Origin of the sequence: Paenibacillus agricola, from assembly GCF_011440305.1 — a bacterium.
Taxonomy (GTDB): Bacteria; Bacillota; Bacilli; order Paenibacillales; family NBRC-103111; genus Paenibacillus_S; species Paenibacillus_S agricola.
In genome coordinates this window covers 113,896-229,238 of sequence record NZ_JAAOIW010000009.1, presented here as the reverse complement: position 1 = coordinate 229,238, position 115,343 = coordinate 113,896, and the positions used below count along the sequence as shown (strand labels likewise).

Below are 115,343 nucleotides of genomic sequence, written 5' to 3'. Positions count from 1 at the left end.
AAACGAAATCAGGATCCGATTTATTTGATTTTATTCTGGAAGATATCCAGCAATTAAAGAAGATTTTATTTGACCCACAAAGTTCGCGTGTATTTATGGCTGCTATGGATGCTTCAACATGGATCAATGAAAACATGAAGAAGTGGTTGGGTGAAATAAACGTAGCAGATACGCTTTCTCAATCTGTGCCCAACAATATTACTTCGGAAATGGGTCTGGCGCTATTGGATGTCGCAGATGTGATTCGTCCTTATCCAAAAGTAATTGATTATTTACAACATGTAAAAAATGATAACTTTTTGGATGAACTGATTAAGTTTGATGGTGGACAGGAAACTGGGGACGCTATCTATGCTTATCTCGATAAATACGGAATGCGATGTGCTGGAGAAATCGATATTACTAAAACTCGTTGGAGTGAAAAACCAATTACACTTGTCCCGATGATTCTTGGTAACATCAAAAACTTTGAGCCTAATGCTGGCAATCGGAAATTTGAGCAAGGGCGACAGGAAGCTTTAGAAAAAGAACAAGAATTATTAGATCGATTGAAGCAATTACCGGAAGGTAAAGGAAAAGCCGAAGAAACAAAACGAGTGATCAGCCTAATCCGGAATTTCATCGGTTATCGTGAATATCCAAAATACGGCATGATTAATCGCTACTTCGTATATAAGCAAGCTTTACTGAAAGAAGCCGAACAACTCGTACAAGCGGGCGTTATTCATGAAAAAGAAGATGTATATTATCTCACCTTTGAAGAACTTCATGATGTCGTACGCAAGAATAAACTGGATTACCAGATCATCAGCAAACGAAAAGACGAGTACAAATTTTATGAAAAGCTAACTCCCCCACGTGTTATTACGTCTGATGGTGAAATCATTGCGGGTGAGTACAAACGAGAAAATCTCCCTGCCGAAGCTATGGTAGGTCTGCCTGTTTCTTCCGGAGTTATAGAGGGAAGAGCACGTGTCATCTTAAACATGGAAGATGCTGATCTAGAAGATGGAGATATATTAGTCACCTCCTTTACTGACCCAGGCTGGACACCATTGTTTGTATCCATTAAAGGACTAGTCACCGAAGTTGGTGGACTGATGACCCATGGAGCAGTTATCGCACGTGAATATGGCTTGCCAGCAGTTGTCGGGGTGGAGAATGCTACCAAACTGATAAAAGATGGGCAACGAATTCGCGTGCATGGAACTGAAGGGTATATCGAAATATTGTAATGGCTGCATACGTCAAGTAAGAGCCTTTGTCATAATGGACGGCATAAATGCAACCTGTCATGGATAGCCAGCATCGAACGAGCGGTTCAATTGACAGTGGAACGTCACGGGCGCCTCGATATAGCGTTCAATAACGTCGGTATTTTGATCCCCGTATCGCCCCTAACAGAGGTCAAAGAAGAAGATTTCGACCTTCTCCACGCTGTAAATTACAAAGGCATCTGGGTAGCAATGAAAGCTGAAATCAAAGCTATGCTCAGTACCGCAGGCGCCGGTGCCATTCTCAATAACAGCAGCGTGGGCAGCTTTATAGGAAATCCGGGGTTGTCTGCATACGCAGCCTCCAAACGGGCTGTTAATAGTCTGACCGAAACGGCCGCCATTGAATACGGGCCTGCAGGCATCCGGGTGAACGCAATTGCACCTGGCACCACCATGACTGAGATGATCGAGCAATGGATTGCTCAAGATCCGGCAATTATCGAAAAAAACAACTTATTGACGCCTCTTAGACGTGCTGCCGAACCTATTGAGATCGCGCAAGCGGCTGCCTGGCTTCTGAGCGATCATGCCTCTTATATAACCGGCGTCGTGCTTCCAGTGGACGGCGGCAGAAGAGCCTGATCCCGGCAAAGCGGGTGCCCCAAAAGGTCCATTGACCTGGGGCACCCTTTCGTATGCTGTGAGATACACGTGAACGAACCATTCCTTCAAACGCTCCTACCCCCATTACAAATCAGGCAAAAGATGCAGCTCCCACTTCTCCTCAGAGCTGCTGGATAACCGTGAGATTGTACAGATGACGAATCATTTGTACGTTATCTGAATAAATGCCGAACACGGGATACTTCAAAAAAGTGAAAAGACAGGAAAACCTGATTCCATGCGGGTTTAGGCGGGACAGTAGCCAGAAGTAGAATTCATTATAAAACCAGGACGAGTTTATGCAGCATACTATCAAAGAGGCCAAGTCTGTCTAGCTGCACCAAGTTGAAGAAAGAAAAGTTTTTGTAAATGTCCAGATTCGATGAATTCCTATTCCAAACTGTTCCAGTAACTTGGAAGAAAACATGGTAGTAATATAGGAATTTAGTAACATAATATGAAATAATACTACATAAATATTGTTTTTATTTACCATCATTAGTAAATCAATGGTACAATATTACTATATATTGATGTGTAGAAGGGTTGATAACGGAATGAAAAAAGTAGTGAATGGTATATTGGTATTATCAATGGTTGGAGTAATGACTGCATGTGGTACTCAAAATGAGGTTGCTGTTAAGACAGCTAATATGCCAGTTGTGCAATCAGCCAAAGCAGAGGTCAAAGAGCCAGTAAAACAGCCAGTAAAAAATAAATTTGAAATACAAAGAGAACAAGATTTGATAAAATTTAATGCTTATGTAGCAGTCATGATGGATTCAATGTCGTTCGTGAAGAGTGCGACTTGGGTGGATAATGTGATATCCATAGAATTTTTGGATTATAGCGAGTATAAGGGAGAGCTCAGTGAAGATGAGTTTACTGCTAAATGGAGTAAAAATGATAGAGTAAGAACAATTTTGATGGAATGGACACTCCTATTACTAAGAGAATTTCCAGATTTGCTGATAGTAAGAATGACAACACCTCTTATTGATGGTAAGAAGCTATTCTTTGGGTTATTCAAACCTACAGCCGAAGAAATATACGGCTTCAAATTTAAAGAATTAGACGCAGATCAAACAGGACAGTTATGGAAAACAATAGCAGCTACTCTTTTCACAAAAGAAAACCGTGATTATTTGGAACAGAACTATTTTAGAGATTTGACAAAAAAACCAATTCAATAATAACGGAAAAAGGAATAATCAATAGAAGGACTCAAAATTGAGTTCTTTTTTTGTTTTATAATCAAGATTATAATTATGTGAAAATTGTATCGGGTAAAGCACAAAGATATTTGATCAGTCCCCAAAATGAACCTTTATTTAGAACCGATGGTTACTGAATATTATTTACAATATAAATCCTCATAGATATAACGAATAGGACAACATATTTCACTATATGATGTAAAAAGACACTTCGTTCCTGAGAATCATTTTATACGCTACTTGCCTGTCGTAACAGAGGGGGAGTGTTGAAATTGACGACAATTGGAAAAGCCATTCCAAGGATTGAATCTAAGGATAAAGTGACTGGATTCGCCAAGTATACGAACGATATGCAATCCCCTGGTCTTCTGCACGGCTGGTTAGTCACCAGCCCTTATTCGCATGCCCGAATTTCATCTATCGATATCTCGAAAGCATTGGAAGTAAGCGGCGTGCAAACGGTAATCACGGGAGACTATTTTCCAGTACTCACTGGGGGCATTCTCGCCGATCGTCCGCCCCTTGCAATCAAGAAAGTGCGATATTTTGGCGAGCCGATCGCCATAGTGGTGGCGGAGACAGAACAGATTGCGAAGCGGGCGGCAGAGCTTATTCGAGCCGAATTCGTGCAGCTTCCTGTCGTCCATTCTCCTAGCAGCGCATTACAGCCGGACGCGCCATTGATTCACGAGGATTTGGGGAGCTACCAGACCTTTGGCGACGTATATCCCGTTCCGCATACCAATATCGGCAACCATGTAAAAATCCGAAAAGGCGATATGCAGACAGGCTGGGCGACTAGTGAGGTGGTGGTTGAAGGCACGTACGCCTTCAATTCGTCTGATCACTGCGCGATGGAACCACGCTGCTCCATCGTAGAAGCGATGCCCAGCGGATTGATTGATATCCAAACGTCGACACAGGATCCGTATAATATTAAACGTTTGTTTCATCGCTTTTTCCAAGTTGACGAGTCCAAAGTTGTTGTACATGTGCCGTTTGTTGGTGGTGGGTTTGGAGGGAAAGGCTCTGTTCAACTGGAGTACATCGCCTATTTGGCTTCGAAAGCATGCGGCGGTCGGCCAGTCAAACTCAATAACACCCGTGAGTCGGACATGGTCAGTTCGCCCTGCCACATCGGGCTGGAAGCAAAAGTCAAGCTAGGTGCGACCAGGGATGGAAAGTTGACAGTTACAGAGATCACTTTGTTGTTTGATACCGGCGGCTACACCGATGAGGGAGCAGCTGTGACTCAAGCGGCTGCAGTCGATTGTACGGGTCCGTATCGGATTGACCATGTGTGGTGTGATGCATTATGTGTCTACACGAACCACCCTTATGCCACCGCATACCGGGGTTTCGGTCATACGGAAGTACTTTTTTGCATGGAGCGTACCCTGGATCTGCTAGCAAAGAAGCTGCAAATGGACCCTTTGGAATTGCGGCTTCGCAACGCCATCAAGCCTGGGGACACGTCACCGACGCAAGCACCGCTGAACCGCAGCAACCTGGGTGACTTGACGCAATGTATCGTTAAATTAAAAAGGCTCATTCAGTGGGATGAAGGCCAACGGATTGCCCTCGATCGCTATAAGGTCAGGGCTAAAGGACTGGCTTGTGTCTGGAAAACCTCCGGCTCCATGGCAGATACCGGTTCTGGAGCGTTGATCACATTCAATCACGACGGCACCTTGAACCTCAGTGTAGGTGCCGTAGAAATAGGGCAAGGTAACCGCACCATTATGGCGCAAATTCTCGCAGAGCGGATGAACATGCCGGTCACTCAGGTCCATATCAAAATGGATATCGATACGCAGATTACTCCAGAGCATTGGAAAACAGTCGCTAGCAGCAGTACGATGCTGGTCGGCCGAGCCGTACTGGATGCGGCGGTGGATGCCATTGCCCAGTTGAAGCAAAATGCTTCTCTGGTGCTCAAACTGGCTCCAGAGGAATTGGAAGTCGGCAGCGGAAGGGTCTATGTCATAAGCAATCCGACGATTAGCATGGAGATCCGTGAGCTCGCTAGCGGATATATGTATCCGGACGGTAGTGCGACTGGCGAGCCGGTCATCGGTCGAGGACGGTATAGAATCCATCAACAGACTAGACTCGATCCTGAAACAGGCAAAGGCATACCGGGTCCGCAATGGACGGTCGGTGCGCAAGCAGTCGAAGTCGAGTTCGACATCCGGGACTGTACGTATCGAGTGCTCAAAGCAGCTTCCGTTTTCGACGCTGGAAAAGTAATCAACGAGGCCACAGCACGAGGTCAAGTTATGGGAGGCATGAGCATGGGACTCAGCTTTGCCAGCAGGGAGGCATTTTTGTACAACAACGCGGGCGTCGTTCTCAATCCCCAGCTGCGCTCTTATAAACTGATTCGCTTTGGGGAAACGCCGGACTATTTGGTGGAATTTGTGGAAACGCCGTACTTGGATGGACCTTATGGCGCGCGTGGTGTGGGGGAGCACGGTACGATCGGAATGGCTGCGGCTCTAGCAAACGCTTTATCTGTCGCAGCTGGTGTCGAGCTGAACCTACTGCCGCTAACACCTGAGCTCATCTGGCGTTATAAAGGGGATCACCCATGATCTCATTTGATTTCGAATATTATAAGCCAACTACCGTTGAAGAGGCAGTTCGCCTGTTTCAGCAGCAGGATTCGGAGGGCAAAGAGCCGCTTTACTATTCTGGCGGTACGGAGATTATCTCCATGGCGCGGCTGAACCAGCTTCGCACAAGGGCAGTCATCGATATTAAGGGGATTCCTGAATGTAACGTTATGCAGATTCGCCACGAGCAGCTTGTCATTGGCGCAGCTATTACGCTCACGGCTCTGTCGGAGGCGAATCTGTTCCCGCTGCTTGGCGAGACGGTTCGAAACGTAGCCGACTATACCAACCGCAATAAGATTACCGTAGGCGGTAACCTCTGCGGGAAATTCATTTACCGGGAAGCTCTGCTGCCTTTTCTGCTGGCGGACAGTCATGTTGTCCTGGCTGGCACAAAGGGAATTCGCCATGTGCCCATTCACCAGATCTTGAACGGCGAACCGCGCTTGGAAAAGGGGGAGCTTCTTGTGCAGATTCTAAGCGACAGACGATACCTTAATTTTCCTTTTGTTACTGTGAAAAAGACTAAGCAAGAAAAAATCGATTATCCGATCGTCCGTATTTCTGGTTTAAGATCTAAAGAGGGGATGCGAGTGGCGTTTAGCGGCGTAAGTGCCGTCCCCTTCCGCTCGTGGAAAATAGAGGAGGTTCTGAACAATCCATCGCTTCCTTTGGAAGAACGTGTCGAGAATGCCATACGTATATGGCCTGTGCCGATTTTGAATGATATCTTAAGCTCCGCAGCATATAGGACGTTTGTGCTGCGCAACACGTTAACGGACGCTATTGATATTGCAGCTTTGGAACGGAGGATTGTATGATCACACGGGGTACCGTCAAATGTGAAATTGAACTGTTTGTCAATGGAAAACGACAACATGCCACGATCCGTTCAGCAGATACTTTATTACGCGTGCTGCGCGAACAACTGGGGCTTACGGGAGCCAAAGCCGGCTGCGAAAACGGCGACTGCGGCGCATGTACAGTCATCGTCGGCGGGGTGCCGATTAAATCTTGTTTGATGCTGGCAATCGAGGCTCAGGGAAACAGCATTACAACGATCGAAGGCTTGCGGGATACACCGATCCAACAAGCGTTTATTGACAAATTTGCTTTTCAATGCGGATTTTGTACGCCAGGATTTATTATGGTATGCCATTCATTAGTCAATAATCAACCAAATGCGAGCGAAGAGGTGGTACAGGAGTGGCTGCAATCCAATATTTGCCGCTGCACGAGCTATGAAGAGATTGGGGCAGCAGTCAGGTCGGTGTTGACCCATGAATGATTGGTATCGGATGATGCAGAAAATGAAACAAAACGATCGACAAAAATTTGCTTTGGCGACGATCATCACTGTAGAGGGCTCGTCTTACCGTCGCCCGGGAGCCAAGATGTTGATCGGAGAGGATGGCAGTCAATATGGGACGATTAGTGCCGGATGTTTAGAAGAAGACTTATTGCATCATTCCCAGGAGGTGATCCAAAGCCGACGGCCGAAAACATTGGTTTACGACTTGAGATCGGATGATGATTTATCTTGGGGGCAGGGAGAGGGATGCAACGGGTGCATCAAAGTATATGTCGAGCCTTGCGAGTGGGGATATAAGACAGATTCTGGAAATGGGCTTTTATGGTCTCAAGTGGAGTCACTTCTGAATTTAGGGCATAGGGTTGTAAGCGCAAGAAGGTTAAGCAATGACGCTTCCAGCATCAGACCTCTATTTTACGCCGAAAACGGTACGGTATTTGGAGATACGGTCCATCTAACAAAGGAAAAGATAGTTCCAGAGCTAAGCAGGTTTCTTTCAAGCCATACAAAAATAAAATCCGTTCAATTAAAGGATGTCGAAGGCGAAATATTGTTCGAATTGTACGAACCGAGAGCACAACTTTACGTATTCGGAGCGGGCCCGATATAGAGCCAATTGCCCGACTGGCCTCCGAACTGGATTTCTATATTGTCATCATTGACCCCAGAAGCGACCGATGCAATGAAAGGAACTTCCCAACGGCAGATAAAAGGCTTATCGAACATCCAGAGTCTTATTTGCAAAACAATTCTATACCCTACAACAGCTTCGTACTCATTATGACGCACAGCTTTCAGCGGGATCAGCATATTTTGCGTAAACTGATGGATACGCCTCCCCGTTATTTAGGAGTATTGGGGTCAAAATTGAGGATAGAACGATTGATGTTTCCCGACCCGTTACCAGATTGGCTTCATGCTCCTGTGGGATTAAGCATCGGTGCTGAAGGACCTGAAGAGATCAGTGTAAGTATTATGGCAGAATTGCTAAAGATTAAGAATACAACTACAGCCAAGCATCGATGAAAATTCGCGTTGCCATCGAGACGAAATAATAAAGATAATGTGGGAGAAGGCATTGAGTTATCAATATTGATGTCGATGATGATGCCTTTCTTGTAGATAAACGGGCTTTTTATAGACCTGCTATCCTCATTGCTGAAAGAACGAATGGAACCATTAGCACGGACAATTAGCTCAGTAAATGTAACAAGATTGAATAGTTACAAATAAAGGAAATTACGCGTTTGGCGCATTTATCATGTTGATGAGCACATTAAACTCCTCAAAACCTTCTCGGGACACATACATATGGAGGAATGGAAACGCGATAAGCTCTACAACGAGATCCGAGTTCGTCTTAATAGACGTCCAGATAAGTCGGTTCGCCGCCATTGGGGTGCTGTTCTCCACATATGTACTGGTGCTTATCGCTCAACTAACTTTCCATAATCTATAGATGGGATGATTCCTTTATTGGTCCGAATTTTGGGTTCCACGAATAAGAGAGCAACATTACAAAATTCACCTTGTGTTATAACTATCGTGTACCGTATTAGACACAAGAGGAGATTAATATCATGACTAGATTGAAGGGTAAAGTTGCTTTGGTTACGGGCGCAAGCCGGGGGATTGGACGTGCCATTGCGACACGTTTAGCGCAAGAAGGTGCATTAGTAGCTGTTCATTATGGCACGAACCGAGAAGCTGCAGAAGAAGTAGTACATGATATTGAGCAGAATGGGGGGACTGCATTCACGATTGGTACGAAACTTGGTTCTTCAGAAAGCTTACAGACACTTTATAAGACAATGGATGAATTGTTGAATGAACGTACAGGTGACATTCACAGGATCCTGGAGATGAAGGAATATTAGGGGAAACGGGAAGTCAGACGATTTCCATCCCTGACTCAGTTGGCAAATTATCTCGGAAACAAGAAGTTATGTCCAAACTGCTTATCAAGTTCAGATGGCCTTTGGATACCGACTTCGTTTCGGAAATATTATGGGATACCGAAAAGATTTAACCCCCTCTTGGTGGTTAATTTTTTCTTGAAGACAGGGCAGGGAACCAACAAGGGTATATGTTCTTGTCCTCCGACAATTGTCGGAAGTCAACATTAATGTTACATTAAAAGTCGCTTAAATTACGACTTATTTTAGTTATGCAATAAGGTTCTTGTCATCGATCGATGACAAGAACCTTATTACATTCCCAACGGAGTCTTTTTAGCCCCCCTATAAGACTTGAACTTGGAATGATTCATGAACGAATCCCACCCAGGTCGTCAAATGAGAATGCTCATTGAATAAGAGGTGCAGTGTCCATCATAAGGTGAACCGCCTTTATCTTTCTGTCTTATTCAGGTAATCACTTTACTTATTTTTTTAATGAAATACCTGCTTATTTCTACCCATAGCCAGCTGTAGAAAAATGAGAACACATAAACAATTGCGATTGTACTTAGGTTAAACGTAGATGAAATTGTTGGACCCAGAACCGGAAATCGAAAAACGTAAAGCAACAAAAGGATTCCCGACCATAAACAAAACGACCCGACCAACACAGCTGATAACCGTGTTTTTAAATATAACAGCGAACCGCCAATCCCAAGCCCCAATAGACCTGTCGATAAAGGAAAAACGATCAGTTCGCTTGGTTGGATAAAAAAGAGAAGCACAATAGTGAGCAAATAGGCGGTCAGACCCGAACGGATAGAAAGGATAGTACATAACACAATGGGGGCTGTGGCAAGGGGACTAATCAAGTAGCCGATCACTGGCAGAAGCCCTCCAATGGATTGAAAAATGGCGGATAGCGTGGAAAGAAAAGCGATAGTAATCATTTTTCTTGTGGCAGCTTCGGCTGTTCCAAAACGGGTGTGAATCTCTGAAACTTCTACACATACAGGTTTTAGCCAGTAATTTTTCATAGGGTTCATCGTTCAAAAACTGCTCCTTTCAACAAGATATGGATCAGAAGCAGGATCATCGCAGAAACGATAATCATCCAATCCCGCCAACTAAACTGCAAACGGCTTGCCCGGATTTTATTTCCCGGTAAGTAACAACGAGCATCCATAGCAAGAGCCAATTGGTCCGCCCGGCGAAGCACGGCAATGAACAGAGCAACGAGAAACTGAAGAAGAGATTGTATTTTTGTTTGAAAGCTTGCGCTTTTATATCGTGCGTGTTTCACTTTTTGCGATTTCAACATTGAGTCCGCTTCATCGATAAAGAGAGGCATAAATCGAAAGGCCACCGAGATCATAAATACGAAATTTTGAACCGGAAATCGAATGAGAATGAGCGGGCGCATGATAGCCTCCAGACCGTCTGCCAGCTTTGTCGGGGTGGTCGTTACACTGAGCACTATAGCCGTTATGATAAAAAAAATTAGCTTGCAAGGTAGAATTACTGCATTTTTAATATCACCTAACAGCATGTGGTAAAAAAACAGTGAGAGCAGAAGGGGGAGCAAGCCCTTCAGACCATTCCATAAATAAGCTAGCGGCAACCGGGCGGTGAAAACCAGTATAAATCCAGCGATTGCGTAGAAAACCATGCTGACTAGATCATTCGAACAGGTAACCAAAGATAAATATGTCGCTGCAAAAATAAGTTTTGAACGAGGATCCAAGTCCTGTAAAAAAGAGCCTGTGTTCATAGACGGCCCGAAAGACAGCAACTTAAACCAGTGCACGTCACAGGTCCTCCCTAGAGAGATTAGTGATGAATGACATCAGTTGCTCTTCTTTATATAAACTTTCGGGTAATTTTTCGGCGAACCGCTTTTCGAGTGAATCTATAAAACGGAGCAGGGGCGTTTTAACAAAACCGATTCGTTCCAGCCGACACCAGTGATCTTGAATTTTACAAGGGTGGAAATCCGCATACAATTGACCATGGTCTAACACGAGAATACGATCAGAGTACTCTAGGGCTTCTTCAAGACGATGAGTAATGTAGAGAACAGTCATTTTTTTCTCATCTTGAATTTGCTTTATGTACGATAACATTCTGCTTCGTTCCCAGCTATCTAGACCCGCTGTCGGTTCATCCAGAATGAGAATTTCTGGTTCCGTAACCAAAACTCCTGCCAGTGCAATCCGCCGCAATTCACCGCCGCTGATTTGAAACGGTGATAGGTCTTTGAATTGCGAATAGCATACCCCTACGGCTTCCATGGCTTGTTTCACCTGCTCAGAAACCCATTCTCGACTCATGCCCAAACGATTTAGTCCTGCACCGATATGATCGAAAACCGTGTCCTCAAATACTTGGTGCTCGGGAAATTGGAACAAAAACCCGATTGTTTTCCAAAGGAGGTGTCGGTCGGCTTTATTATTCACTTGGTAAGGTCCGACCCGTATTACCCCTGAATGAGGGAGGATCAGGCCTCCAATCATCTGTCCTAATGTGGTTTTTCCGCTCCCGGTCGGTCCCATAATCGCCACGAACTGACCTGCAGGAACGTGTAATGAGATTCGATCAATGACTTTTTTATAATAAGGGGTTCTAGCGGCAAGCATGCAATTTACGTTCTCTACAACAATATCCATCACTGATCCGCTAATTCAAGTTCACTCATAGCAGGTAATTTCAGCCCTTTTTGCGTGGCAATGTCACGCATTCGAACAGAAAACGGTGGGAGAAGTCCGGAGTCTGTAAAAACGCCCGAATTGCCTGCCGCCTCTTGGGGTGTTCCATCAAACCGGATCATGCCTTTCTGCATCACTACAAGACGATCAGCAGTGAAAATCTCCTCGATCTCATTGGTCACATGGACAATTGTGATTCGGTTACGATGTAATTCGGACATGATCTGATGAATTTGTTGGACGCTTTTGGTATCGAGCATGGAAGTAGACTCGTCAAAAATGATCACTTTGGGCTCCATTGCCAGAACTCCGGCAATCGCCAACTTTTGTTTTTCCCCGCCGGATAGAAAATACGGAGGATGATCCTTCAGTCCATAGAGCCCAAGCATTTGCAAGACGTTCCGGCACCGGGCTTCTGCTTGTTCCGGGGAAACGCCGATATTATACATGCCAAAAGCTGTATCCTCTCGAACGGTCATACCAACAATTTGATTCTCCGCGTTTTGGAACACCATACCAACATTTTGGCGAATATTCCTCAAGTGCTGAGGGTCGCATGTCATCTTTCCGTAAACGGCGACTTCTCCCAATGTAGGTTGGATAAGGCCGTTAATCAATCGAACTAACGTTGATTTTCCGGAACCGTTTCCACCTACGAGCGTAAGCCATTCTCCTTCATAAATGGTTAAACTGATTTCCCGAAGCGTCCAATCCTGGCGCGAATCGTACCGCAACCATACGTTTTTTAACGTAATAACGTTTTCCATTGTTCCCTCCGGCTTTTATACGATATTCATAATTCTATATGATTCTATATGTGAATCTGAGGAATATTAGAACGCTAGAGTTGGATAAAGCTTGAACTCTATCTGGATCAAAGAAGCTCGGGGGTTTCGGGTTTCAGAGGAATCATGGAACAATTTCAAAAACAGTACCTTGATTAGAATCAGCTACTTTCATAGAGCTATAAACCCCTAAATATAGTCTGGTTTGATTTAGATTCGAACCCAAACTAACATAATAAGCTGATTGAGACCCAAAATTATAATCGATTTCAATAACATTAAAATCATTTAGTTTACCATCTGTCCTTACCCTGGTATAAGCTAAAGCCCCTCTAACCGGAAGTTGAGATTCTTTATCCCGCGCTAGATCGGTAAACACAATGTTTCCCGATAAATCGGGGATTTCATTTCCCAAATATGGCTGGACTCCTGTAAGTGCAGTTGCTCTAAACTTATCGGTTCGGGGATCTTCATGAAAATAACTCGTTAGAGGCGGAAGACGCCGCACTGAAGTTTTTACAGCTTCATCGTAATAAGCAATTGTGTTCTCATTCAAAGCCGGATTTGCAGAGCATCCTGTTATTATCGAAGTAGGAAAAGCCCCTTCCCACCCTCGCCAGCCAAAGTTAATAAATCCTTCTTGGTCAGGTTCAGATTTCATTAAAGAAGCTTGAACAAGCTGAGTAACCGGTATTGGTTTATAATGAGTGAATGAATAAATCGACTCTGCGAGATCTTGTCCAACATTTCCAACGTATTTGATATACTGATTATAAAACCTTTGAAATGAAATGCCTGGTATATTGCGAACTCCTTTGGCAATTACCGTAAGCGTTTCCTGAATAGGCACGGGTAGCTCATTAAAACGTGTAACTACGGGTGGATTATCGGTAAATATACTGTTATCAATTTCGATTATTTTACCTGCTATTTCCATGTCATCTTGGCTTAAATTAAATGGATCATAGCCTGATCCGCCATCACCGGTTGTCAAAACAAGTTTTCCGGTTTCAGGTGAAAAATTTAAGCTGTTGACACCGTTATGGTTTGAAAATGGCCTTCTTATATTAAGTAATGTCCGCCGTTTTTGAGGTTGGCCATTCGAATGTAGAATCCATTCTTCAACTGTATCAATATGATCATATTGAATTTCTCTATTTATCCACTTTAGGTTTAAGGTGCTAGAATCACACGGGTTAGGCTTAAAAGAATCATGAAGAGCACCTGGACCTTGGGTTCCAGCAACTGAATAATGGAGATAAAACAGGCGATTATAATAAAATTCGGGATGAAATGCTAGCCCTAGCAATCCCCGTTCATCATAACCACCGCTAGAAGCACCTAGTTGTATGATTCGTGAGCGAATATCTAAAAAAGTCCCTACAACTCCGTTTCTTATGTAAAAGATCTCTCCTACCTGGGTTGCAATAAATAATCTTTCGATGGAGTCACCTGGAAGTATAGTAGTTTTCAACACAGTGGGTAAATTTAGCTTACTAACAATGGGCCGCAAACTAACTTTAACTTTTACCATTTAACTTTACCCTCCTTTATATTTTTTTCTTATATAAGAATATGATTAGAACTGTTTAATATTACCGGGGTACCCGCTCCTACTGCATCTGTCTTGGTGCTGCACGATGCATTTCCGTTCATCAGGAGGCGGAAGCATTACTCCGTAAAGCAGGAATTCCGTGGCTTGTAGAACGGAAGAGATTGCTGGGAAAAACATCCAGGTTAGGCTCGTTTCGGACCTAAACAAAGCGCAATTATGTTACCGAGATGTGCTTGGATGCCGAGTGGATGATTGGGGTCACGCGGAACGGGACGATATGATCTTCATTCTACAGCTGGCAGCATCGGTCGAGGATATTAATCCGAATGCAGCCACCGCAAAACGTACGAATTACCCAACCGACTGGGAAGGACCGGAGTACGGATGGGACACGTTTGTACATATAGGATGGGAGGCCTCGATATCTACGTCGAAGAAGTACGTGGGAAAGGCGCTAATGTCGCAATCGAGCAACTGCGAAGGTATTTGTAATCAGATTGCAATCTAGTTTTCATCTGGCGTTAATAAATCAAGCCTATAATAGAACTCGACCCCCCTTTTAACATATAAAAATTAAGACCCGCATCCCGTTGATGTGGGTCTCTTTTTGACCTATGATCTTTACAAAAGAAATAAGCCCACCCAACGTAGTACCCATGCAAGCTTTTGTAGATTATATAAAGCGTACAGTATAAGCATTTACTGCGCATTACGTGGGATAAATTTCCATAGACTATCATTAAACTAACGCGCAGTATACAGCAATAGGAAATTAGTGGTAATCTAGTTTTGTTAATTTAAAAGGGGAGGACGATGAAGTGGCTCCAAAACATATAGTTTCTGCGGCAACAATTGTAGTTAATGAGCGTAACGAAATATTATTGATAAAAGGACCTAGACGAGGATGGGAAATGCCAGGAGGGCAGGTTGAAGAAGGGGAATCATTGAAAGATGCAGCGATAAGGGAAACAAAGGAAGAGAGCGGTATAGATATAGAAGTGACAAAGTTTTGTGGTGTTTTTCAAAATGTAAGTAGCAGTATTTGTAACACTTTATTTTTAGGCAGACCAGTCGGAGGAGAATTAACAACTACCCCTGAGTCTTTAGAAGTAGGATTTTTTCCAATAGAAACAGCATTAGAAATGGTAAATTGGGGAAATTTTAAGCAAAGAATTGAGCTTTGTTTGAATGAAGAACGTCATCCTTTTTATGTTGAATTTTCCATTCCGCTTAAGGATTGCTAGTGCTCCATAAGTTTTTTTCGTCGGACAGCGTCAACCTGATGGATATGATAGTTCAATAAAGGACTCTATACAAACGATGAAGGAGCTGCCGTGGCAGCTCCTTTTACATCTGCACAAATTAAGAGATATTATACAGTTGTCTTGATTTCATGCCAAGAAATTGGAGTTATGTGGCTTTAGCGGAGAGAAAGCGACATGTGGTAATATATATTAACGGAGGTAGGTGAACATGATCAAATCATTATCCACAAAAATATTTATGTTATATACCAAATTTCAAATGTTGATATTATCAGTATTCGTTTTTGGATTAATTGAAGCTGGGGTATATTTTGATTTAGTGTATACAGTTATTCTAATGCCTGAACTCGCACCTATAATCGCTGCTGTGTTATTAATTATATGAATATGGATATTTATAAAAAAGAAAAAAGTGAGAAGCCCAAATAAGCCCAAATAATTATGGAGAATAAGGGATTAAGATAACTTGTAGATATGCTCACAAAATTAAGTGTTTTTATACAGATGCACTGCTCACTGCTAGGCATTAAGAAACGGACAGGATTTCTCAATAACCGTTATCTGAAGGGTTCTGTATGAATTCGCTTTCACGTTTTGAGGGAAAAGAGAGAATCCGAATAGATGATTATAAAATTAAGATTTTACGAAAAGAAGAGCTTCGACGTAGATACAATATAAGAGAAGTGATCTTCATTTTCGAAAAATATGTTGAGTGAATTTGTCTCACTAACGGAAGAGGAGAGTTTGAAAACGCACACAATGAGGCTGCCGTAGGAAACAAACGGCAGCCTCATTGAACTTTGCGATTTCCCAGCCTTCTCGACGAAATCGCGGCGCTACAATGCCGATGCGAGAGGTTTCGATCGGATTGTTACGTTCCCGTTGCTAATGAGTCGTTCAGCACCCATTGCGAATGAATGTTGGCTTCGTCTCGGTAGTGCTCAGGCTAGAACGGCTGGCTTTAGCACTTCCACACACCACTGGATAAAGCTGGTGGGGGTAGGCTGCGCGGTACGCGACTCGTTGTTGTAAATGCCCTGATCCTGGGCCGCAGCCATGTCGACCAGGCCCTGCGCCCATGCCTCGGTCATCCCGTACTGCATCATTGTCGCCTTATAATCCGCGCTGGTGATTTGCTGAAAGCGAACCGGCCGCTCCAGCACCTGGGAAATGATCTGAGCCATGTCTTTGGGGGTCAGATCGTCGGGACCGACTACCGGGACGCTGTCCTGACCGGTCCATGAGTCATCGAGCAGCAGTTTGGCAGCCACCGTGGCGATATCGCGGGTGGCACAGGTCGCAAGCTTGTGATCTCCGGAGTTGGCCATAAAGAACATGCCCTGGCTCTTGATCGTCTTGACCTGGTTGAGCAAGTTCTCCATGAAGAACGGCATGCGCAGTGCCCGGTAGCTCACACCCGTGGTTTCGATAAGATCGTCCATCGCGAACGCAGGCGACAGCAGCCCGGCGTTCTTGCCGAACTCGCGACCCAAGCTCGAGACGCCGATCACGCGCTTGACGCCCTGGCTCTTGATCGCCTCACACGCCGGCCGGGTGAAATTCAGGTAGTAGCCCTTGGAGCTCTCGGCACGGGGGTTCGGGGGCACCAGCCATAGCACGCAGTCAGCGCCTTCGAACGCCTTGGTGACGACATCGATGTCGTCGTGCGACCCTTGCACGACTTCGACGCGCTCACGCATGCGCGGGGACAGACGGGATGGATCGCGCACGATCACGCGGATTGCCTCTGTGCTGTCAAAGATGTTGTCGAGGATCTGTTGGCCGATCTGGCCGGTGGGAGTGGTGACGACGATCATGAAAACCACCTCCAAGAGAGGGATCCAATGACATTGGGTGCTCCAAATCGTGTTACTACCATTGCTATCACACAAATCATCCTTTCTCGCGTTTTGCCAGCCTTAAATGGTTTATCTGAGTGGCCAACATTGAAATATTACACTGTTGTTTACACAACAATTTCGTGTATACTACACTGTATAATGAATGATAAACGGTTTGAGCGATCCATACAATCAGCAAATGGTCGTTACCGTGGTATAAACAACATCTGTGCGGTTTTGTTGTCTTTGTAAATTGAGGAGTGAAGTGAAACATGCCGGTAAATGCAAACGATCCCCGCGTGAAACGCACGCGTCAGTTATTGATGCAGTCCTTTATGGAACTGCTAGTAGAAAAGAAGAATATCTACTCCATTTCAGTTCAAGATATTGCTGCTCGGGCGACTGTGAATCGCGCCACATTTTATGCGCACTTCGAAGATAAATTTGCTTTTCTTGAGTGTTGGATGAGGGAAAAGTTTCAGAGGAAATTGAAAGAAGCATTGCCGGATTCTTCAATATCGAATATGAGTAGTTTGCGAACCCTCATTCTGGCCGTTTTCGATTTTCTTGCCCGTACTCGACAGTACATGACTTCAGAGGACCGTCAATTTGAACCGCTGTTTGAAATCGCGATGCAAAAAGAACTTTATCAACTCCTGTTCGAATGGTTGAGTAAAGAGTCAAATTCCTCGGTCCCGCAAGAGATGGTGGAAGCTACGTCCCTCATTACAAGTTGGGGCATATTTGGTTCTGCCGTGGAGTGGAGTCGAAGTCCCCAGAATCGCACAGCGGAAGCGATGGTGCAAGACGTATTGGTGGTTGTGGCGGCGGGTTTGGCACCCGTAATGACATAATCCATCTGATGGATATTAGCTCGGATGAGCGTTGGATCTCTGTCAAAGATCGGACAATAACAACCGATAAATTTACGCAGCGAAACAGATCAAACGTTCGTATTAGGGTGTAAGATACCTTATCGCTAGATAGAAAAACCAGACAAATTGTTGTCTGGTTTTTTCTATTTTCCCTAAAGGGATGATTAAGTTGCTCACAAAACTGCGAGAAAGTTACAAAGCTTGATATGTTAATTTTATTATTTATAGAGCCGACCATTTTTCGATGCCGCCAATGCCCTTGTATTACCATTGCTCAATATCACCGTATGTGCTCCTTTGATCGGGTCGGCCTCTTGATAAAGTAACTTGTTCGTTTGTCATTTCACCTTGTGTTTTGCCTTGACGAACCAATTCTTTAATCTCATCCGACCAGTCGTAATCCGCTAGTGGGTCGCTTGACTGATAACTTCTTGCGCGTCTGCACTTCCGTTGGATATGGTTACGGCCCCGCTATTATAACTAACAACGGATACGCCCCAAGAAGCATTTCCTCTAAATTCCCCTGCTTCAATATTGCAAACCCTTATATTATAAGGGTTTTTCACTTTGTTCAGGAAGTTTATACAATTGAAAAGAGTATATCAGAAGCTACATGTTTATCCCTATACAACCTAGTCTATCTTAGGCTTTATTGGTATAAACATAAGTATGATTGGAGTTAGATATCATAGTCAATTTTCTTATAGGAAGGTGAGCGTATGAGCCAAATTAAAGCAATTGTGAACGGTAAGTTAGTAACACCCTACCATGTTATCGATGACGGGGTCGTATTGATCATTGACGATCTCATCGCCGAGTGCGGGACGAAGGGGAGCATAGTCATCCCAGAAGGTGCTCAAATTATTGATGCCAATCATAAATATATCGGTCCCGGGTTCATAGATATCCATTGTCACGGGGGAGGGGGGCACTGGTCTTGGGAGGAGCCAATACCATTTGCCGTAAGCCACTTGAAATTCGGGACGACCGGTATTTTGCCAACGCTCGTCTATAATTTGAGTAGGGAAGAGACATTGGAGGGAGTAAAGAAAATCCTACAGGCGGAGGGTCAACCCTATAGTCAAGTTATTTTGGGCATACATATGGAAGGACCTTATATTAATAACAAATACGGTGCGATTACGGCTCCGATAAGACCGGTAGATCCGGTAGAATACCAGACGCTTCTGGCATGTGCCGGCGAACAAATAAAAATATGGACGCTTGCTCCCGAATTGAAAGGACAAATTCAATTTGCGGAAGCCGCATTAGCATACGACATTGTGTTGTCTGTTGGTCATTCGGAAGCGGATGCGGAAACGATTTTTTCATTTGTCCCCAAAGGGCTTAGGCTTGGCTGTCATTGCACGAACGCATCTGGTGTTACACCATCTCCTACAAGATACGGAGGTACGAGGGAAGTTGGCGTTGATGAGGCAGTGCTTGTTCATGACGATATTTATGCGGAAATCATACCTGATGCTGGAGGGGTTCATGTCAGACCGTTAATGTGTAAATTGATTCATAAAACTAAAGGTACAAACCGCGTTATTATTATTACGGATGCGATAAACGAAGCAGGCGTCGCGCCAGACCCCAACCAGAAGGCGGAGGGTCTATATGAAGACGTAAGATTTATTGAAGGAGTGGGGTTATCCGGCAGTAAATTGACTATGAACAAAGCGGTGCGCAACATGATGCGTCATACTGGTGTGGGATTTGTTGACGTGTTTATTATGGCATCGTTAAATCCTGCGAAACTACTGAAGCTCAATGAGCTTGTCGGCAGTGTAGAAAAAGGGAAGCTAGCTAATCTGGTTATCGTGTCTGAAACGATGGAAGTGGACACTGTTATCTTTCAAGGTAACGTTGTGGAGTAGTTTCATGCTTCAATCCCGTGCGATGTAAGATTAAAAATTGTTCTTTATTGATCACTAAATTCATATATTGAAACTAGTGTTTTAATAAGTAAAGTGAGGCGAAAGGTGTGAACAACAACTGGACGTTTAACAAATACGATCAAGAGGCAGCTCAGGAAATACGCTCATTTCTACCCGCCAAGATATTTGATATTCATGCTCATATCTACCGGATTCACGATCTCAACCCGACAGGAGCAAGCATGTGGACAGAAGGTCCCGAGGAAGCATCCATCCAGATATGGCGAGGACATTTATCCGCCTATTTAGGTGAAAATCGGTTAGCCGGTGGTTTATTTTTTCCTGTTCCGATGATCACGGCAAATCTGCGTAAGCAAAACGATTATCTTATTGAGCAATTGGAGAAAGATTCAGGAAGCAGAGGGTTAATCTTGGTCTCTCCCGATGATGAGCTGGAAAATATGATCGTTTATTTAAACCATCCGCAGGTAGTCGGGTTTAAAATCTATCATATTTACAGCAAAGAGATGCCGACCTGGCAATCTTCGATTAGCGGATTTTGTCCCGACTGGATGTGGGCAGCGGCAAATGAACGCAGCATGATCGTGATGCTGCATATCGTGAAGGACTTGGCGATTGCCGACTCGGATAATGTTAGGGAAATTCGGGAATTGTGCACGAAGTTTCCAAGTGTCAAACTCGTCTTGGCTCACGCTGCACGCTGCTTCCATGCTCCCAACGCGGAAAAGGGGATAAGTGGGTTAAGAGGACTGGAAAATGTTTATTTTGATACGTCAGCTGTTTGTGAACCGGAAGCCATGAAGGTAATTCTACAGCAGTTCGGACCCCGTAAATTATTGTGGGGAAGTGATTTTCCTGTCTCTCAGATCCGAGGGAAATCTGTCACCGTCGGAGACGGATTTGCGTGGTTGGAACGGGAATTTTGCAATTGGGATCAATCTGCTCACTTAGGTCATCCCATTCTGGCAGGGATCGAATCTCTTCGGGCGCTAAGGAATGCTGCGAATGATCTTGGATTAAATGAAGAGGATCTGAACGATATTTTTTACTCTAACGCATCCAGGCTCCTCCAATTGGAGGATAAAGGGAACAATCGGACGAACGAGCTTTATCTTCATGCGAAGACACGTATACCTGGAGGGGGGCAGCTTCTGAGTAAACGGCCTGAGAATATGGCTCCCGGCAGGTGGCCGGCTTACTTCAGAGAAGCGAGGGGCTGCGAGGTCTGGGATTTAGACGGAAAGCATTATTATGATATGTCGACGAACGGTGTAGGCTCCTGTCTATTGGGCTACCGCGATCCAGATGTGACCCAGGCTGTCGTGCGCAGGGTGAATCTGGGAAGCATGAGTTCTTTGAATGCTCCGGAAGAGGTTGAGCTAGCAGATATGCTTTGCGATATTCATCCATGGGCGGAGCAGGTCCGATTCGCGAGAGGCGGCGGTGATTCATGTGCTGTTGCGGTCAGAATCGCACGCGCTACTACGGACCGCTCCGTTGTAGCAATTTGTGGCTATCATGGTTGGCAAGACTGGTATTTATCCGCGAATTTAGGTGAAAACGACGCATTGCGTGGTCATCTGCTCTCTGGATTAAATCCGAAGGGTGTTCCAAGTGAGCTTCGCGGAACGACGGTGACCTTCAAATACAACGATCGAAATGCTCTGAATACGATTATCGATCAATACGGCAGCAAGTTGGCTGCTGTGATTATGGAACCGTGCCGATACGATAATCCGGAGCCGGGATTTTTGCAGGTTGTCCGCGAGAGCACTCGACGCTGCGGCGCTCTGCTCATTTTTGACGAAATTACAATCGGCTGGCGTCTACACTATGGTGGAGCGCATTTGAAATTCGAGGTCACACCGGACATTGCGGTATTCGCCAAGGCACTGGGTAACGGTCACCCCATCGGAGCGATTATCGGTACCGAGGAAGCTATGCAAGGGGCACATGAATCGTTTATTAGCAGCACCTACTGGACAGAAAGTGTAGGTCCTGCAGCCGCCATTGCCACGGTTCGTAAGCTGGGTAAGACGGATGCCCCGGCGCATGTGGAGCGAATCGGAAGCCTCGTTATGGATAGCTGGCGACGCCATGGTGAAAAATACCGGCTTCCTGTACATATAGATGGAGGTTATCCTTGCTTGGCACATTTCAGCTTTAAGCATGAGGAATCAGAGAAACTGCGTACGATGTACACTCAAATGATGCTGGACCGCGGTTTTTTGGCTGGAACCTCCATTTATCCGACTTTAGCTCACAATGACGATATGGTACATATATACGACTTGGCAATCGATGAAGTATTTGCTGAAATATCAGATGCCTTAAAAGCAGGTGATGTGGACAAGAGAATGAGAGGCAATGTGGCGTTGAGCGGATTTCAGCGATTAATATAATCGATATTTCCAGGGAGGAAGCAAGATGTCAGAAATCAGATTAACAGGGGAACAGAAAAGCTTTTACAAGGAAAACGGTTATTTGATTGGACTGCCTCCTGTCTATGCTCCTGACGAAATGAATCAGTTACAAGATGGTTTGAAGGAACTGACTGATCTTCTTCATGAGGGAGAGCAGATAAATGATATCATCTATTGGGAAAGAGAGAGTAAGTGGCTTTATGATATTTCCGCAAACCCGCAAATTCTGAACTACGTAGAAGATATCCTTGGCCCCCATTTTTATCAATGGGGTACAGAGTTTTTTGCGAAGGCTCCCCACAGTTCGAAAGTAGTCCCTTGGCATCAGGACGGCTATTATTACCCGTTTACGCCACAAAATAAGACGATAACTGTATGGTTGGCTTTTACGGAGGTGGATGAAGAGAACGGTGCGATGAAAGTAATTCCCGGTACTCATAATAAAGGTTTGATCAGACATAGAAAAGCGGATTTGAGCGGCTCCTACTTGACACTAGAGCTTGATGAAGGGACCTATACAGAAGAAACTGCGGTATCTCTCACATTGCAGCCAGGAGAGATGTCCATCCATCACGATTGTATCGTACATGGTTCTCCCGCGAATGTGTCGGATCGCTGGCGGATCGGTTTAACACTGCATTACAGTTCGACCGAGGTGAAATGTGATACGACGAAGAATCCAGGATTTAAGTGTTTTCTCATGAGAGGTATAGACGAGTTTAAACATAATCAGATAGGAACGATTCCGACAAAGCCGTTCGGGCGTATTTACGAAAAATACAAGACACCCGAAAGAACTGAGTGATGGAAAGGAAAATTCAATGTGAAAACTGTTAACATTAATGGTCTGTCTATTTCTCAGATGACATTAGGTACCGTTCAGTTGGGGTTACCGTACGGTATAGCTAACAAAATTGGAAAACCGGATCAGTCGCTCGGGCATCAAATTCTAGGCGAAGCTATCCGTGGTGGGATCAATTGCTTCGATACGGCTATGGTTTACGGAGATTCCGAGCGTATACTTGGAGATTATTTTGCTGATAAAGATAAACCGTTTATTATTTCTAAGTTAATGCTGGACATTGACGGGAACACTACGTTAGCGGGAATCCAACGACAGGTGTTCTCTTTGGTAGAGGGTTCGCTTGCCCGACTTAACCTTGCTAAGATTCCCTTAATGATGCTTCATAAGCCCTCCATACTGCATGAGCATGGAGAAGCGGTTACTGCAGCATTTCGCGCTGTAGTTCGTGATGGGTTAGCTGAACGTATGGGAATATCGTTTGGTGCTGAGGTGGAAAATGAGTTTTGGGAAATATGGAAATATGCTCGGGATGATGTGTATGAAGCGGTACAAATTCCAATCAACATTTTCGATCATCGTCTTATTCGAAGCGGAGCGCTGGGTGTCATTGGGGAAGCGAAGAAAATGGTGTTTGCCCGCAGTATTTTTCTTCAGGGGCTTCTACACATGTACAAGGAAGAACTCCCTGTACATTTGTCTGAGGCAGGCCCGTATCTGGAAACGCTAAAGAGTCTTGCCACGAAGGAAGGGCTGAGTATTGCGCAAATGGCTGTTGCATTCGTACGGGATTTACCGGTGATCCATAGCCTTGTCATTGGCGTGGAAACTGAGGAACAAGTTATAACCAATATCGATCTGATGAACTGCCCAGCAATTAGCGAACCCACCCGCAAAGAGATATTGCGGCTCTTTGGTCATATACCGGAGTTTATAATAAGTCCACAGTTATGGAATCTTGATACGGGTAAATAATGGCTGCAACCGGTAAATAAGAGGTTACTCAAGAATCTATTATTAAGGATAGCAAATAAATGGATGGAATGGGTGAAGTGATAATGAAACAAAAACTTACAGAGGCCAATAGTGAACAGGAGGATATACAGGCTCGTTACACCATTAACTCTATTGATAAAGCAATGGATGTCATCGAGGTTTTGTCCGAATACGGCTCGTTAAGCCTAATTGATCTTGCTAGTCTGGTCAAACAGCCAAAATCATCACTGTTTAGAATTATACTCACTTTAGAAAAAAGAGGATTCATTGGGAGAAGTGAAACGGACGGTAAATACTGCCTGGGACTCAAGCATCTCGTTATTACTAAAAACTTATTGGAACGTAACACGCTGCGAACCTCATCGTTACAAGAAATGCATAAACTGGTCGACAAGTACGGCGATACGGTCAACCTTTGCGTTTTTTTGGAGGGCGAAGTGTTATATGCAGAGATCATCGAAGGCACTTATGCCCTGAGAATGTCGGATCAGGTGGGATCCAAGGCTCCCCTGCATGCTACAGCAACCGGCAAGGCTTTTGCGGCCTCGCTTCCTGAGGAAGAAGTGCGAAGCTTATTGGATCAAAAAGGTTTAGACTCTTATACACCCAACACGATTATAAGTGTACAGCGTTTTTTACAAGAGCTGTCGATCATTCGTGAGAAGGGATATTCCATAGACGATCAGGAAATTGTATGGGGTGCAAGGTGTATTGCGGCTCCTATCTTCAATATGTTTGGACTCGTGGAAGGTGCGATCAGCTTATCTGGTGCGATGCATCGTTTTCCAGATGACCAGTTAGCTGCGATTGCAGAGGATGTAAAGGCGGCAGCATACGCCATATCGATGAAACTGGGATATACACTTTAACGTTTTCTAAACCGTCTCGAAGTCCTGTGAAGAACGAGCGAAGCGGCCAAAGTAAATGGATACCGGAGGTGCATAATGACATTGAGACCCGTCTCGCATGAAACACCAGCGGTCGTTGTTGATTGGGATATCATGATGAGCAACATTCGCTTGACAGCTGAGAGAGCACGTAATTGCGGCGTTAAGCTTAGACCTCATACGAAGACACACAAAAGCATCAGGATCGCGAGAGAACAAATTCTATGTGGAGCTCAAGGCATCACCGTAGCGAAGCTCGGGGAAGCGGAAGTGATGGCTGAGGGTGGAATTGACGATATTTTAATTGCTTTCCCTATAGTGGGCAAGGCAAAGCTTGAGCGTCTCGGCAAGCTTCTACAGAAGGCTCGTGTTATCGTAAGCACTGATAATTACGATGTGGCTCGTGGGATTTCCGAGTTGGGTGAATCACTTAAAAGGCGAATCCCGCTTTACGTGGATATTAACTCCGGCTTGAACCGTTGTGGCGGCGAACCTGGTGAGGAGTCGGGCGAGACGGTGGTGCAAATTGCTTCTTTACCGGGTGTCGAATTGATAGGTCTCATGACTCATGCAGGCCACGTATATGGCTGCTTATCCGATAACGAATGTCGCAGCATCGCCGTAAGAGAAGCCGAAAGCCTGCTCTCTACACAGGATTGGTTGAAACGGAATAGAGGAATCGAGGTCACTGAGATTAGTGTCGGTTCTACGCCTACCTCAAAATTTGTCGGCGAGCTGCCCGGTGTCACGGAGATGCGCCCCGGTGCCTACGTCTTTGGCGATGTTTCCCAAATTGTTACGGGGACGATCAATGTGGAGAATTGCGCGCTACGCGTACATGCTATGGTCGTGAGTACACCACGTCCGGGAACCGCCATCATCGACGCAGGGTCCAAAACGTTGTCCAGTGACATCAACGGACAACGTAGAGGCTATGGTCTGCTGCCCGCCTATCCGGACGTGATCGTAGAACGGCTTAGCGAAGAGCACGGAATTCTTAGCTTACCGGAAGGCACTACCTTCCGGGTGGGGGATGTCGTTGAAATCATTCCCAACCATTGTTGTACGCTGGTTAATTTACACGACCGACTTCTTGAAGCGCGCGGGGGCAGTATTCATTCGTACATTACCGTAGACGCTCGAGGTAAGATCATCTAATTGGCAGCGCAGCGGGACTTATTCGCCGCACTTCTAGAATAAGCCAAGTAAAGTAGCACAGGATTGGGGGAAGGCTATTGGCTGAACATTTAAAAAGGAAACTGAAGATCGCGGTCGTTGGTATCCTGCATGAGACCAATACGTTTGCTCCCGGAACAACCGGAATCCAAGGTTTCACCGGTGAGTACACATCAGGGAAAGACGCGTTTTATGAGCGATATGAGGGAACGCGCACTTCCATGGGCGGCGTGATTTCCAAATCACGGGAGCTTGACGTTGATCTTGTTCCGGGTATTTACACTTCAGCTACGCCGAGCGGTATGGTGGAAGCTGAAGCAATGGAGACGTTAATCAATGATGTGCTGACCTCAGTTGATGTCAGTGCGGATGCTGTTCTGGTCATCATGCACGGCGCAATGGTAGCTGAAAATATTCCCGATGCCGAAGGGGAATTTCTCAAAAGGATGCGAGAAATCGTCGGACCCAAGCTTCCCATTGGCATGACGCTCGATTTGCATGGAAATATAAGCAGACGGATGGTCGAGCTGGTGGACATCATTGTCGGCTACGATACCTACCCGCATGTGGACATGTTTGAACGTGCTGAGGAAGCGTTAGAGCTTCTCGTTAGAACCGTACGGGGGGAAATTAGGCCAGTACGGGCCTTGGCACAACCAAGGATGTTGGTAGTGCCGCAAGGCATGCTGACTGTGGAAGGCGCAATGAAAGAATTGATGGACGAAGCCTTCGCGATGGAAAAGGAATCAGGCGTACTCAATGTGACGGTAGCTGGCGGTTTCCCCTACAGTGATGTCCCCGATGCGGGCATGGCCTTCGTCGTTACGACAGACGGGGACCTTACACTAGCTGAACGGTTAGCCGAGCGCCTATCGATGCATGCCCGTCAAAATAAGGAACGGTTTACAGTTCGTTTCGTTACACCCGAGGAAGCGGTCAGCCAAGCGTATGCCCAATCGGAAGGACCGGTCATTTTAACGGAGGGTTCGGATAACGTGGGCGGCGGCGCTCCTGGGGACGCTACGCATCTTCTTGCATTGCTGGTTGATCCGCCCTCACCGAGCTTGATTGTCATTCGTGATCAGGAGGCTGTTGCAGAGGCGCACCGTATCGGGATCGGGGGTGTCTTTGAATGCGAGGTAGGGGGAAAAAGTGATAAGCTCCATGGTAACCCTATAGGTATTAAAGGGCGGGTTCGTACTTTATTTGACGGCTTCTATACCCACATCGGACCGTATATGACCGGTCATCATGCCGATATGGGAAGAACAGCGGTTATCGAAAGCGGTAAGTTGACCCTCATATTGACGGAAAAGCGGCAGGCGCCTTGGGATCTTGGACATGTTCGCTCAGTCGGACTTTGGCCAGCCGATTTTCATGTGATAGTCGCCAAGTCGGCGATTGCTTGGCAAACAGCCTTTGGCCCATTTGCGAAGTCCGTCATACATGTCGAATCGCCGGGATGCTGCACTTCAAACCTGAAACATCTGTCTTATCAACTAGTGATGAAACCAGTTTATCCACTTTAGTAACAAAATACGCCATTAGAAGTTGTTCAGAACACTCAGCATTTTATAATCTATGTCAAAGGGGAATTGGTGCCATGAGGTTGGATGGAAAGGTGGCGCTCATAACTGGTGGCTCGACGGGAATCGGCGAGGCCGTGACGGAGCGTTTCGTAAGGGAAGGGGCGAGAGTAGCAATTATCGGACGGGATCGAGCGCGACTCGAACGAACCGTGGAAAACATAGGTTCTGGCGGAGGTAAAGTAATCGGGATCGTAGGAGACGTTCAGTACGCCAAAGATGTACAACGAATGGTAGAAGATACGTTGAATCTATGGAAGCAGATTGATGTGCTGGTGAATAATGCAGGAATATGCAGTCCGGCGCCTTTCCTTGAACTGTCCGAGGACGAATGGGATCGACATATGGCAATCAATTTAAAGGGTAGTTTTCTGGTCGGGCAACAGGTTGCGCGCGTAATGGTAAAACAGGATACCGGCGGTTCGATTATCAACATGTCCAGCGTGAACGGTCTAGCAGCAGAAGCTGATCAAGCGCACTATAACGCAACCAAAGGAGGTATCAATTTGCTTTCCATGTCGATGGCCCTCGAGCTTGCGCCACTCGGTGTTCGCGTAAATGCGCTTTGTCCAGGGTTTATCGAAACGAGATTAACGAAGCCTCTTATCGATAATCCTGCTGCTTTTGGTCCTTATTTGCAAACAATTCCGATGGGACGTGTCGGAACTCCGGCGGATATTGCATCTGCGGCACTGTTTCTCGCTTCGAACGATTCCGCTTATATGACCGGGCATTGTATGGTGGTAGATGGCGGTCAACTGATCAAACTTTCTTGAAAAAGAGGTGTGCCCTATGAGCAAGCCCATAGTAGAGCGTCATACGATCCGTCTTGCCATGCTTGGGATGGTGGAAGGTAACGGCCACCCTTATTCATGGAGTGCCATGTTCAATGGTTACGATCCAGGGGAAATGAGCCAGTGTCCATATCCCGGCATACCGGCATACTTAGATAAAGAACCGAAGCTTACATTGCGCATTCCCGGTGCGATCGTCACTCATATTTGGACAGATGATCCGTCGGATGCGGAGAAGGTATCCCGTGCAGCTCAAATACCACATATCGTAGAACGCCCAGAGGATGTAATCGGACAGGTGGACGCGGTCATTATTTCAACGGACATAGGACACGAGCATGTTGAGAGAGCAAAGCCGTTCGTTGAGGCTGGGCTGCCGGTATTCATTGACAAACCGATGGTCGATAATGAGAAGGACCTGCTTGTCTTTCACGAGTGGGTTAAGCAGGGAAAGCCCATTCTGTCATCGAGCTGCATGCGCTACAGCAAAGAATTCATCCCGTATCATCGTTCCATCCATAACTTGGGTGAGCTTCGCTTTGCCAGTATAACTACAGCGAAATCATGGGAACGATACGGTATCCATGCTCTGGAAGGCATCTATCCCATCGTGGGTCCAGGCTTCGAATCGGTACGCAATACGGGGTCACCCGATAGGAACATCGTGCATCTCAAACATGGTAACGGTTTTGACGTCGTCGTTGTCGCCACTAAGGATATGGTTGGTGGGTTTGGTCTATTACAGCTAATCGGAACGTCTGGACATACCTTTGTACCCTTTCAGGACACGTATTATTCGTTCAAAACTCAGCTCACCAGCTTTATCGATTATTTGAGGACCGGCCAGCGTCCATTCCCGTTTGAGCATACAGTGGAACTGATGAAGCTCGTCATTGCCGGTATCCTTAGCCGTGAGGAAGGGGGACGCGAAGTTTACCTATCGGAAATTGCGCCTTACTGACACGAACAAACAACCAAAAGGAGGGAAGTTTCATGCAGGGAAGAACGTATGCCATGCGTCCGAGTCGTGTACTCCGCAAGCTAAGAGCAGGAAAGGTTGCGCTGTGCACCAAGCTAAATTTATCGGATGCCCGGGGGGCTGAGATCGCCGCCATGTCCGGCTTCGATTGCATTTGGACCGACATGGAGCATGTCGGGAATGACTGGTCGTCTGTGGAAAAGCAGATCATGGCCGGTAAAATGTATGACGTTGACACAATTGTCCGCGTTGCGCGTGGCAGTTACAGTGACTACATAAGGCCATATGAAATGGACGCGACGTCCATTATGGTTCCTCATATAATGAGCCTAAAAGATGCTAAGGCCGTCGTACGCAGCACGAAGTTCCATCCGCTTGGGTTAAGACCGGTTGACGGTGGCAATGCGGACGGAGCGTATTGCCATATCGAATTCATGGATTACATCCGTCAAGCGAATGAGGAGCGGTTTAACGTGCTCCAGATTGAGGACGTCGAAGCGCTCGAGGAGTTAGAGGAAATCATCGCACTCCCTGGATTGGACATGATATTCTTCGGTCCAGGCGATTTTTCCCAATCAATCGGAGCTCCCGGGCAAATGAATCATCCCCTGCTCATAGAGACACGAAAGCAAATCGCAGAGCTTTCAATCAAGCACAACAAGTATGCCGGAACCGTAGGCAGTATTGACAACTATGCCGAATTGGTCGATATGGGTTACCGATTCATCAGCGTTGGGGCTGATGTGATTGCTCTTGGTCAGTATTATCGGGGTATTGTGGACGAAATCGAAAAACGGGTCAGCGGACGAATCCAAAGTGTGTATGCAGAAAGCGGCAAGGAGGGTGAGGTATGAACATGAATGTGATGGATTTCTTTACATTAAAGGACAAGGTGGCTATCGTAACCGGCGGATCAGGGCTATACGGACGTCAGATCACCACCGCCCTCTCGCAAGCTGGAGCCAAGACATACATTACCACTCGCGACAAAAGTAAGCTGCGTGAGTTGGAGCAAAGCTTTGCGCAAGACGGTACGAAGGTAAGCGCCTTATCTCTTGACCTCGAATATGAGGAGTCTATTCTGGAGCTGCGGGATCGGGTGATGCGAGATAGCGGGCGCATCGACGTGCTCGTCAACAATGCGGTGGCACGTACGATGACTAGCTGGAACGATCCGCTCGATGCTTTTGCTAGAAGCATGCATATTAACGCCACGGGTCTCTTCGCCATCACCCGTGTGTTCGGCGACATTATGGCAGAGCAGGGCGGCGGTTCCATCATCAACATCGGCTCCATTCAGGGAATGGTCGGCGCAGATGCAACTTTGTATAAGGACATGGGATTTCACGGAATGGTGCCCGACTATTTCTTCCATAAGGGTGGTATGCTCAACTTTACACGATTCGTCGCGAGCTATTATGGAGAGAAAAACATTCGCTGCAACTGCCTGAGTCCGGGAGGGCTCGCTTCGCAACGAACGCCAGAGCTTTTTGTAGACCGTTACAGTGAACGTACATTCTTAGGTCGTATGGCCAATGAAACCGATTTGATGGGAAGTATCGTCTTTCTAGCTTCAGACGCTTCACTTTATGTGTCAGGCGTTAACCTACCCGTAGACGGTGGATATACCGCGAAATAACGTTAGGATTGGAGGTTATCATGTTCAAACCTTTATTTTCATTAGAAAATAAGACGGTTGTCATAACTGGGGGCAACGGTTATTTGGGTAGCGCGATAGTACGGGGGCTATCCGAGTTTGGCGCTACGGTCATTGTGGCCGACTTGACCGTTCGGGAATTCGAGTTGGACCGGGTATACGGAATCGAGTGTGACGTTTCAGAAACAGATTCCATCCGCAGCATGTTACGGATGGCAGCCGAACGGACAGGGCGGATAGACGTTCTGATCAACTGCGCGAGCTACGGAGCTGGCTATGGGCCTGCCGGTACCGTCGAGAACATGTCTGACTACGATTGGCAAAAAGGGGTTGACGGTGCCCTGGGCACAACTTTTCGATGTACGAGGGAAGTTGTACCGTATATGGAAGCGGGAGGCGGAGGAAGCATCGTCAACTTCTCGTCTATGTATGGGGTCGTTTCGCCTGATCCCTCTGTTTACGGCGACAGTGGGGCCAATAATCCAGCCAATTACGGTGCCGGCAAGGCTGGAGTCATTCAGTTCACCAAGTATTGTGCGGCCCACCTCGCGGCCAAAGGTATCCGGGTTAACTGCGTGACCCCAGGACCCTTCCCGAATCCCCAGATACAGACGAACGCTTCATTTCTTCAGGAGCTCAGTCGAAAGACGATGATAGGCCGCGTAGGAAGGGCGGAGGAAATCGTAGGTGCTGTTCTGCTATTGGCTTCTGAAGCTGCAGGGTATATGACCGGTTCAAATATTACCGTCGACGGGGGTTGGACGGCGTGGTAACACAGGAGGGAGTACCGCATCGATATATCGGTGTAGGATAGAACCAAGCAACTTATCGGTAAAGGTTGCTTGGTTTTTTCTTGTACATATCATTATAAAACGATGGTTTTAATTTATGGCTGGACAAGGTATAAACCCATCATAACCATCATATAGTGACATCAGAAGGTCCTAAGTTACCGAAAGGCTTGATGAAACCGCCATACTCATGTTTTTCTTTCACTGTTTATGTCATATCGTTAGCGGTTGCATACAGCCCTCGGCAATGCCGGGAGCTAGCTCTATATTCAGGGGAGGTTTGACATGAAAAAAGCATTGGTACTACTAATGTCACTCGTGTTCTTCGCAAGCATCATTATTGCTTGTACCAAATCGGACACCCCAAGCTCAAGTTCGGTCCCGAACGAGAGCCCAAAGGCTACCGTACCAGTTAGCCCGAGCCCAAGCGCACCTGCGGTAACGGTTCCTGCAGCTACTGGGGAAAAGGTGTTTTTGGTGGCTGGTGGCCCGGATGATAAGTTTGGGGCTGCTTGGGCCGATTACGGCGGTTTTTTCAAAACAAACCTGTTCCGAAGGCTGCTTGTCCTCAACGAAAAAGTAGAGCCGGTTGGGAAGGATCTCGCGAAGGAATTTACTGTTTCTCCAGACGGCCTGACCTACACATTCACACTCAGGGATGACGTTAAATGGCATGATGGGGTAAAGTTTACAGCCGATGACGTTAAATGGAGTTTGGGAATGGCCCTTAAATCGGCTTCCATCAACGCAGTTTTCTCCGGTGCGTTCATTAAGATCGCTGGCGCAGACGATTGGAAGACAGGCAAGGCGACCGATTTGAAAGGTGTCACCATTGAGGGTAGTAAGGTAACCATTCAATTGACCGAACCAGTAGGCGTATTCCAACTCGTCATGGCCCAATGGCCTCCTTACCCGAAGCATCTGCTTGAAAAAGAGGATCCGTCTAAGCTGCATCTTTCCTCCTTTTGGGAGAAGCCGATCGGGAACGGCGCCTACATGCTGACTGAAGTACAGCCCAATAACTATGCCGTCATGGAGATTTTCAAAGATTATTACGGACCTAAGCCAAAAATCGAGAAGATTAAGCTGCAGACTATGACAGAAGATAAGATTGTCACGAAGTCTCAGGCCAACCAACTTGATTACATGCAGGTCATGAGCTTGGATCAAGTAAATGAAGCGCTTAAAAACCCTGCGTACAAAGCCTATCCCGTTGATATATTTTTCGATCGATACCTACAGGCCAATATGACGGGATCAGATGGAAAAGGCAACAAGAAAATTGCTGATTTAAAGATTCGCCAAGCTCTGCTTTACGCGATCGACCGTAAGGCTTTGGCTGATAAGCTCTTCAAGGGTCAGGCAGAGCTGCTCGAAACCAAAATCCCAACGAAAATGCCCGAATTTAACCAGAATGTGGTCAAATACGCATTTGATGCTGCGAAAGCGAAGCAGCTTTTGAACGAAGCCAACTTTGACTTTAATCAAACTATCAAGCTTCAGTACTACTATACCGATCAGCAATCCGTTGACCTCATCGATACCATCAAATATTACTGGGAGCAGATTGGTGTGAAAGTTGAAGCCTCGCTCATGAAGGGAAACCTGCTGGAGCTTATATACACCAAGAGAGACTATGATTTCCTCTATGCCGGCTTATCAGCGATGTCGTTGGAGGAGGCATATGGTCTTTTCCACACCGATAGTCCTCTCGGTATGCAGGTATTGGGCGGCGCCAAGGACAAGTGGGATCCGCTTATCAACGACTTGAGACGAGAGTCCGATCCGCAGAAGCGAAAGGCAGCCGTTGGCAAGCTTCAAGAAATGGAAAGCCAGTTCCTGTGGCATATGCCGCTCTTCTCGATTAAGCAGTATATACTTGTCAATGAAGCTAGATTGAAAACGTCTAAAATTTTCGGAAATGAGTGGACCAACTACGATCGAAAACAGCAGGACTGGGAGCTCTTAGTAAAATAGTACGATCAACCCATACCATGCACGGTAAAGCACAGCTGCGCCAAACGCCTTACCGTGCATGGTATGCCTAAATGACGATAGTTGATCGAAAGAAACGGACGAAATTAGATTGTAATTGTTACAGCTTCGCAATAAGTTTCACCGGTATGCTTATCGAGGAGAGGATCCCATGCTTAAATATTTTACCTTCCGGTTTTTATCTATCATTCCCATGCTCTTTCTCGTCATCGTCATTATCTTTATCGGCCTTCAGCTGACTCCCGGTGATCCGCTGACCTATTTAATTCCTCCGGAGATATTGAGCTCAGCTAACTTCGATATAGCGGCATACAAGAAAGCTATGGGCCTCGACGCCCCCGTATATATTCAGTTTATCCGTTGGTTCACTGACCTTCTACAGGGTAAGCTGGGTTACAGTCTGGTTGACGGAAGCGATATTACCAAGATGATCTCGAATCGACTCCCGGCCACTCTCCAATTGGCTGCTGCTGCGTTGTTCATATCGTCTGTTCTCGGTATTTCGCTTGGGCTGTTGTCGTCCATCAAACAGAATTCGGCCGCAGACTACGGGAATACGGTTATAGGCATCATTGGGATCTCGATCCCGGAATTTTTCATAGGCATTATCGGGATCCAAATCTTTGCTATTAAACTGGGCTGGCTCCCTGTAGGTGGACAATATGAATACGCGGATTCAGGCTTATTGGACAGGTTACGGCATTTGCTCCTGCCCTCCCTTGTACTAGGATTCTCACTGACAGCTGCTCTCATGCGATATACTCGCGGTACCATGCTGGACGTCCTCGGAAAAGAATACGTAAAGACGGCACGTAGCAAAGGGCTACCCGAGTGGAAGGTCAATATCAAGCACGCCTTCCGCAACGCCCTGATGCCGGTTGTGCTGCTGCTTTGTTTCCGACTTCCTCTCTTAATTGGAGGTACGGTAATCATTGAAAGTGTCTTCGGTTGGCCCGGAATGGGGGGGATGATCCTGAACGCCGTGTCGGCCAAGGACTACCCAGTAGTCATGATCGCTACAATGATGACTGCGTGTATGGTGCTTTTTGCCAGCTTCCTCGTCGACTTATTGACCGCCTTGCTTGACCCTAGGGTTCGGTTCGAATGATCTCTGATACAACAAGGAACAAACAAGGCAGGAAGGAGAGGTGCCTATATGGGGACAAGAGCTGTAAGAACCAGTTTAGCTCTTCGCAATTGGGAAAAGCTGAGCAGAAACAAGCTGGCGATGGTAGGATTCGCAATAATCGCGATAATGATCATTAGTGCGATTCTTGCTCCCGTTCTTTCAGTATACAAACCTGACGAGATCGATCTCGCTAACCGGCTTAAGCCACCATCCGGTGATCATTTACTTGGGACGGATAAGCTCGGTCGCGATGTGTTTTCCAGAATCTTATACGGTGCACGCATATCCATTCTTATCGGCTTGAGCGGTGCCCTAGGTGGTGCGCTAATCGGAACCATATTCGGTTGCTTTAGCGGTTACCTCGGCGGTTGGTTCGATAAAGTCATGCTTCGTATTTCTGAAATATTCATGACTTTTCCGCAAATCATTCTCATTCTTTTACTTGTTGTTTTCATAGGACAGGGTCTTTTCAATCTGATACTAATTTTCTCAATAACCGGATGGACGGGAACTTATCGGCTCGTACGAGGTAGATTCCTATCGCTCCGCGAGGAAAACTATGTGGATGCGTGCCGTGCGTTCGGAATCGGAGAGCTCTCCATCATGTTTCGGCATATTCTCCCCAACACGCTGAGCCCCGTTATCGTTACGGTCACTCTCTCATCGGCAGGGTACATTTTGGCAGAATCGGGACTGAGCTTTCTGGGTCTGGGTGTACCATCCGGAATTCCTACTTGGGGTAACATCATTAACGCAGCAAAAGCTATAGATGTCATCCGAAACAATCCCTGGTTATGGCTTCCTCCGGGTCTTGCCATCTCGCTTTTCGTTATGGGCGTCAACTTCTTCGGGGACGGTCTTCGTGACGTTCTTGACCCTAACCAATAATTCGATAAGTAAGGGGAGGCTTATAACTTGAATGTCGAGAATGACCTGATTTTGAAGGTTGACAATTTGCATACCCAATTTGATATGGGCAGACGTGTCGTCAAAGCCGTGAACGGCGTTTCATTTAGTGTCAAGAAAGGCCGGACGCTTGGCGTTGTCGGAGAGAGTGGCTGCGGAAAAAGCGTCACGGCCCACTCCATTTTGCAGCTTCTGCCGAAGCTCGGCAACATAACAGACGGCAGTATAACGTATTACGCTGATAACGAGGAGATCATTCTCAGTAAGCTAAAGAAAAATGGCAGCGCTATTCGTTCCATCCGAGGCAAGGAGATTAGTATGATCTTCCAGGACCCGATGGCCTCACTTAATCCAGTTTACACGATTGGCAATCAAATTTGCGAAAATCTACTTCAACATGAGCGAATTTCGAAGAAAGAAGCCATGGATCGCGCGGTGGATATTCTGACGCTTCTTGGGATTCCGAAAGCTTCCTCCCGGATCATGGACTATCCCCATCAGTTCAGCGGTGGGATGAAGCAGAGAGCTATCATCGCCATGGCCATGATATGTAATCCCAAACTTGTCATAGCCGACGAACCGACAACAGCGCTCGACGTGACCATTCAAGCTCAAATTCTCGAGTTAATGAAAGAAATGCAAAATAAATATGGTACCTCGATCATTCTGATTACCCATAACATGGGGATCGTAGCTGATATGGCCGATGACATTGCTGTCATGTACATGGGGCGAATCGTGGAGTTTGGTACGGTTCGTCAGGTTCTCGGTTCACCACAGCATCCGTATACTAAAGCACTGCTAAACTCCGTTCCTGTACTGGGTATCGGGAAAAATGAGCGTTTGGAGACGATCCGTGGTAACACGCCAGACCCGTCTGATATGCCTGATGGCTGTGAATTTGCACCAAGGTGCGACTTTGCAACTGAACAGTGTACAACGGTGCCGTTGGAAACCGATTTGGGAGACGGTCACCGTGTAAGATGCTGGAATTGCAATGGAGGCTAATAACATGAAAGACAATCACCCCAATACCAATGAGATTATTCTCGATATTAAGAACATGAAGAAATATTATCCGGTCTACAAGGGATTGTTCAAAAAGGTAGAAAACCATGTCAAGGCAGTGGACGATGTCAGTCTGTTCGTGAGAAGGGGCGAAACGCTTGGCTTGGTCGGCGAAAGCGGCTGCGGCAAGACGACGCTTGGCAAATGTATCGTTCGTCTTCAATCGCCCACCTCAGGGGAAATGCGATATCGGTTCGATAACGGCGATATGCGGGATATTCTCACTTTGGATAAACAAGAAAGCTTTAGTGTCCACAAGAAAATCCAGATTGTTTTTCAGGATCCATATTCTTCCTTGAACCCGGTTAAAACCATCTATGACTCTTTCGAAGAGCCGCTTCGTATCCACGGCATGGGCAGTAAAGCCCAAAGAAAAGAAATCATCGTGCAGCTTCTTGAATCGGTTAATCTGCGTGCAGATTATATGTACCGCTATCCACACGAGTTTTCAGGTGGTCAGCGACAGCGGATCTGCATCGCAAGGGCGCTTTGCATCAGGCCCGAATTGATGGTTTGCGATGAACCGGTGTCGGCGCTCGACGTCTCGATCCAGGCACAGGTCTTGAATCTGATGAAGGACTTGCAGCAGCAGATGAATCTGACGTACATCTTTATCGCGCACGATCTAAGCGTAGTCGAGTACATGAGCGACAGGATCGCCGTTATGTATCTTGGTCAAGTGGTCGAATTGGCGAGCTCGGACAGTCTCTATTATTCACCGCGGCACCCTTATACCGAAGCTCTGCTTTCGGCTGTACCCATTCCCGAGCTTGACAAGAAGAAAGAAAGAATTGTACTCAAGGGCGACGTTCCAAGCCCGATTGATCCCCCGCAAGGATGCCGATTCCACCCAAGATGTGAGAAGTGTCAGGCTATCTGCAGGGTAGAAGCTCCTGTGCTTCGTAGGGTCGCGGGCACGGAAGATCACTTTGTGGCTTGCCATCTCGTCGATACATTGCCGATAGAACTGACATTACAATAGAAGGAGAGTATCCCATGAGCGATAAGAAAAAACAAGCAGCATTGCAAATAGGCAAACGCATAGAAATGTTTGTTGACGACTACCTGATCGACCGTATGGAGAAGGCCTACCTGAAGCTGACTCCACCAGAGAAAAAAGAAATCGTTCTAAGGATGGAGAAGCCTTGGGAAGGACCAGGCAGCGGCATTTATTCCTGTGTATTCAAAGACAAGGATACATTCAAAATGTATTATCGGGGAACCTTCGACAACAGCTCTGATCAATCACAAGGCCAATCTTGCTGTTATGTCGAGAGTACCGATGGGATTCATTGGGAGCGACCTGAGCTTGGTATTCATCAATTTGACGGTTCATCTGCAAACAATATCGTGATGCTTGGGCATATCGCGCACAATTTCAGTCCCTTTATCGACCAGCGCCCGGGATGCGCCCCCCATGAGAAATACAAGGCCGTGGCCGGATATGCTCCGGAAGGATTATTTGCCTTCGTATCGGAGGACGGGCTGCATTTCAAGCCGTTTAGAGAAGAGCCGATTATTAGGAAAGGCGCATTCGATTCCCATAACCTTGTTTTTTGGGACCCTAACCATAACTGTTATATGTGTTATTCCAGATACTTCGCCTCCAACCAGGAGCCAAATATCGAGGCGCCTAGAGACTCGGCCATCTTCTTGGGAGTCAGAGCCATCCAGAATTGCACATCCAATGACTTCGAGAACTGGACGAAGCCTGAGCCAAATGTTTACGACAAGGGAGTTCCTTTAGAACATTTCTACACCAACGCCACGATCCCATGTCCGGGGGCCGAGCATACCTACTTATCGTTTCCGATGAGGTTTATGCCGGAGAGGAATAAGGTAACTGAACACGAAAAGGTCGGCGTCTCTGACAATGTGTTCATGTCTAGCCGAGACGGCTTTAAATGGAATCGCCCCTTCCTTGAGGCATGGATAAGACCGGGTCTTGACTTCAAAAACTGGACTCAGCGAAGTCTAATTCCCGCATGGGGTATTCTGGAGACCTCACCTGAGGAATTTTCTATGTATATCAATGAACACTATTATTGGGGTGATTCCTATATTAGAAGGGTAACGGTTCCACGACACCGGTTTGCCTCGGTACACGGTGATTATTCGGGTGCCGTATTTACGACCAAGCCGATCATGGTGGAAGGCGATTCACTATTTATCAACTTTGCTACCTCTGCACCAGGTTCGGTTCGAGTGGGAATCATCGACGAAACAGGCTGGCCGGCGGCATATTACAGCGCTGAGGACTGCGATGTCATATATGGAGATGAACTCGACTGCAAGGTCTCATGGCGCGGGGATTCCGACTTGACCCCATTTGCCGGCAAGGTGGTGCGCCTAAAGTTTGAGCTTAAGGATGCAGATATTTACGCTCTGCGTTTTGGCAGCTGACCAAAGAATATTGAGCGCTATGTCCCATACGCTCGATATCGGTAACCAATTGAAGGAGGAGCTACATGGGGAACTTGAGTAATAACGTTAAATTCACTTTTTTTGATAACCGAACCTATGAATACATGTTTGGGTTCAAGCGTGAATTGGGACAGGCGAAAAAGTACGAGGGCAACCCTATTCTTGAAGCCGAGCTGCCACACGAATTCAAACGAGTTCATTACTATGGTACGGCTATTTATGATGAGGATGAATTGATCTACAAAACATGGTATTCCACTCACTACTATGGTCCCGCTTTTGGTGAATCCGATCCGCAGGCCTATGCTTATCTCAATTACGCCTATTCGAATGATGGCATTCACTATATCAAACCTGAGCTTGATATCGTGCCCGGGACCAACATTGTATTGGACGACGATCACAAGACCCATGGACCCACCGTTATCAAAGATTATTTGGAGAAAGACCCTGATAAGAGATATAAGCTCGCCATGTCCCCTTACACCAAGGGTTGTTCTATATTCCTCTATGCATCACCCGACGGCCTTCATTGGAAGCCGATATTCGACAAGCCCGTTATAGAGGTGTATAGCGACTGCCATACCGGATTCTACCGTGATCCTGAGTCGGGTATGTACCGCCTGTCGTTCCGCACACGATGTCCTGACAGACGGGTGTGGGTCTCGGAAAGTTCGAATCTCTCCAACTGGACGAAACCGATTCTAGCCATCGAGCCAGATCAACTTGACTCTTGTAACACCCAGTTTTACGGGATGCAGATGACTCCTTACGGTGCCTATACGATGGGGGTAATCTCCATGTATGATACCTACAATTATGAAGTCGATCCCAAATTCAACAAGATGGCAGGAACGATGGACATTCAATTAGCCTACAGCAGGGACGGCTTTTGCTGGCACCGGGCTATGCAGGGAAGGAAGATGATCGCCCTCGGCGCCGAAGAGGAATGGGACTCCAAGTGCATAATGCCTTCTTCGACGATTATCTATAGGCCTGAGAGAATGTTGTTCTACTATTCGGCAGCACCCGTCGACCATTCAGGATTCAGTTTAATTCCTTATGAGGAAATTCCCAAAGAGAGCATCGGTCTGGCCACCCTTCGTCCGGATGGATTTGTTTATTTGCAAGCGACGCATGATTGGTGTGAGCTTATGACAAGACCATTCGCCGTTGAAAACCCTGAGCTCTATATCAACGCTGCTGCTTCTGACGGCATTGTTAAGGTAGCGGTCTGCACGACGTCGGGGAAGGCGATTGAGGGGTTCTCCTTTGATGATTGTGTGCCCTTCAGCGGCGACAGCACAGCTGTCAAGGTTCAATGGAAGGGTAACCCCAATTTTGGCAAGCTTGAGCGAGAAGTGATTAGGATAAAAATACGGGCTATGAACGCCAATGTGTATTCATTCTTCTTCCCCCATGGTGAAGATGTAGGTGAATATTGGAAATTCAAGGAGGTCTCTTGTCTGAATCCCTTGAAGTTCGACATTCAGGAGGATTCCGACCATGGATAAGGTGCGGTTCGGCATCGTCGGCTGCGGGTATTTCGGCTCGGGACTGTCTAGAATTTTGCACCGGATGGAAAGATCGGAAGTGACAGCGGTTTATGGGGGAAGCCGATCACAGTTGCTTGCGGAAGAATTACAGTGTAATTGGATGGAATCCCTTGAAGAGCTGATGGAGAGCGACAGGGTAGATGCCGTTATCGTGACGACCCCAAGCCATCTTCATCGGGACCCGGTCATCTTGGCTGCCCGACACGGCAAACACGTCTTTTGCGAAAAGCCCGTCACACTTAAACATAAGGATTGCGAGGACATGATTGAAGCATGCAAGAAGGCGAACGTCCTCCTGATGGCAGGACATATTTATTATTTTGTGAATGGTATTCATCAAGCGCGTCGTTGGATTCAAGACGGTGAAATCGGGAAACCGCTCGTCGTACATTCCGAACGAACGGGCTGGGAGTTTAAGCAAGAGAAGGTCAGCTGGAAGAAGAACAATGAGAGTTCCGGTGGACACTTGTTCCATCATATACATGAGCTTGATTTCCTGCAAACGATCATGGGGCCAGCCAAAACAGTTAGCATGGCAGGCGGCAACCTGGCCCATAACGGGGAAGGCTACGGAAATGAAGAGGATATCCTTCTGCTTACTCTGCAATTCGAGGGTGGAGCCTTAGGAAGTATGCAGTACGGCTCGGGCTTCCGCTGGGGTGAGCACTACATCAAGATCAACGGCACGGAAGGTGCCATTCTCATTGATTTCAAGAAATCAAAGGTTTATTTGAGGAACAACAAACCGCCCATTGAACATTTACTCCACAGCTCCGTAGAAGAAGACGAAGAGCGAGCGCAATATTATCGGGATGCAGATGGCGGGATAGCTTACGGGAAAAGCACAACGGATCAGTCAGGGTTTTTAACACGGCTGATGGAATTGGAAATGAAGGCATTTCGGGATGCCGTGATGGGGATTCCGGTAGAGGAGCATTTGAAATCATTATTTGACGGCTCAGCGGCTCGATCTTCTGTGGCTACGGCTGAGGCTGCTTTAACATCTTTAAGAGAGCAACGGTGGATCCAGTTAAATTGAAAGAAGGATGGTTTACGATGGATATAACGTCAAAGGCTGAGGCTCCAGTTCAAGCGGCGGTAATCGGACTCGGCAATATTGGATTGCTGTACGATATTCCATTAAAGGCTCAACCACAAAGCCACTCATTAGCTTATCATCTTCATCCGAAAATCGACTTAGTAGCCGCCGTCGGTGTGCGTCAAGAGCAGGGGGACACACTGGCACTAGTCGCACCAAGAACCGAATTTTACTTAGATCTGGTCGCTATGCTTAGGAACCACCGGCTGGATATTATCAGTATCTGCACACCTTCTGACGTCCGTTTCGATTTGTTAAAGACCGTGCTCGAGAATTCCTCCGCTAGAGTTATTTTCCTTGAGAAACCAGTAGCAACGAGCATCCATGAAGCAGAGAAAATCGCAGCATTGGCGCAAAGCTACAACCGCACTTTACTCGTCAATCTTTCCAGAAGGTGGAGCGATGGGGTGGTCCAGATCCGAGAGGCGGTTCGAACCGAGCAGTACGGTAAGCTGAAGAAAATTCATTTGCGTTATACAAGAGGCATTTTCAATTACGGCTCACACTTATTTGATTTGGTTCGTTTTGTATCGGGATCGATAGATCAAGTGAGAGTCATTGAGCAAGTCCCGACAAACCTGGATGCAAGGGAGGATTGGACTTATTCCTTTCTATTTTCATTGGCAAGTGGCGGGATTGCGGGTTATGCAGAGGCTTTTGATGACAGAGACTTTCTTATTTTCGAAATGGATTTGTATTTTGAACAAGGTAAGATTGAAATGCTTAACAGCGGAGATAAGATCCGCTATTATGCCACAGAGGCACACCCCATGCTTGCAGGTATCAAGAGCTTAGTTTTGGAGCATCAGGAAGATAATCTGCTTCATCAATCAAGTAATATTCAGAATGCAGTAGATCACCTAGTAGACGTCCTAACAAAGGGTGCGAAACCGATTAGCACATTAGAGGACGGCATTTACCCGCTCTACGTGGCAGAAGCTTTGATGAAATCGCATCGGAATAACGGGTCTGTCGAAAAGGTAAGAAATAACAAGAACAGTGGAGATGGGAGGGCACTATGAGGGATATTTATACAAGAGCCCAACATATTGTAACTAAAATCGACGAAGATACAGACGTGTTTGGGGGTGCTGTCATTCCTCCCACTTTCGAGAATACGATTTATCGTTATCCGGATTTTGACACGGTAGTGGAAACGAATAAGGGTGCGATCTCACGTTATTCATACGGGAAAAATCGGAACCCTACAACGGATGCTCTGGAGAGTAAGCTTGCGGCCCTTGAAAAAGGAGAAGCTTCGAGGTGCTTTGCCTCTGGCACAGCTGCCATTTACACGACGCTCTTGAGCATTTTAAATCAAGATAGTCATGTTATCACGATTAACAACGTATACGGTCGAGTGTCCGATTTCTTGAGAAATGTTTTTGCGAAATTTGGGGTTGAGAGTACTTTTGTTCCTGGAGATCAATTGGAGGACTTTTCAAACGCAATTCAAGCAAATACGAAGCTTATCTATCTAGAAAGCCCGACTTCCTGGCATTTTGAATTGCAGGATATTCGTACAATTATGGAACTTGCCAAAAAACACAATCTCAAGGTGGTCATGGATAATACGTGGGCGACTCCAATCTTTCAAAATCCTCTGGAATATGGTGTCGATGCCGTCATTCATTCCGCCTCTAAATATTTGGGGGGACATAGCGATCTAGTTGCTGGAGTTGTAGTCGCTTCCCGTGAGTTCATTGCAAACCTTCCTCAAATCGGGGCGGTTTTATCACCATATGAATCCAATAAGTTACTAAAGGGGCTGCGCACATTGCCTCTACGTATGGAAAGACACGAGAATAATGCAAATATTATTGCTGACTATTTAGATAAGGAGCATAAAATCAGTGTTGTGCACTATCCGGGTCTACATAGCTTTCGACAATATGAATTGGCTGTACAACAAATGAAGGGCTGCAGCGGATTGATGTCCTTTGAGCTTGAATCAGATAAGGAAGGGGTTAAGAGATTCATCAATTCTTTGAGGCATATTTCAATTGGAGGGAGCTGGGGCGGATTTGAAAGTGTCATTTATGCAGCTGCCATGTCGGGGGAAGACAAAGAATTGGAAAGTCGAGGATTCGGTATAACCCAAGTCCGTCTTTCTGTAGGATTGGAAGATTCCACTACCCTGCTGGAAGACATTCACGGTGCTCTCCAGAGCGTTTGAGTTTGCAGGATGGGCAATGATTACCGGATATGCATTAAATGTAAGTACTACACCATAAGGAGAATGCACATGAAAGATTACTCGCTATCCAAATACTCGGGGATTATTCCCGCAATGACTTCCTGCTATAATGCTGCAGGTGAAATCGACATAACGGCGACTCGGAAAATGACCCGTTTTCTAATCGACAAAGGAGTTAACGGACTTTATATCGGAGGAAGCTCGGGGGAAGGACTCATCCAAAGTGTAGACGAGCGCAAACAGATGCTGGAAGCTGTATTGGAAGAAGCGAACGGGGAAATAGTCATCATCGGGCATATCGGGGCTATTAACACAAAGGACAGCATAGAGCTTGCCATTCATGCGGAGCAAGCCGGAGCTGATGCCATTTCGGCAGTCCCCCCTTTTTATTATCGATGCAGCGACAACGGAGTACAGCGGCATTGGAATGCAATCATGGAATCCTGCAGTCTTCCCTTTATCATTTATCATATTCCTTCAACCACAGGCTTTAGTTTAACCCCGGTATTATTACGTGAAATGATTAAAAATCCCCAAGTGATCGGTGTGAAGATATCGACATCCAGCAGTTATGAGCTTCAACAATTTAAGGCAATAGGCGGAAAAGACTTCCTGATATTTAACGGACCGGATGAACAATTCATTGCCGGAAGAATTATGGGTGCTTCTGCGGGGATCGGAGGAACATACGGGGTCATGCCGGAATTATTCGTAAAACTGGAGCAATTGTTCCGGGAGCGACGACTGGAAGAGGCAACCTTGCTGCAGGGAAAGATCAATGACATTATTACTTTGCTTCTCGCCCTTCCTATCCATGGTGCACTAAAGGAGATTATTAAGCTGCGCGGGATCGACTGCGGTGGAGTAAGAGCTCCGCTCGAGATGGTTTCTGCAGATCAGCAACAAGCAATAATCCATATTCATCAAAAAATAATGAGTTATATACAGGAATATGAGGGAGAAATACAGCAGGAGCATCATCTTATTCAGGAGGGACAGGAATGAAAACTTACAATGTTTCGGAAAGCAAATTTGCAGAGTCCAAGAAGTACTTGTCCGGAGGGGTATCAAGCTCTCTTAGAGCTTCAATGAAGCCTGTCCCTATCTTTGCAGAATCCGCTTCCGGGACACAGATCCGGGATGTGGATGGTAATGAATATATTGATTATATGCTTGCCTATGGACCATTAATTTTGGGTCATTCTCACCCTGTATTGATGCAGCGTATTGTCGAGTCCATGCAAGTGGGGTTCACATACGGAATACAGCACGAAGGTGAAATTGAATTAGCGAGGCTGCTCACGGAAGTTCTTCCGGCGGCAGAACAGGTTGCATTTAGCGGCTCTGGTACAGAGGCGGTTATGCTTGCCCTCAGATTGGCAAAGGCCTATACAGGGAAGAGGAAGGTTGTTCGGTTTCATGGGCATTACCATGGTTGGTCGGACTCCATATTTACATCGTTCCCAAGCTCGGATATGAGCCAAAAACCGTTATTCGAGCATGAGTCGGACGTTCCGCCGGGAACTGCTGGTCAAAGTGAGGGTAGTTTGCAGGATGTGCTTTTACTACCATGGAATGAACCAGAGCTTCTGGAGCAAGTGCTTCGTACGCACCACCAAGATATTGCAGCTGTTATTACAGAGCCCATTATGTGTAATTCCGGATGTATCATGCCATTACCAGGTTATTTGGAAAATATGCGTAAATGGACGAAGGCGTTAGGAATAGTCCTCATATTTGATGAAGTGATTACTGGCTTTCGTCTCAGTAACGGAGGAGCTCATGGGAAGTTCGGCATTATTCCGGATTTGGTCACGGTCGGTAAGGCGCTTGGGGGTGGGATTGCCATCAGCGCAGTGGGAGGATCCAGATCTATCATGGAGCTTGTGGAGAGTGCAAAAGTAAGCCATTTGGGTACACTGAACGGAAATCGTGTGTCGACTACCGCCGCAATAACAACGATCCGAGAATTGTCCAAGAATAACGGTCACTTATATCAACAAATGGAAGCAACAGCCGGGAAGCTAGCGGAAGGCATCCGTTCCCTGTTTCGAAAGCATGACATCCCCGGGCTTGTGAATCAACCGGGTCCTATGTTTCATGTAATGTTTACAGAATTGACTGAGGTGAATCATTTTGATCACTTCCAAAAAAGGGATGCGGATGCATACACCCGTTTTGCCGAGCTATTAATGGAGGAGGGCGTACTGGTACGTCCAAATGGGCTGTGGTACGTGTCAGCGGTTCATTCCGATCGTGAGGTCGATGAGACACTAAAAGCAATTGATCGGGTTCTAGAACAATTACCCAACCATGAAAGGAAGATTTAAATCATGTCAAATGCTATTCAAGTTCCTCAAGCTCCGCAATTTTCGCTGCCATTTTCGCATGCCGTACGTGCAGGAGACTTTGTGTATGTTTCGGGACAAGTAGGTGTAGACCCTGTCATCGGTGAAATTAGTGGACCAACCATTGAAGAACAGACACGCCAATGCTTGCGCAATATTGAAATCATATTGGAGGCCGTAGGCCTTACCTTGGATCATGTCATCAAATCAAACGCTTATGTAAGTCGCAAAGAGGATTTTCCCGGATATAACCAAGCCTATTCGGAAATGTTTAACCAGCCTTATCCCACGCGTACAACAGCTCCTGTCGATTTGGGCGCTTATCTTGTGGAAATTGATGTGATCGCTTACGCGCCGGAGAAACGAACAAGACTTGAATAGGATTACAGTTAAGGGGATGAAGTGCATTGAAAGACTGGTTAAGCTCTATCAGCAGTCATAAACGAGGCATCTGGCGTTACGAGTCTATGCTCCCACACATTCGTCCTGATAAGCAAATTACGATGGGTGAAGGGGGAACCGCCTTGGTACGAAGCCAGCATATAGCTAAGGAGCTGGGTTTGTCCTCCATCTATTTTAAGCTGGAGTCGGGAAACCCGACGGGTTCCTACAAGGACAGAATCTCCGCAATGGGCGTCTCATGGGCTTTAGAGCAGGGTAAGAACGGCTGTATCGGCACATCGTCCGGAAATGCCGGAGCATCGGCGGCGGCCTATGCGGCCAGGGCAGGATTGCCTTACCATCTCTTCGTTCTCGAAGACATTGTTGAAGCTAAATTGATGCAGGCCGTGATTCACGAAGCGGAAATCATTAGGATCAAAGGCTTTGGAGAAAGCGCGGAAATCGGTGAGCAGGTTTTTGCTTTCATCGAGCAAGAAGCTGCAAAGCGAAACCTTGAAGTCATGATCACTGCATATCAATTCAATGCTGTTGCCATGGAAGCGGTCAAGACGATAGCCTTTGAGCTTGCCGAAGACTTTACCGCCACAGGTGAACCGATGCCTGACGCGGTATTTGTGCCAGTCGGTGGAGGTGGATTATATACGGGGATTTGGAACGGGTTCTTTGAGCTCATGGAAAAAGGATTTATCGGAAGAATGCCCAGGATGGCGGCTGTGCAATCTGACGGCTGTTCCAATATTGTCCGCGCTTGGCAGCAAGGGAGCGCAAGCCCTTTGCCTGGAGACTCGACTTGTCGCATTTCTGGCTTGCAGGTTCCCAATCCTCCGGATGGCAAAGAGGTCTTGAGGGCCTTGCACGCGGGCGACGGTTTTGGAATCGAAGTTAAAGACGACGAGGTATGGATGTGGCAGGAGAAGCTTGCTACCCAAGAGGGCATCTTGTGCGAGCCTGCAGCCGCTGTTTCACTAGCCGGATTACATCAAGCCCTTAAGGAGAAACGACTACAGCCAGGTTCATCAGCCGTGTGCATCCTGACGGGCGCTGGATACAAGGACAATGATCGCCTTAGGGCAATCTGCCGCAGCAAACCCGAAATTCCTATGTGCGAAATTTCCGAGTTAAGCGGATTAGCATGAGGCTTACGGACCAGCTCTATCTTATCGGCAGCGGCGCTCTTGGATCCAGCCTTACGGATATTTACGATTGCAATGTGTATTTGATTGACACAGGCGGTTCGGTCTTGCTGATTGATAGTGGTGCTGGGATTCGCCCAGAGTTGATAACTGCCGAAATGAAAAAAGATGGGTTTGAGCCCGAGAGAATCTCGCATCTGATCGTGACGCACGCACACGCTGATCATTCTGGCGGAGCCGCTGCCTTGCAGCGAATGACGGGGGCTCGGATTATATGCTCAACGGCCACAGCCTATATCATGCAAAGCGGCGACGAAGCTGCCGTTTCATTGCCGCAAGCGCGACGGGTCGGCATGTATCCCCCGGATTACAAGCTAAATGCATTTCATCCTTCCATAGAAGTTCACCATGGTAACAAGCTTCAAGTAGGCAACTTGACTTTCGAAATTATTGAAACCCCGGGACACAGCGCAGATATGATTTCCTGCTACATACCCGAATTGAAGGTCATGTTTTGCAGTGATGTCCTGTTTGAAGGCGGGAAAATTGCTATGCAAGTGGCGCCGGATTTTTCGATGTTTGAATTGGCTAACAGTGTGAGGGTCTTGTCTGGTTATGAGGTGGAACAGTTACTTCCTGGGCATTTGTCGCCCGTTATGAGTAATGGAAGCTTGCTGATCGAACAAGTCAAGCATACATTTGATGCTTTAAAAATTCCGCCAAATATCGTTTGAGTTCCGTGATTTCAGGGAGGTAGCGCACAATGAACACGCTGGAGATGTTCGGTCTGGACGGACAGGTCGCGATTGTAACGGGTGGATCAGGCGTGTATGGCCAGTTTCTATGCCAAGGACTTTGTGAAGCAGGGGCGCTTGTTATTGTTGCCGGAAATGAGCTTGATACCTGCGAACAATTTGTAAATCAGCTCAGACAAGCTGGACATCTGGCTGTAGCCATGTTCCTGGATTTAAGTAATGAGCCTTCCATTAATAACCTTGCAAAAAATGTTATAGAACAATACGGTAGAATCGATACGCTGGTGAATTGCGCAGTTTCAAGAATCGGGAATGCAAGTCTTGAGGAAGTAACGGCAGCGGGATGGGTAGCAGCAGAGAACGTAAACGGAACCGGTACCATGCTGATGACGAAAGCGGTCGTCCCGCATATGCGTCAGCAAGGCAAAGGCAGTATCATCAATATTTCCTCCACCATGGGTGTGGTCGGTCCCTATTTTCCGATGTATGAACTAGACGGCATCGTCAGCGGCATTGAATACACATATACGAAATTCGGCATCATGGGTATGACCAAATGGCTGGCTAGCTACTACGGTAGATACAATATTAGGGTGAACTCCATCAGTCCTGGCGGCAATAATATAAAAGGCACCAAAGATGAAATCCGTTCACAAGCCGTGATTGACAGCTATCTGGCGCTTACGCCCATGAATCGGTTTGCCGATGAGAATGATTTGAAAGGTCCTGTTGTTTTTCTCGCATCTGATGCTGCTAAATATGTGACCGGCCAGAACTTGATCGTTGATGGCGGATACACGAGCTGGTAAGGGGGTATCAAGTAAATGCCGAATTCAGAGACTTTTGATTTTCAAACCTACGATAGTAAGCTGTTGAGGACTGGTCTTAAAAAGAGTGTTCTATTGAGATTTGATGAATCCGAACAGAGTGGTCTCTTCCCCGTCAATACGGTCAAAGGAAGCGAGGAAGGCCCCACGCTGCTCGTATTGGCGGCGGTACACGGTGACGAATATGAAGGCGTCAGGGCACTGATCGAATTGTACCGGAATCTACAGGCAAACGATATCAGAGGCACTTTAATTATGGTTCCTGTTGCCAACGTTTCTTCCTATTATTCTGGAAATCGCACCACGCTTGTTGACGGTTTAAATTTGGCCCGTGTGTTCCCCGGCAGCTTGAACGGCACCTTTACTGAGCGGCTCGCCTTTGCCTTAAACCATACCTTGATCGCGAAAGCAGACTTTTTGCTTGATCTTCACAGCGGTGGGACTCACTATGCGATGCCGCTGATGGTTGGGTATTATGAGAACGACAGCACGGAGTGCGGCCGCAAATCAAAAGCAGCTGCTGAAGCCTTCGGTATCGAAGTGATATGGGGCCACGAAGAGGTGGCTCCCGGTAGGACGGTAAGCACGGCGACAGATTGCGGTATCCCTTGGCTCTATATCGAAGGCTACGGTGGACGTCGGATCCGTGATTACGAATATAAGCATTATTATGAGGGTACGCTTCGCCTCTTGAAGCATATGGGCATGCTCATCACGCCAGAGAACTGGATACGCGACGAGCCGCTCGCATTGAAGTACCGTTTTCTCGGTGACGGAGATTTGGACAAAGCACCTGTGGCCGAACAAGACGGATTCTTTGTGCCGGCCGTTAAGCTGCTGGACAAAGTGGACAAAGGGCAAACGATCGGCATGATTTACGATTGGTTTGGCGATGAGCTTCAAGTTGTGCGTTCCCACCAGGACGGCTATGTCATGATGCTGAGGGAAGTCCCTTATACCTTGAAAGGTGAAGGGTTATTTACTATTGCTAATCACCAGATCATTTAGGTGTTCTACTGTAAGAAATCCGAGAAACCCATCATCGATTAATAGGTAGCCCTTCGGGGCTTTTTCGTGCATTACGTGACCTTTTATAAATTCTATTTTACTTAATTTTTATACATGTTATTTGTATAACAAAGTTCAACCGATGCACTGGATAGGTTGGGCCGCGATTATGACGGGATCATTGCAGAATGGAAATACATTACGCGGGAGGTAAAAGTGGATATCGTTTGTTTGGATAACGAAACGTTGTTTGATTCTAGGAAGTTTCCGGACAATGGGTGATTTCGAAAAATTGATGGTGCATTCGTTCGGGTGTATCAGGAATGGAAATCCGGTTTGATTACGGCCACGTTGGCCATGAAACAGTTGGATATGAAGCATCGAACGTTTTATAGGCGCGTAAAATTTATCGGTTACCGATACTCAACTAAGGGAGGATAATGCAATGATATCTGACGTAGGAGCCTCCAGCTATTGCTCTGCATTTTTGGAACCTTATACGAATAAAACTCACTTAATTAGCCATAATATACCCAAATAATATAAATGGAGGAAAATATGTGGATAATGCGGTATATTCATCGTCTGAGATAACGGATTTTAAAACTAAATCCGAACATTTTTTTCCATTAGCTTGGTATAAGAAAATGCTGGAGGAGCATCCGGTTTATTATCATGCAGGCACGGACACTTGGAATGTTTTCAAATACGAAGACGTTAAGAGAGTGCTGACAGACTATGCATTATTTTCGAGTGTTCGCCAACGTACCCTTGTCAGTGCCGGATCTGGAACAGAGGAAGGGACTTTCCCAGAACGTCTAAATATCCATGATAGTGACCCGCCTGAACACCGTAAGTCACGTTCCTTGCTTTCGGCAGCTTTCACGCCTAGAAGCCTACAAGCATGGGAACCACGTATTGAACAGGTAGTGAATGATTTGATAAGCGAGATGGAAGATAAGACGGAGATAGATATTGTCAAAGATTTTACAACCCCCCTACCGATCATAATAATGGCCGAGTTACTTGGGGTTCCGCATAAAGACAAACTGCTTTTTAAGAAATGGGTCGACATTTTGTTCATGCCGTTCCATAAGGAAAATGTTGAAGAAGTTAATCAACAGAAAGGGAAGGCAGCAAAGGAGTTTTTTAGTTATTTGCATCCTTTCGTTGTCGAAAAAAGAACGCAACTTTCAGACGACATTATTTCTGATTTGATTCAAGCTGAATTCGAGGGAGACAAGTTAACGGATGAAGACATTGTTAAAGTAACTATGTTTATTCTTGGGGCGGGCATAGAAACAACCAGTCACTTGTTAGCTAATTCATTCTACTCCTTGTTGTATGACGATCCTAAACTTTACGATGAATTAAGAAGCAACATCAACCTCGTGCCTAATTTTGTTGAGGAGATGCTCCGTTACCGTTTTCAAATTAGCAAAATGGACCGTACAGTGAAGGAAGATAACAATGTCTTAGGTGTTGATTTAAAGAAAGGTGATGTGGTGGTTGCTTGGATGAGTGCAGCAAACATGGATAAGGATGTCTTTGACGATCCATTTACATTAAACATCCACCGTAAAAACAACAATCGGCATCAATCGTTTAGCAACGGGCCGCATATCTGCCTCGGTGCACCTCTAGCGAGAATGGAAGCTAACAAAGCTTTTAAAATTTTTATCGAAACATTCTCTCACATTGAACCTGTTCCTGGGTTCGATTTGGAGAAGAATTTGCAGCTCGCAGCTGCTGGCCAAACCTTATCGAGCTTACCACTGAAGGTCCGCCGTTAGGACACGAACCCCGTATATAGCAATTACGGGGTTAATTACTTCTAGAACAGACCACCTCGAAGCAAATCGGTTCAAAACCAGGACGGACGTTGATCCGAGTTCCGGGAAGCCTAGCTTCCCCATCATCGATGGCCTATTAAGGTCCATCCTTCGCTCGTAGCCGATCAACCAAATCTGAAATATTGCAGCAATACAATAGCAGCCCCTAAAGCAATTTCAAAGACCATGATAAAATCAAAATATTTCCCTGCCGAGCCAACTTTGATACTTGAATACAGCCTGCCGAGACCCGAGCAAATGACGACAACACCAATAAAATAGATTAAATCGGTAAACTCGCTAAAATGAAAAACAGTCCAGGCCATCAGGAAGCCCAGGCCGAAATAAATGCCACTCAAGAACCGGACCAAATTATCTAAGACGCGTTGTGGCGGAGTTGTACTTGGCAAGAAAGAGCCTGCTCCTTTTGTCAAAAGGTTTAAACCTCCTGCCCAGCATATCAGGGTAATCAGGCCCAGCAAAATCCTTAGAGTCAATTCCATTGCTTTTCTCCCCTTTGGTTTGCGATGTTCTAGATACTGCGTTGTAATTCTCGGTCGTCATGAATCCTTGAAGCGTTATATTCGGCTCTCTGCATCTCCCCGCTGTCGTTGCTCAGCTTGTCTTTGAGCCGTCTCAACTATAGCTCCGCCAACCTTCGCGACTTTATCCCAGAAGCCCATAGGATCATCTCTCTTTCGGATCAAATAAGACAACAATTGCTTCTCCGATTCCAAGTGTCGGGAGTTGATCCTGTATACCACCAAGATTTTCTGGAAGCAAGTTCGCTACTGCACTCTTATCAGATTGATTCGATAGTCGAAGCGCAACTACGTTATTACACTGACTCATTACAGTAGTGTTCAGTTCAGAAGGACGTTGGCTAATAATGAGTAGGCTACCTCCATATTTGCGTCCTTCCTTGGCAATTCGCTCAAAATGAGCCTGCAGTAGGGATAAAGGCAGTTTGCCGCTTGCTGGCCCCGTCCAACTGGTCCACATCTTTACGGTTTAATTCTTTGGCCCACCGCAAGACCATCTTGGGATCCAGTTCATGCTGCCGGGATACGACCGTAAAGTTCCCGATCTCTTTCCCTTTTCGAATAATTTCCATCTTGAAATTAAGGTCATATTGCACACGTTTCATAACGTTCCCCTCCGTCTACTTTTATTGAATTGGATTAAGGGGTGTGCTGTCCAAGTCTTCTAGGGGGCTAAAAAGGCATCTTAGGTTCTGGAATTCTGTCAAGATAGTAGACACTTCGTTAAGAGTATGATTAGGTAGCCTTCATAAAACTCGCAGCAAAACACTGAGTATAACCCCCTCGCAAAACAAGTTTCTGTCTTATCCCACTGAAAGCCTTGACATAGAGTGCACTCTAGATGATATGCTTTAAACTAATTCATTAGAAAGGAGAAATGTCCGATGTCAAAAAACGGGTGGATCTTCTTATGAGTCTGCAAATTAGTCAACTCGCCAACGAGACTGGATTATCAATTCACACGCTTCGTTACTATGAAAAGGAAGGTATTCTTCCGCCCGTAAAGCGTAGTGAAAACGGCATTCGCATTTATGATTCCGAAGACATTGAATGGATCAAATTCGCTTGCTGCCTTCGCGAAACGGGAATGGGTATTGCCGAAATGAAGAAATTCGCGCAACTCGTCATTCAGGGAGACGAATCTAAAAACGAGCGTATTAAACTGCTTCGTCAACAAAACACGCGAACCAAAGACCAAATTGAGCAACTAACGCGCTGCATGGAACTCATAAATCGCAAAATCGAGTTATATTCTTCCCCAGCAGGGGATTAGAGGAGGAACTAAGGATGAAAACTATATTGATTACCGGTGCATCGGCAGGAATCGGGAGAGCAACGGCCTTACATTTCGCGAACAAAGGATGGAATGTAATTGCAACCATGCGTTCTCCTGAAAAAGAAACGGAATTTACCAAGGTCGAGAACATTTTGGTCACCCATCTCGACGTTGAAATCAAAGAATCCATCCACAACGCGATTGAGCAAGGGATCACGAAATTCGGGAATATTGATGTGATTGTAAACAATGCAGGTTACGGTGCATTTGGTATCTTTGAAGCTGCAACAGAAGAACAAATCCAAAGACAGTTTGACGTCAATGTTTTTGGCCCGATGAAGGTAATAAAATCGATCCTGCCTCACTTCAGAAAGAATCGTCAGGGACTTATTATCAACATTAGCTCCGGGGGAGGAAGACTCGCACTTCCGTTGTTTTCTCTTTATAATGCTTCCAAATTCGCCCTAAACGGACTTACGGAAGCTCTATTGTACGAGTTAGCCCCACTCAATATTCGGGTAAAGATCGTAGAGCCGGGACGCACTAATACCGATTTTGCAGGGAGATCTATGGACCCGCTGCAGGATACCCAATTGACGAATTATAGTGAAATCGAGCAAAAAATCGGATCAGTGTACCAAGGCTTGTTTGACCCTCAACAAGTCGATTCTCCGAATCTTGTTGCCGAATTGATTTACAAGGCGGCAACTGATCCTTCCAGCCAATTGAGATACCATACCGGCGAAGAGTTAATGAAGGCACGTGAAGAACTGAACGAAGATGAGTTTATTAGCAATATGGCACAAAGCTTTGGTATTGATATTCCATAATATTGCAGCAAAAAGATGTCGACGTACATCACATGGTAGCAAGGACAAAGACGAACAGTTTCCTGTAAATAGTTGCTGTTCGTCTTTGTAATTAAAGTAGCACTAGGTAAGCATTTGATGTGATCTCCAGCTTTTCCTCTGCTCCACACGGAGCGTGCCAGTTTCCAAAGCACTCCGCGTACCATCTAATTGAAATTACTAGTTCATTAGCTCCTCGTTACTCATGGATATGGATGGCCCCTATGTTTCCATATGCTCTCTAACTTTAGACCCTTACATTCGGTTGTTTGTCAGTTCCTTTTTCGGAACATACTCACCATATTCAGTTTTTCAGCCGCGGGGAATATCCATTGGCGTACCTGTTCCGTTAGGATTCTTTGGCCCACCGCAAGACCATCTTGGGATCCAGTTCATGCTGCCGGCTACGGCTGTAAAGTTCCCGATCTCTTTCCCTTTTCGAATAATTTCCATCTTGAAATTAAGGTCATATTGCACACGTTTCATAACGTTCCCCTCCGTCTACTTTTATTGAATTGGATTAAGGGGTGTGCTGTCCAAGTCTTCTAGGGGGCTAAAAAGGAAGCATTGTGAAAGCAATGATTAAAGCCGCGGAAAACCAATTTGAAAAAGTAAAGATATATACCTGGAAAGAAATGAATGAAATATTATAGCCCACTCGATCGTAATGATTGAATGTGTTTTTCCAATCAAGATTGGACGATGAAAGTTTAGTACATACACCTATTCGGCTTACAATTCTAATTAAACAATTAAGGACAATACATCGTAACGTAACTACATATAGCAATGCTGCTGCACCGATTCCAAGGAGTTCGCCGGCGTGTATGCGGGAGAGCTCTTTATTGTCCTCCTTCGACAACGATTTGGCTTATAGAGCGTTCTTATAAACCACTGCGTTTTTCATAAGAATCGAATATTGGTTATTTATATCCGACAGAAGATCCAGATCCTCGACCCGAGATAATCTATTACTATTTCTTTGTTAAATGATTTATACTAATGGTAAAGGAGTGGGGTACAAAAAATGAGCACTCGAGGCGCAACAAAAGAAGCCTTTTTGTCCACAGGGATAAATTTATTTATAGAACACGGATTCGATCAAGTCACGATCAATCAGATATGTAAAGAGATTAATGTGACAAAAACCGCCTTTTACTACTATTTCAAATCCAAAGATGAGTTAATATCCGAATTTTTTTCGGTTGACAATCTGATAACCCAGGATGATTTACTGGAAATTCTGTCTGTCAGCGATTATGCCGATCAGGCCATGAAGGTAATGGGGACTTATGTTAAGCATATTGTTCGCTCGGGAGTCGAACTGACCAAGGAATTTTACAGGGTCCACCTTCGAAATGAAATCATTCCGCTCACCAAGGGCAAATCAACGTTGTTGGGCAGCATTATTCCAATTCTGATTCAACGGGCCAAAGACGCGGGTCAAGTGAAAAACCCGGCGAGTGCTGAAGATTTGCACGATACGATGTGTTGTATTGCCAATGGGGTCTGTCTTCATTGGGCTATCGAGGGCGGTAATTTCGATGCTCTGGAAGAAAGTAGGAGGCGATTTGAAAACCTGCTGATCGTGAAATGAGAAAACGCCCGTCACAATTTGGATGCGCCAAGGCGCCTTCGTGATTTCGGTCAAGCTTTACAGACCATGAGGATGCGGGCCCGCATATCTTTTGTCTTTCATGCAAAATAGGGTAGAAGTACGCACCGCTCAAGAGAGTGGGTGCGTTTTTTTGTATTTGCTTTGATTATGATTGAATTGGTTAAATTCACAGGTGATAATAAAAGTAACCTGACTATTGACTAAACTTTACCTGAGTAATATAATTCAGTTGTTCATTCAAATTCATTCTGTATGATTGGAGAGATTAAGTATGGAACAAAACTCGTTAGAGTCAATTTTAATTATAGGCGGCACAGGAACACAAGGCGGAAATGTAGCTCGTGAGTTGTTGAAACACGGTCATCGTGTGCGTATCCTTACCAGAAACGCGGAGTCATCGGCTTCCAAACAATTGGCTGCTAAGGGTGCTGAAATTATCCAAGGAGACATGGCCGATTTGGCATCGTTGGAACCTGCCATGGAAAATGTATCGGCGATTTTTTCGGCACAGTACGCCGACCCCTCCGATCCCGCGGTTGAGCCGCGTAACGCTGCAAACATGGTGCAAGCTGCAAGGAAAGCCGGTATCGAACAAGTCGTACACACATCGGTCGCCGGCACCAATCTGTTTCCGCGTTGGGACAAATACAAGTCCCTCGCTCAGATCTGGGAGGCCAAGTACGAAATCGAAGAGAGCATACGCAATGGCGGTTTCCGGTATTGGACGATTTTGCACCCTTGCTGGTTTATGGAAAATTTTGTGGAGCCTAGTGCAGCATTTATGGCGCCTGAATTGAAAAATGGGGTTTTGTTTGGCGCTATGAATGGGGATACCCCTTTAAAACTGAATTCCGGGGAGGATACAGCCAAATTCGCCCGTGCAGCTTTTGAGAATCCAAAGAAGTTTCATGGAAAGGATATTAATGTCGCAAGCGATGAGCTTTCCATGACGCAGATTGCACAAACGCTGAGTCGCGTTCTTGATAAGAAAGTGGTCTTCGAAACGGTCAGTAATGAGGAAGCCGTAAAGCGTGGTCTGTTTCAAGGAACGGTTTATTTTATGGAATGGATGGAGAATGTTCCTGGATATGGATTTGAAATTCAAGAAACAAAGCAGTATGGTGTTGCACTTAAGTCTTTTGCGGAGTGGGTTGAGGAAAACAGACATAGGTTCGAAATTAACTAAATCGCATTTGTTGAAGGCTTAGCGGTCTCCATAGATGTGCACACATACAGAGGTAACAAGTGGAATTAGCTGAGAAATTATTGTTTTTTACAATTGAAGTGAAAGTCGTCTGCGGAATTCGCAGACGGCTTTTTTGTCTAAATGGGATGATGATACCAGCTCTAAGGTGGCGAAGGGTGTCGTCCAAGAGTTGCTACGCACCGCATAGGGGTGTAATTCCCACGGTCTACTTTGTTCATGTCCAATCAAGAAGAAGGGTTTGAATATTTGCCTTTAATTTTAATCATAATAAGATGGGATCTTTTAAATTTCATAAATCAACTTATCAGGAGGAAAAAATAATGGGGAAATTAGCTATCGGAATTATCTTAGGAAGTACTCGTCAAGGACGTGTAAGTCCACAAGTGGGAGAATGGGTAAAAAGTATCGCTGATAAACGCAACGATGCTAATTATGAAATCGTAGATATCGCAGACTTTAAGCTGCCACTTTTAGGAGAAGTCGATGCTACAGAACAAGCGACAGCTTGGAATGCAAAGCTTGCAAGCTTGGATGGCTTCGTATTTATCGTTCAAGAATACAACCACAGTATATCAGCATCATTGAAAAATGCACTTGATTATGCGCGTGATGCATGGAACAATAAAGCAGCTGGTATTGTTAGCTATGGTTCCGTGGGCGGGGCTCGTGCAGCTGAGCATTTACGTGGAATCTTGGGGGAATTGTCCGTAGCGGATGTTCGTGTACATCCCGCATTGTCACTATTCACTGATTTTGAGAACGGAACTGTTTTCAAACCAGCTGATCTGCATCTTACAAATGTTAATGGCATGCTTGACCAAGTGCTTGCTTGGAGCGGTGCATTAAAAACGTTGAGATAGTATTCAAACCCCCACTTCTTAGAGATGAGGGATTGTTCCATTGGCACTCTATTTTTTTAACCGATGACCCTTCTGCGACCCATGCAGAGGGTTTTTTGCCGAAGCAGGCAAGCTTGCGCTTAACAACATTTTGGCTTTCTGGGAAGAGTGACTGGCAGGGCATCAATCCTTCATCCCATAGCGTTCTTGTCTCACCTGGTCAATCCCGAGAAAACAGGTTTCCGATGTGGTCAGCTCCGCAGGGGTGTTGCAAGGAACGCTTTATTGGCACTTTTAAAGCAAAGAAAAGCTTGCTTTAGAAATCATTGAAAGTGGCAAACTAAAGGTGATCAGTGTCATTGAACGTAAATCATTACACAATGGTTAAACCACAGGAGGAAAAAGATATGTCGATTAAAGTGAAACAATCATTCAGAGCCGTTATGTTAGTAAGTGCAATTGCCCTCGTATTAGCGAGCTGCTCCACGAAGTCTACGCAAACGCCGGAGACAATGCCAAACAATACACCTGCTGGGACATCGGCAAACTTGCTGGATAACATTAAGAAATCGGGAAAAATTAATATTGGCCTCATGGGAACTTACGCTCCGTACAATTTCCTGAATGACAAGCATGAGGTCGACGGATTCGACGCCGATGTCGCCAAGGAAGTTGCTAAGAGAATGGGCGTTGAAGTCGAATTCATTACTGGGGAATTTTCCGGCTTGATCGAAGGGCTGCAGAAGGATAAATACGACGCGCTAGTCTCCCAAGTGACGATTACGGAAGATCGCAAAAAAACGATGGATTTCTCAACACCTTATATTAAAAACAGTGTTAATGTCATAGTACAAGAAGGAAATACGACCATCCAATCCGTTGAAGATTTTAAAAGCAAAAAAATCGGTGTTGGGCTAGGCACTAACGACGAAAAATATTTGCGCGAAACATTGATTCCGAAGGTGGGAGATTTTGAAATCGTTACTTATAATGATGTAATCACTTCGTTAACGGATTTGAATATCGGGAGAATCGATGCGACTATTAACAATATGTTTGCCATTACACCACTCGTTGAAAAAAATCAGATCAAAATTAAAGCGGTAGGGGAAGCTATAAAAGATGATTTTGCCGGTATCGCTATTCGTAAGAATAATCCAGAGCTGCTGGGTGCGGTCAACAACGCTTTGGATGAGATGAAATCTGACGGCACGTTTAAAGAAATATTCCAAAAATGGTTTGGTGTCGATCCTAACATCTAAAGGGAGTACAGCATATGGGGGAGATGCATGAATGGGACTTGTTGCACAAAACTTTGATTTTCTTCTGAAGGGCGCCTACTATACTTTGTATATTACGATCGTCTCGATGTTTTTTGGCTTCTTTCTCGCTTTGATCTTAGCCATCGCCCGTTTGAAAGGAAATCTGCTGATAAGCAGTATAGCCAGAGTCTATGTTTCAATCTTTCGTGGAACCCCGATTCTTGTGCAAATATTCATAGTATACTTTGGTTTGCCTGATTACGGGATCAAATTTGGTCCGCTTACCGCGGCCTGTGTTGCTCTTAGTCTTAACATTGCCGCGTATTTATCCGAAACGTTCCGCGGTGCGATTGTTTCGGTCAGCAAAGGACAGACGGAAGCCGCTTTATCTCTTGGCTTGTCCCCTTGGCAGACTATGCGGAGAATCGTTCTTCCGCAGGCTGCGCGAGTAGCGATCCCGCCAATGGGCAACACCTTTATCGGTATACTGAAGGAAACCTCTCTCGTTTCCATCGTTACCGTAACTGAGTTGCTGCGATCGGCTCAACTGTTAATAGCAAATTATTATATTGCCATGCCATTCTATATTGCCATTGCCATCATGTATTGGATCATGAGCTTGGTCTTTTCCGCTATCCTTAACCGTATTGAAGATAATTTATCGAGAGCTTATTAAGGGCGTGTTTCAGCATGATTGAAGTAGACAAGCTTTCAAAAAGCTTTAACAATTTGGAAGTCCTGCATAGTGTTCGTTTTAATGTCCGTCCTCAGGAAATCGTTGTGCTCATTGGACCGAGCGGTTCCGGAAAAAGTACGTTGCTTCGCTGTCTTAACGGTTTAGAGGAGCCGAGTGAAGGGTTGATTCGTGTGGGCGATGTGATGTGGGAAGCCTCCATGGACGCCAAGAAGAAAAAGCAAGCCATTCGGCAATTTCGTACATTAACAGGGATGGTTTTTCAGTCTTTTAATTTATTCCCGCACATGACGGTGTTGCAGAATATTATTACGGCACCCTTGTTTGCTAAGAAAGTGCCTAAAAAAGAAGCTATTCAGTTAGCCGAAGCTTTGCTCGAGAAGGTTGGCTTGCTGAATAAGAGGGATGAATATCCTTCCCGGCTTTCCGGTGGTCAGCAACAGCGAGTAGCGATAGCAAGATCGCTGGCGGTTCGGCCGCAAATTATGCTATTCGATGAGCCCACTTCGGCTCTCGATCCGGAATTGACTGGTGAAGTATTGTCGGTGATGAAGCAGCTTGCCTTAGAAGGTATGACGATGATTATTGTCACCCATGAGATGAAGTTTGCCCAAGAAGTAGCGGACCGTGTCATTTTTATGAGTGAAGGTAGTATTCAAGAAGAAGGAGAGCCAGAGTCGTTTTTTTCTCAACCGAACACGGAGCGGGCGCGCAAGTTTTTGCAGCAATTTAACCATTAGCTGGAGGTGTTTGAGATTTGCTGCATATAGATGAAGATCATTTAAAAGCAATTGATGAGAGAGCAAGATTCATTATGGAAAGAGAAAAAATCGATGCTCTCGTGGCCCTGAGTTGTGAGAATTTTTACTACCTATCGGGTCACCCGAGTACTTTTATGTATACATTGCGCATGAACGAAGTAGCCATTGTTGTCTTGTTTCGCGATCCAACCCGCAAGAAGGTCATCATTATGAATGATTTCGAAGCCTCTGGTGTTTCGGCAAATTTACAGGGATGCGAGATTAGGACCTATCCGACATGGGTAGACGTGGACGATCCGCTCGGTCTTCGAGGTGGCAAATATGAGGGCAAGCGTCCCACGGCCCATCAGGTGCAGGAAATGTTCGGATTGTTTCATGAAACGTTGGCTGAGTTTGGCGTTCAAAACGGCATCATTGCCATCGAGTTAAGCGCCTTACGGCACGAGCCCATGAATGTATTACGTCAAATCGCTCCAAATCTAAAGCTTGTAGAAGCAGGCGGGATATTTACCGAGCTGCGGGTGATCAAAACGGATTGGGAAATTGAGCAGCTGCGCTTAAGCTGCGTTTATGCCGAATCCGGAATAGTTGAAGCGATCCAGACGATTCGAACAGGCAGTACGGCCGCAGAAATTGCTCATGCTTTCCGATTAGCCTTGATGAACCATATCGAAGGATCGGTTTCCCGATTCAATATGATTTCTGTAGGGGCTCATTTTGCCCCTGCACATATATTCGATACTTATCCAGCGAAAGCGGGAGATGTGATCAAGTTTGATGTGGGTGTGGATGTGAACGGATACGGTTCGGACATTGCCCGGACCTTTGTGCTCGGTTCCCCCACGGATATAGTGAAGCATATTTACGAGGCGCTACGAGCAGGGCACGATCACCTCCTGCAAATCATTAAGCCGGGGATACCGATGCAAACTGCTTTTCACGAAGCGATGAATGTGATACATGATGCCGGATTGGACAATTACAACCGAGGCCATCTGGGACATAGCGCGGGTCTAAGCCTCGCGGCAGAGGAAGCTCCGTTCATCAGTCCTTCCGAAAAAGCCGTCTTTTGTCCAGGCATGGTCGTTTGTTTGGAAACGCCGTACTATGGCTACGGTATTGGAGCAATCATGATTGAAGATATGGTGCTCGTCACTGAAAACGGCTGCGAGCGGCTTAATAAACTTTCTCGGGATCTTATTTCTCTTTGAACGTATCTCACAAAGTGGTAAAGCGGAGAGTGTTGCTTGGGAAGTTATACACTTTATTTTGAAGTAGAAATTTAGAAAGGATTATGTAGAATGAACCATATAAAGCAAAGGAAATCAGGAGGAGCAGACGATTCTAAAATCAAAACGCTTCATAAAACGTTTGTACAGGCATTTAAATTAAAAGATATTCCGTTTCCATATCTTAAGGCTTTTAGAGCCGGACTGGCTGCTTCATTGCCTGTGTTTATCGGACTTTTATTGAATCATTTTGAGTATGGTTTGCTAGCTAGTCTTGGGGGGTTTACCTATCTATACGTTTTTAATCAACCCTATGCACAGAGAGCTAAAAGAATTTTCTTTGTCATGTTAGGAATCACTTTATCCATTGTGTTAGGTACTGTTTTGGCACCCTATCCGCTTGGTGCAGCTTTTGTAATGGGCCTTATTGGAGCACTGCCGATATTTATATTTGGTGCTTTACGAATTACAGGGCCCTCAGCTATATTTTTCATTTTAATTTATGCGATGACGACAGGTATGCCTGTTGATCCATCGCTGGCCCCGTTACGTGGAGGACTTGTGTTGCTAGGTGGGGCGCTATCTTGGATAATCTCCATGCTAGGTTGGTTTGTCAACCCTCATGGACCTGAAATTAAGGCAATGAAGAAGGTTTATTATGAATTGGCTGAGGTTCTAAATTCTGTGGGTACCGAGAATTTTAATACGGCTAGACATCGAACCGTTTTGGCCTTGAAAGATGCAGAAGATATCCTCGTGGCTGGATATTCCACTCTAGCAAAAGCAAATACCTTTAAGCGATTGTTTTTATTAAATGAACAAGCTAATACCCTATTTTTGGAAGCACTTGAATTAGCTTTCAAGGGTAAGGCTAACCTACCGATAGAATTAACGCAATCTGTTCGTGCTCTTGCACTTGCCATTGGAGATAAACAGAAAATTAATGAAACCATTCCACACCAAGAGCAGATGGATAAAGAAGTAGAGAATTTATTCGTAAAAATTAACAACGCCTATGCTGTATTGAATGAATCGGTTGATCATATCCAACGAGAAGTCCAAATTTCAAAACCATCACTAAAAACTCAATTTCTAGGAAATTTCGATAAAAATTCGGTCGTCTTTCTCACGGCTGTACGCAGTGGAGTTTTCATTATTTTTGCGGCCATTATTGCCATTTCTTTCGACTTTAATCGTTCCTATTGGATTCCATTATCCTGTGCTGCTGTCATGGCTGGATCTACTTTTATCGGCACTTTCCACCGTGCTATTCAAAGGGCTTTTGGAACTATAGTAGGTATTTTAATCGCAAGCTTGATTCTTGCAAATGTGCATAACGGGTATATGATCATCCTCTTTATATTAGGTTTAACGTTTCTAACCGAGATTTTTATTGTTAAAAATTATGGATTTGCTGCGATGTTTTTTACACCCGCTGCTTTAGTGATGGCGGAATACTCAACTGGTGTTTTTGACTTTCCCTATTTTGCGACAGTAAGAATTACGGACATCTTAGTAGGAAGTATGATTGGTCTTGTTGGTACGATCGTCATTGGAAGGAGATTAGCATCTGGTTTGCTGAACCATTTTATCGCTAAAACCATTCGAAGTCAGGGACAATTTTTACTAATGCTGTTCTCCGAAAACAACAGCAAAATTACAATTGATGAGAGTAGAGAAAGAAGTAAAATGCAAACCAATTTATCCAACCTATTAACGGTATACAATACCTCTTTAGGTGAGTTGCACATTAATAGGATAGAAGCCATGTGGCCCATTATATTCTCGGTAGAGCAAATGGGTTATTACCTAGACGCAAGTTTAAAATATTATGAACGGTCCGTCCTTTCAGAAGCAGACCTCTCTGAATTGCTCTATATATTTGAAACCATGGCCATAGCAGTAGATCACAATTCCCCTTTTAAAATGAAAAATATACCTGAAATCGAAGGATTCTCAAAAATTCGACATGAAATTTTAGTTCTTCAAGAAGTTCTAAAGTTAAGAGGGAATCTGCATAATAACCCTCAATAATTATTGAAGTAAAGCATATTACCGAGAAAATTCGATTCTTCCTTCCTTAGCGTAGGAAAAATCGAATTTTTGTTTCCAGAATAGGTCTTAGCGTATGTTTTGTCAAAATCTTTGTACTACCCTTACTAATTGTACTCAATTGTGCGAATAAATGCTTCATTTGGGCGACTCTTCCCATGCTTCCTCCGGTCACAATAGCTTGCTTTGGTACAAACGCCCATATAATGGGCGTTTGTATTAGTAACAGAAGCGGATAATTACCATAGATTGGAGGTATGTTCAGTTCAATCCTTCCTTCATGGTTGTATCAGTGATCAGAAAAAAATAATAGGAGGTTTTTACAATGAATCAATTTCAAAATGATCTTCAACAATTGAGCGTTTCCCAATTTCAGGCCGGAGAGATGACGCCTTGGAATCAACAAAACCAGTACCCAGGGGTTCAGTTTCCAAATGGCATGAATCAGCAGGACCCGTCACGGCTATGCGTTGGTTTCGGCGGCTTTTGTGTTGGTTTTTGTGGTGGTTTTTGTGGTGCTGCTTGTGTAGGTTTTTGCAGCGGTTTCTGTGGTGGCTTTCAATGCGGTGGCTTTCAATGCGGCGGTTTTCAATGCGGTGGTTTTCGTTGTGGCGGATCTTGCCATCATCGTTGTCGTTAACTTTATTGTTTCAAGGTTGTTAATTAAAATTGCATCGGCTAGTGGAGAAGAGCCCGCCCCTTACAACAACAGGTTGTCAGGGGCATTTATTCATTACAGGGAAGGCATGTGGGACGAATTAAGGTACATATAATATTGAAGAGAGGGTTCCACGATGGTAATGCGCACCAATTAGGAGGAGTGAAATGACAAGTCTAACCCCTGCTGCACGCCTGAAAATTAAGGATGACACATTTTTTCTCCCTGTTCCGAACGACGGTGTGTACTTCCGGAATAACGTAGGCACATTCCGCATGGAAGGTGGGATGATCTACCAGTGGATTGAAAAACTGGTTCCCATGTTCAGTGGAGAACATACATTGGCAGATTTGACAGACGGATTGTCGTACTCTCACCGTGAACGGGTTTATGAAATCGCGAATGTGTTATATCAACAGGGCTTTGTTCGGGATGTAAGTAGAGACCTAAAGCATCAATTGATGGACGGGATTATCCAAAAGTACACTGGACAAATAGCCTTTTTAGAAAGCTTTGGCGATTCCGGCGCATACCGGTTTCAGTGTTATCGGCAGGCTGCCGTATTAGCGGTCGGGTCAGGTCCGATCTTCGTTGCATTGGTTTCCGCATTAATGGAGTCAGGGCTGCCTAAAATCAATATGTTGATAACCGATTCGGTGCCGACAAACCGGGAACGGCTCGTGGAATTGGAAGAACAGGCCCGCCGTTCGGATCCTGATATGGTTCTTAAGGAAATCATTAAGCGAAGGGAAGGAGCAGACGGTTGGAGGGAATTGGTACAGCCATTCCAATCGATTCTGTATGTATCTCAAGAGGGGGATGTGGAAGAGTTCCGCCTGCTCCATGCAGTTTGCAAAACGGAGAAGAAGATTTTGCTGCCAGCAATGTGCCTGCATCAGACCGGAATGGCAGGTCCGATTGTACATCCGGATTCTGAGGGGTGCTGGGAATCAGCATGGCGTCGTGTCCATCAGCCAGCTGTTTATAAGGACCCGGAGCTGCATGTTTTCTCATCCACGGCGGGAGCGATGCTCGCCAATGTGATTGTGTTCGAGCTGTTTAAAACAGTTACCTTGGAATCAGAGCTGAGAAACTCGTTTTTTCTACTGGACCTGGAAACGTTGGAAGGCAGCTGGCACCCATTCATGCCGCATCCTCTAATTCATGGATTTGAGGAAGCCCGAACGGTTCAAGCATCGAAACTTCAGTTGAAGCTTCAGCTTGATGGGAGTGAAGGGATCGCGGACAAAAATGGTTTGTTGACTTATTTGAACCGATTGACTTCGGCACAATCCGGGATTCTCCATGTTTGGGAAGAAGGGGACTTGAGGCAGCTCCCACTCTCGCAGTGCCGTGTTCAGTCGGTTGATCCGTTATCGCAAGGTCCTGCAGGCCTACTGCCGGAGCTGATCGTTACAGGAATGACACATGAGGAAGCGCGGCGGGAATCGGGACTGATTGGGATTGAAGCTTATGTATCACGATTGGCCAACATAATACTGCACACGAAAGAAGTTGTCGGAATCGGAGCAGGCCAAACGGCAGCGGAAGGGGTTTTACGAGGATTAAAAGCTAATTTAGCCGAGCAGCACGCCATACAGCAGCAGGTTCAGAAGCAAGCTGTCACTCGGATACAGTTAAATAGGGTGGAAGATCAACGATGCCTGTATTATTTACAGGCTTTGACCGCTATGAGGGGAGAACCGGTGATCGGATTGGGAGAGCAAGTGTTGGGCTTCCCAGCAGTATGGGTTGGTACAGGTGATTACTGGTATGGCAGTACTGACTTGAATATAACCGTAGCACTGCAGAAGGGACTACAAGCGGCGCTGCAGAAGGTGCAAAATAACTCCGTGTATCCTGCGAATCAGGTACTGGAGCTGGAAGCTTCGTCCGTGCGATTTGGCAATGATGCGGTGGTTGACTTTGTGATTCCTTCAAATGAAGGAACCTTACAAACCGAAGCTTTACAGGATGCTTTACAAGTATTAAAAAAGAACGGCAAGCAGCTCTTCGTTGTGGATCTGGCCGTGGAACCGTTTTTGAAAGAAGAACTCAAAGGAGTGTTTGGAGTGCTACTGCGAGAGGGGGAGACTCGATGAACAGAGGGTTGGCTATTATTGGAGAAGGTGGATTGGCGGATCTTGTGTGTAGAGAGATGTCCACCCAATGGCTGATTGCGCGTCTGAGCGACTTTAAGGAAGGAATACCGGAAGACGTCGATTTCGCCTTGGTGCTGCACGATTCATGGCATCCCTCCATTCATCAGGAAGCGGAAGAGCTTTTCCGGAACGCAGGTATTCCATGGTTGCGAGGTTTTGTTGCATTCGGTGAAGGTGTGATCGGACCACTAGTTCGACCCGAATTGTCCGGGTGTACACAATGCGCTGACACTCGGCATCTCTTGGCTGGACGTGACCGCAAGGAGATGTGGATGCTGGAGCAGCGTCTGAAGAACGGTGGGAATTCTCGTGACGCCTGGTCATCAAGTACAGGACTATTACAGATGACACACCTGATCGTGAAAGAGTCGAAGAGGGTACTTCAGGGCAACTCTTCCCGCTTGGAAGAACGGATGCTTTACTTGGATATGAAAACACTGAGGAGCACCAGCCACTTCTTTCTGCCGGACCCTCTATGTCCATTTTGCAGTCGTTTGCCTGAAGATACACCAGCAAGGGCCCGCATCTCACTTCAATCAAGTCCTAAGATTAGCCAAAAAAGCTACCGCAGCCGGTCCTTAGTGGAGCTTACAAGCTTTTTGGTTAAAGAGTATCTGGATTATAAGATCGGTTTCTTGAATGGAAAAATGGTTGATCTCATGTCGCCTTTTGCCGATGTGAGTGTAAATCTACCCATGTTTGACCATGATGAGGTAACAGCAGGTCGTACGCATTCCTACGCGGAAAGTGAGCTGACTGCTATTATGGAGGGATTGGAGCGATACTGTGGTATGGCCCCCCGCGGTAAAAGGACGATGGTCAACGACAGTTACCATAATCTGGCGGATCATGCGCTTCATCCTGCCAAGGTAGGCTTGTATGCGAAGGAGCAATACGAGCGGCCAAATTTTCCTTTCAAGCCATTTCATCCTGACGATCCGATCGATTGGGTATGGGGCTATTCGTTTGAGCGGCAAAGTCCGATTTTAGTTCCGCAGCAGCTAGCCTATTACAGTTCGAGCTGCGGTCAAGGATTTATCTATGAAACATCCAACGGCTGTGCGTTGGGAGGCAGCTTAGAAGAGGCTATATTTTACGGCATAATGGAAGTAGTGGAACGCGATTCCTTTCTGCTGACCTGGTACGCACAACTGTCGCTCCCGAGGCTTGATCCTTATTCGGCAGGTGATACGGAACTGGAACTCATGATCCAACGCTTGCAGACAGTGGCCGGATTTGATGTATATTTGTATAACGCAACTATGGAAAATGGAATCCCGAGCGTCTGGGCATTAGCCAAAAACAAGAAGCCAAAGGGAGTCAACCTGATTTGCGCTGCAGGAGCCCATCCAGACCCGGTTCGTGCTGCGAAAAGTGCGGTTCATGAATTATCGGGGATGACGTTGACACTCGATGGAAAGTTCGAAGAAAACCGGGAGCAGTATATGCAAATGTACCATGACCCATCCTTGGTAATCGGTATGGAAGATCATTCGATGCTTTACAGTTTACCGGAAGCAGAAGAGCGTCTGCAATTTCTCCTGGAAGAAAATCGACCTCTGCGGGCATTTAAGGAGGAATTCAATCGGGTGCCCATGCATTCGGATCTGACCGATGACCTGAAGGACGTCCTTCAGGCGTTCCACCAGTTGAATCTCGATGTGATCGTGGTGGATCAGACAACTCCTGAATTACAACGTAATGAATTGTACTGTGTGAAGGTGCTGATTCCAGGTATGCTTCCGATGACGTTTGGTCACCATCTCACCCGTGTGATAGAGCTGGACAGAGTGTTAAAGGTACCGGCGCTGCTCGGGTATGTAAAACATCCGCTGCTCTTGAACCAACTTAATCCACATCCGCATCCGTTCCCATAAAACGATTGAGGAGGAAGGAAGATGAGTCTGGAAGCATTCCTGCGCAGTCTCCATGCGGATACTAACGAGTCCAGACCGCCGGATTGGCAAGTCGACTGGGATGACGCGCCGCTTACATATAAGCTATATCGCAGATTACCGGTCATTCCTCTATCCATGGAAATCCCGTTGTCACTGTATAGAAATCGATCGCCCGCCAATCCCGATCTGGCAACAATCGGTCATTTACTTTGGCATGTATATGGCCTTACCCGATTGAGCCAATACCCATCGGCCCATTCTATGAACCAAACCATGGGCCCGTTACAGATGTACCGGCGTTTTGTTCCTTCCGGTGGTGGTTTGTATCCGAACGAGATCTATGTATATCTGAAAACGACGGATGTTCCTGTCGGAGTGTACCATTACGATGTGGCGCACCATCAGCTAGTATTGCTTCGTGAGGGGAATTTTGATTCTTACCTGAACCAGGCACTCGGCAGCCGATGTGAGATATCGGGTTGTTTTGGAACTATTTTTGTTTCGGTTATGTTTTGGAAAAACTTTTATAAATACAATAACTTTGCTTATCGATTGCAAGGATTGGATACGGGTGTATTGATCGGACAATTACTTGAAGTGACCAAACAGTTTGGTTACGAATCAGCTGTGTACTTTCAATTTCTTGATCGGGCGGTTAATCATCTGCTTGGGCTATCCGATCGGGAGGAGAGTGTGTATGCAGTGATTCCGCTTTCGGCGAATCCCGTGATATCTTGGTTTCATAACGTGATGGATGGAGAGGGACCGAGTTCCGAGGTTCATTTGTGCAGGGAACTACCGATAGCTCGACATGAACACTACGTGCGGTCGCAAAAAGTCAAAGCGTTCCCGATGCTGACCCAGATGAACGAAGCGTCCATGCTAGAATCAATAGGTTCGTTTCGACACCTCGGGGAGGCGAAACATGTTGAAAGCAGACTACAGTCGGTATATATGCCCCGCGTGAAGCAGTTATCCTATGATCTGGCCTCCATTTGCCAAAATCGGTATTCGCCAGAATCGGATTTCGTATTGAGAAAGGTGACACATTCGGAAGTGGCGGCTTTATTACAACAGGCGACGACTTCCTTATTTTATTATAATGACCTAAATGCACCTAATGAAAATCCTGCATCTCGTATGTCATTGTACTGTTGTTTGTATAACGTTGAAGGTATTCCTGACGGTGCCTATCGCTATGACAGCACTGCCCATTTGTTGTGCCGGGTTCGTTCAGGAGATCATCGGCTATGGTTGCAGCAGGGAATGTCCATGAATAACGTCAATTTGTTTCAAGTACCACTCTGCCTACATGTGGTAAGTGCACAGGACTACCACAAATCGGTACTAGGGTATCGGGGATACCGTATTCAGCAGATGGAAGCGGGGATGCTTGTACAAAGCTTATTGTTAGCGGCATCCGCCATGGGAATGGGAGGGCGGCCACTGCTCGGATTTAATCCTGCTATTTGTGATGAGCTATACAAATTGAATGAGTGCGGAAAAACCAGTCTGATTCAGATCCCGATCGGTCACCATCGTCAGCGTCCTCGTTTGGAAGGAAGTTTGCATAGCTAGCTATTTAATCACGATGTCAGTTCAGAGCAATCGTTGGAGACAGCTAAATTGTCCGAAGTCAAAATTATGATTACATTAAAAGTCGCCTAAAATTGAATTGCGGCTTTTTCCGTATGGACAACTGTAAGCCTATCCCAATTTAACCTATGTATTTACACTTGGTGACAGCGACGCTGATCTGAACCCACCGATAAATATAATAAAACACGATTAGAAACAGAAGGTGCAATCAAACAGCTACATGGTACCGTATAAATCACAGCTTGCTCCGGAACGAAAAGTAAAAACCGCTTACCCAACACCAACGAAGGATAAAAACGGTTTGAACCCAGAACGAAGAGTTATTTCCCCTTCGTTTACTCCCAGGAGTCCTGACAATATATATACTATTTGATAAAACATCCTTCTCCTGATTGACTCTAATCCTCATAGACTGAAAAAAAAACATCGTTAAGAATTGCTTTCGCTTTCTTTAAGTTGCGGGAATCCAGCTTGTTGAGCATCACCATGATTTCGTTCATTTCCTCGGTAACCGTTAAAGAACGAAGGGACTTGTCAGTATCTGGCTCTTCGTTTGTGCGCACATCCTTCTGACTGGGTGCCATGGATTCCCTGATTGTCTCCCAATGAATCCATGATGTATGTAAAGTTTCACGAAGGGCATTGAGGAGAAAAAGCAATTCATCTTCGTTATACCGTTGCAAGAAACGATTGGCACCGATATCAATTTGATGATGCATGGCTTGATGCAAACAAAAAATCTCTTTTCCTAATGATGTGGTACGGAACAGGATTTCTTTTTTGTTATCCGGAAGGTATTCAATTAGGATGATTTGTTTATCAACCAGTTTTCTCGTGATTTTGGAGACACTCCCTTTGGAAATGCCGAATTTCTTCGAAATAGTAATACCGTTTATAGGCTCAAGCTTGCCAATCGCATCCAGCACATGCAGCATCAAAACAGTCATTTCTTTCATCAACTCTGCAACAACGGGATTAGGGCTATTCTGGATCATCCACTGTTTCTCTTCGTCATCTTCCGATTGTAATCTCACATGTATTTCATTCGCGGTTTCCAATAGTTCCTTTATCAAAAATTTTTTTTCTATTAATTGATTGATCATTAATTTATCCTCCGATGGTGACTTGATACCAGTATATCAAAGGAAAAGCCATATTTAAAGTTTCCTCGAAACAATATTGACAAAGAAAGGGGGATGATTTATTATTGTTTCTATGAAACATATAGTTTCACTGGAAACTAAAGTCATGAAGGGGGAGCTATCTATGCAAGTTGTCATTATATGCAAGACCATCGGAGGTCGATCCACTTGACCGAACACCATGACATCGACGTACTCATCGCGGGAGCTGGCCCGACCGGCTCCACGCTGGCGGCTGACCTACTACGGCGCGGCCTTCGTATCCGACTGGTCGACAAGGCACCGCACGCCTTTAAGGGCTCCCGTGCCAAGGGCGTCCAGCCACGCACGCAGGAGGTCTTGGAAGACCTCGGCGTACTGGGCGAGGCTCACGCAGAGGGCGGCCCATACCCGCTCGCGGGCTTCCATCTCGGGCTGATCACCGTACCGTGGCGGATGCAGCAGCGGAAAAAGCCGACGCCCGATGTGCCATATCCGAACATCCTGCTGCTGACACAGCACCGCACCGACGCCATCTTGCACCGCCTGGTCGACCGCCTCGGGTTGCGCATTGAGTTCGACACCGCAGTTGAAAGTTTCATACAGGATACCGACGGGGTGACGACAACGCTCTCTTCGGGGGAGAAAGTACGAAGCAAGTATCTGGTCGGGGCCGACGGCGGCTCGAGCACCGTCCGCAAGGCCGCGGGTATTCGGTTCGTCGGAGAGACCGACGACTCCGACCGTATGCTCATCATCGACGGCACGATCGACGGACTGTCACGCAACCGGTGGCATATGTGGCCAAGCACGCACGGCAAGTCGGTGGGAGCATGCCCGCTGCCCCACTCCGACCAGTTCCAAGTCATCATCCGGCTGAAACCAGACGAGACGCTTGACCTCGACGAAGCTGCGATGGCCGCCCAGTTTCAGAAGCTCACCGGTTTCCGCCTCCACCACATCACCTGGACCTCGGTGTTCCGACCCAACGTCCGGCTCGTCGAGCACTACCGGGTAGGCGGCGTCTTTCTGATGGGCGACGCCGCCCACGTCCACACCCCGGCCGGTGCGCAGGGCCTCAATACCGGCGTGCAGGACGCCTACAACCTCGGCTGGAAACTCGGCCAGGTCATCGCCGGCGCACCCGACAGTCTCCTCGACAGCTACGAGGCCGAACGGCAGCCAATCGCCGCACGCGTCCTCAATAAGTCCAGCGAGTTGTACTCCGGTCTCAACCAGCAACGTCTCTCCAGCCTCAAGCGCGGAGACGAGGAGCGACAGCTCGGAATCTCGTACCACGGCGGACCACTCGCTCACGCTGACACCGCAGCCACCAAGACCCTCCATGTGGGCGAACGGGCACCGGACGCACCCTGCACCGGAGCTGGCGGGGCACGACGTTTGTTCGACGTCTTCCAGGGACCACACTTCACCCTGCTGGCCTTCGGTGCCAACGCTGCCAAGGCACTCCCCGAGCTGACCTGGCCGACCTGCGGAGCCGAATTGCGTCGCTACCCCGTCGGCACCGGGCTTGGAGTCGACAACAATTGCCTCAACGACACCACCGGTAAGCTATCCAGCATCTACGGCATCACCCGCGACACGTTGGTGCTGATTCGACCAGATGGTTACATCGGAAGCATCATCACGACCGACTGGCTGGCAGCCTTCGACAACATGGCCAGGACGATTACCCCCCCACGGTTCCACCACGGATAACATCCTCTTAAAATATGGGATTTGGTGCAGATGTTCCGTGAGTAAACACTTTTGTGGTACTATTGGCTCTAGAGGTGAGTGTAGATATGTTGAAAAGATTATGGCTAATTGTAATTATAATTACATTGCTTACTGCGTGTAGGAACAGTGCAGATGGGGGGGATATGAGCATCACCACCGCAACCACAAGTGCCGGTACGCTTATAGTAGATAAAAATCCAACCTATGTCGTCGAGAAGCCGGAAACTTCAAATAATAATAAGAGTTCCAAAGAAGTTCAATCAAGCAACGATACAGTGACTCCTTATGGCGCATACCAATTGACAGATGAATTCTTCGAGTTAATTCGTTCTAATCCAATTGATAGCGACTACAACAAAGAGTCTAATGAATTTCAGAATTCTAAGGATTTCTCTACAACGGGTTGGCTTCAATTAGAGGCAAAGTATAAAGAAGTATGGGATAAAGAGTTAAATGCTGTTTACAATAGTCTCTTAGATAAGCTCGATCAAAAACAAAAAGCTTTATTAGTTGAGTCTCAAAAGGGTTGGCTTCAAAATCATTTAAAAGAATCAGAATTCGTGCAGAACACATTTATTCAAGGTGATCCAAAGAAGAACATAGGCACCCAGGGGAATGTAAATCTGGAGATCGCCATTAAAAATAATTTACGAGACAGAACGTTTCAATTGATGGAGTATTATTATATGCTCGGTGGGAAATTGGAGTTTTAGTATACAGGAGGTGAGTAAGACATAGGTAAAACACTTATGAACATAACACCCGCTTTTGTATACGTAATAAAAGCCCTATAAGCCATTTTCTTTTTCTTGGTCGAAGAAATTACTTCGTAAGAAAAGGAGATGGGTAGAATAGGGTCTTTCTGTTTGTATGACGCTTTATCGTTTTTTTATAGATACCGCGGGTAACATGCTCACAAAATAAGCGATTTTATAAGATGTCTTGATTTCATGCCAAGAAGATGGAGTTATGTGGTTTTAGCAGAGAGCAAGCGACATGTGGTAATATATATTAACGGAGGTAGGTGAACATGATCAAATCATTGTCCACAAAAATTATGTTAGTTATTATAACAAATTTCAAATGTTGATATTATCAATATATGTGCCGGAAATAAATATCTCAAACAAATGAGCTGGAATGGCTTCAAGCATCATATGACAAGAGGAAGAACCGTTCAGTAAAAGAAGATCGCGACATATTGTTAATGCACCAACGGGTGGGAGGACAGACCATGAACAAAGAAGAACAGGTCATAATGGGTTTCAGGGACTTATTTAACAAGATGACTTCGCTTAATAAGATTAAGATGGAAGACAGTCTTCAGGGTTATAAGCCTTCAGAAGTACATTGCATCGAATACATTGGAAGAAATGTAGATTCCAACGTGACAAAACTTGCGGAGTCCTTTTATATGACTAGCGGTGCCATAAGTAAATTAACTAAGAAGCTCATAAAAAAAGGCTTTATCGAAAGCTACCAGAAGCCGGATAACAAGAAAGAAATCTATTTTAGGCTTACTGAGCAAGGGAAAGTAATTGACAAAGTCCATGAGGAACTGCACAAAGAGTTTCAAGAGCGGGATAAAGCCGTATTTGAGCAGGTAACCGAGCAACAATTTGACAGTATGCTTAGCTTCGTGGAAAAGTATAGTAGCCATTTGGATGCAGAAATAAAGAAACTGGGTATAAATATTAAGGCGGAATAAATTTGAATAATGAAAATGAAACCACAGGCAGCCGGGCTCTATTGAGAACGAGCTGCATTTTTATTGCTATTATTTTGTTGACAAGGAAACAAAATTGCGATACGATGAATTTGTTTCCGAGGAAGCAAAATAATAACTTTTGAGGTGAGAATTTAAGTGTTCAAATTTAGATCACACAATGAACAGAACACAGAACAAACCGTGGATAAACACGCTTTACTATTCGGTCTTATCTCTGTATTTCTTTGCGGAATAGGCTTCAGTATCATAGCACCTATCGTCCCATTCTTAGTGCAGCCTTATACAAGCAATCCGGGAGAACAAGTTATAGTCGTTACGCTGCTGACCTCTGTTTATGCAGTCTGCGTGTTTTTTGCGTCCCCCGTACTTGGGGCTTTGAGCGACAGATATGGCCGTCGTCCATTGCTCTTAGTATGTCTTTTGGGTTCCGCAATCGGGTACTTAGTTTTTGGCATAGGAGGAGCTCTATGGGTACTATTTGCTGGGCGCATAATAGAAGGTATAACAGGCGGGAGCATAAGCACTATCTTCGCATATTTTGCAGACATCATTCCTCCAGAACAGAGAACCAAATACTTTGGATGGGTGAGTGCGGTTGTAGGTGTAGGTGCCGTCATTGGCCCAACTCTCGGGGGATTACTTGCCAAGTTTGGTTATTCTGCACCCATGTATTTTGGAGCAATAATAACTTTATTGAATGTTGTTTATGGATACTTTTTTATGCCTGAGAGCCTTGACAAGAATAATAGACTTAAAGAGATTACTCTCGTGAGGTTGAATCCATTTATACAGCTTGCAAACATACTTTCCATGAAAAACTTAAATAGGCTACTTGTCTCAGCGTTCTTACTTTGGATACCCAACGGATCTTTACAGGCAGTTTTTTCGCAATTTACAATGGATACTTTCAGTTGGGATCCTGCACTAATCGGACTTATGTTTTCAATTATGGGCTTCCAGGACATCATTTCACAAGGTTTCATAATGCCAAAGCTTTTGAAAAAACTTAGTGATAAACAGATAGCAATTCTTGGAATGGTATCGGAGATTATAGGCTACAGTCTTATTGCGCTATCTGCTTTGTTCTCATTCTATCCTCTTTTTATCGCTGGAATGTTTATATTTGGTTTTGGTGATTCGATCTTCGGGCCTTCATTCAATGGGATGGTCTCCAAGTCTGTCGATTCTAGTGAACAAGGAAGGATTCAAGGTGGTAGCCAATCTATTCAGGCTTTAGCAAGAATGATTGGGCCTATCATTGGAGGTCAAATCTATATATCACTTGGTCATGCCGCACCCGCTTTTATGGGTGTGATCCTTATAGCAGCAGCAATACTAGTTTTGTATAAGGGTACGCATGTAAATAAGTAAATACTTACTCCGCCAAAGGCGCGCTCGATCTGAAAATCTGAATGGGGGTTTGGCGGATGATCGCAGCTACGCAGACAGCTTCTCTGTGTATCGCTGGAGTAAACGGGCAATTTAGGCAATCACTCTTATTCCTTTAGGAATATTTGTACATTTGTACTTAATGTGAACCACGCCAAGCGTGGTTTTTTCGTTTGTCAGGGAATTGGTGCAGGCGAGTTTAACTAAGCACTGAAGATACGCTCCGGGATTCCAGCTGCCTTCCACGTTTACATTCGGTTTAAATAAATAGGGTATCTTGTTTGTAGTGCATGAATCGTATTTGATCTTATTTGGAAAAGGTGGATGGCTATGAAAGAAATTAACCACAAAGGTGGATGGCGTGACTTTGTCCAGCTCATTTGGCAAACGAAGCCACCGTTATTGATAATGGGAATTGCGCTCGCAATGAGCATGGGATCTACATTAGTCGGCTTGAGTATTCCGCTGTTCACGAAAAATCTGGTTGACAGCTTCTCGCTCGAATCGCTGAATCGGCTCCAGGTTGTTGGGCTAGGCGTGGCTTTCATTATGCAGGCGGTTGCCGGAGGCGTTTCGATTTACTTATTGAATCGTGCTGGGCAGACCGTCGTCGCCTCGCTGCGTGATCGGTTGTGGAAGAAGCATCTGCATTTGCCGATCTCCTTTTACGATAAGAACCAAACCGGTGAGATGATCAGCCGGATCATCAATGATACGGGAATTGTCAAAGGACTGATTACGGAGAATTTGACCAACCTGATTACCGGCTCGATCTCGATCATTGGCGCGATAGGTGTGCTGCTGTACCTGGATTGGAGAATGACAATGCTAATCGTATTGGCCATTCCACTCTCAATGCTGTTTCTACTGCCGCTGGGACGCCGGATGTATAAGATCTCCAAAGGCTTACAGGAGGAGACCGCGAAGTTTACCGCCGTTCTGGGACGTGTGCTTTCTGAGATCCGGTTGGTTAAAGTGTCCAATGCCGAGCGTGTGGAGTATGATAATGGCAAGCAGGGCATTAACCATTTGTTTCAGTACGGCCTGAAGGAGGGCAAGATTCAAGCTTTCGTTGCCCCGCTGATGTATTTCGTACTGATGCTGCTGTTCGTAATGATCGTTGGTTACGGAGGGCTGCGGGTATCCTCAGGCGAGCTGACATCCGGTGATTTGGTTGCATTCCTGCTGTATTTGTTTCAAATCATTATGCCGATTACGCAGGTTTCGAATTTTTTCACCCAGTTTCAAAAAGCGATGGGCGCTACCGAGCGAATTATCGCGACACTGCAGGTGGGTGAAGAGGAGCTATACATCGGCGGTAAGCTTGAGAATAGCCAGCGGGCCATTCGCCTGGAGCAGGTATCCTATGCCTATGAGTCGGGTGAACCTGTGCTTAGTGGTGTGAGCCTAACGGTGGAGCCGGGCAAGGTGACAGCAATCGTTGGGCCAAGTGGCGGCGGAAAAACGACGCTTTTCTCGCTGCTCGAGCGGTTTTATGAGCCACAGAGTGGGATGATACGGATGGGAACGGAGGCTGTGGGCGACATGTCTTTGCAATCGTGGCGCAGTCAGATCGGTTATGTTTCGCAGGAGAGCCCGCTGATTGCCGGGACAATCCGTGAGAATATTACCTATGGCACGGAGCGGGAAATTAGTGAACAAGAATTGAAAAATGCAGCTCAGCTTGCCTATGCGGATGTATTTATTGATGAGCTTCCGAAGCAGTATGAGACGGAGGTCGGGGAACGGGGCATCAAGCTCTCCGGTGGACAGCGGCAACGAATTGCCATTGCGAGGGCATTGTTGCGGAATCCACAAATTCTGATGCTGGATGAAGCTACATCCAGTCTAGACAGCATGTCCGAGGTTGTTGTCCAAAAGGCGCTGAAAAATGTTATGGAGGGAAGGACAACGATTGTGATTGCCCATCGGCTGTCGACTGTTGTGGATGCGGACCAGATTGTATTTATTGAAAAAGGCAGAGTAACGGGCAGTGGGACACATGAGCACCTGTATGAGTCACATGCGATGTATCGGGATTTTGCCAACCAGCAGTTGCGCATGTTGCCTTCGGTCTAAGTGCTAAAAGCAGTAGAGCTATAGTAATTTTGCAGGATAATATGAAGGGAATTCGCTGGGAAGGGGATGAATGAATGCCTGTAATCTTAGTTGTCGATGACGATCCGTATATTAGAGAGCTGGTCCGCGTATTTCTGCAGCGCGCTGGTTTCGATATCATCGAGGCAGCGGATGGCGCAGAGGCTCTGCTGAAACTGGAAACGGCCAAGGCTGATCTGGTGATTCTGGACATTATGATGCCGAATATGGATGGGTGGGAGCTTTGCAGGGAGCTGAGGGAGCATTATAACATGCCGCTGCTAATGCTGACCGCGAAAGGCGAGACCGTGAATAAAGTAAAGGGATTTGAGCTTGGGACAGACGATTATTTAGTCAAACCGTTCGAGCCAGCTGAGCTCGTTGCGAGAGTGAAGGCCCTGCTGAAGCGATACCGGATAGCTGCCTCTCAAGAGGTACAGATCGGGCCGTTGTACATGAACCGCCGAACCTTTGAAGTCAACGTAGATCGCGAACCCTTGACACTGCCGTTGAAGGAGTTCGAGCTGCTGTTCAAGCTCGCCAGCTATCCCGGACGAACCTTGTCGCGGGAGCAGCTGATAGAAGATATTTGGGGCTACGACTTTCAGGGGAATGAGCGAACACTAGATGTACATATTAACCGTTTGCGGGACCGCTTCGCGGACTGTAGACCGTCTTTCAAAATCAGTACGATCCGGGGGCTGGGCTACAGGCTGGAGGCGGGCGATTGATGAATGTACGGATTTCAAGGATTTTACGGGGACTGCTGGGTATTTTGGTCGCACTGCTGGGTCAGGTTGCTTGCTGTGCACTGGCTTTTGCCGTAACCTCCTGGTTATATGTCTATATGGATATGGAAGTGTCGGGCTTAACTGCCCAGCTCATTAATGTAACACTAGGTTCGATCTTTGCGGTTTTCATTATCTGGATGATTGGATTTTTTACCAGGCCGAAGCAGCTTCATTTCTTCCATGCAATAATGGAGGCGATGAGACAAATCAGCCAAGGGAATTTCAATGTAAGTCTGGAAAAAAACTCCCGCCATCAGGGCCACTTCGATGTATTCGTCGATAGTATTAACCATATGGCGCAGGAGCTTAAGCATATGGAGGCGATGCGTCAGGAATTTATCTCCAATGTATCGCATGAGATCCAATCGCCGCTGACCTCCATCAACGGCTTCGCACAGGCGCTGCAGCATGATCAGTTGAGTGATCAAGAACGGCAGCACTATATTCACATCATTGAGACTGAGAGCAAGCGGTTATCTAGGCTTAGCGACAATCTCTTGAAGCTGACTTCATTGGAATCTGAGCATCACCCCTTTGATCCCCAATCGTACCGACTGGATGCCCAGTTGCGTAACCTGGTGCTGGCCTCTGAGCCCCAATGGTTGGCTAAAGCACTAGACGTGGATATTGAGCTGACTCATCTCCGTATTACTGCTGATGAGGAGATGCTAAGTCAGGTATGGGTAAATCTGCTCCATAACAGCATCAAGTTCACACCAAACGGTGGTTCGATCACTGTACGATTGGAGAAGCTGGAGACTGAAATCATGGTTAGTTTCTCCGATACGGGGAAAGGTATTTCCGAGGAGGATCAGAGACGGATGTTCGAGCGCTTCTTTAAAGCAGATATGTCCCGCAATCGGACGAGTAGCGGAAGCGGTCTCGGTCTCTCCATTGTGAAGAAAATTGTCGAACGGCATCAAGGCAGTATTCACGTGGACAGCAAGCTGGGAATCGGAACAACGGTTACCGTCACTTTACCGCAGGACATAAGCGCTTTAGTATCCTTGTGATCGATTATTGAACGCTGATGCAGACAGGCATGACTAACAGGCTCAGGCTAATAAGATGGTCAAGATGCATTGGATGGTCAATATCAAATGTCGGAAGTCAATATCATTGTTACATCAAATTAAATAGGGCTGAAATACTTAAAATACTAACAAATCATCAAGAGAAGAGTATCCTCATCAAGAATAACAAGGATCTTTTGAAAGTGTTAATGAGAAGCAATTGACTTGAAATTCAAACTCGGACGCTCAAGAATGGGCAGATCAAGGTTCTCACTGCTGACCAAGTGAAAGGAAACGCCGACCGAGCTGTGGCGAAGCGGGCGGCAGACCGGATAAGAGGCATATTTGTTCCAGATGAAAGCTATTTTGATGAAGGCTTCAACCGCATGGCTTACAGCCGTTGGATGGCCAATACGCCAGAAGGATACGGGGTGGCGAATGGCATTCAAGAAATGGTCCAATATATTCAGAGTGGATTGATAGCCAAGGAAAGACTTAAGCATGTGCTCGTAGTATCAGAAGGAATGTTTGAAGATGAAAACGAGCTGGATAACATATTCAGGCTGGTGCTGGATATTGGGCTTGAGCAATTTATGAGCAATCGGGAAGAGATGGAACTGCAGAAGAACTTGAGGCCCGATGATAAAACAGGCATATTAATTTCATTCTAAAGTTACTGTTGAGATGCTAGCTGGCAAGGGCGAAGTGGTGCTGCTCCCTGTTTCATTGAAGTAGACGGGTAGTTAAAGACATATAGCAGAGAACGTGCAAGTATACTCTTGCACAACATAGATACTTCTTAAAAATGGGGTTATGCCATGTGGAGGAGCTTGCTTTGCAGCGGCTCCTCTTTCGTTTGTTGAAGTAACGGGCAAGATAGCTTTACTTTGCAAAATTGTCTATGTATCTCATCATTTCTGATATGCCTTTCAATTGATTTGTGCCAATTGCTCATTTAGCTTCTGCAGAGTTACCTGGAAAGAGTGTTCAATAGCAGTTAATTTTGTGACTCTAAGCTTCAAGTAACGGTTTCATTCTCTCAATAGAATAGACTGTCTTCCTTAAACTGTTGATAATAATATTTTTTTTTAATTCTCGCTGTGTAAAGACCCGGTATCCGTTTTCCGGATTCCTCTCAGAGCGTATTAGCCTCTCCTTTTCCATAGCGGATGGAATAACACCAGCTATAGCGGCAACCTCCCCGATTCTCATCTCTTCCGTTATCAGTATGTTTCTATAACTAGAGAAATCGGTTTTTCGAATCAGCCTTATGATCTCTTCGATTCGTTGCTTTTCTGTTTGAATGTTGTATTGCTGTAGATTGACTACCCATAGAGCCTGTTCTCTGTGGCCTTTCTTTAATAACCTCTGTTTCTTCCTCAATCTTATTATTTTTTCGTTTGAAACGGAATATTGGATACTTACTAAATCACTTAAGCAAAGCATCTTCCCGTTCACGAAAATAAGTCACTGATTACTGCGCCATACGTTCCAGTGAACTAAAATCAATTGTTATCATGGCTACGCATTCCGCACTCCTATGCCTCTAAAAATAGATAATTTTGGTATATAGAACTTCGCCAGCACATCGACCAGTGGGCAGCACGGCATGGATGAATCGATCTATCTTGGCTAATACAATCCGTTTGTTGTAGCGATGGTTTTGTTCCTTAAGTCAACGCCGTCTCCGTTTTTATGGCTCATTTCCCTCAAAATTCCATTCGCTACCACTTGGTTAGGGTGCGGAATGTGAGGTCTAAGCAATGTCTAATTATTTTTTGAAAATTAGATAACGCATATGTAAAAAAATAGACATCAACAGAAAAAGCTTCATTTACATTGGATAACTGCCCCTATAACATATTAAATAATGCAGACCACACCATTTCCTGAGGTAAACCAATGAATGAATTTTAATTTTATAAAATGAGGGGGAAGATGGAATTGCCATATATTCAGGTTAAAAAAAAGTCCAGCAGCAAAGCAGCAACGAGCATAATGCCCAGTTTTTTAAAGACCATTCTTAAGTACAAGTTTTTATATGCACTAATGCTGCCAGGAATTGTTTGGTATATCATTTATCGTTACTTGCCCATGTTGGGTTTGGTCATAGCTTTTAAAGAATACAACTTCGCGCTGGGAATTTGGAATAGCCCCTGGGTAGGTATGAAATATTTCAACTATTTATTTTCTTCTTCCGAATTTTATTTAGTGCTGCAAAATACAGTGATCATCAATATGTACAACTTAATTTTCGGGTTTCCGGCACCGATTATATTGGCTCTGCTGCTGAACGAGTTTAAAAACATGTTTTTCAAGCGAACGATTCAAACCGTAATTTACTTTCCGCATTTTTTATCTTGGGTTGTTTTTGGGGGAATCATTATTCAATTTCTCAGTCCCAATGAAGGCTTTGTTAATCAGATTATTAAATATTTTGGGGGTGACCCCATTTTTTTTCTCACTCAATCCCAATATTTCAGGAGTATCCTCGTAGGCACCAATATTTTGAAGGAAGCGGGCTGGGGGACAATTATATATTTGGCTGCATTAGCCGGTGTGGAACAGGAGCAGTATGAAGCGGCAACGGTTGATGGAGCCAATCGTTGGCAGAAACTAATCCACATCACGCTACCTGGTATTACAAATGTCATCATCATTATGTTAATCTTGAAGGTTGGCTACTTGCTTGATGTAGGATTTGAACAAATTTTTATAATGTATAATCCAGCCGTCTATGACGTCAGTGATGTCTTAAGCACTTATATTTATCGGGTAGGTATTCAAGATTTAAGGTTCAGCCTAACAACAGCACTAGGGTTATTCCAAGCTGTTATCGGATTTATTCTCATCTATGTAGTCAACACAATAGCCAAAAAATATAGTGATGTATCCATGTGGTAATAAAAGGAGTGAAAGTGAGTGGCAGCATTGAAAACAGGCGGCGTTTATAATGTTCTCATCTATAGTGTATTAATCTTGTTTGGTCTGGTTACCTTTATCCCATTTTATTATGTTTTAGTCGCTTCGCTCAGTAATCCAGATTTAATTGCAGAAGGGGAATTGATGCTTTTGCCAAGAGGATTTACTTTGGAGGCTTACAAAACATTATTGTTTAATGATAAATTTTTAAGCGCTTTCTATATGACGGTGACTCGAACAACACTAGGCACGCTAGTAAATTTAATTTTACAATGCTCGTTCGCCTATTCGCTATCCAAAAGATATTTGCCAGCCAGAAAATTTTTCATGCTATTTATTATTATTACCATGATGTTTAACGGTGGAATTATTCCAACTTATTTAATCGTGAAAGCAACGGGATTGATTGACACGATCTGGGCTTTAATTATACCTGGAGCCATAAGCACATGGAATATTATCCTGTTAAGGTCATTTTTCGAGAATGTGCCGGAAAGTCTGGAAGAATCAGCACGAATCGATGGTGCTAATGATATTTATATTTTAATCAAAATTATTCTTCCCTTGTCGATGCCGGTCATTGCAACGATTGCGTTGTTTTCGGCTGTAGGGCATTGGAACTCATTCTTGGACGCAGTCATTTACACCAATTCACCCAAGCTTCAGGTATTGCAAATTTTCCTCAGAAATATGGTTGTGCAAATGCAAAATATTGTCGCCAGCGGCGATGCAACCGCGATGACTAAAGGTGTATCTTCATTGACATTGAGATCTTCGGCTATTTTTGCATCAAGCTTGCCTATTATTATTGTTTATCCATTTATTCAAAAGCATTTTATGAAGGGTGTTATGCTAGGGGCCGTGAAGGGTTGATTCCAAAAAGAGGATGGGTGATATCTTGGAAGCTTTGTTAAAGGTCGGATTAATTGGTTGCAACAGCTTGGTATATAACTTTGTATATGACTGTACGAAGCATTTGCCGATTAGCTTATCGGCAATATGCGACCCGGATGAAGAGAGGACGGCCAAGTTTGCACAGCGGTATAACGTACTTAAAACCTACTCAGATTATAATGAAATGCTGGACCAAGAACATCTGGACGCAGTAATCAGTTTTCCGGAGGAGATCGACACGCATTATATGATCGTCAAGGCCTGCTTGCAGTCTGCCGTCCATGTGCTAACGGAACGTCCGGCCTGTCTCACGTCGAAGGAGGCAAGAGAGCTGCTGGAGCTTCAAAGGAAAACAAATTGTTATGTGATGCAGCGGCTTAATAAACGGTACACTCCTGCATACATAATGGCCAAAGAAATATTGCAAAGGGAAGAGTTCGGAGAATTGACGATGTATCTCGCTAAATATCAAGCCTCCGAGTATGAATCTGAGCATGCATTCATCTATAAGCATATTATCCATCATCTAGATTTGGCACGTTATTTGATGGGCGAGATTTCTTTAACCCATGTCGATGTCAAACGAGTTGACCGCACAAGACTCGGATTTAATATATCGTTCGTCAACGAGCTGGGCGCGATTGGAATGCTGCAGACCAGCTCATTGCAGGATGGCAGCTACCCGATGGAACAGGTTGAAATAACCGGAGTGGGGCACTTAATTACTATCGATAATATCAGGAGCGTAGAATATAGGAGACCAGGGGGAATGCGAAAAGCGGGAACAGTCGATTCACTCTACGAGAAAAACGATACATTGAAATGGAGCTTGAATAATGGCCATATGTCCAACTTCTCTTATATTGGCTTTGAAAATTTATTTAATGATTTTGTTCATATAATTGTGCAAGGAAAGCCGCCGTCTGCTGACCTGGTGGATGCGGTCAAGACGATCGAATTAGTAGAGGAATTGTGTGCGTTAATGGCTTTGAATTCCAGCTCAGGTGTAGTAAAATAACAATGTCAAACAAACGTTCGGCATTGTAAGCGTTACCTTTTTGATGCATCCGAGCATCATATGAGAGGAGGAATAACAATGATTTTCTCTTCCAAACCTAATGGGGATAATGTTGGTAAGCGGCTGTTTATTTTATATGTGAGTATCACTCTCTTATTTTATTGCGCCGCTATGCTGTATATGGTCAAAAATCATTATGTGGCTATTGAAAAGAAAATAGACAATCATATTTCTGATTATAAGACAATGAACAGCATAGTGGAAACACTCGTACAAAAAATAGGCTCGATCAGCTATCAGATCGCTACGGATTATGATACGAATGAATGGGCCCAATATAATGATAACAATAATTTGGATTATTACACGCTATATAAAATTCAAAGGAGATTTATTAGCATTATCAATTCCGATCCGGAAATATCCTCGATTTATTTGTACAACCGAAAAACAAACAAAATTTTTTCAACCAATTTTATGATATCGGATCTTGAAGCTTTTCCTGGGAAGCTGGTTTTAACAGAATATTTGCAAAACAAGGAGAAAACGGCCTTTAGTAAATCGAGAGTCGAAAGGCAGACGGATTCGGGAGTCAATATGATTATTCCTTATGTAACAACGATTCCCGCAAGCGGCACAGAGGGTGGTGTGCTGGTCGTGAACATCAATGAGAAAAAATTGCTGACTGAAATAAAAAATAATTCGGGCGGTATTATTCTTTTTGATGATAAAAGAAATGTGCTCACCTATAGAAACAATGAAGTCCTGAATGTTTTCGAAAACAGCAAGGAAGAGATGCTAAAAAATGAATTGACCCACAATGAAATTTTGAACACAGGTTATGTGAAATGGAATAAACAAACCTATTTTTTTGCTGTCTCCAATGGCAAGAACAAAGGGGTAAAGATCGCTTATATTGTTCCTTACAGCGAGATTCTAAGCGATATCCAATACGATAATCAAACGATTCTGTATGTGGCCCTGGCGACAATTGTGCTGCTTATTTTATCTATTATAACCTTTCCTTACTTCAAGAGAATGTATTCAAAGCCGCTGGTGCGCTATAGCCAGAATTTAAAGGATAATATCGATGATTTGAGGGAAACGCTGATCTCCCATATTTTAACAGGTAAAGTTTCATCAAGAGAAGAAATTATTAACAAAACCAGTGAGTTTACAATCGATCTTGTCGACCGGGAATACCTGATTATCGTTTTTCAGGTTAATGATTATTACAAAAATTTGCTGAATACGCAAAGTGAAGACCGCCATACGATCAGCAGATCGATATTGAAGGCAATCAAGTACATGCTGATGGTCGATCATATTCCCTTTGTAGTTAAAACGGATCTCGACAAGATTGCTGTTCTATTAACTATTGCATCGGGGAAAAAGCCGGAAAAAGTAATCTTAGAATTGAAAAAAACCATTTGCTATGTGCAAAAAGAAATTCAGGAAAATTTCAATTTGTCTGTTTGTGCTGCTGTAACGGAAATTTCCAATGAAATCAAACAAATTCCGAATCTGTATGCCCAAGCAGTCAAAGGTCTGGATTATCGGGTCATTTATGGGCGGGATTCAATTATTGAATGTAAAAATTTTCGATTGATTGAAAAAGACGACTATATTTACCCACTAAAGGAAATTAATCATATCGCCGACTGTATCCGCAAAGGAAATATTGACGAAATTGAAAAAAGCCTGAACAAAATTTTTGAACATAGCATCGATAATCACTTGTTCTCGTTAGATGCGATGAATGCGGTTTACTCGAATATTTTATACAGCATTGTCAAGTATTTACTAGAGCTTGGTTATTCGATCAATGATGTATTTCAAGAGGACATTTTTGTGATGCTTTACGGCTATGAGATGATCCAGGAGAAAAAGGCTTATATTCTAAGAGCCTGCAGCCAGGTGCTCAGCTACAAAAAAAGCATGGAAAACAATATGGACACGATCATTATGGAAAAAATTTTATTGCATATCAACAACCATTTCGATAAAAACATTTCGTTAAGCAACCTGGCTGAGGAATTTCACATGAATCCCTCCTATTTGAGCAGTTTTATAAAAAAAAATCTGGGTTTTAATTTCATAGATTATGTTAATGATTTGCGAGTTGAAAAGTCTATCATTTGCCTCAAAGAAACGGAATTGACTGTACAGGAAATCGCCAAAGTTTGCGGTTATGATACCGTGCATTCGTATATACGCAATTTCAAGAAAAATCATGATGTTACCCCTGCTGTTTTTCGAACTATGTATTTAAAAAATAAAACGACAAGCGCTTTCAGATAAATCCCTATGTACAAAAAATTTGGACAATACATAACTAAATTTAAGCTCTTATTTTAAATTAATAGACATTTATTTTTGCCATTAAATCGCTATCATTCTTGGTAGGGCATAGGAAAGCGTGTAGCTGTAGCTGGACAGGGATTGATTAATTACTTCGCCAGTACAGCTGCTGGTTCCGTTGTCTATATGAAAAGGGAGGCACATTATGGGGAAATATTCGAAACGGCTTCAAACTTCAGTAATTGGCACGTCTGCGATGATGATAGCATTGTCTGGCTGCAGCACCGCCGTAAAACCTGGGGAGTCAGTACAACCAACTGCGGACAACCCGGTTACCGTGAATTACATGTTCGATTTTAATGTCGATTTGACGGAAGGAACCTTGCTCAAAAATAAATATGTTGATTTTTTACAGAAAAAAACGGGCGTTAAAGTAGCATTGGATGCCCCTAGCTCTGCTGGTTATGCAGATAAGCTGAATATTATGATGGCTTCAGGGAGCCCGCCGGACGCATTTATGACGAGCACTAGGGATACGATTCTCAAATTTGCCGATCAAGGCTTGCTCACAGACTTAGCTCCTTATATCAACGACACTGCCAAATATCCCAATATCGCTAAATTTATGAAAAAGGAGGCTTTTCTACCCGTTACTAAAGATGGCAAGATCTACGCCTTCCCTTATTCCCGATTTGATGCACTTACACAAAATGTATATATTAATAAATTATGGATGGAAAAGCTTAATCTGAAAACACCAAAAACGATAGAGGAGTTTTATCAGGTAGGAAAGGCTTTTACGGAGCAGGATCCCGATGGCAATGGCAAGAATGATACCTTCGGATTTATAAGCAACGCTGGGTTGCAGTATGTGGGACAAATGTTCTCAGCATCGATGGATGCCAACTTTTATAAAATTATTGATGGCAAAGTAACTCCACCTGAGATTACCAACGAGTATAAAGAATTTTTGAAATTCATGAGAAAATTGGTCAAGGATAAGCTTCTGGATCCTGAGTTTGTAACGACCAATGTGCAAATTTATATGGACAAATTAAAAACAGGGAAGTATGGGATTACTAACAACTTCTGGCATGGCAATCAATTCCCCGGGTATGAAGATGGAACCGTTGATAAAGTATGGCAAGCCGTCGATTTGCCTGTCAAGCTGGATGGAGCACCGGCCAAATTCAGTTACAGCTCCATTAATCGCCATTATATCGGAATTCCCGCAACCAGTAAAAATGTAGAGCCACTAATGAAATTTTTTGATTGGGTTTGCTCGGATGAGGGCAAGAAGTGGCTGTACCTTGGTGTGGAAGATGATGAGTATAAAATGACCAATGGCAAACCGGAAATCCTTAAGCAAAAGCATTCGCTGCATTGGGGCTTCTCGATGGTTAATCCGGGCCAATATGATGATGAAGTTAAATCCTATTTGGGCTTAGTCTATCCGAAGGCATCCATCGATAGGCTTGATAATGCAATCAAGAATGGCGCCTTGGATAAGCTCCAGGCTGCCTTGCCTTATTACCCAGAGCTCTCCAGCTTCAGCCTTACCAAAATTTCGGATGAATATAAAGTTAAAGCGGTGCTGGGTAACGCAGATATCGATTCCACCTGGGATGATTATGTTAAAAATTGGAAATCGTCTGGCGGAGATAAAGCAATCCAATTTTGGACGGACTGGTACAACAAAGAAGGCAAAAATATAGTTAAATAAATGGGTTAATAGATTGGATAAAAGAGGAGTGTTGACAATGAAATATACTACACTTGGCAAGACAGAGCTGCATGTGAGCAGAATTGCACTCGGGGGCTACCCCTTCTCTGGAGTTAATAAAGCGAATGGATGGGATCCCTACAGTACGGAAGGCCGCGCAACAGCTATTCGTACCATTCATACGGCGTTGGATGCAGGGATCAATTATATCGATACAGCTCCCAGCTACGGCAATGGACATAGCGAGAGTATTATAGGTGATGTGCTCAAAACCAGGCGTGCAGATTGTTATCTGGCAACCAAGGTCGGTTGGAAGGGGTTGGACAAAGCCTCTGTAATCCAAAGTGTAGAAGAAAGCTTAAGCCGGCTACAAACGGACTATGTAGATGTCATTCAATTTCATGGAGGCATGTATACCCCTGCGGATACCTATCATATTCTTAATGATGGACCCTTGGAGGCATTGGAGTCACTGAAGAGCCAAGGCAAAGTCAGATGGCTGGGGCTTACGACAGAGGAGCCGTTCTCGGCACTCGATTTAATTGATAGTGGACATTTCAGTGTCGTACAGCCCTGCTACAATATTATTTACCAATCTGCAGCACTTCATTTGCTAAAAAAAACGGCAGAGAACAATATTGGAGTAGCCGTTATGAGACCAATGACTTCAGGTATATTTCAACGAACTCTCGAATACCTGGAGCCACAGGTGTTGGCTAATACGGATGTGTATGCCTTATGTATGAAGTTTCTATTGTCTGATTCGAGAGTAGACGTTTTAAATATCGGGATGCGTTGGCCCGAGGAAGTAGAGCAAAATATTCGTTTGCTAGAAGCATTCATTCCAACGGTAGATGTATCCGATATTCCGCGGTTGACAGCGCGTATTTATCAAACCGATGATGAGCGAAAGGGAGCCAAATAACGATGGAAGTAAAGGATGGACTTATTAAGTGGAAGCTATTGACACTGGGATGCCTTAGTAGGAATAGATTTTGGGGTGAGGATGAGGGAAAGGCGCATAGACAAGCGTTTTGTACCACTGTGCTGCTAGTAGCCGAAGGCAAGAACATCCTCATTGACCCTTCGTTTCCTAGAGAGGAAATGGCTCGCATTTTGGATGCGCGCTGTGGGTTGACCCATGAAGATATTGATATAGTCTATTTGACACATTCGCATGGCGACCATGTTGTAGACATCCATGCCTTCGCGAAAGCGACGTTATTAATGGCAAAAGAGGAATTTAAATACTTGAAAAATCCCGATGACCCTCATTTATCTGGGGTAAAGCCTGCGGAAGCCCCGCTTGCAGCGGGAATTGAATACATTCACCTACCAGGTCATACGCTGGGTCTGACAGGTCTTGTCTTTCAGGCGGCTGAAGGCAATATAGTGTTAGCATCGGATGCTGCAATGACCGAGGACTTTTATCGTACTAAGCAAGGTTATTTCAACAATGTGGATCCTGATGCGACCGTGGAATCGATTAATCGAATCGCCGAAATCGCTGATATCGTAATACCGGGCCATGATAACTATTTTTTAGCTTAAACGGACTGAGTTCTTACAATTTAATAGGCTATTACAATAAATAAAGGTGGAATTAAAGTGGGAAGACATATTGTGGGTACAGTGGCTGAGCTGCCCCAGGGCACAAGAAAAATTTTGGATTTGGAAGGTCGATCTGTAGGGCTATTTAATGTTAACGGTATGTATCATGCATTGAAAAATACATGTCCACATCAAGGAGCACCCCTGTGTGTGGGCACCGTAACCGGAATGACATTGCCATCTGAACCTGGTGAATACATCTATGGGAGGCAAGGGGAGATTGTCCGCTGCCCATGGCATGGATGGGAATTTGATCTAACCACGGGCAAATCGATTTACGACCCGCATAAATGCATGGTTAAAACCTATGAGGTTGCTATAGAGCTGGAAGAAGCAGTTGAGGGAATAGCTGCGACAGGATCAGTGGCAATTGCAGCGGCAGAATCTGCGGCAGTTGCAGAAGCCTTGGCAGAAGTTGAAACCTACCCCGTTAAGGTAGAAGCAGGATTGGTCATTATCTATATTTAATATGAAGTGGAGGAATGATTAAAATGAATAAAGGTATTATCGATTGTGACGTTCACCCGATGCCCAAAAGCATTGATGAGATTCGTTCCTATATGCAAATGCCATGGAAAAGCAGGCATAATGGCGGCGGGCGCGGTTTATTCGGCAATCCGGTTCACGGAGCCCGTCTGGATGCCAAGCCGACTAACGGAGGACCTGAGGGGAGCGATCCAGAATTTCTCCGTGAGCAGCATATTAAGCCTTTCAATGTTGCCCATGCGATTTTATTGCCGAGAGCTTTCTGCAATCTGCATCCCGATCCTGATTTCGCTACTGCTGTCGCTGCGGCTTACAACGACTGGCAAGCGGATACGTGGTTAGGTAAATACAACCCGGATGGCGTGTTCAAAGGTTCAATAACGATTGCGCATCAGGATCCTATTGCTGCCGCGAAAGAAATCGAACGTTGGGCTGGGCATCCACATTTCGTACAAGTAATGACGGATTCTGGTGCACGGGCGCCATTTGGGCAACGGCAGTATTATCCTATTTATGAAGCCTGCGAGCGCCATGGATTTCCTCTGGCTATCCACCCCGGCACGGATGGAATGGGAATCAATATTCAACCGTCACCGGGTTATCCAACCCATTATATTGAATGGCATACATGCCTGTCCCTAGCTTTCCAGGCTCATTTGGTCAGCTTTATTACGGAAGGTGTATTTGAAAAGTTTCCTGGCTTTAAAGTGGTTATGGTTGAAGGCGGTTCTGCCTGGCTGCCTACGCTGATGTGGCGTTTGGATGCTGAGTACAAGGCGCTGCGTTATGAAGTGCCCTGGGTGAAAAAACGGCCAAGTGAATATTTGCGTGATCATGTTCGTGTGACCTCGCAGCCTCTTGAGCGCCCTGACAATGACAAGCATTTGCTCAACACACTGGAGGCCATGGATGCCGAACACATCATGATGTTCTCAAGCGATTATCCACATTGGGACTTTGATTCTCCGAGGCTTGCTTTCCCGAAATTGCCAGAAACCTTGCATAACCGTATCTTTTATGAAAATGCGCGTGAGCTGTATAAGCTATAAAAATATTAACAATAAAAGGGATAATAAGATATGTACCGGCATGCTTCCAGCAATAATTTATAAATTTAGCCTTGAGGGATGTTGTTCCTTCAAGGCATTTTCTTACCCTTCCAGTGCCTCATTCAACTATTATTGCAGTCGATTTCTTGGCCAATTACAAGTAGCCTTCGACGATCTGCAGCGCCTGGCTCAAACAAAAGCTGGAAGACGGCTAGGGCTAGACCATCCGAACGATTTAGGGTTGTGGTGCAAGAATTTTTTGCACCACAACCCGCTCATTTAACTGGGCAGAATTGCGCAATATCATAGTCGGTTAACCAGAGAGCTTTCCACTCGACTGGAATTTATAGTATGCTAAACTCTATAAGGTAGGAGAGGAATTTATGGTCAAACAACTGATCGTCGGCGACGCATCGTATGAACTGGCCACTACGCGCCGTATTCTGGAACGCTTGCCCGAGGAGCATATGTCGTGGCAGCCGCACGAAAAATTCGTTAAAAAAAGTTTCGGTTTGGGGACTGAACATGGAGGCAATTAAACAAGCTCATGTACTAGGAAAAAGCTTCTAAGTAGAAAGTACTGACAAGCCACTTATTTGGGGACTCATCGTATATAATATGCTTTGTTTCAATTATAAAGGGAGGGGAATGCAGCTTAGCCTGTAGCTCCTTCTTCTTTATTTTGGATTTGTAGATATTGCTTATAGCTCCCATAATTTTCAGTTGACATCACGATTATGGCGGATTAACTGGGTTTATCATCTTCAATAATACAGAGAAATACTTAGAAGAGGTTGATTTCGAAGATAATATGGATGGTAGAGACACAGTGCCCCTGTTTAAATTGACTACCCGTAGATGCTGTGTGGCGATGTGGACGCGGCGTAAGCCGTGAGAGTGCTCAAAGAGAACATTCAGGGGGCTCGACTACCCTAGCCTCCACGAACATGAAAAAGGACACCTCTGAGGTGTCCTTTTTGCGTTGTGTGGAAAGGAAAGACAGGGAGTTGCCCCTTTCTGGGGTTCAGTCCGCACGGACCGCAGCGTAAGCGAAGGGAGTGCGGGATCGATATTCACCGCTAAGGTAGTCATCGTCGAGTGAGCATCGGGAGCAACTTAAATCTGAATATCGATACTATCCTCGCCTCCACCAATACCAGGCAGTTTAATTATTTTGATTTTTCTGAAATTTGTAGAGTAAAAAATCCCATTTTATGGTATCGTATTTTTATGGTGGATGTCATAGTATAGGGGCCGTATAAGGATGATAGGGAATACGACAGAGAAAGAACGGACGATATTTGATCATGCTGGAAATACGATCAAGACAGAAGATCGAGAGATTCGAATTCTTGCCAAGTATGAGGCACCTCTGATTGTCGTACTAGGAAATGTGCTTAGCGATGAGGAATGCGATGAGCTAATTAAACATTCTAGGCAACAATTGCAACGTTCAAAAATAGGCGAAGATCATGCGGTCAATCAAATTAGAACGAGTAGTGGGGTGTTCTGTGAGGAGAATGAGACGATTACAAGAATCGAGAAGCGATTCTCTCAAATTATGAATATTCCTATCGAGCATAGTGATGGCTTGCAAGTTCTTCTGTATACCCCTGGCCAAGAGTATCGACCTCATTATGATTTCTTCGCAGAAACGAGTCGAGCAAGTGCCAACAATCGAATTAGTACGCTCGTGATGTATTTGAATGATGTGGAGGAAGGCGGAGAAACGGCGTTCCCCATGCTTAATTTTTCTGTTGTTCCAAACAAAGGAATGGCGGTCTACTTCGAATATTTTTACAATAATCATGAATTAAACGACTTCACCTTGCATGCAGGTACGCCAGTGATTAAAGGGGAAAAGTGGGTTGCAACGATGTGGATGAGAAGACAAGCCTTTCGCTTCTCCTAGATGTATGATCATGTACTGAGTGATTTGGAAGCAATGGAAAGTCAGCTCGTTACTAATTCTAGTAACTCTCAAGTGACATCAAGACTGTGACTACACCCGTAGAAGCCTATGTGGCGTTAGCTTCGGACAGGGGCTCGACTCCCCTCGTCTCCATTGCTGAAAACCCTGTACGTGATTTCCGCACCGTAATGGTTGATATCGGTGGATGGTTGGATTACTACTCAGTCAACGTATTCTTGAAGCACTTGTTTCTTGTCCTCATCACTTCCGGACAGGAGCAGGTGCTTCTTGTCGTTTATGGCACATCGAATCTACAGGGTATGGGGTGATCTTTTGTACAACTCTCATATTGATGTGAAATTGATGTGAAACATTAACATCAAGGGCAACAAATCACTATAAAAGAACACAAACGAATATGAAAAACCTTGATTCTATGCGGTTTTATGGCACTATATTTATTATGCTCTGAAACTCTATACAGCAGCTTGTAAGGACTTCTCAGGTAATGCTTTCCTAAGAAGCCCACCCAGTGCCGAATGAAGGAAAAGTTCATAATATTATATGCTTAATCGTGCTCATGCCTGTGAGATATTTTTTTGAAATGAGCCCAACAGTAAATAATCAACCTAAAAATAAGAACATTTGTTTGCTTTTATTGGGATTTTGTGGTATGTTATCCATAAGAATTTGGAAGGGAGAGTTACGATGGCTGTTAAGCAGAACAAGACATTGAACCAGTTCACTGATTTTTTACCTTGGGTGGAAAAATTGAGGGAGACTGACAAAGATCTCTGGATAAAACCTATATCAACGGGGAAATGGTCTCTCAGGGAGATTCTAACTCACATTATGCACTGGGATAAGAACAGTTTAGAAATGATGCTTCCAAGTATGGCGGAGGGGGCAAAATTATTCTTCGTGGATATTGAGAAGCATAACCAAGAAGCCGCAGTATTTGCCCAAGCATACACTACCTTAGACGTACTTATCGATGACTTAATCAAGACACGACAACAGTTGCTTGAATTACTAAAAGAAAAATATGATGATACAAACAAATTCACTATTAATAACTGGAACTATACATATAAGAAGTTTGTTAATGTATTCATACATCATGACGAACACCATAAGAAACAAATCGAAGCCTTTCTAGAGCAAGAGAAAAGTGCATAAGACATGATAACCCCCCTACCAATGGTTGGGGGTATCATGTATAAAGAAATCTGATAAGCTAGAGCAAACACTATTCCTTCGGACACTATCATGTTTTTGTTGTCACTGTATACTCCACACATTGGAGTGCGTGGTAAGGAAATATCGAGAGGATTGAGCAGATCTGGTAAAAGGCGTATTTTGAGGGTAAATCAACTGCCCATAGTCGCAATTTAAGATGATGCTTTTAACATATATAATTAACTATGATTCTAAATCTATTAAAAGTGAGGCGGTAAAATGGAAACAGGTAATAAAGTAATGATAACGGTAGAAGCCACGGTTCATACACCAGTTGAAAAAGTGTGGGAGTATTGGACAGAACCAGAGCATATAACAAAGTGGTATTTTGCTACTGATGAATGGCATGCACCAAATGCCGAAAATGATTTAAGGGTTGGCGGAAAATTCGTTACAAGAATGGAAGCAAAGGATGGAAGTTTTGGATTTGATTTTGGTGGGGTTTATGATGAAGTGAGAAAAATGAATTTATTGGATTCACTCTTGGAGATGGACGAAAAACTACTGTTACTTTTATTAGTCATGATAACGAGACTAGAGTAACTGAAGCTTTTGAAGCAGAAGCTACTAATGAGATTGAGATGCAAAAAGCAGGCTGGCAGGCGATTCTAGACAATTTTAAAAAATATAGTGAAATTTCCAAAATAGATTAGGATAAAAGAATCAGACATGCAGGCTTGTTCATAATTACTGAATACATAAATTTAAACGACCTTCCTTTTGGAAGGTTTTTTCATGCGAACAAACGTTTAATGTTATGTAGGTGTTTTTGTTGTGATGTACAATGATGGAAAAAGTCTGTCGAATAAAGGAAATTCCAGTTGGATTGTGGAATGAGTCTAAGGAACAATTTTTCTGGTGATCGTCAATTAGGAGGGCTTACCTTGAACAAAAAAACTTATCAGAACGCGATATATGCTCTAAATACAAACACCAGCACTTATCCAATCAGGATGGGATTTACAAAAGCAAATACGTGAGGAAGTTACTGTTACAGATGGAAGGCGAGCGATCCATACAAGCAAAAAGCTGCGGGAGAGAGTTGATATGCACCATGAAGCAATCAGGGAGCAATTACTGCTGAAGCTGCTGGGCGGCAAACTCGATACTCACGGTGAGCTGCTGTATTGGCAGGAAGATTTGGAGCTTCGTTTTCCCCATCCTTTGTTTTATGTTATTACGATTACATCAAAAGAACCGTCACAATTAACCCCTCTGATTAAAGATCAAATATTGAAACTGTTAGAGCCGTATTCCCAGGGAAAAGTTAATCTATACGGTGTGGAGCCTGCCGAGGAACGGTGGATCGCGGCAATCATCAATGCTGATGCTCATGAATCAAACGAGGACGCCCAACGAGTTCATGGACAATTCCTCGCGCAACTGGTTCAGGAGCATCTGGACGTTATACCGATCGTTGCGGTCGGTTCCGTCGTGACGGATCCTCTTCATATAAACCGCTCTTATGTCGAGGCTTCGGCATGTCTGGAGCATGCTGTTGTAACCGGGCAGGAAGGCTACCATCAATTCGGTGAAATAAAGGCCGACAGCGAGCAAGAACACTGGTATCCCATTGAGGAGCAAATCCGTCTTAATCAAAGCTTAAGGCAGGGGGATCGGTCAGTCGCACGTGAAAATCTGGATGCTATTATGAAAGCGCTTATAAGCCGAAGTTCATCGTTATTAATGCTGCGATACGTATGTTTTGATATCGCGAATAATTTTATCAAAGAGATCAAAGCGCTCGATAAACATGTGTTTGCCCGTGACCTGGAAAATTTGATGACCTTTCAAACATTGGAAGAATTGGGAGCAGATGCTCCGGAATTTAATCGATTCTGTGTGCGGTTTGGTTGAAAAAATGAAGGAAACACGCCATGAGGAGCTTGTCGAACGGATGATCACATATGTTCATAAGTCATACCGGAATCCGGGGCTAAGCTTGGATCTCGTGGCCGATGAGTGCGGTGTCTCCGTATCGCATATTGTCAAATTGTTTCGTGAACAAGTCGGAGCCACCTTCATCGACTATGTAACGAAAATGCGAATGAAGGAAGTGAAGCGTTTGCTTACGGAAACTGCGGAGCCTATCAAAAATATTGTCCAGCATTGCGGGTACATCGACCTGCCGAATTATGTCCGTAAATTTAAAGCGTATGAGGGGATAACTCCCGGACAATACCGCAAACTGTATGGCAAGTCTGTAGCGAATGGACCTGATCGGAAATGAATGATATACAGCCATCCCGGAAGTGGTGCAAAGCTCTAAATCATGATAACGTAACTGATAATGAAGTCATGGGATGAGTAACTTATTTTGGAGACGAAAATGGATTAATTTAAATGAAAGCAATATGAATCAGCGATCATTTTACTAACGGTAAGGTGGTATTTGAAATATAGTTTAAGCTATCAAGATATAGTCGAAATCATGGGCGAGCGAGGATTAAAGATTAGGTGGAATAGAGGCTTGTTTGACACCTTTACTTGTACTCCTAATCTTCCCGAAGAATGGCCTATCATGTCATTAAAAGCTATTAAAGCTTTTGGAAAAGAATTTGACACGTCCATCGAACGATGCCATAGGAATATAAAAATAAATATAACAGTAGAAGGTAATGTTTCAAGTTATATCTGCATGGCGGGAGAAAAGATAACTATTAAGTTATAATATAATAGGATAGGATAAGGACCTCTCTACGAAAGGAATAAACCAATGCAAATAAAAACAGAAAAAGAAAAGATGTTAAGTGGAGAACTTTACCAGGCGACCGATCCGGAGTTGGTGAAGGATCGTTTGAACGCACGTCGGCTGACACGATTATTCAATCAGTCGATTGAAACAGAATATGAACTAAGAATAGAACTTTTGCGAGAGTTGTTTGGCTCAACGGGAAACAATTATTACGTAGAACCAACATTCCGCTGCGATTATGGCTACAACATTCATGTTGGTGAGAATTTCTATGCAAACTTCGATTGTGTGTTTCTCGACGTTTGTGAAATTCGTATAGGTGATAATTGCTTCCTGGCTCCCGGTGTTCATATCTATACTGCGACTCATCCCCTGGGGGCTCAGGAAAGAATTTCAGGGGCGGAGTTTGGAAAGCCGATCACGATCGGTCACAACGTATGGATTGGCGGGAGAGCGATTATCAACCCGGGCGTAAAGATAGGTAATAACGCGGTGATTGCTTCAGGAGCAGTTGTAACAAAGGATGTTCCTGCTAACGTGGTCGTAGGTGGTAGCCCAGCAAAGGTCATCAAGCAAATTTCTGTATAGGCTTAGTTAGGTTTAGGTTTAGCTCTTAAGCTAACGCAGAACGATAGCGCAATAATCAGGGAGCAGATCGCCATGCGGCAGCGACATATGAATGAATTAAAGAGCTGAAGGAAAAACGCCGCTCGTAATCAGCCCGTCCCAGCCGCAAACCTCCGTTACGCTTACTGGAAAGGCCCTTAAGGCCAGTACAACGCTAAGTGGGCTCCTTACGCCAACCTGCCGTATCGATTCTTAGTCGGCGCAACGGGTAAAACCATGTATTCCGACAAAGCAGACAACACCAACAGGGCACCCTGAAATTGCTTCTTTGATTGATTCGTTGAAATAGAAACAAAACAAAAAAGGTGTTGGGGTATTTCACCCCGACACCTTTTTTAAGTACGCCCAGCATGGACGTCTTCTCTAGGGTGAAAGTCCCGAACGGGGGCTGGCGAGCGTCTTCTGTAGCCAAGAGCAAGACCCTCTATGTCAATATGGAACATATGTTTGTTTTTTGTGGTTGGGAATATTCATAAGCTTTGAGGTCTTCTGCATGGTGGATACGAGCATTGTCCAGAACCATGACGAGGTTGCTCTGGGAAAATCAATGGAGACAAGAATAAAAATTGCATATAAATTGTGAGTATTGAGTTTAAATGATACTGCTGATAGGCTTAACTCAAGCCGAAGTAAGCGAATATAAAGAACTCGTCCCAATTAATTAAAAAGAAAGGAGGAGATCCGGGTTATCGATAATCTAGACCTTGTGGGCAAAAATGTTGAAAAATCAAAAATCAGTCAAAATCTCTATACTTATCGGAGAACACTAAAAAGAGATTTTATGAAAAATAAGTACATTTATCTGATATCTCTGATTGGTATCGCTTATTACATTATTTTCAAATACGTGCCGATGTATGGAGTGGTCATTGCTTTTAAAGACTTTTCTCCGGGTAGAGGAATCCTTGGGAGCCCTTGGGTAGGTTTTAAGCATTTTCAGGCTTTTTTTGACAGCTATTATTTTTGGAGAATTGTAGGCAATACACTTTTGAACAATATTTATCAGCTTTTGTTTTCTTTTCCTGCTCCAATCATCCTGGCTCTGCTCCTTAATGAGATTAAGCATTCGCTCTTTAAAAGAACGGTACAATCCATTACCTATTTACCCCATTTTATATCGACTGTTGTTATTGCAGGGATGATTGTGGACTTTACCGCAAAGGCGAGGCTAATAAACACCCTCATTACTTGGTTTGGTGGAGAGAGGGAAAGTTTGCTCCTTCAAGCAGATATGTTCCGAACCATCTATGTTAGCTCCGAGGTCTGGCAGCAGGTGGGATGGGGCTCTATCATTTATCTCGCTGCCCTGTCGGGTATAGATTCGTAGCTATATGACGCAGCTACCATCGACGGCGCCAACAGGTGGAAACAAATGCTCCATGTTACATTGCCCGGACTTATGCCGACCATTGTGATTTTGCTCATCTTGCAAATCGGTGGAATGATGAACGTTGGATTTGAAAAGGTTATTCTTCTTTATAACCCTTTGACGTATAACAGGGGATGTTATTTCGAGCTTTGTATATCGCAAAGGTATCCTGGAAGCCAACTACAGTCATATGCTCTCTTGGATATCCTTCAAAATAGGCTAGCATTGCTTGTTCCACCGTCTCTAGTAAGTGTTGTTTATCCGCTCCCGCATGAAGCTGTCCATCAAAGGCAAGAATTACAACTCTTAACAACGGATTAGTAAAGTTGAGACCGATATCCCTTCCTTTATCGTTAAATTCTTCTACGGATTGGATTTGTCCTTTCAACAAGGAAAACATCAAGTAGTCTTTTGCTGCCGTATTATTATTTTCTGCTTTTTCACTTAATTCGCTGTTTCGCAAGGACAAAAAGGCTAGAGCATCCCGCATCTTTTCCATTGGTTTATAGTTCATATTCATACTCAAAAAAATGGCTATACCACCCAACAGCAGGATTGCAATCAAGCCGTACAATAAACCGGTCTGGACGGTTGTGACTTTTTCCATCACATGTGAGACAGGGATGAGGGTGACATATTTCCATCCAGTTTCCAGAGATTTGAGTGAAAAGAGAAAAAACTCATTATTATTTAACGTAACAGTACGTGACAGCTCCTGAGGACTTAGCGTTATAAGGTCAGTTAATGGTTTGGAGTTTGTATCAAACTCTTCGCTCCCGAAACGGGAAACCAACTGGCCGTTTTGATCAAAAATCAAATAGTTAGCGCTTTTGCTTTTATAATCCTTTAAAAGATCGTGAATGGTGCTCTCCTTCACCAAAAACAAAACCGTTGCACCTACATTGTTCGGCAGAGTAGGATAAATAAGGCTAATATAGCGTTCATTGTCTGTTTTATCCTCTACCGGACGTACAGTTATACTGTTAGCCGAATTAAGATCATTGTAGAAATCGTCTTGTTTCCAATTTTTAAATTGATAAATATGGTCGGTAAACATAGGAAACGTATACCTACTATTGTTGGAGTAAAGGAATGATTCTCCCCGAAAATAGATCATCATCTCATGGATAAACCGGTTGGTGGCTTTATAATTTTGAAGCTCCTGGGTGATCTTCCAGTCCTTGAGCTGATCTTCCTGCAGCAGTGTAAACGGTTTCAAATTGTTAACAAACATGATTTGGTTGCTCGTATTCTGCAACCCTAACAATTGCTGGTCAACTATATTTTAAATCTGTTTAAATTATTAAAATTGTTAGTGATGACCTCGTCTTTTAGAACGTTCATAAAATAACTAAAAATAAAAAAAGCGGTGACAACGATAGGAAGCAGTAGTATGAAGAGATACGACAGTAAGTATCTAACGAATAAATTAGAATTTTCATGATTTGTTTTTATCATATGCACTTCTAACTCGTTTTTGATTGTCTACTAAGTCTGCTATACGAACCCGATTTTTTGCGAAAATGCTTAGGAGGTTTATGATGGACTGGATATGATTTCGTATCGTTCGAAGTTATTAGTATTGGGCTGAAAAGAAGCGTGTTTGCCATAAGGAGGATCTCACATTTTGTTTACATGAAAATTTGAATGGCGTTGCCTATCACCACTGATGTTAAAGCAAAGGGATTTAACCGTCAAGTACATTTGAGCACTCTTGCTATATTTAATTGATTCGCCCCGATCTTCAAGGGCGTGGATACGGCAGAGCTTTTGTTTCCTTTCTTTCAGCAGTATAGCTATCATGAAGTCGGTGCTGAGTTGGTCTAAGGGTATTACTAATACGGTAAAGTGTAGAATATCATTAAATGAGGTGATGTAATGGACAATCAAGTTGTATTGAATGCACTTGCTAAAATTCCTGAGCTGAGAATAATTAAGCATCTAAAGTCAGATTTGTTTAATGCAGAATGCATAACTAAGAAACAACATCACAGAAGAAAAAATATTGTTGGCGATATTAGACTAAGTGGATCTAGTTTTATTCTCTACAATAATGGAGTATGGATTCCGAGGAAGAGACTGGGTATTAATACACTCGAAGAGACTGGGTATTAATACACTCGATGAACTTTTGGAATGGGTAAGAAGAGATATCGAATTTTTATCGCGTTAATCTGAACCCACATTGTCATTCAGAAGATGAAAACTGGTGTTTTCGGGTATTCTCAATGATGACCGCGCTTGATCTTGGCGTCACACTGTTCGATACGGCGGATATTTATGGCGGTGGATTTATGGAAGGAAAGTTCGGCGGTAACGAGCGGATGGTCGGCCGCGCCTTGAAAGGACGCCGGGACAAAGCTGTGATTGCGACCAAATTCGGTATCGTTTCGCCGGATATGAAATCGCACGGACACCCGGCTTATGTCAAAAAATCAGTCGATGCCAGCCTTCTTCAGCTTGGTATCGATTATATCGACCTGTATTATCAGCATCGCATCGATCCGAATACGCCGATCGAGGAGACGGTAGGTGCCATGGCGGAGCTTGTCCAGGAAGGCAAAGTTCGCTATATCGGCCTGTCGGAAGCTACAGCCGATCAGATTCGTAGTGCGCATGCGATTCATCCGCTCACTGCGGTGGAAACCGAATATTCACTGTGGAGCGGAAAACGAAGTGCTGCCGGTGCTGCATGAACTCGGCATCGGCTTTGTGCCTTACAGTCCGCTCGGACGCGGTTTCCTGACCGGGCAAATCCGAACCTTCGACGATCTGCCCGCAAACGTTGCACACCGTTCCAACTGGCTCTCGCCTGGCTGCTCGCGCAGGGCGAGCAGATTGTTCCAATTCCCGGTACGAAGCGGCTGGACCGAGTGCGGGAAAATATCCGCGCGACAAGCTTGATCCCATCAGATGAATGATCAAGTGAAGTACATGACAAGAGCAGAGGTTGCAGCAATCGTGCAAAGATTGCTGCAGAATTCTGGGCTGATTTAAAACAGCGATGGTAAAGAATCCATGGCAAAGACCCTTTGAACGGACAAGAAGTTGCTTGAAAGGGGCAATGTGCAGAGCAAGACGGAGGGGTTGACCGACCCGTACCGCTCGGTCACAATAAGAAACACAGAGGCGATTTTGTTCGTTCAAGCAACGTAAAACCAAACTTCCAAAACACTTGAGAACCTTGATTAAGGGTAATTTCAAGTGTTTTTTTGCGTCCTCGTATAATGCTATAAGTCTAGTAACTATCAAGAAAAGTAAGCCAAACCATCATGTACTCAAAGAAGCGGTTTAAAAAATGAATATCAACGTTTCTATGGATGATTGATAAGATGACGGCCACGATGTGCCTTGGATTTTTCAGAGTATGGCAACATTAAATACATAAGCCAATTCAGTGACAAGTGGATTCGAAGGAATCAAGGAAAAGTTAGATATTGCAAAGAATCGCCTATGTTAAAGGTTTATAGAAATTAGCCCTATGATTAAAGGAACGACTTGCCAAGCTGAAATCTCCATCTTATTTTCTTATCAGGCGCGGTTGGCGTTGGAGCATTACTACCCTCATCCGGACATATAATAACGGGATTACTTCTTAAAAAATTACTAGAACTGCAGCAAAACCACGTGATGACGGACCTAGATCATCCCAAAACGGATTTAAACAAATACAAAGCTGTATTCGTTCCTGAACATTTTTATGGATAATGACTGCTTGTTCACAAAACCCCCCTTATTTGAATAACAGTAGAGGGGAGAGGGAGCTGTTTATGAAATGGATAGAAAGCGCTTATATTTTTCTTATTGATATGAATACGAGACCTGGGTATTACTTTCACCGGATGATCTGGTTAGGTTGTATATCAGTTTGTATTCCGGTTATTTTGGCAGGCTTTGTATATTATAATTTTGTGATCAATAAAGAAAAAGCGGTTATTCGAGAAGACAATCAGACCTCGCTGCTTCTGATCAGGGATAGAGTGGAAAGCTTGCTGCAGAGCCTTGAGGAGCAGTCGCTTCAGCTGGCTATAGATCCAATCATCAGTGCTTCCTTTGCACTGCCAGATTTTCGTGACAATGTCGACTATCAGTTGGATTTGCTTAAGGCCATTACGATCAAAAAATATTCCAACAAAATGATCGGTGATATTGTGTTTTACAATGATATGACAGGTCAATTATTTTCCAGTAATGACGGTCAAATTCGCAACGGTAAAATCAAATTCCATGCAGATCTTGACAAAGTCATGAACTCGGATCAATTATCCCAATGGCTGCCTTTAAATAGGGGCAAATCACAGGATTTATTATCCTATGCAAGAAAATTGCCTGTTATTTCGGGAGGCAAACCATCAGGATTAATCATCATTTATGTAAAGATGGAGGTGCTGCGCACTTATTCGGAGGATTACTCAGGAATCGGAATCTCCAATAGTAAATTGATTACCGTTCTGGACAATGATAATAAAAGCATTCTCTACTCAAACAAATCCAGTCCGATCAATCAACCGCTGCTCAGCACGATGATTAGCATCCTCGAATCAGCAGACCTGACATCCGATAATTTTATAGCCGTCGATGAAAATGGAAAATCCATGATTTTTTCCCATTTCAAAACCGCATTTGGCCGAACCTATCTGTCCATGATCCCTGAAAAGGTAGTTACCGATAGATTGAATTGGATTCGCACCTATACGATCATTCAAGTGATTTTGTTTATCCTGATTGGAATTATATCGACGTTGATTGTATCCAAAAAGAACTACTCTCCGATCAAGCAGCTAATCCATTTCGGCAGAGACATCAGCGAAGGACGAATCGCCAAAAAAGGAAATGATATTTCATTTATCCGGGAATGCATGGTCTATTTGCAAAATGAAACCAAACTGCTTGAAAATTATAGGAGTAAAACAAAAAATACGCTCTGCGAACGTTTTTTACAAAAAGTAATTATGGGCAATCTGCATGGATTCACTGAACCTGATATTAAGAATGAATGTGAGTCTTACGGAATTTCGTTCAACCAGAACTATGTCGTCTTGATTGCCAATATCGAAAATTTATATAAAGAGAGACGGTTTTTACCCGAAGATAAGCCTATTATTTCGTATGCAGTGATCAATATCATGGAGGAATTGCTTCTGCAAAATAAAACGAAAATAACAGGCTTTGTGTTTCAGAGTATCGACGGCAATAATGTGGCGTTGTTGCAATTTAGCCGCGGCTTATCCGAAGAAGAAACCATTGAGTTAGCAAGCAATTATGCATTATCGACTAGCGAGTCAATCAGCCGTTATTTAAAGCTTGAAATGTCTGTTGGCATCGGGAAAATATATGCTCATATTTCCGATGTTTCATTGTCCTATAGGGAGGCTCAGCTTGCGCTGCAGTACAGGATTTATAAAGATGCCGAACGGGTGCTTTATATCGGTTTTTTAGAGCATGCGAAGAAACAGTCGATGTTTTTCTACCCTCATAGCACAGAAGAACGAATCATTAAATCATTAAAGGCGGGCGACCTTAAGGCTGCCGAAGTTGCACTCAATGAATTTGCTGATGTCACACGTTCCTCGGAATCCTATAACCTGATTTATCAAAGCTACCATGTTCTGCTTTCCGCAGTCATTATGTCGTTTGAGAAGCAGGGAGGAAGCACACTGGAAATGATGGAATACAATCTGTTCGACCAACTGAGAAATCGCCACACCTCCTGTGAAATATTGGATTGGTTTCACGAGGATTTATTTCCGCTTTACCTGAAATTGATTGGCACCAATAATTTTGTTACGCGCAACGCAAGCCTAAAGCAAGTATGCACCTATATCATGGATCATATTGACTCCGAAATATCATTGGTCCAGTGCGCAGATCTAATCCATATGAGTCCCTCGTACCTAAGCCGTATTTTCAAAAAAGAGGTAGGCACATCATTCATGGAGTTTGTCATGGTTTGCAAAGTAAATAAAGTAAAGTCGCTGCTGCTGGACACGGATCAAAAAATCAGCGATATTGCATTGTTGGTGGGCTATTCCGAACGAAATCTAAATCGGATTTTCCAGAAATATACCCAGCTGTCGCCAAGCCAATTCCGCTTGTTCCATCGCTAATCCTATATCAATCGGACAAATTATGCTGTAAATCGGACATAACTTGTTGACTTTACTTATATCGGTATTTTCGCAATAGTTGTCTCTTGTAAGTTGAAATACCGCACGTTTAAATGGAAATAAGAACTGAATTTGAATCAAAATGAAGAGGAGGAAGCAGATGGAAAACCCAGTCACACCCAACTTGAAAGCGGATTCAAAATTAACGTTACAACCTACCCATTCTTTTCGTTTATTTCTTAGGCGGCTTATCCTTCACCGATATTTCTATCTTCTGATCCTACCGGGATGCCTGTATTTCTTTATTTTCAAATTTATCCCCATGTGGGGAATTCTGATTGCATTTCAGGATTACAATCCGTTTGCAGGCATGATGAAAAGTAAGTGGGTAGGATTTCAGTATTTCCAGGATTTGTTTGGCTATGATCATTTTTATGTACTGCTTCGCAATACACTGGGCATTAATTTCATGAATCTGATCTTATATTTTCCGGTCCCGATCCTGATGGCTCTCATGCTAAATGAGGTTCGTCACGAGGTATTTAAAAGAGTCAGTCAGTCGATTTTTTATTTGCCGCATTTTTTATCGTGGGTTGTTGTGGCCGGGCTTACGTTCTTCATGATCTCCACGGATGTAGGAGCGGTCAATAAATTACTGCACGATTGGGGCATGCAGCGTATCGTTATTCTTTCCAACAGCGACTATTTTTGGCTGCTGATCACGTTGCAATCCATCTGGAAGGACGCAGGCTGGGGAACGATCATTTTTTTAGCTGCGATTGCCGGGGTTAATCCCTCTTTGTATGAATCAGCGGTTGTCGACGGCGCAGGACGTTTGCGGCAAATATGGCATATTACCCTTCCAGCTATCCGTCACGTAGTTGTCATTCTATTAATTCTTCGTGTGGGCCATATGATGGATGTCGGATTTGAACAACTGCTGTTGATGATGAATCCCCTAGTTATGAATGTTGCCGACGTATTTGATACATACGCCTACAACAATGGGGTTTTGAAGGGTGAAATCAGCACTGGTGTTGCGGTTGGTATATTCAAAGGAATAGTGGGGCTTATTCTTGTATTGGGAGCTAATTTTATTTCCAAGAAAATGGGTGAGGACGGAATATTCTGATATAAGGAGGTGATCGGCTTGAGCTTTGTCGCAAGAAAACAATTTTCTTTGGGTGAATGGGTTAATTATGTGCTGCTCGTATTGATTTCTTTAATTACCCTGATCCCATTTTTCTATGTTGTCAGCATTTCGTTGACGGATCCCGAGATCTATGTTCCTATGCGATTCTCTATGATCCCAGAAAGGTTTTCATTGGCTGCTTATACCTACTTGTTGTCAACAAACAGCTTTCTTAACTCGTTGTATAGCACTTTGTTTATTACGATCGTAGGCACCATTCTGAATGTCATTGTCACGTTCACGATGGCTTATGGACTTACTAAAAAGTCGCTTCCGGGACGAAAAATCGTTTTAAGTTTCGTAGTGTTTACGCTTGTTTTTAATGCAGGAATTGTTCCCCATTACCTGCTGGTCAAGGAACTGGGGCTGCTAAACTCCTATTGGGCTTTAATTCTAATCTCTTTGACGAATGCCTGGAGCTTGATTGTTGTCAAAAGCTTTATGGAATCGCTGCCTTCCGAGCTGGAGGACGCGGCGAAGATCGATGGCTGCACGGATATAGGTGTATTTATGAAGATCATCATTCCGTTGTCGATGCCTGCTGTAGCGACATTCACTCTATTTTTTGCCGTTGCCCACTGGAATACCTACTTTAACGCTTTGATTTATATTACAGATTCTGCCAAATGGACGCTTCAGGTGCTTGTCAAAACACTTATTATCGATTCAAACTCACAGGGCTATGCCACAAGCAGCGGCGATGACAAGGCGCTACCACAGGAAACGATCCGTATGGCTTCGATTGTACTGGCCATTTTGCCCATTCTACTTGTGTATCCGTTTATTCAAAAATATTTTGCGAAAGGCGTTATGCTGGGTTCTATTAAAGGATAATCAGGTTGGCAGGCTTGACGAGCCGGGTGGATACAGCAAGGGAGGTGATGTAAGCAAACTCAACCAGGGTCAACCCCCAGCGGATGTAGATCGGTTGCGGGTAAATAAGCGATTATGTCTGGATAGTTGTAAATATAAGGGAGGATATAACTATGAGCATGAAGGGAAGAAAGTGGTCACCCGTTTTAATAAGCACAATGCTTGTTGGTTCAATGCTTGCGGGCTGTTCAGCACCACCGGGAGGTTCCGCAGGAGGAAGTACAGCGGTGCCTGATAGTAAAGACGCAAAAGCTACTGCACCGACGGTAGCCCAAGCGCCGCTTGAGATCAATTTTATGCTGGCCTTGTTCGATCAGCTTCCTGATATGAAAAATGAAATCTGGACAGAAATCCAAAAACGGACCAACACGAAAATGAATATCGAATGGGTGCCTTCCGGAGATTATGATACAAAAATGGATCTGGTATTGGCTTCAGGTAACATTCCCGATGTTATCTTCGCCACGACGACGAACAGGCCAACGATCTTGAAAGCTTTTGAAAATGGTGCTTTTTGGGATTTGGCTCCCTTTCTCGGGGATTTCAGCAAATATCCGAATCTGAAGAAGAATTCTGCTACGAATGTTTTCCGTTATGTTACCAAAAATAAAAAAATTATGGGTATGGTGCGAAATAGGCCCTATATTGACCAAGGTATAAAGCTGCGCAAGGACTGGCTTGACAAGCTTAATATGAAAATCCCGACGACGATGGACGAGTATGCCGATACGTTGATTGCAATGGTAGAGAAGGATCCGGATGGCAATGGGAAAAAGGATACCTTTGGCTACGTACATCCCGGCGGAACGGGCATTCCGGGTAATTTTCTGGCGGCCTTTGGTACGATGAAACCGCAATTTACAAGCGATAACAAGGGAATTATTCATTCAAATCTGAATTCAGGCTACACGGATACTGTGGAATATATGAGGAATCTATATGCCCGGGGTGGGATGCCGGAGGAATTCGCGACGATCAAAGCGACCCAGGCTCAGGAGCTGTTCGAAACGGGTCAAGCGGCTTCCTATATCCGTAATATATGGCGTGCATGGACATTCCAGCAAAATATTAAAAAGGTTCAACCTAATGCCGAGGTCGTTATAGCTGCTCCTAAGGGACCCAAGGGCGATGCGGCTGTAAACTTCTCGCTTGATACGTATGGCGCATTGTACATTTCCAAGAAAGTGCCAGAAGAGAAGGTTAAACGGATTTTGGACTACTGGGAAAAGACGAATACGCCAGAATTTTTTGACTTAATTTTCTTCGGTGTCGAAGGTGTTCACTACAATGTAGTTAACGGCTACAAGGTAATGACGGAAAAAGGCGCCAAACAGATCGATACCAGCGTCCAACAGCCACTTCCAATGATGTGGAACGATTGGTGGAAGAGCTACGATAAAAATGCTCCTAAGGAGTACAATGACAAGATTTGGACGCAGGTTAAAGAATTCGGCAATCTTGGCAAGCTTGATCCATTTACCTATTTGAAATCGGACACATGGACAGCGAACTGGTCGAAGTATAATACAGAGTGGACCAGCATGGTGGTACAAACGATTATGGGCAAGAAAACAATGGATGAGTATAAAAAATATATAGAATCCATTCAAGCCAAACCGGAGTTCCAGAAGGCATTCCAGGAATTCAAAACCGAATATGATGAGTATCAAAGCTACAAATAAAGATTAATGTTTCGTTTATTGGTAGCATCCAACCTTTTGGTATGAATGGAAGGTTGGATGCTTTGGATTATTTAGAAACAGAGGAGATGTGAAGGGATGATACTAAGCAATGCCTTTAAAATTAGAATCGCTCGTAGTGCTGCCGATGCAATAGCCGCTAATGATTCAGTGACGTGGGCCGTTGAGCATTTAGCGAGCTTAATTAAGGGACGGGGGATCGAGCTTGCAGAAGCAGCAGACGACAGCGATGAAGGGGCAAAGGGTGGGCTACTATTAAGCATTGTGGGATCAACCTTCGCAGCTGAGCAACAGGATATCCAGACACAAACGAATAAGGATATCCAGACACAAGCGAATGAGGAGGAGCTTCCTGCTACACCCGAATCGTTTTGTATCATAAGGGAAGCATCAGCAGGTGGTGAGGGAACACTTACACTTATCGGAGCCGACGTGCGAGGGCTGGTCTATGCTGTTCTTGAGTTGGCGGATCGCATCAAGTATAGCGATGATCCTCGGACGGCATTAACGAGCATAAAGTCATACAGCGAGAAGCCTGCCAACCAGATCCGAGGCATCAGCCGTTCGTTCTGCAGTGAAATTGAAGATAAGCCGTGGTTTAATGATAAGGTGTTTTGGGGCGAGTATTTGACCGAGCTTGCGACGCATCGCTTTAACCGCATTCACTTCACGCTGGGCATTACTTATGACTATGGGCATGATCCTGATGTCAAGGATAATTATTTTGGCTTTGCCTATCCGTATTTTCTGTCTGTACCCGGTTATAAGGTTAGCGTTCGGGACATGCAGCAACAGGAAGTGGAGCAAAATCTACAGATGCTGCAATTTATTAGCCATGAGGCCAAACGCCGTGGGATTCATTTCCAGCTTGGGCTTTGGAACCATGCCTATCATATGACAGATAGTCCTAACGAGCTTCATGTTATAGAAGGTATTGACGAAACCAACCATGCCGTGTATTGTCGCGATGCGCTTCGGCTGCTGCTTCAATCCTGCCCGGATATCGATGGTGTCACTATTCGTACCCACTATGAGGGAGGCATTCACGAGCCATCTCATGTATTCTGGAAAGAGGTCATGAAAGGATTAACCGAATGCGGCAGGGTCATAGAAATCGATATGCACCCCAAGGGCGTAAACGAGGAAATGCTGGAGGTCGCACTAGACACAGGCATGCCGGTCATTGTTTCCCCGAAATTTTGGGCAGAGCATATGGGATTGCCTTATCATCAGGCAGCAATCAGGACCAAGGAGCTTCCTATTGCTATGACTGATCGAACCGACATGATGTCGATTACGCAAACCTACAGACGTTTTACCCGATACGGCTACGCGGATTATTTGAACGAGGATCGCCGGACAGGCGTGCTTCACCGTATCTGGCCGGGCACGCAGCGTGTACTGCTATGGGGTGATCCCGCGATTGCGGCTGGTTATGGCCGGAGCAGCAGCTTCTGTGGCAGCGTAGGTGTAGAGCTGTGCGAACCGATGTCATTCAAAGCACGAAAGACAACCGGAAGCACCGGAGGACGGGAGCTCTATAAGGATGTTTCGCTGCAGCCTGATGGCCATGAGTGGCAAAAATATTTGTACACCTACCGTCTATGGGGAAGACTAGTCTATAACCCCGATGCCGATAAGGAGCAATGGATGAGGTATCTGCGGCAGGAATTTCACGAGGCGGCAGAGGACTGCGAGCAGGCATTGGCTCATGCCAGCCGGATTTTATTGCTTCTCACCACCGCCCATCTGCCTTCTGCATCGAACAATTATTTTTGGCCCGAAATGTACCATAATACGGCTATAATCGATACCGGAAAAACGTCCCATACCTCTTTTGACACTCCGCCTCCACATACATTTGGGGCAGTAAGTCCCTTGGATACAGGGATTTTCTACGGGATCAACGAATATGCTGACGACTGCACTGCAGGAAAGCTTCAGGGTAAGTACTCGCCTTTGGAGGTGGCACAATGGCTGCAGGGACTTGCAGTAGCAGCCGAACAGCATCTGGCGACCGCAACAGCGCTAATTGGCGTCGAGCAAAGCGCTAACTATCGGCGCTGGGCAGTAGATATAAGCGCACTAGCGGGGCTTGGCCACTTCTTCGCGCGCAAGCTGCGAGCCGGAGTTTCCTATGCGCTATATGAGCGTACTGAGCGTACAAGTAACCTGAAACATCTTGAGGATGCGTTAAGCAGCTATAATTCGGCCCGGTCGGCCTGGGAGCAAATCATCGCATCCACGAAAGATGCTTACCGCGATGATATTACATTCGGCTACAAGTCGCTTATGCGAGGGCATTGGTCGGATCGCTTGGCGGGGATTAAAGAGGACATTGCTGACATGGAGCAGGTGTACGCCAAAGCCAAAGCAGACGCTGAAGCAGCAGGGACGAGCGTAGGAACATCAGGTACGCAATCACTACTGCATAGTGCAGTTACAGTATCGTCGATGTCGCAGCGGCCTGCTTATGAGCATGCATCCCCAGTTTCATTCAGCAGGGGAGAAGCCGTTGAACTGCGCTTGTCACTTGCCGAAGCTGCGGACAATGTGGACGTTACACTACTTTACCGGCATGCCAATCAGGCGGAGGCCTATCAAGCAGTGAATATGCTGTTTGCCGATGGCAGTTATGCCGCTGTCATTCCAGCAAGCTATACGCTTTCTCAATACCCACTCGTTTATTTCTTTGAGCTGCGCAGCGGACAGGGCGATGTATGGCTTGTTCCAGGACTAAATGCCAATCTTTCCAATCAGCCTTATTATGCCCTCCGTCAGCAGTAGGTTAGCTATCCGGAAGGCTTCTGGCTGAAGGCAGTTGTTACTGGTCGTGACAGTTGATTTTAAATTTAACTTCAGGGAGGCCATTATTTTGAAGATTAAAAGCATCGAAACCTTTACAACCAAAAATATTAGCATGGTAAGAGTGAAAACGGATGACGGGCACGAAGGCTATGGGCAGCTTGCTACGTATAACGCTAATATTTCGGCATTGGTGCTCCACCAACAGATAGCCCCTTACGCTTTGGGAGCCAGTGCGGAGCGTATAGCGGATTTGGTTGAGCAAGTTGTTTACGGGGAGCATAAATTCCCCGGGTCTTACATATGCAGAGCAGTTGGCGGTCTGGACACTGCTTTGTGGGATTTGCATGGCAAGCGTGCGAACAAAAGCGTCTGCGAATTACTTGGCAGCAAACCGCGCCCTGTGGATGTATACGGCTCCAGCATGCGCCGCAATATTTCACCCGCTGATGAAGCTGAGCGGTTAAAGAAGATGCAGGCGGAACAGGGCTTTCGTGCTTTCAAAATAAGAATCGGCAACAATTTTGGGCGCGATGTCGACGTGTATCCCGGAAGGACTGAGCAGGTGGTTGCCTCCGTTCGTCAGGCTATTGGCAACAATACGGATTTATACGTCGATGCGAACAGTGGATTTTCCCCGCGCCGCGCAATTGAAGTCGGGCGTATGCTGGAGCAGCAAGGCGTCGTTCACTATGAAGAGCCTTGCCCTTATCCTGAATTGGAGTGGACCAAGCAGGTTACGGATGCATTGGATGTAGCGGTTACGGGTGGAGAGCAGGATACAGATATGGCGCACTGGAAACGGATGATATCCATGCATGCCGTTGATATTGTCCAGCCGGATATTTGCTATGTTGGCGGCTTGAGCCGAGCTTTGGAAGTGGCGAAGCTTGCGCAGTATGCCGGGATGACGTGTACACCACATGCTGCTAATCGCTCGATGGTTGCGATATTTACTTTGCATATGGTCTCAGCTATTCCGAATGCCGGCCGGTTTATGGAGCTATCCATTGAATCCGATTCGTGGACGGAATCCTTATTCACCACAAAGCTGGAAGTACGTAACGGACAATTGCAGGTTCCGGATGGCCCAGGGTGGGGAGTTTCTATTAACCCAGAGTGGCTGGATAAGGCAGACTATCAAATTTCGCAAGTGTAGTAGGGAGTGCGAACAACCTATTAAGATGACTTCCAATTGGTTCCACTAAGCAAAGCAACGGAGATACGATTAACATAGTTTCTGAGCATAAGTGATATGATACAAGGCTTACAAATTTGAAGATTTAATTGAGGAATTAAAAACACTTCAGCCGCACCTATGTTCTCCTCAAGTGGTCGGAGAACATATAAGAAATCGTTTGGCTAAACTGAATTAGTTTCACAAACAGAAAAGCTGCCTTGATAGGCAGCTTTTCTATGTTATCTTATTTCGAAGATTGGGATTCTTGTTGGAGCCAATGCTTCATTTCTTTAATAATTTCCTTTTCATTTTTTTGAATGGCTCCAATATACCGGTTAAAAGGCATTACTACGGCATAAAATTTGACCCAATCAAAAAACCTTCTGTCTTTGGGGGCCGTATAATTGCGTAGCACGTCCCGGGCAAAATCCTCTCCAAACCGTAGAAAGAGGCTTTCAAAATCAAAGGCGGGGTCAGCAACTTGCAGCGAACCAAA

At 44.9% G+C, this 115,343-nt stretch carries 98 protein-coding genes and 7 pseudogenes (2 of these 105 only partly in view); 92 read left to right on the top strand and 13 right to left on the bottom strand.

What is annotated here, in order from left to right; translation table 11 throughout:
- The 9 genes and pseudogenes from ppsA to G9U52_RS23515 form a co-directional block, all read left to right on the top strand.
- A protein-coding gene (gene ppsA / locus G9U52_RS23555) for a phosphoenolpyruvate synthase (protein WP_166153097.1) crosses the window boundary here: on the top strand, window positions 1-1,235 show its final stretch. 1,384 nt of this gene lie to the left of the window's left edge; only the last 1,235 of its 2,619 coding nucleotides appear in the window; its start codon lies off the left edge, out of view; its stop codon occupies window positions 1,233-1,235.
- Window positions 1,236-1,238: 3 nt separating this feature from the next.
- Window positions 1,239-1,859 carry an SDR family NAD(P)-dependent oxidoreductase gene (locus tag G9U52_RS23550; RefSeq protein WP_166153178.1) on the top strand — a complete coding sequence of 207 codons (621 nt, stop codon included), beginning with the start codon at window positions 1,239-1,241 and terminating at the stop codon, window positions 1,857-1,859.
- 578 nt (window positions 1,860-2,437) lie between these two features.
- The gene (locus G9U52_RS23545) at window positions 2,438-3,073 is read left to right on the top strand and encodes a hypothetical protein (protein ID WP_166153096.1); all 636 of its coding nucleotides are present in this window, start codon (window positions 2,438-2,440) and stop codon (window positions 3,071-3,073) included.
- 296 nt (window positions 3,074-3,369) lie between these two features.
- Complete coding sequence (locus tag G9U52_RS23540; protein ID WP_166153095.1) at window positions 3,370-5,691, top strand: xanthine dehydrogenase family protein molybdopterin-binding subunit; 2,322 nt, start codon at window positions 3,370-3,372, stop codon at window positions 5,689-5,691.
- Window positions 5,688-6,533 (top strand): FAD binding domain-containing protein, encoded by an 846-nt coding sequence (locus G9U52_RS23535; protein WP_166153094.1) that lies wholly within the window; start codon window positions 5,688-5,690, stop codon window positions 6,531-6,533. The genes G9U52_RS23540 and G9U52_RS23535 overlap by 4 nt, the downstream gene beginning before the upstream one ends.
- A complete protein-coding gene (locus G9U52_RS23530) occupies window positions 6,530-7,000 on the top strand; it encodes a (2Fe-2S)-binding protein (RefSeq protein WP_166153093.1) in 471 nt (156 codons plus the stop codon). The genes G9U52_RS23535 and G9U52_RS23530 overlap by 4 nt, the downstream gene beginning before the upstream one ends.
- Window positions 6,993-7,634: an XdhC family protein gene (locus G9U52_RS23525; RefSeq protein ID WP_166153092.1), complete on the top strand. Its 642-nt coding sequence runs from the start codon at window positions 6,993-6,995 to the stop codon at window positions 7,632-7,634. The genes G9U52_RS23530 and G9U52_RS23525 overlap by 8 nt, the downstream gene beginning before the upstream one ends.
- Window positions 7,541-8,050, top strand: coding sequence for an XdhC family protein (locus G9U52_RS39335; protein ID WP_311764916.1), 510 nt, complete (start codon window positions 7,541-7,543; stop codon window positions 8,048-8,050). The genes G9U52_RS23525 and G9U52_RS39335 overlap by 94 nt, the downstream gene beginning before the upstream one ends.
- 554 nt (window positions 8,051-8,604) lie before the next feature.
- Window positions 8,605-8,868 (top strand): annotated as a pseudogene (locus G9U52_RS23515) (SDR family NAD(P)-dependent oxidoreductase); the annotation flags it as partial.
- A 521-nt stretch (window positions 8,869-9,389) separates the two neighbouring features.
- Here G9U52_RS23515 and G9U52_RS23510 read toward each other — a convergent pair.
- The 5 genes from G9U52_RS23510 to G9U52_RS23490 all read right to left on the bottom strand — a co-directional run bounded on the left by G9U52_RS23510 (window position 9,390) and on the right by G9U52_RS23490 (window position 13,946).
- Window positions 9,390-9,968, bottom strand: coding sequence for a hypothetical protein (locus G9U52_RS23510; protein ID WP_166153089.1), 579 nt, complete (start codon window positions 9,966-9,968; stop codon window positions 9,390-9,392).
- The gene (locus G9U52_RS23505; RefSeq protein WP_166153088.1) at window positions 9,965-10,729 is read right to left on the bottom strand and encodes an energy-coupling factor transporter transmembrane component T family protein; all 765 of its coding nucleotides are present in this window, start codon (window positions 10,727-10,729) and stop codon (window positions 9,965-9,967) included. The genes G9U52_RS23510 and G9U52_RS23505 overlap by 4 nt, the downstream gene beginning before the upstream one ends.
- Window position 10,730: 1 nt before the next feature.
- Window positions 10,731-11,588, bottom strand: a complete 858-nt coding sequence (locus G9U52_RS23500; RefSeq protein WP_166153087.1) for an ATP-binding cassette domain-containing protein — start codon at window positions 11,586-11,588, stop codon at window positions 10,731-10,733.
- Complete coding sequence (locus G9U52_RS23495; RefSeq protein WP_166153086.1) at window positions 11,588-12,394, bottom strand: ATP-binding cassette domain-containing protein; 807 nt, start codon at window positions 12,392-12,394, stop codon at window positions 11,588-11,590. The genes G9U52_RS23500 and G9U52_RS23495 overlap by 1 nt, the downstream gene beginning before the upstream one ends.
- A gap of 142 nt (window positions 12,395-12,536) precedes the next feature.
- Entirely contained in the window at window positions 12,537-13,946 is a 1,410-nt protein-coding gene (locus tag G9U52_RS23490; RefSeq protein ID WP_166153085.1) for a PQQ-dependent sugar dehydrogenase, read from the bottom strand.
- A gap of 160 nt (window positions 13,947-14,106) precedes the next feature.
- Between G9U52_RS23490 and G9U52_RS23485 the strand changes: the two genes are divergently transcribed.
- Both G9U52_RS23485 and G9U52_RS23480 read left to right on the top strand, forming a co-directional pair.
- The gene (locus G9U52_RS23485) at window positions 14,107-14,475 is read left to right on the top strand and encodes a hypothetical protein (protein WP_166153084.1); all 369 of its coding nucleotides are present in this window, start codon (window positions 14,107-14,109) and stop codon (window positions 14,473-14,475) included.
- Between the two features lie 310 nt (window positions 14,476-14,785).
- Complete coding sequence (locus tag G9U52_RS23480; RefSeq protein ID WP_166153083.1) at window positions 14,786-15,211, top strand: NUDIX hydrolase; 426 nt, start codon at window positions 14,786-14,788, stop codon at window positions 15,209-15,211.
- A 962-nt stretch (window positions 15,212-16,173) separates the two neighbouring features.
- Here G9U52_RS23480 and G9U52_RS23475 read toward each other — a convergent pair.
- Complete coding sequence (locus G9U52_RS23475; protein WP_166153082.1) at window positions 16,174-17,049, bottom strand: NmrA family NAD(P)-binding protein; 876 nt, start codon at window positions 17,047-17,049, stop codon at window positions 16,174-16,176.
- Window positions 17,050-17,345: 296 nt separating this feature from the next.
- On the opposite strand from G9U52_RS23475, the gene G9U52_RS23470 reads away from it, so the two are divergent.
- The 32 genes and pseudogenes from G9U52_RS23470 to G9U52_RS23320 all read left to right on the top strand — a co-directional run bounded on the left by G9U52_RS23470 (window position 17,346) and on the right by G9U52_RS23320 (window position 52,580).
- Window positions 17,346-17,927 (top strand): TetR/AcrR family transcriptional regulator, encoded by a 582-nt coding sequence (locus G9U52_RS23470; RefSeq protein WP_166153081.1) that lies wholly within the window; start codon window positions 17,346-17,348, stop codon window positions 17,925-17,927.
- 740 nt (window positions 17,928-18,667) lie between these two features.
- Window positions 18,668-19,828, top strand: a complete 1,161-nt coding sequence (gene nagA / locus G9U52_RS23465; RefSeq protein WP_166153080.1) for an N-acetylglucosamine-6-phosphate deacetylase — start codon at window positions 18,668-18,670, stop codon at window positions 19,826-19,828.
- Between the two features lie 107 nt (window positions 19,829-19,935).
- Window positions 19,936-22,251 carry an aminotransferase class III-fold pyridoxal phosphate-dependent enzyme gene (locus tag G9U52_RS41440; protein ID WP_166153079.1) on the top strand — a complete coding sequence of 772 codons (2,316 nt, stop codon included), beginning with the start codon at window positions 19,936-19,938 and terminating at the stop codon, window positions 22,249-22,251.
- Window positions 22,252-22,276: 25 nt separating this feature from the next.
- Window positions 22,277-23,077 carry a phytanoyl-CoA dioxygenase family protein gene (locus tag G9U52_RS23455; RefSeq protein ID WP_166153078.1) on the top strand — a complete coding sequence of 267 codons (801 nt, stop codon included), beginning with the start codon at window positions 22,277-22,279 and terminating at the stop codon, window positions 23,075-23,077.
- A gap of 18 nt (window positions 23,078-23,095) precedes the next feature.
- Window positions 23,096-24,049: an aldo/keto reductase gene (locus G9U52_RS23450; protein ID WP_166153077.1), complete on the top strand. Its 954-nt coding sequence runs from the start codon at window positions 23,096-23,098 to the stop codon at window positions 24,047-24,049.
- Window positions 24,050-24,108: 59 nt separating this feature from the next.
- Window positions 24,109-24,939 (top strand): IclR family transcriptional regulator, encoded by an 831-nt coding sequence (locus G9U52_RS23445; protein ID WP_166153076.1) that lies wholly within the window; start codon window positions 24,109-24,111, stop codon window positions 24,937-24,939.
- A 75-nt stretch (window positions 24,940-25,014) separates the two neighbouring features.
- The gene (locus G9U52_RS23440) at window positions 25,015-26,115 is read left to right on the top strand and encodes an alanine racemase (RefSeq protein ID WP_166153075.1); all 1,101 of its coding nucleotides are present in this window, start codon (window positions 25,015-25,017) and stop codon (window positions 26,113-26,115) included.
- A gap of 77 nt (window positions 26,116-26,192) precedes the next feature.
- Window positions 26,193-27,662 carry a M81 family metallopeptidase gene (locus G9U52_RS23435; protein WP_243767511.1) on the top strand — a complete coding sequence of 490 codons (1,470 nt, stop codon included), beginning with the start codon at window positions 26,193-26,195 and terminating at the stop codon, window positions 27,660-27,662.
- A 74-nt stretch (window positions 27,663-27,736) separates the two neighbouring features.
- Window positions 27,737-28,495 carry an SDR family NAD(P)-dependent oxidoreductase gene (locus G9U52_RS23430; protein ID WP_166153074.1) on the top strand — a complete coding sequence of 253 codons (759 nt, stop codon included), beginning with the start codon at window positions 27,737-27,739 and terminating at the stop codon, window positions 28,493-28,495.
- A 16-nt stretch (window positions 28,496-28,511) separates the two neighbouring features.
- Window positions 28,512-29,474 carry a Gfo/Idh/MocA family protein gene (locus G9U52_RS23425; RefSeq protein ID WP_166153073.1) on the top strand — a complete coding sequence of 321 codons (963 nt, stop codon included), beginning with the start codon at window positions 28,512-28,514 and terminating at the stop codon, window positions 29,472-29,474.
- Window positions 29,475-29,506: 32 nt separating this feature from the next.
- Complete coding sequence (locus G9U52_RS23420; RefSeq protein WP_166153072.1) at window positions 29,507-30,346, top strand: HpcH/HpaI aldolase family protein; 840 nt, start codon at window positions 29,507-29,509, stop codon at window positions 30,344-30,346.
- Entirely contained in the window at window positions 30,343-31,131 is a 789-nt protein-coding gene (locus G9U52_RS23415) for an SDR family NAD(P)-dependent oxidoreductase (RefSeq protein WP_166153071.1), read from the top strand. The genes G9U52_RS23420 and G9U52_RS23415 overlap by 4 nt, the downstream gene beginning before the upstream one ends.
- A 20-nt stretch (window positions 31,132-31,151) precedes the next feature.
- Window positions 31,152-31,922 (top strand): SDR family oxidoreductase, encoded by a 771-nt coding sequence (locus G9U52_RS23410; protein ID WP_166153070.1) that lies wholly within the window; start codon window positions 31,152-31,154, stop codon window positions 31,920-31,922.
- Between the two features lie 303 nt (window positions 31,923-32,225).
- Entirely contained in the window at window positions 32,226-33,917 is a 1,692-nt protein-coding gene (locus G9U52_RS23405; protein ID WP_166153069.1) for an ABC transporter substrate-binding protein, read from the top strand.
- Between the two features lie 169 nt (window positions 33,918-34,086).
- Window positions 34,087-35,043 carry an ABC transporter permease gene (locus tag G9U52_RS23400; protein WP_166153068.1) on the top strand — a complete coding sequence of 319 codons (957 nt, stop codon included), beginning with the start codon at window positions 34,087-34,089 and terminating at the stop codon, window positions 35,041-35,043.
- A 48-nt stretch (window positions 35,044-35,091) separates the two neighbouring features.
- A complete protein-coding gene (locus G9U52_RS23395) occupies window positions 35,092-35,952 on the top strand; it encodes an ABC transporter permease (RefSeq protein ID WP_166153067.1) in 861 nt (286 codons plus the stop codon).
- Window positions 35,953-35,979: 27 nt separating this feature from the next.
- Window positions 35,980-36,978 (top strand): ABC transporter ATP-binding protein, encoded by a 999-nt coding sequence (locus tag G9U52_RS23390; RefSeq protein ID WP_243767510.1) that lies wholly within the window; start codon window positions 35,980-35,982, stop codon window positions 36,976-36,978.
- A 4-nt stretch (window positions 36,979-36,982) separates the two neighbouring features.
- Window positions 36,983-38,020, top strand: coding sequence for an ABC transporter ATP-binding protein (locus G9U52_RS23385; protein ID WP_166153066.1), 1,038 nt, complete (start codon window positions 36,983-36,985; stop codon window positions 38,018-38,020).
- A 14-nt stretch (window positions 38,021-38,034) separates the two neighbouring features.
- A complete protein-coding gene (locus G9U52_RS23380) occupies window positions 38,035-39,441 on the top strand; it encodes a hypothetical protein (protein WP_166153065.1) in 1,407 nt (468 codons plus the stop codon).
- Between the two features lie 65 nt (window positions 39,442-39,506).
- Window positions 39,507-40,976, top strand: a complete 1,470-nt coding sequence (locus G9U52_RS23375) for a hypothetical protein (protein WP_166153064.1) — start codon at window positions 39,507-39,509, stop codon at window positions 40,974-40,976.
- Window positions 40,969-42,057, top strand: a complete 1,089-nt coding sequence (locus G9U52_RS23370; RefSeq protein ID WP_166153063.1) for a Gfo/Idh/MocA family protein — start codon at window positions 40,969-40,971, stop codon at window positions 42,055-42,057. Before G9U52_RS23375 ends, G9U52_RS23370 begins: the two co-directional genes overlap by 8 nt.
- A gap of 17 nt (window positions 42,058-42,074) precedes the next feature.
- Window positions 42,075-43,139, top strand: coding sequence for a Gfo/Idh/MocA family protein (locus G9U52_RS23365; protein WP_166153062.1), 1,065 nt, complete (start codon window positions 42,075-42,077; stop codon window positions 43,137-43,139).
- Window positions 43,136-44,293, top strand: coding sequence for a trans-sulfuration enzyme family protein (locus tag G9U52_RS23360; RefSeq protein WP_166153061.1), 1,158 nt, complete (start codon window positions 43,136-43,138; stop codon window positions 44,291-44,293). Before G9U52_RS23365 ends, G9U52_RS23360 begins: the two co-directional genes overlap by 4 nt.
- 69 nt (window positions 44,294-44,362) lie before the next feature.
- Window positions 44,363-45,319: a dihydrodipicolinate synthase family protein gene (locus G9U52_RS23355; protein WP_166153060.1), complete on the top strand. Its 957-nt coding sequence runs from the start codon at window positions 44,363-44,365 to the stop codon at window positions 45,317-45,319.
- Window positions 45,316-46,644 carry an aspartate aminotransferase family protein gene (locus G9U52_RS23350; protein ID WP_166153059.1) on the top strand — a complete coding sequence of 443 codons (1,329 nt, stop codon included), beginning with the start codon at window positions 45,316-45,318 and terminating at the stop codon, window positions 46,642-46,644. The genes G9U52_RS23355 and G9U52_RS23350 overlap by 4 nt, the downstream gene beginning before the upstream one ends.
- 3 nt (window positions 46,645-46,647) lie before the next feature.
- Complete coding sequence (locus G9U52_RS23345; protein WP_166153058.1) at window positions 46,648-47,043, top strand: RidA family protein; 396 nt, start codon at window positions 46,648-46,650, stop codon at window positions 47,041-47,043.
- A 26-nt stretch (window positions 47,044-47,069) separates the two neighbouring features.
- Window positions 47,070-48,200, top strand: coding sequence for a threonine synthase (gene thrC, locus G9U52_RS23340; protein ID WP_166153057.1), 1,131 nt, complete (start codon window positions 47,070-47,072; stop codon window positions 48,198-48,200).
- A complete protein-coding gene (locus tag G9U52_RS23335; RefSeq protein ID WP_166153056.1) occupies window positions 48,197-48,931 on the top strand; it encodes an MBL fold metallo-hydrolase in 735 nt (244 codons plus the stop codon). The genes thrC and G9U52_RS23335 overlap by 4 nt, the downstream gene beginning before the upstream one ends.
- A gap of 29 nt (window positions 48,932-48,960) precedes the next feature.
- Complete coding sequence (locus G9U52_RS23330; protein WP_207953158.1) at window positions 48,961-49,761, top strand: SDR family NAD(P)-dependent oxidoreductase; 801 nt, start codon at window positions 48,961-48,963, stop codon at window positions 49,759-49,761.
- A 15-nt stretch (window positions 49,762-49,776) separates the two neighbouring features.
- Complete coding sequence (locus G9U52_RS23325) at window positions 49,777-50,787, top strand: succinylglutamate desuccinylase/aspartoacylase family protein (protein ID WP_166153055.1); 1,011 nt, start codon at window positions 49,777-49,779, stop codon at window positions 50,785-50,787.
- A gap of 141 nt (window positions 50,788-50,928) precedes the next feature.
- Window positions 50,929-51,097, top strand: a pseudogene (locus G9U52_RS41775) (recombinase family protein); the annotation flags it as partial.
- Window positions 51,098-51,347: 250 nt separating this feature from the next.
- Complete coding sequence (locus tag G9U52_RS23320; RefSeq protein WP_166153054.1) at window positions 51,348-52,580, top strand: cytochrome P450; 1,233 nt, start codon at window positions 51,348-51,350, stop codon at window positions 52,578-52,580.
- A gap of 164 nt (window positions 52,581-52,744) precedes the next feature.
- On the opposite strand, the gene G9U52_RS23315 is transcribed toward G9U52_RS23320, so the two are convergent.
- From G9U52_RS23315 to G9U52_RS23305, 3 genes are all read right to left on the bottom strand, one after another.
- Window positions 52,745-53,122, bottom strand: a complete 378-nt coding sequence (locus G9U52_RS23315; RefSeq protein ID WP_166153053.1) for a DUF4345 domain-containing protein — start codon at window positions 53,120-53,122, stop codon at window positions 52,745-52,747.
- Between the two features lie 75 nt (window positions 53,123-53,197).
- A complete protein-coding gene (locus G9U52_RS23310; protein WP_207953157.1) occupies window positions 53,198-53,386 on the bottom strand; it encodes a hypothetical protein in 189 nt (62 codons plus the stop codon).
- A 167-nt stretch (window positions 53,387-53,553) separates the two neighbouring features.
- Window positions 53,554-53,766 carry a hypothetical protein gene (locus G9U52_RS23305; RefSeq protein ID WP_166153050.1) on the bottom strand — a complete coding sequence of 71 codons (213 nt, stop codon included), beginning with the start codon at window positions 53,764-53,766 and terminating at the stop codon, window positions 53,554-53,556.
- 305 nt (window positions 53,767-54,071) lie between these two features.
- Here G9U52_RS23305 and G9U52_RS23300 point away from each other — a divergent pair, with 305 nt between their 5' ends.
- Both G9U52_RS23300 and G9U52_RS23295 read left to right on the top strand, forming a co-directional pair.
- The gene (locus tag G9U52_RS23300; protein WP_166153048.1) at window positions 54,072-54,434 is read left to right on the top strand and encodes a MerR family transcriptional regulator; all 363 of its coding nucleotides are present in this window, start codon (window positions 54,072-54,074) and stop codon (window positions 54,432-54,434) included.
- A 14-nt stretch (window positions 54,435-54,448) separates the two neighbouring features.
- The gene (locus G9U52_RS23295) at window positions 54,449-55,267 is read left to right on the top strand and encodes an SDR family oxidoreductase (RefSeq protein WP_166153047.1); all 819 of its coding nucleotides are present in this window, start codon (window positions 54,449-54,451) and stop codon (window positions 55,265-55,267) included.
- 330 nt (window positions 55,268-55,597) lie between these two features.
- On the opposite strand, the gene G9U52_RS23290 is transcribed toward G9U52_RS23295, so the two are convergent.
- Window positions 55,598-55,771, bottom strand: coding sequence for a hypothetical protein (locus G9U52_RS23290; protein ID WP_166153045.1), 174 nt, complete (start codon window positions 55,769-55,771; stop codon window positions 55,598-55,600).
- Between the two features lie 541 nt (window positions 55,772-56,312).
- On the opposite strand from G9U52_RS23290, the gene G9U52_RS23285 reads away from it, so the two are divergent.
- The 12 genes from G9U52_RS23285 (at window position 56,313) to G9U52_RS23225 (ending at window position 71,243) form a co-directional block, all read left to right on the top strand.
- Entirely contained in the window at window positions 56,313-56,882 is a 570-nt protein-coding gene (locus G9U52_RS23285; protein ID WP_166153044.1) for a TetR/AcrR family transcriptional regulator, read from the top strand.
- 292 nt (window positions 56,883-57,174) lie between these two features.
- A complete protein-coding gene (locus G9U52_RS23280; RefSeq protein ID WP_166153042.1) occupies window positions 57,175-58,089 on the top strand; it encodes an NmrA/HSCARG family protein in 915 nt (304 codons plus the stop codon).
- Between the two features lie 341 nt (window positions 58,090-58,430).
- Window positions 58,431-58,970 carry an NADPH-dependent FMN reductase gene (locus tag G9U52_RS23275; protein WP_166153041.1) on the top strand — a complete coding sequence of 180 codons (540 nt, stop codon included), beginning with the start codon at window positions 58,431-58,433 and terminating at the stop codon, window positions 58,968-58,970.
- 386 nt (window positions 58,971-59,356) lie between these two features.
- Entirely contained in the window at window positions 59,357-60,211 is an 855-nt protein-coding gene (locus tag G9U52_RS23265) for a transporter substrate-binding domain-containing protein (protein WP_166153040.1), read from the top strand.
- Between the two features lie 31 nt (window positions 60,212-60,242).
- A complete protein-coding gene (locus G9U52_RS23260) occupies window positions 60,243-60,887 on the top strand; it encodes an amino acid ABC transporter permease (RefSeq protein WP_166153038.1) in 645 nt (214 codons plus the stop codon).
- A 14-nt stretch (window positions 60,888-60,901) separates the two neighbouring features.
- The gene (locus tag G9U52_RS23255) at window positions 60,902-61,645 is read left to right on the top strand and encodes an amino acid ABC transporter ATP-binding protein (protein WP_166153037.1); all 744 of its coding nucleotides are present in this window, start codon (window positions 60,902-60,904) and stop codon (window positions 61,643-61,645) included.
- A 17-nt stretch (window positions 61,646-61,662) separates the two neighbouring features.
- Window positions 61,663-62,877: a M24 family metallopeptidase gene (locus tag G9U52_RS23250; RefSeq protein ID WP_166153035.1), complete on the top strand. Its 1,215-nt coding sequence runs from the start codon at window positions 61,663-61,665 to the stop codon at window positions 62,875-62,877.
- 90 nt (window positions 62,878-62,967) lie between these two features.
- Window positions 62,968-64,929, top strand: a complete 1,962-nt coding sequence (locus G9U52_RS23245; protein ID WP_166153034.1) for an FUSC family protein — start codon at window positions 62,968-62,970, stop codon at window positions 64,927-64,929.
- 343 nt (window positions 64,930-65,272) lie between these two features.
- Entirely contained in the window at window positions 65,273-65,587 is a 315-nt protein-coding gene (locus G9U52_RS23240) for a heterocycloanthracin/sonorensin family bacteriocin (protein ID WP_166153033.1), read from the top strand.
- A gap of 185 nt (window positions 65,588-65,772) precedes the next feature.
- The gene (locus tag G9U52_RS23235; protein ID WP_166153031.1) at window positions 65,773-67,707 is read left to right on the top strand and encodes a putative thiazole-containing bacteriocin maturation protein; all 1,935 of its coding nucleotides are present in this window, start codon (window positions 65,773-65,775) and stop codon (window positions 67,705-67,707) included.
- Window positions 67,704-69,644 carry a TOMM precursor leader peptide-binding protein gene (locus G9U52_RS23230; RefSeq protein ID WP_166153030.1) on the top strand — a complete coding sequence of 647 codons (1,941 nt, stop codon included), beginning with the start codon at window positions 67,704-67,706 and terminating at the stop codon, window positions 69,642-69,644. The genes G9U52_RS23235 and G9U52_RS23230 overlap by 4 nt, the downstream gene beginning before the upstream one ends.
- A gap of 21 nt (window positions 69,645-69,665) precedes the next feature.
- The gene (locus G9U52_RS23225) at window positions 69,666-71,243 is read left to right on the top strand and encodes a SagB family peptide dehydrogenase (RefSeq protein WP_166153028.1); all 1,578 of its coding nucleotides are present in this window, start codon (window positions 69,666-69,668) and stop codon (window positions 71,241-71,243) included.
- Between the two features lie 419 nt (window positions 71,244-71,662).
- On the opposite strand, the gene G9U52_RS23220 is transcribed toward G9U52_RS23225, so the two are convergent.
- Window positions 71,663-72,367 carry a MarR family transcriptional regulator gene (locus G9U52_RS23220; protein WP_166153027.1) on the bottom strand — a complete coding sequence of 235 codons (705 nt, stop codon included), beginning with the start codon at window positions 72,365-72,367 and terminating at the stop codon, window positions 71,663-71,665.
- Window positions 72,368-72,574: 207 nt separating this feature from the next.
- Between G9U52_RS23220 and G9U52_RS23215 the strand changes: the two genes are divergently transcribed.
- The 8 genes from G9U52_RS23215 (at window position 72,575) to G9U52_RS23180 (ending at window position 81,815) form a co-directional block, all read left to right on the top strand.
- On the top strand, window positions 72,575-74,104 hold the full coding sequence (locus tag G9U52_RS23215) for an FAD-dependent monooxygenase (RefSeq protein ID WP_207953156.1): 1,530 nt from the start codon (window positions 72,575-72,577) through the stop codon (window positions 74,102-74,104).
- 86 nt (window positions 74,105-74,190) lie between these two features.
- Window positions 74,191-74,838, top strand: coding sequence for a lysozyme inhibitor LprI family protein (locus tag G9U52_RS23210; protein ID WP_166153024.1), 648 nt, complete (start codon window positions 74,191-74,193; stop codon window positions 74,836-74,838).
- A gap of 521 nt (window positions 74,839-75,359) precedes the next feature.
- Window positions 75,360-75,833, top strand: a complete 474-nt coding sequence (locus G9U52_RS23205; protein ID WP_166153022.1) for a MarR family transcriptional regulator — start codon at window positions 75,360-75,362, stop codon at window positions 75,831-75,833.
- A gap of 156 nt (window positions 75,834-75,989) precedes the next feature.
- A complete protein-coding gene (locus G9U52_RS23200) occupies window positions 75,990-77,225 on the top strand; it encodes an MFS transporter (protein ID WP_166153021.1) in 1,236 nt (411 codons plus the stop codon).
- A 348-nt stretch (window positions 77,226-77,573) separates the two neighbouring features.
- Entirely contained in the window at window positions 77,574-79,322 is a 1,749-nt protein-coding gene (locus G9U52_RS23195) for an ABC transporter ATP-binding protein (protein WP_166153019.1), read from the top strand.
- A 74-nt stretch (window positions 79,323-79,396) separates the two neighbouring features.
- The gene (locus G9U52_RS23190) at window positions 79,397-80,071 is read left to right on the top strand and encodes a response regulator transcription factor (RefSeq protein ID WP_166153017.1); all 675 of its coding nucleotides are present in this window, start codon (window positions 79,397-79,399) and stop codon (window positions 80,069-80,071) included.
- Window positions 80,071-81,144, top strand: coding sequence for a HAMP domain-containing sensor histidine kinase (locus G9U52_RS23185; RefSeq protein ID WP_166153016.1), 1,074 nt, complete (start codon window positions 80,071-80,073; stop codon window positions 81,142-81,144). The genes G9U52_RS23190 and G9U52_RS23185 overlap by 1 nt, the downstream gene beginning before the upstream one ends.
- Before the next feature lie 284 nt (window positions 81,145-81,428).
- Window positions 81,429-81,815 carry a hypothetical protein gene (locus G9U52_RS23180; protein WP_166153014.1) on the top strand — a complete coding sequence of 129 codons (387 nt, stop codon included), beginning with the start codon at window positions 81,429-81,431 and terminating at the stop codon, window positions 81,813-81,815.
- A 340-nt stretch (window positions 81,816-82,155) separates the two neighbouring features.
- Here the strand turns inward: G9U52_RS23180 and G9U52_RS23175 are convergent, their stop codons facing one another.
- On the bottom strand, window positions 82,156-82,602 hold the full coding sequence (locus G9U52_RS23175; RefSeq protein WP_243767509.1) for a MerR family transcriptional regulator: 447 nt from the start codon (window positions 82,600-82,602) through the stop codon (window positions 82,156-82,158).
- Between the two features lie 540 nt (window positions 82,603-83,142).
- Between G9U52_RS23175 and G9U52_RS23170 the strand changes: the two genes are divergently transcribed.
- The 27 genes and pseudogenes from G9U52_RS23170 (at window position 83,143) to G9U52_RS23040 (ending at window position 114,826) form a co-directional block, all read left to right on the top strand.
- Window positions 83,143-84,048 (top strand): ABC transporter permease, encoded by a 906-nt coding sequence (locus G9U52_RS23170; RefSeq protein ID WP_166153174.1) that lies wholly within the window; start codon window positions 83,143-83,145, stop codon window positions 84,046-84,048.
- An 18-nt stretch (window positions 84,049-84,066) separates the two neighbouring features.
- A complete protein-coding gene (locus G9U52_RS23165; protein WP_311764911.1) occupies window positions 84,067-84,939 on the top strand; it encodes a carbohydrate ABC transporter permease in 873 nt (290 codons plus the stop codon).
- Between the two features lie 25 nt (window positions 84,940-84,964).
- On the top strand, window positions 84,965-85,978 hold the full coding sequence (locus G9U52_RS23160) for a Gfo/Idh/MocA family protein (protein WP_166153013.1): 1,014 nt from the start codon (window positions 84,965-84,967) through the stop codon (window positions 85,976-85,978).
- A gap of 78 nt (window positions 85,979-86,056) precedes the next feature.
- Window positions 86,057-88,279 carry a helix-turn-helix transcriptional regulator gene (locus G9U52_RS23155; protein ID WP_166153011.1) on the top strand — a complete coding sequence of 741 codons (2,223 nt, stop codon included), beginning with the start codon at window positions 86,057-86,059 and terminating at the stop codon, window positions 88,277-88,279.
- Between the two features lie 205 nt (window positions 88,280-88,484).
- Complete coding sequence (locus G9U52_RS23150; RefSeq protein WP_166153010.1) at window positions 88,485-90,002, top strand: extracellular solute-binding protein; 1,518 nt, start codon at window positions 88,485-88,487, stop codon at window positions 90,000-90,002.
- A 37-nt stretch (window positions 90,003-90,039) separates the two neighbouring features.
- A complete protein-coding gene (locus G9U52_RS23145) occupies window positions 90,040-90,927 on the top strand; it encodes an aldo/keto reductase (protein ID WP_166153009.1) in 888 nt (295 codons plus the stop codon).
- Window positions 90,928-90,929: 2 nt separating this feature from the next.
- On the top strand, window positions 90,930-91,553 hold the full coding sequence (locus tag G9U52_RS23140; RefSeq protein WP_166153008.1) for an MBL fold metallo-hydrolase: 624 nt from the start codon (window positions 90,930-90,932) through the stop codon (window positions 91,551-91,553).
- A gap of 57 nt (window positions 91,554-91,610) precedes the next feature.
- Window positions 91,611-92,081 (top strand): Rieske (2Fe-2S) protein, encoded by a 471-nt coding sequence (locus G9U52_RS23135; protein ID WP_166153007.1) that lies wholly within the window; start codon window positions 91,611-91,613, stop codon window positions 92,079-92,081.
- 23 nt (window positions 92,082-92,104) lie between these two features.
- Window positions 92,105-93,148: an amidohydrolase family protein gene (locus G9U52_RS23130; protein WP_243767508.1), complete on the top strand. Its 1,044-nt coding sequence runs from the start codon at window positions 92,105-92,107 to the stop codon at window positions 93,146-93,148.
- A gap of 383 nt (window positions 93,149-93,531) precedes the next feature.
- Window positions 93,532-93,639 (top strand): annotated as a pseudogene (locus tag G9U52_RS23125) (DinB family protein); the annotation flags it as partial.
- Between the two features lie 773 nt (window positions 93,640-94,412).
- Entirely contained in the window at window positions 94,413-95,060 is a 648-nt protein-coding gene (locus tag G9U52_RS23120; protein ID WP_166153005.1) for a 2OG-Fe(II) oxygenase, read from the top strand.
- Between the two features lie 86 nt (window positions 95,061-95,146).
- A complete protein-coding gene (locus G9U52_RS23115; protein WP_166153004.1) occupies window positions 95,147-95,389 on the top strand; it encodes a hypothetical protein in 243 nt (80 codons plus the stop codon).
- A 379-nt stretch (window positions 95,390-95,768) separates the two neighbouring features.
- Window positions 95,769-96,239, top strand: coding sequence for a DinB family protein (locus G9U52_RS23110; protein WP_166153003.1), 471 nt, complete (start codon window positions 95,769-95,771; stop codon window positions 96,237-96,239).
- 279 nt (window positions 96,240-96,518) lie between these two features.
- Window positions 96,519-96,952: pseudogene (locus tag G9U52_RS23105) on the top strand (SRPBCC family protein).
- 394 nt (window positions 96,953-97,346) lie between these two features.
- The gene (locus G9U52_RS23100; RefSeq protein WP_166153002.1) at window positions 97,347-98,156 is read left to right on the top strand and encodes a CdaR family protein; all 810 of its coding nucleotides are present in this window, start codon (window positions 97,347-97,349) and stop codon (window positions 98,154-98,156) included.
- The gene (locus G9U52_RS23095) at window positions 98,149-98,529 is read left to right on the top strand and encodes a helix-turn-helix transcriptional regulator (protein ID WP_207953155.1); all 381 of its coding nucleotides are present in this window, start codon (window positions 98,149-98,151) and stop codon (window positions 98,527-98,529) included. The genes G9U52_RS23100 and G9U52_RS23095 overlap by 8 nt, the downstream gene beginning before the upstream one ends.
- 135 nt (window positions 98,530-98,664) lie before the next feature.
- Window positions 98,665-98,754 (top strand): annotated as a pseudogene (locus G9U52_RS40170) (IS6 family transposase); the annotation flags it as partial.
- 267 nt (window positions 98,755-99,021) lie between these two features.
- A complete protein-coding gene (locus G9U52_RS23085; protein ID WP_166153172.1) occupies window positions 99,022-99,582 on the top strand; it encodes a maltose acetyltransferase domain-containing protein in 561 nt (186 codons plus the stop codon).
- 820 nt (window positions 99,583-100,402) lie between these two features.
- Window positions 100,403-101,180: pseudogene (locus G9U52_RS23080) on the top strand (ABC transporter permease); the annotation flags it as partial.
- A 1,688-nt stretch (window positions 101,181-102,868) separates the two neighbouring features.
- Window positions 102,869-103,105 (top strand): hypothetical protein, encoded by a 237-nt coding sequence (locus tag G9U52_RS23075; protein ID WP_166152998.1) that lies wholly within the window; start codon window positions 102,869-102,871, stop codon window positions 103,103-103,105.
- Window positions 103,106-103,164: 59 nt separating this feature from the next.
- Window positions 103,165-103,911, top strand: a pseudogene (locus tag G9U52_RS23070) (aldo/keto reductase).
- Between the two features lie 849 nt (window positions 103,912-104,760).
- Window positions 104,761-107,097 (top strand): AraC family transcriptional regulator, encoded by a 2,337-nt coding sequence (locus tag G9U52_RS23065; protein ID WP_166152996.1) that lies wholly within the window; start codon window positions 104,761-104,763, stop codon window positions 107,095-107,097.
- 160 nt (window positions 107,098-107,257) lie between these two features.
- Entirely contained in the window at window positions 107,258-108,229 is a 972-nt protein-coding gene (locus G9U52_RS23060; protein WP_166152995.1) for an ABC transporter permease, read from the top strand.
- Window positions 108,230-108,247: 18 nt separating this feature from the next.
- Window positions 108,248-109,123: a carbohydrate ABC transporter permease gene (locus G9U52_RS23055; protein WP_166152994.1), complete on the top strand. Its 876-nt coding sequence runs from the start codon at window positions 108,248-108,250 to the stop codon at window positions 109,121-109,123.
- A gap of 152 nt (window positions 109,124-109,275) precedes the next feature.
- The gene (locus tag G9U52_RS23050; protein WP_166152993.1) at window positions 109,276-110,844 is read left to right on the top strand and encodes a type 2 periplasmic-binding domain-containing protein; all 1,569 of its coding nucleotides are present in this window, start codon (window positions 109,276-109,278) and stop codon (window positions 110,842-110,844) included.
- 96 nt (window positions 110,845-110,940) lie between these two features.
- Window positions 110,941-113,649, top strand: coding sequence for a hypothetical protein (locus tag G9U52_RS23045; RefSeq protein ID WP_166152992.1), 2,709 nt, complete (start codon window positions 110,941-110,943; stop codon window positions 113,647-113,649).
- A gap of 88 nt (window positions 113,650-113,737) precedes the next feature.
- On the top strand, window positions 113,738-114,826 hold the full coding sequence (locus G9U52_RS23040) for a mandelate racemase/muconate lactonizing enzyme family protein (RefSeq protein WP_166152991.1): 1,089 nt from the start codon (window positions 113,738-113,740) through the stop codon (window positions 114,824-114,826).
- Window positions 114,827-115,091: 265 nt separating this feature from the next.
- Here G9U52_RS23040 and G9U52_RS39330 read toward each other — a convergent pair whose 3' ends face one another.
- A protein-coding gene (locus G9U52_RS39330; protein WP_207953153.1) for a hypothetical protein crosses the window boundary here: on the bottom strand, window positions 115,092-115,343 show its 3' portion. The gene runs 51 nt beyond the window's last position; 252 of the gene's 303 nt are visible here — the last part of the coding sequence; the start codon falls outside the window, past its right edge; its stop codon occupies window positions 115,092-115,094.

Excerpts from the sequence above, each read along its gene's own strand:
- G9U52_RS23545 (WP_166153096.1), top strand. The coding sequence starts at position 2,438 with ATGAAAAAAGTAGTGAATGGTATATTGGTATTATCAATGGTTGGAGTA.
- G9U52_RS23535 (WP_166153094.1), top strand. The coding sequence starts at position 5,688 with ATGATCTCATTTGATTTCGAATATTATAAGCCAACTACCGTTGAAGAG.
- G9U52_RS23530 (WP_166153093.1), top strand. The coding sequence starts at position 6,530 with ATGATCACACGGGGTACCGTCAAATGTGAAATTGAACTGTTTGTCAAT.
- G9U52_RS23525 (WP_166153092.1), top strand. The coding sequence starts at position 6,993 with ATGAATGATTGGTATCGGATGATGCAGAAAATGAAACAAAACGATCGA.
- G9U52_RS23510 (WP_166153089.1), bottom strand. The coding sequence starts at position 9,968 with ATGAACCCTATGAAAAATTACTGGCTAAAACCTGTATGTGTAGAAGTT.
- G9U52_RS23500 (WP_166153087.1), bottom strand. The coding sequence starts at position 11,588 with ATGGATATTGTTGTAGAGAACGTAAATTGCATGCTTGCCGCTAGAACC.
- G9U52_RS23495 (WP_166153086.1), bottom strand. The coding sequence starts at position 12,394 with ATGGAAAACGTTATTACGTTAAAAAACGTATGGTTGCGGTACGATTCG.
- G9U52_RS23490 (WP_166153085.1), bottom strand. The coding sequence starts at position 13,946 with ATGGTAAAAGTTAAAGTTAGTTTGCGGCCCATTGTTAGTAAGCTAAAT.
- G9U52_RS23475 (WP_166153082.1), bottom strand. The coding sequence starts at position 17,049 with ATGATCGTCGTCACCACTCCCACCGGCCAGATCGGCCAACAGATCCTC.
- G9U52_RS23470 (WP_166153081.1), top strand. The coding sequence starts at position 17,346 with ATGCCGGTAAATGCAAACGATCCCCGCGTGAAACGCACGCGTCAGTTA.
- nagA (WP_166153080.1), top strand. The coding sequence starts at position 18,668 with ATGAGCCAAATTAAAGCAATTGTGAACGGTAAGTTAGTAACACCCTAC.
- G9U52_RS23455 (WP_166153078.1), top strand. The coding sequence starts at position 22,277 with ATGTCAGAAATCAGATTAACAGGGGAACAGAAAAGCTTTTACAAGGAA.
- G9U52_RS23445 (WP_166153076.1), top strand. The coding sequence starts at position 24,109 with ATGGATGGAATGGGTGAAGTGATAATGAAACAAAAACTTACAGAGGCC.
- G9U52_RS23440 (WP_166153075.1), top strand. The coding sequence starts at position 25,015 with ATGACATTGAGACCCGTCTCGCATGAAACACCAGCGGTCGTTGTTGAT.
- G9U52_RS23430 (WP_166153074.1), top strand. The coding sequence starts at position 27,737 with ATGAGGTTGGATGGAAAGGTGGCGCTCATAACTGGTGGCTCGACGGGA.
- G9U52_RS23425 (WP_166153073.1), top strand. The coding sequence starts at position 28,512 with ATGAGCAAGCCCATAGTAGAGCGTCATACGATCCGTCTTGCCATGCTT.
- G9U52_RS23420 (WP_166153072.1), top strand. The coding sequence starts at position 29,507 with ATGCAGGGAAGAACGTATGCCATGCGTCCGAGTCGTGTACTCCGCAAG.
- G9U52_RS23415 (WP_166153071.1), top strand. The coding sequence starts at position 30,343 with ATGAACATGAATGTGATGGATTTCTTTACATTAAAGGACAAGGTGGCT.
- G9U52_RS23410 (WP_166153070.1), top strand. The coding sequence starts at position 31,152 with ATGTTCAAACCTTTATTTTCATTAGAAAATAAGACGGTTGTCATAACT.
- G9U52_RS23405 (WP_166153069.1), top strand. The coding sequence starts at position 32,226 with ATGAAAAAAGCATTGGTACTACTAATGTCACTCGTGTTCTTCGCAAGC.
- G9U52_RS23400 (WP_166153068.1), top strand. The coding sequence starts at position 34,087 with ATGCTTAAATATTTTACCTTCCGGTTTTTATCTATCATTCCCATGCTC.
- G9U52_RS23395 (WP_166153067.1), top strand. The coding sequence starts at position 35,092 with ATGGGGACAAGAGCTGTAAGAACCAGTTTAGCTCTTCGCAATTGGGAA.
- G9U52_RS23385 (WP_166153066.1), top strand. The coding sequence starts at position 36,983 with ATGAAAGACAATCACCCCAATACCAATGAGATTATTCTCGATATTAAG.
- G9U52_RS23380 (WP_166153065.1), top strand. The coding sequence starts at position 38,035 with ATGAGCGATAAGAAAAAACAAGCAGCATTGCAAATAGGCAAACGCATA.
- G9U52_RS23375 (WP_166153064.1), top strand. The coding sequence starts at position 39,507 with ATGGGGAACTTGAGTAATAACGTTAAATTCACTTTTTTTGATAACCGA.
- G9U52_RS23370 (WP_166153063.1), top strand. The coding sequence starts at position 40,969 with ATGGATAAGGTGCGGTTCGGCATCGTCGGCTGCGGGTATTTCGGCTCG.
- G9U52_RS23365 (WP_166153062.1), top strand. The coding sequence starts at position 42,075 with ATGGATATAACGTCAAAGGCTGAGGCTCCAGTTCAAGCGGCGGTAATC.
- G9U52_RS23360 (WP_166153061.1), top strand. The coding sequence starts at position 43,136 with ATGAGGGATATTTATACAAGAGCCCAACATATTGTAACTAAAATCGAC.
- G9U52_RS23355 (WP_166153060.1), top strand. The coding sequence starts at position 44,363 with ATGAAAGATTACTCGCTATCCAAATACTCGGGGATTATTCCCGCAATG.
- G9U52_RS23350 (WP_166153059.1), top strand. The coding sequence starts at position 45,316 with ATGAAAACTTACAATGTTTCGGAAAGCAAATTTGCAGAGTCCAAGAAG.
- G9U52_RS23345 (WP_166153058.1), top strand. The coding sequence starts at position 46,648 with ATGTCAAATGCTATTCAAGTTCCTCAAGCTCCGCAATTTTCGCTGCCA.
- G9U52_RS23335 (WP_166153056.1), top strand. The coding sequence starts at position 48,197 with ATGAGGCTTACGGACCAGCTCTATCTTATCGGCAGCGGCGCTCTTGGA.
- G9U52_RS23330 (WP_207953158.1), top strand. The coding sequence starts at position 48,961 with ATGAACACGCTGGAGATGTTCGGTCTGGACGGACAGGTCGCGATTGTA.
- G9U52_RS23325 (WP_166153055.1), top strand. The coding sequence starts at position 49,777 with ATGCCGAATTCAGAGACTTTTGATTTTCAAACCTACGATAGTAAGCTG.
- G9U52_RS23315 (WP_166153053.1), bottom strand. The coding sequence starts at position 53,122 with ATGGAATTGACTCTAAGGATTTTGCTGGGCCTGATTACCCTGATATGC.
- G9U52_RS23305 (WP_166153050.1), bottom strand. The coding sequence starts at position 53,766 with ATGAAACGTGTGCAATATGACCTTAATTTCAAGATGGAAATTATTCGA.
- G9U52_RS23300 (WP_166153048.1), top strand. The coding sequence starts at position 54,072 with ATGAGTCTGCAAATTAGTCAACTCGCCAACGAGACTGGATTATCAATT.
- G9U52_RS23295 (WP_166153047.1), top strand. The coding sequence starts at position 54,449 with ATGAAAACTATATTGATTACCGGTGCATCGGCAGGAATCGGGAGAGCA.
- G9U52_RS23290 (WP_166153045.1), bottom strand. The coding sequence starts at position 55,771 with ATGAAACGTGTGCAATATGACCTTAATTTCAAGATGGAAATTATTCGA.
- G9U52_RS23285 (WP_166153044.1), top strand. The coding sequence starts at position 56,313 with ATGAGCACTCGAGGCGCAACAAAAGAAGCCTTTTTGTCCACAGGGATA.
- G9U52_RS23280 (WP_166153042.1), top strand. The coding sequence starts at position 57,175 with ATGGAACAAAACTCGTTAGAGTCAATTTTAATTATAGGCGGCACAGGA.
- G9U52_RS23275 (WP_166153041.1), top strand. The coding sequence starts at position 58,431 with ATGGGGAAATTAGCTATCGGAATTATCTTAGGAAGTACTCGTCAAGGA.
- G9U52_RS23265 (WP_166153040.1), top strand. The coding sequence starts at position 59,357 with ATGTCGATTAAAGTGAAACAATCATTCAGAGCCGTTATGTTAGTAAGT.
- G9U52_RS23260 (WP_166153038.1), top strand. The coding sequence starts at position 60,243 with ATGGGACTTGTTGCACAAAACTTTGATTTTCTTCTGAAGGGCGCCTAC.
- G9U52_RS23255 (WP_166153037.1), top strand. The coding sequence starts at position 60,902 with ATGATTGAAGTAGACAAGCTTTCAAAAAGCTTTAACAATTTGGAAGTC.
- G9U52_RS23245 (WP_166153034.1), top strand. The coding sequence starts at position 62,968 with ATGAACCATATAAAGCAAAGGAAATCAGGAGGAGCAGACGATTCTAAA.
- G9U52_RS23240 (WP_166153033.1), top strand. The coding sequence starts at position 65,273 with ATGAATCAATTTCAAAATGATCTTCAACAATTGAGCGTTTCCCAATTT.
- G9U52_RS23235 (WP_166153031.1), top strand. The coding sequence starts at position 65,773 with ATGACAAGTCTAACCCCTGCTGCACGCCTGAAAATTAAGGATGACACA.
- G9U52_RS23230 (WP_166153030.1), top strand. The coding sequence starts at position 67,704 with ATGAACAGAGGGTTGGCTATTATTGGAGAAGGTGGATTGGCGGATCTT.
- G9U52_RS23225 (WP_166153028.1), top strand. The coding sequence starts at position 69,666 with ATGAGTCTGGAAGCATTCCTGCGCAGTCTCCATGCGGATACTAACGAG.
- G9U52_RS23220 (WP_166153027.1), bottom strand. The coding sequence starts at position 72,367 with ATGATCAATCAATTAATAGAAAAAAAATTTTTGATAAAGGAACTATTG.
- G9U52_RS23210 (WP_166153024.1), top strand. The coding sequence starts at position 74,191 with ATGTTGAAAAGATTATGGCTAATTGTAATTATAATTACATTGCTTACT.
- G9U52_RS23205 (WP_166153022.1), top strand. The coding sequence starts at position 75,360 with ATGAACAAAGAAGAACAGGTCATAATGGGTTTCAGGGACTTATTTAAC.
- G9U52_RS23195 (WP_166153019.1), top strand. The coding sequence starts at position 77,574 with ATGAAAGAAATTAACCACAAAGGTGGATGGCGTGACTTTGTCCAGCTC.
- G9U52_RS23190 (WP_166153017.1), top strand. The coding sequence starts at position 79,397 with ATGCCTGTAATCTTAGTTGTCGATGACGATCCGTATATTAGAGAGCTG.
- G9U52_RS23185 (WP_166153016.1), top strand. The coding sequence starts at position 80,071 with ATGAATGTACGGATTTCAAGGATTTTACGGGGACTGCTGGGTATTTTG.
- G9U52_RS23170 (WP_166153174.1), top strand. The coding sequence starts at position 83,143 with ATGCCCAGTTTTTTAAAGACCATTCTTAAGTACAAGTTTTTATATGCA.
- G9U52_RS23155 (WP_166153011.1), top strand. The coding sequence starts at position 86,057 with ATGATTTTCTCTTCCAAACCTAATGGGGATAATGTTGGTAAGCGGCTG.
- G9U52_RS23150 (WP_166153010.1), top strand. The coding sequence starts at position 88,485 with ATGGGGAAATATTCGAAACGGCTTCAAACTTCAGTAATTGGCACGTCT.
- G9U52_RS23145 (WP_166153009.1), top strand. The coding sequence starts at position 90,040 with ATGAAATATACTACACTTGGCAAGACAGAGCTGCATGTGAGCAGAATT.
- G9U52_RS23140 (WP_166153008.1), top strand. The coding sequence starts at position 90,930 with ATGGAAGTAAAGGATGGACTTATTAAGTGGAAGCTATTGACACTGGGA.
- G9U52_RS23130 (WP_243767508.1), top strand. The coding sequence starts at position 92,105 with ATGAATAAAGGTATTATCGATTGTGACGTTCACCCGATGCCCAAAAGC.
- G9U52_RS23120 (WP_166153005.1), top strand. The coding sequence starts at position 94,413 with ATGATAGGGAATACGACAGAGAAAGAACGGACGATATTTGATCATGCT.
- G9U52_RS23110 (WP_166153003.1), top strand. The coding sequence starts at position 95,769 with ATGGCTGTTAAGCAGAACAAGACATTGAACCAGTTCACTGATTTTTTA.
- G9U52_RS23100 (WP_166153002.1), top strand. The coding sequence starts at position 97,347 with ATGCACCATGAAGCAATCAGGGAGCAATTACTGCTGAAGCTGCTGGGC.
- G9U52_RS23075 (WP_166152998.1), top strand. The coding sequence starts at position 102,869 with ATGGACAATCAAGTTGTATTGAATGCACTTGCTAAAATTCCTGAGCTG.
- G9U52_RS23065 (WP_166152996.1), top strand. The coding sequence starts at position 104,761 with ATGAAATGGATAGAAAGCGCTTATATTTTTCTTATTGATATGAATACG.
- G9U52_RS23060 (WP_166152995.1), top strand. The coding sequence starts at position 107,258 with ATGGAAAACCCAGTCACACCCAACTTGAAAGCGGATTCAAAATTAACG.
- G9U52_RS23050 (WP_166152993.1), top strand. The coding sequence starts at position 109,276 with ATGAGCATGAAGGGAAGAAAGTGGTCACCCGTTTTAATAAGCACAATG.
- G9U52_RS23045 (WP_166152992.1), top strand. The coding sequence starts at position 110,941 with ATGATACTAAGCAATGCCTTTAAAATTAGAATCGCTCGTAGTGCTGCC.